Below are 115,343 nucleotides of genomic sequence, written 5' to 3' on the forward strand. Positions count from 1 at the left end.
GACAATACCAGTTCGTGCCGGGTCAAAATCTTCGAGTAGTTTATGGAATGTCTCTTCGCCTTTTGGCGTTAGCTCAATATACGTATTGCGTTTATCGTTTAACTTTTTAGAAAATTTTAAAAATCCTCGTTCCTCCAGTTTCTTGGAGAAGTTAAACGCCGTTGATACATGCATGACGCCAAACTTTGCAATTTCTGATATTGAAGCTCCTTTTAATTGATACGCAATCCATAAAATATGATGTTCATTGATATTTAGGTTATACGGTTTGATCCACTGCTGCCAGTCCTTTTCAATGGATTTCCAAAGAGCTTTGCTCAATTGGGCCATTCTTTGACTGAATAAAAGTGCTTCTTTTACATCGAAAGGCTGTTCCGAATGATTCATCCATTTCACCTACTTCTCTTTTTCTTGTAATTCTATTATGCCAATAAAATAAAGATTAATAAAGCTGAAAATTCAAGAATTTTTAAAAGTCATGAAAAACATTGACAAAATAACCTTTTTTCAACAAAAAAAGTGCGGGATACGCACCCCGCACACTTTTGTAAACGAATATTTTTTTGTGAGTATATTAGTTTTGTAAGGTTTTCTCCAGTTGTTTGAGCTTTTCCTCAATTTCCTGAATTTCCTTTTGTAAGTCCTGCTGATGAGGTTTGATTTCTTCGCGCCATTGCTGAATCGATGTTTGCAATTCAGATCCGACTTCTTTAATCACCTCTGCGCTTTCTTTTGCTGTTTCCACAATTTGCTCTTTTAAAGCTTGTCCATCTCTTTTTAATTTTGTCAGCGTATCTTCGAATTTGTCATAGCCGTCTTTCACTTTTCCGCGCACATCTCTGCCAGAAGAGGGAGTCGTCAGGAGCACTGCCGCACCTCCGAGGAGACCGCCTACAAATAATCCTGTTAATAAAGAACGTCCACTAGCCATTCAAATCACCTCTAGTCAAATTTTACACATTCGCATGTTCTCTCTGAGCTGACGATCAGCTTCATTGAACTTCCATACATAGCTTGCTTTATTTTAGCATACTTTTGAAGAAAAGGGAGGGGAGAAGGTTGTCTGTCTTTCTGTTCGTTTTTATGTGTATCGGCATCGTTTTTACAGTTGGTTCTATTCATTATGCAAGACAGCTTGGGTATGCAGGGTCTTATCCGCCAAAACATGTCTTAAAGCAAAAAGCACTTGTGTGTGCGGCAGGTGCAGGGATTTCACTCCTCATTTTGCTGCTGACACTTTTTCTCTTATAAAAGTATGAAAAAAACCTCTTCATCTATGATGAAGAGGTTCGGTTATTCGTTAAGCAACTTCTATCATTCTTGCACGTCTCAAAATGGACTGAGCAATTGGGAAGACAAATACCATAGCGATGGTATTAATCACAGCTGCTGGCAGGACGACGCCCACAAGAAGTGCCGGTAATGCAGCTGGCAGTCCAGTGATCAGTAAAGCGGCAGATAAGAAAATCACGCCGGATACGATGGTTCCAATCGCAGTTAACACAGCGGTCAGCACCACTTTGTTCTTTATCTTCGAGCAAGATAAGAAAAGGGCTAGGAAGATAAAGGCTGTCACTGGCTTATCAATCATATTCGGAATTTGTCCGCCTGGGAATCCCGTTGTTAATGCAGAAATGACTCCAGTCACTAGCGCAATTACGACGACATGCTGAACCTTTGGGAAAAGGATGATGCTTAAAAACATCATGACCAGCATCATATCAGGTTTCATTCCGAAGAAGATGGGCGGGAAAATCGTATGCAAAACAGCTCCCATTGCTGCAAGCAATGACATAATCACTAATTCTTTTGTTTTCATTTCTATGCTCTCCTCTGCTAAGCTCTTATAGGACTCTCCAATAATATGGCTCATCATTTATTGCAAGAGTCATGACTTTATATTTCTCGTTATTATAACAAATTTATTTCCCTATAGAAAAGCCTTTTTACTCATTTTCTTGCTGGAACTTTTTCATAAAGTCCGCAAGCTTTTGGCAGTCTTCAATTGAGACCGCATTGTAAATAGATGCTCTGCATCCACCGACAGAACGGTGGCCGGCAAGTCCAACCATTTGCTCTTGCTTTGCTTTTTCCACAAAGGAAGAAGTAAGTGCATCATCGCGAAGAGTAAAGGTGACATTCATATGCGAACGGCTGTCAGCACGCGCATGTCCTTGATAAAAACCGCCGCTTTGATCAATTGTATCGTAGAGAATGCCTGCTTTTTGTTCATTGCGTTTTTCCGCTGCTTCTACACCGCCAGCTTGTTTAACATACTCAAGGACAAGCGACAGCATATAAATCGCAAAAGTCGGTGGTGTGTGATAAAGAGAGTTAGCTTTTGCGTGTGTTGAATATTTTAATATTTTTGGCGTACTGCTTTTCTCTTTCTCTAATAAACGTTTACGTGCGATCACAATCGTGATGCCAGAAGGCCCTAGGTTTTTTTGTGCCCCGGCATAAATGAGATCAAATGAAGAAACGTCTATTTTTTTGCTGAGAATATCACTGGACATATCCGCAATGAGCGGCAATGACGTTTGTGGGAACGTTTTCCACTGTGTGCCAAAGATCGTATTGTTTGATGTGATGTGTAAGTAAGCGCCATCTGTTAAACCGGAAGCATCTACTTCTGGAATATACGAGTAGTTGTCATCTTCACTTGAAGCAAAGACAGATGTCTGACCAAACCCTTTTGCTTCTGACAAGGCTTTTTCTGACCAAGCGCCTGTTTGAATGAAATGAGCTGTTTCGCCTTCATGTAAGAAATTCATAGGAATCATCGCAAATTGAAGACTAGCTCCGCCTTGTAAAAAGAGGATTTCATAATCTTCAGGAATGTCCATCAGTTCCACCAAAAGCGCTTTTGCTTTATTGTGGACTTCTTCATATTCACCGCTGCGATGAGAAAGCTCCATCACAGACATCCCAGTTTGTTTAAAATCAACAAGTTCTTCCTGTGCTTTTTGAAGCACTTCTAGCGGCAGTGCCGCCGGACCAGCATTAAAATTTGTCGTTCGCTTCATCACAATCTCTCCCTATTTCTCGCGTTAATGGATCAAAAGATAAAACCATCCTATCACAAATTTGAAGCATTTGGACAAAAAATTTGAATCGTTCAAAATATCTTACTATTAAGAGATGAAAGCGATGAAAAGGGGCAAAAATAAGAAAAACCTCATCTGTTAAGATGAGGTACAGATTGTTGACAAAGGGCTAAAATGATCTTTATTTTAGCCCTTTGTCTTCTTTTCAGCGTGATAGAAAACCTTTGCAGCCCTAGGAAGGATGAGCACCGGAACGGAGCGAATTTGACATTCGTGAGTACCGGCGCGCAGACCTGACACCGAATGCGAGGGTTTGTCTACATGCTGAACCTCATCTGTTAAGATGAGGTAAGCCGCGTGTGGATGGCAGAAGAAATGTCTTTTAAATCCTCTGACGTGTATTGATCTTGATGTGATTTCCATACGGCACCAAAGCCATCACCTTTGCCGTAGCGCGGAATGATATGCATATGGTAATGGAACACCGATTGTCCGGCTTTTTCACCGTTGTTGTTCAGGAGGTTTAACCCGATTGGTTCAAATTCCTGTTTGATCGCCCTTGCAATTTTTGGAATCGCTTGGAAGTAGTGGTTAGACACTTCTGGTGTCATCTCATAGATATTTTCTTTATGTATTTTCGGGATTACAAGGGTATGTCCTTTTGTTACTTGGCTGATATCAAGAAAAGCCAATACATGCTCGTCTTCATATACTTTTGCACATGGAATGTCTCCATCAATGATCTTGCAAAAAATGCAGTCGCTCACGCCATGTCACTCCTCATTATTTTTCCTTTATCGTATCACAAAAAGAAGCAAAAAAGAAAACAGGACAAGCGTACTCCTTTGGTCGCTCATCCTGCTCCTGCAGAAGAAATGCTGATGCTTTCATTCGATATGCCTTTTGAATTCTCTATTTACTAAAATAAAGAATTCATATGCCTGCTATTTCTGCCGTAAACACCTCATTTGACGTTTTGGTTTGTCGTATACATATTGTATAGGACACAAAAATCAAGAATCAGTGAAGCAAAACAGAAGCTAAGGTTTTTAGATGAAAAACCAACTTGTCATGCGGTTCTTTGCCTTTAACAAACACCTCATTTACTTATTGGTCATCAAGTTCATTTCTTCTACATACATTATGATGACCATAGCGCCTATTTTTTATTCATGACTCGTCTATAGGTAAACATTTCAAATTATCATTCGTTTTTGTTACTATAAAGGAAAAAAGAAAGAAAGGAACGAATTCATGTCCCTTCTCACTGTAAAAGATGTAACGGGTGGATATACGAAGAATCCCGTTCTAAAAAATATTTCATTTGAATTAGAAAGAAATCAAATTGTTGGTCTCATTGGCTTAAACGGGGCGGGAAAAAGTACAACCATCCGCCATATTATCGGGCTTATGAAACCGCATAAAGGTGTCATTGAATTGAATGGACGAACCCTTCAAGACGACCAAGAGGCGTATCGTTCACAATTTACATTTATTCCTGAGACACCTGTTTTATATGAAGAATTAACGTTAAAAGAGCATTTAGAGCTGACAGCGATGGCTTACGGTCTATCAAAGGAACAATTAGACGAACGGCTGCCGTCGTTGCTGAAAGAATTTCGAATGGAGAAACGGCTGAAATGGTTCCCTGCTCATTTTTCAAAAGGAATGAAGCAGAAGGTCATGATTATGTGTGCATTCCTTGTGGAACCAGAGCTGTATATCATCGATGAACCGTTCTTAGGGCTTGATCCTCTTGCGATCAATGCACTGCTTGAACGGATGAATGCTGCGAAGAAAAGCGGTGCTAGTGTCCTGATGTCAACGCATATTTTAGCGACAGCTGAGCGCTATTGTGATTCCTTTATTATTTTGCACGAAGGGGAAATCAGAGCGAAAGGAACACTGGCAGAGCTGAGAGAACAGTTCAATATGAGAGATGCGACACTCGATGATCTTTATCTGGAATTAACAAAGGAAGAAAACTATGAGTAAAACAACGCTTACTATTTGGAAATCAAGATTAGAGGAACACATACAAGAAACAAGAAAATACTTAAAATACATGTTCAACGATCATCTTGTCATTGTGCTCATTTTTTTCCTTGCAGGCGGAGCAAGCTGGTACAGCAGCTGGCTCAAACAGATTCCGGCTCACTTCCCATCCTACTGGGTGATGGCAGTTGTTTTCTCGGTAGTACTTACAAGCTCATACGTACGTACGTTAATTAAAGAAGCCGATCTCGTGTTTTTACTTCCTTTAGAAGGGAAGATGGAGCCTTACTTAAAACAAGCTTTTAACTTTAGCTTCATTTCTCAGCTGTTTCCTCTCATTGCTGTATCCATTGTCGCACTTCCGCTTTATTCGGCAGTGTCTTCAGGAGGCATCACGGGGTATGTGCTGATACTGGCGCAAATGATCTTGATAAAGGGCCTGAATACAGCCATTCAATGGAGAATGACTTATTTTCAAGGAAAACACGTGAGATGGCTCGATGCAGCCCTTCGTTTTCTATTAAATCTGATGTTGATCTATACCGTCTTACAGGCAGCCTATGTGATTGCAATCGTTTTTTATCTTATCTACGGTGTCTATCTCGTCTACTTAACAAATGCAGTGAAAAAACAGCCATTTCAATGGGAAATGCATATTTCTGATGAATTAAAACGGAAGCAGCGCTTTTATCGTTTGGCAAACTTATTTACCGATGTGCCTCACTTAAAGAAACAGGTGAAAAGAAGAGCATACATGGACTGGATGTTGAAGTTTGTTCCTTACGATCAGCGTAAAACTTTTTCTTATATGTATGTGAGGGCGTTTGTACGCTCAAATGACTATTTTGGTCTGGTGTTTAGATTAACGGCCGTGTTTGTCCTGATTATTTTGTATACAGGTGCAGCAGGCTGGGTGGGTGCGCTACTTGTCTTGTTCACAGTATTTATCACAGGTGTACAGCTTGTGCCATTAACGAAGCACTTTGCTCATCTTTCATTACAGGCACTTTATCCAGTTTCTCAAAAAGAAAAGGATCGAAGCTTTTTTGTTCTCGTCCGTAATGTGCTCATCATCCAATCGATATTGCTGAGCTGTGCGGTACTTCCAGCAGGAGGCTGGCAAGGAAGCGGACTTGCCTTTGTCATTTCTTTAGCATTTGTGCTTGTCCTCTTTAAGCCTTACGTACAAAGCAGGTTAAAAAAGATGAGATAAGTGGAGGTATGTTTTTTACAACGTGCGTATGATGACATCTAGGAGGGGACCGGATGAATGCAGCTGAACGGGAGTTGTATGAAGAAGCCATTCTTTTTCAAACACGTTTTTTAAGAAAACCTTCAAAGATCGAAAGGTTTTCAAAAGGAGTTCAGCAGCAGGTGAACCGCCGAATTCCTGCCAGGTTTCATCAAGTCATCACAAGTGCGGTCAAAACAATGGTTGAATCCACCGTATCAGGTTCACACTTCACTTCATTTTCAGTGATTGATGAACAATTATCTCTTGTAGAACGAAATGAACTGGCAAAGGATAAAGTGAAGTATTACCAAAAGGCGGCTGCTGTCGAAGGGATTGGAACAGGTGCAGGCGGTTTATTCCTCGGAATGGCAGACTTTCCGCTGCTGCTGAGCATAAAGATGAAATGCCTTTATGAGCTGGCGTGTATTTACGGCTTTGATTTATCTCAAAAGGAAGAAAGACTCTTTTTGCTCTGTATATTTCAACTCGCTTTTTCCAGCAGTGCACATCGTCAAAAAATGATGAAGATCATAGATGATTGGGAAACGAGCCGAGAGGAAATGGATTGGTACAGCTTTCAGCAGGAGTATCGAGATTACATTGATCTTGTGAAGCTGTTTCAATTAATGCCGGTCGTCGGAGCCGCTGTTGGCGGCGTGGCAAATCATCAGCTGACAGGACAGCTCGGAGAGGTCGCACGCCATGTATTTCACTTGCGAATATTGAAAGATATGAATTAGAAAAGCCGCTGAGGACAGCGGCTTCAGATTGTTGACAAAGGGCTAAAATGATCTTTATTTTAGCCCTTTGTCTTCTTTTCAGCACAGCGTGATAGAAAACCTTTGCAGTCTAGGAAGGACGAGCAGCGGAGCGAAGCGAATTTGACATTCGTGAGCACCGGAGCGCAGACCTGACACCGAATGCGAGGGTTTGTCTACACGCTGAAACCGCTGAGGACAGCGGCTTTTTTTATTCATTGTAGGAAAGAACGGCGTTAGCGAGTACCTTTGCTGCGACAGGCATTGCTTTTTCATTGATATCGAACTTTGGATGATGATGTGGATACACGTCCTGGCTGTTTTCCGGCATGGCGCCTGTGTAGAAGAAGGTGCCAGGGACATGCTGTAGGTAGTAAGCAAAGTCTTCTCCGCCCATTTGGGTTTCCGCTTCTTTTACTTCTGTAACTCCTTCTGTCTGGTTAGCGATGTCAGCAATATATTCAGTCGGCTTCGGGTGGTTTTTGACAGCTGGATATCCTCTCACATATTCATATGTGTAGGAAGCATCATGCATCTGACACACCCCTTTTACCACCTGTTCAATTTCTCGTTCGATGATATGCCGTGCACTTTCTTCAAAGGATCGTGCAGTACCAGTTAAAACAGCTGAATCTGCAATGACGTTAAAGGCATTCTCTGCGACAAAACCTCCAACAGACACTACAGCAGAATCAACTGGATTGACTTTACGGGCAACGACTTGCTGCAGGTTTGCGACGATTTGTGAACCGATGAGTACGGCATCTTTTGTTAAATGAGGCTGGGCACCGTGCCCGCCTTTCCCTTGGACTTGAATAGAGAAACGATCGGCAGCTGCCATAAAGTTCCCGCTTTTATAAAGAATCGTGCCACAAGGCTCTGAAGACCAAAGGTGCGTACCAAATATCACATCGACACCGTCTAAACAGCCGTCTTCAATCATTGGTTTTGCGCCGCCGGGAGCATATTCTTCCGCATGCTGATGAATGAGGACGATCTTTCCTTTTAATTGGTCACGATGTGTATGCAAAACTTTTGCTAATACAAGAAGTGTCGCAGTATGCCCATCGTGACCGCACGCATGCATCACTCCAGGTTTTGTTGATTTGTAAGGTACATCTTTTTCATCGTGGATGGGAAGTGCATCAAAATCAGCTCTGAGGGCAATGGTTGGCCCCGGAGAAGCTCCTTCGATAAAAGCGAGTACGCCATGACCGCCCACCTGAGTACGCGTAGGGATTTGTAATGTATCATAATAGCTGGCGATGAAAGCGGCTGTTTCTTCTTCCTGAAAAGAAAGTTCAGGATTCATATGGAGATGGCGTCTAATTTCAACCATTTCCTCATAATGTTCATCAAGACGTTCATTGATGCTTTTCTGTAAAGTGGATATTGTCATTGAATCGAAAACCTCCTTCATGCTCTTTTACTGATTGTATGGTAATTGTTAGAATCTTTCAACAGAAGAGGATTTCGTGGTCAGTATCAAAAGGTCATTTTGCATAAAAGTCGAAGTTGATATGAAGCAGGGAAAGGGAGGAGTAGCGTTGGGAAGCTGTCCAAATTGTTCAAAAACATTTTCTTTCGTCGAAAAGTTTCATTTATCACATACGAAAATGATGATGTGTCCAAGCTGCCGGCATCAAATCAAAGAAACGTTTATCTCAAAAATGAGTTTTTTCATGATCTGTTTGATTCCGCTATTGGTGCTGCTGGTTCAATTGAAAGGTGCTTCACCTATGCTGAAATGGCCGATCTTATTAGGTTGGATATTGCTGAATTTCTATGTGCTTCAGCCGATCATTCATCGGTACGAGCTGAAATCAAGCTCATAAAATAAGAGCCCAGCGACTGGGCTTTTTTTCATGAAAAAAAGAAGTGCTGAGAGCAGCACTTCCTTAATTGTCTGTGACGGCATGGTAGGATGTGAGGTAAGCTGGACGAGAGAAAATGGAGCCTGTATCCTCGTGTGGCTGAAAGAATGCTTCTGATTCTTGAAAGTCTTGAAATAAGTCCTCTGATTCCCAAAGTGTCAAAATCAAATAAATTTCTTCATCTTTTTGAGGTCTTAAAACGCGAATAGCCTGGAAGCCGCGCTGATGTTCTGAGATGTTCGTCTTTTTCTGAAAGGTGGATTCAAAGAGTGCTCTGCTTTCAAGCTTAACAGGGATATGATTCAAGGTGACGAAACCAGATTGGACAAGCTCGCCTTTCGCATAAATCACATCATAGGCATGAGGGGCTTTAAATACAGTCTCACCCTCCGTTTCATGAAAAAGAGCTGCTTGTTCTTTTCCGACCATATAAAGCAGATTTTCCAGATGGTGTTTTTTTGCGATTTTATGCAAAAAATCTGCTGTTCCATATGTAATATAGAAATTCATCTAAACCGCCTCCTGCTTGATAGTATAACAAAAGAATGATATATAATTCTTTGGCAGTCAATCCATAAAACATATTATGAAGCAATACATCCCATACTATCCGTATAAAGGAATGAGGTGACCTAATTTGAAGAAAAAGAAGATAATCATTCCATTAGTCATTGCAGGAAGTACAATCGTACTCTCATTTATTGGCTATCTGACGATTTTATTTTTAGGACATTATGTCATAGATGAAAAGAAGCTTGTTTTTCATGCTTCCTCCAAAATCATTGATCAGAATGGAAAAGAACTCACAAGCATGTATTCAGAAAATCGGGACCCTGTGTCGTTAAAAGAGGTGCCTGATAAAGTAGCAAAAGCCTTTGTGGCTGTCGAGGACAAGCGTTTTTATGAGCATCACGGAATTGATGCACAGTCTATTTCAAGGGCGGTTTATCGAGATATATTAGCAGGAGGAAAGGTAGAGGGCGGCAGTACAATTACTCAGCAGCTCGCAAAAAATATTTTTCTCACAAATGACAAAACCTTTCTTCGAAAAACGAAAGAAGTCATTATTGCCATTAATTTAGAAAGAGATTATTCCAAGGATAAGCTGCTTGAGATGTATTTGAATCAGCTTTACTTCGGCCATGGTGTTTATGGTATTCAGGCAGCAGCCAATTATTACTTTAGTAAGGATGTCAAAGATTTAACGGTCAGCGAAGGTGCTACACTCGCTGCGATGCCAAAGGCACCATCTTCTTACTCGCCTGTTCTACACCCTGATAAAAATAAACAAAGGCGGGACACCATCCTGAATTTAATGAACGAACAAGGATATTTGTCTTCAACAGAAACGGTAGAAGCAAAAGGGAGAACACTAGGCATTCATTTAAAAAAGAAATCAGAAACACCTTGGGTGGACAGCTATGTTGATCTCATCATTAAAGAAGCAGAATCAGAGTATGCCATTTCACATGAACAATTGCTTCAAGGCGGCTATACCATTAAAGTACCGATCGATATGAATCTGCAAAAAACTGCATATGATGCGATGAAGAACAACCGTTATTTCCCGGGAAAAAGCGGTTCTCCGGAAGGCAGCGCCGTATTTATTGATAACGAGTCTGGTGGAGTGAAAGCAGCCATTGGAGGACGAGAATATCAGGCGAGAGGCTATAACAGGGTGACAGCTGTTAGGCAGCCGGGATCTGTTTTTAAGCCGATCGCGGTCTACGGTCCGGCAATGCAGGAGAAAAAATTCAGACCTTATTCACTGCTTGAAGACAAAGAAAAAAGCTATGACGGCTACTCACCTAAGAATTACGATGGGCAGTATGAAGGCCGGGTCACAATGATGGAAGCCCTCATGAAAAGTAAAAATACCGCTGCTGTGTGGACGTTAAGCCAGCTGGGCATTGATACGTCGAAGTCATATCTCGAGAAAATGGGGATAGATATCTCTGATAAAGGCTTAGCTATTGCGCTTGGCGGTTTAGAAAAAGGAGTTTCTCCATTACAGATCGCTGGAGCCTTCCATACATTTGCCAATGAAGGCGTATATAAAAAACCTTTCTTTATTCAGAAGATCACCAATGATGAAGGAGAAACTGTAGAAAAGAATCGTGGTAAGCAAGAACGAGTGTTTAGCGTGCAGAATGCATGGAACATGACAAGAATGCTTCAGCAAGTTGTCAAAGGCGGGACAGCCCAGAGCGGTTCATACGCTGGAGATTTAGCTGGTAAAACAGGGACGACCACATATTCGGGTGTGAAAGGTGCAACAAAGGATGCTTGGTTTGCCGGCTATACGCCTAGTACAACGGGTGCGATTTGGATGGGATATGACAAAACCGATAACAGCCACTATTTAACTGGGGGCAGTCAATACCCAGTGCAGCTGTTTAAAGATATTTTAACAGCAGCTCAAATCACCAATGAAACGTTTGAAAAACCAGAGGGAATAAAAGAGCTTCAATCTCCTATCCATTTAGAGGGAGTATCAGGATTTGAAGCCCGCTATGCGTTTAAAATCAAAGGCTTGTTTACATTAGAGCTGTCTTGGGACAAGCAGGAGGATAAACGCGTTGAATACCGCATCTATGAAAAGAGAAATGGAAGCGAGACGCTGATCGACACAGTAACAGGCGTGGGCAGTTATACAATGCCGTATGCCAATGTATTTTCAAACGCAGAGTATAAAGTTGTTCCATATAATACCCAAACACAAGAAGAAGGCGAAGGCAGTGCGTATGTCAAGCCAGAGTCTTTTGGACGTTAATATTCGGCGATTTTTTGAACATTGAGCCGCTTTAGTATACCGTGCCTTGAAAACGCGGTATAGTAAAAGCAGTGTTTGAGCCTTATGCAAAGAGAGTGTAGGGCGAAAGGTGGAATGAAAGGTAATGGGAAAAACGAAGGTTTTTAATGACACGTTCTTAAAGGCGTGTAAAGGGGAAAAAACAGACCATGTACCAGTTTGGTATATGAGACAGGCAGGACGCTCACAGCCTGAATATCGTGCCCTTAAAGAAAAATACGGGCTATTTGAAATTACGCATCAGCCAGAGTTATGTGCTTATGTAACAAGACTTCCTGTAGAACAATATGGTGTAGATGCCGCTATTTTATATAAAGATATTATGACCCCGCTTCCGGCTATTGGAGTGGACGTAGAAATTAAAAATGGAATTGGACCTGTGATTGATGCACCGATTCGATCTAAAGCAGATATCGAACGTCTTGGGGAACTTCATCCTGAAGAAGACCTGCCATATGTGCTTGATACCATTCAGCTTTTAACGAAGGAGCAGCTGAATGTTCCACTTATCGGTTTTGCTGGCGCACCATTTACGATGGCAAGCTATATGATTGAAGGCGGTCCATCTAAAAATTATCATAAAACAAAGGCGCTGATGTACAGTGATCCTGAGGCGTGGATGCTGCTCATGAACAAGTTAGCTGATATGACGATCACGTACATACGCGCGCAGGTAAAAGCCGGGGTCAGTGCATTTCAAATTTTCGACTCATGGGTTGGCGCTTTAAATGCAGCAGATTACCGGACATTCATTAAGCCTGTCATGCAGCGAATTTTTACAGAGCTGAAGTCTGAAAACGTCCCAATGATCATGTATGGAGTTGGTGCAAGCCATCTAGCGAAAGACTGGCACGATCTGCCGCTTGATGTGGTTGGACTGGATTGGCGTATGAGTGTAGACGAAGCGAGAAAAGAAGGGCTCACAAAAACGTTACAGGGGAATCTTGATCCAACCATCTTACTTGCTCCTTGGGAAGTCATTGAAGAAAGAGCAAAAGATATTTTAGATCAAGGAATGAAATCAGATCACTTTATCTTTAACTTAGGTCATGGGGTATTTCCTGATGTTTCACCAGATACGTTAAAGAAGCTGACAGATTTTATTCACGATTATTCAGCGAAATATAAAAAATCATCCATCTAAACTATTTCAAATGATCTGAAGGAGTGTTGGTTGTGGAGAAAAAGAAAATGGGACTTCTTGTCATGGCATATGGCACCCCATATAAAGAAGAAGATATTGAACGTTATTATACACATATCCGCAGAGGCAGAAAGCCGGAGCCAGAGATGCTGCAAGATTTGAAGGACCGCTACAAGGCAATCGGCGGTATATCTCCTTTATCAAAAATTACAGAACAGCAGGCAAAAGGTTTGTGTGATCATTTGAATGACATCCAAGACGACATTGAATTTCATGTCTACATTGGCTTAAAGCATATTGAACCGTTCATTGAGGATGCAGTTGCAGAGATGCACAAAGACGGCATCACAGAAGCAGTGAGTATTGTTCTTGCGCCGCATTTTTCAACCTTTAGCGTGAAATCGTATAACAAGCGTGCACAAGATGAGGCAGACAAGCTTGGCAATCTGAAGATTACATCTGTGGAAAGCTGGTACGATGAGCCGAAGTTTGTGGACTATTGGGTGAAACAAGTGAAGGATACGTATGCATCGATGAGTGAAGAGGAAAGAGAATCAGCCGTACTCATTGTGTCTGCACACAGCCTTCCTGAAAAAATTATTGCAGCAGGAGATCCATATCCTGAACAGCTCGCACAATCTGCCAAAATGATAGCAGAAGGTGCGGGAATTGAACATTATGAAATTGGCTGGCAAAGTGAAGGCAATACGCCTGATCCATGGCTTGGACCTGACGTTCAAGACTTAACACGAGATCTATTCGAACAAAAAGGCTATAAAACGTTCGTATATGTGCCTGTTGGGTTTGTCGCCGACCATCTAGAAGTGTTATACGACAACGATTATGAATGTAAAGTCGTGACAGATGAAATCGGTGCAGCCTACTATCGTCCAGAAATGCCAAATGCGAAACCAGCATTTATTGATGCTCTGGCAACTGTCGTATTAAAGAAGCTTGACGAAAGCAAGTAATTATATAAAAGAAGGCGATCCTATGCATGACAATCAAAAACACCTTGTCATCATTGGCGGTGGCATCACTGGTTTAGCCGCCGCCTTCTATTTGGAAAAGGAAGTCGAAGAAAAAGGTCTTCCGATTCAAATATCTCTTATTGAAGCGAGCCCTAGGCTAGGTGGAAAAATACAAACATTATATAAAGACGGCTACATCATTGAACGTGGACCTGATTCATTTTTAGAAAGAAAGGTCAGTGGACCGCAGCTGGCGAAGGATGTTGGTCTCGCAGATCAGCTCGTCAATAATGAAACAGGGCAAGCATATGTACTAGTCAATGAAACCCTTCACCCAATGCCAAAAGGCGCTGTCATGGGTATTCCAACTCAAATCAGCCCATTCATCACAACCGGTCTTTTTTCAGTTGCAGGAAAAGCGAGAGCCGCAATGGATTTCGTACTGCCAAAAAGCAAGCAGACAGAAGATCAGTCGCTCGGTGAATTTTTTAGAAGACGTGTCGGTGATGAAGTAGTTGAGAATTTAATCGAACCTCTACTATCAGGTATTTATGCTGGTGACATTGACCGCCTCAGCTTAATGTCCACCTTCCCGCAGTTTTATCAAACAGAACAGAAGCATCGCAGTTTGATTCTTGGGATGAAAAAATCACAGCAGCATGCGAAAGCGCAGCAAGTGACGGCGAAAAAACAAGGGCAGTTCCAAACGATTAATCAAGGACTGCAAGCGCTTGTTGAAGCAGTAGAAAGCAAGCTCAAGATGACAACGATTTATAAAGGGACAAAAGTGAAGCAGATTGAAAAAACTGATGGGGGCTACGGAGTGCAATTAGACAGCGGTCAAACGCTTTTTGCTGATTCAGCCATTGTGACAACTCCGCATCAATCGATCTATTCCATGTTTCCAAAAGAAGCGGGGCTTGAGTACTTGCATGATATGACATCTACTTCTGTTGCTACAGTTGCACTCGGTTTTAAAGAAGAGGATGTTCATAATGAATATGACGGCACTGGTTTTGTCATCTCAAGAAACAGTGATTTCTCTATTACAGCCTGTACGTGGACGAACAAAAAATGGCCGCATACAGCTCCTAAAGGAAAAACCCTATTGCGTGCTTATGTAGGGAAGGCAGGCGACGAATCAATTGTCGAACAGTCAGACCATCAAATCGTCAGCATTGTGCTGGAGGATTTGAAGAAAATCATGGATATTAAAGCAGATCCAGAACTGACGACAGTGACTCGCTGGAAGACCAGCATGCCGCAATATCACGTCGGTCATCAAAAAGCCATTTCGAACATGCGAGAAACGTTTAAGCAATCATATCCTGGTGTTTATATCACAGGTGCTGCTTTTGAAGGTGTCGGAATCCCTGATTGTATTGATCAAGGAAAAGCTGCCATTTCAGAGGCTGTATCTTATCTATTTTCATAAAACAAACTCCCTTTTCTACCAAGGAAAGGGGGTTTTTCGTGTTCTCATCATTCAAAAAGAGTTGTGAATCATAAAAGTGAACAAAGTTGTTGCATACGGAGAAAAGGATGTGGTATATTACTTTCTGTACTTAATGACCAAAACGTTCAAATAGTCATTTTGGGAGTGAGATCATGAGTGTTGATAGGAGACAAATGATTTTAGACGGGGCTACGAAGGCATTTACTCAATTTGGGTATAAAGCCACCACAATGGACCTTGTGGCGAAGCTTGCCAACGTCGGAAAAGGAACCATTTATACCTTTTTCAAAAACAAAGAAGAGCTGTTCGATGAAATTTTCACATCCCTTTTAATAGAGATGAGGAAAATTGCAGATGAAGCAATGGATGAGGAGAAAAGTTTCTCTGAAAACCTTCATTTAACACTCTTTGCAATATTGGAATTTCGAAAAAACCACCAGCTCACAATCAAAATCTTTCAGGAAAATGCGGAGCTTGGCACATCAGCGGTCAAGGAAATGATTGAAAAGATGGAGCAAATGATCATTCGCTATGTTAAAACGAAAGTAAAAGAAGCGATTGATAAAGGCGATATTAAGCCATGTGATCCTGAATTGACTGCATTTGTGATGGTGAAACTATATATTGCACTTATTTTTGATTGGGAAAAGCGATACGAGCCTTTAACAAAAGAAGAGGTGGCCGAGTCGCTGGAGCTTTATGTACTCAAAGGACTTTTAGCCGCAACATAATTTTTTTTAAGTTCAAATGACCAAATTCTAAATTTAGTCATTCATCTATGGGAGGAAAACAGCAATGAATTTAATTCGGAATCAATGGAAAGACATTGTGACGAGCAAAAAACTACTGATCCCGATTTTCGCTGTGTTATTTATTCCGCTGATTTACAGCGGCGTATTTTTAAAAGCATACTGGGATCCATATGGTACAGTCGATCAATTGCCTGTAGCGGTTGTCAACTTGGATGAAGGCAGTCATTATGACGGGAAAACACTGCATGTCGGCGATGATTTAGTGAAGGAATTAAAGAAAAACGATAATTTCAAATGGAATTTTGTCGATAGTGAAGAAAAGGCAGTGAAGGGATTAAATAACGAGGATTATTATCTCGTCGTGGAAATACCAAAGGATTTCTCGAAAAATGCAAGTACAGTCCTTGATAAACATCCAAAAAAATCGAATCTGAAATATTATACGAATCCAGGTGCCAACTATGCGGCGTCACAAATTGCGAATAATGCCATTATCAAATTAAAAGATTCGGTTTCAAAGGAAGTCACGAAAAATTACGCAGAGGTTATTTTTGATAACTTCAAAACGATTGCAAAAGGCTTAGATCAAGCAAGCGATGGTGCGAAGAAAATTGATGACGGAACAAAAAGTGCAAAAGATGGCAGTAACAAGTTAAAAGACAATTTAGCAAAATTGGCTGAAGGAACGTTAACCTATAGCGAAGGTGTTCATCAGTTTGCTGGTAAAATGGGTGAACTGAACACAGGGATACAATCTCTTGACAGCGGACTTGGCCAGCTCTTAACAGGCTATCAAACCATCGATCAGAAATTTGGAGAGCTTGGTACAGGAATTGATACATTGACTGAAGGGTTAAACACAAGCCGGGAAGGCCATCAGCAGCTCGCTTCTAAAATGCCGCAATTCACAGCAGGCATTGAGCAGCTAAACAACAAAGCACAATCCTTTTCAGAAAAAATTGAAGCAGTAGAAAAAGTCTTGTCATCACCAGAATTAGCGAATCTTGAAAAGATGGCGCCTAAACTCGATCAGGTGAAAAAAGACGCAAAGACGTTTAGTACAAAACTTGCTTCATTAAAAGAAGCGTTATCGAATCGAGATGCTAAAGTAAAAAGCATCATCCAAAACAGCTCAATGACAGATGAAGAGAAAAAGGCGGCAATGGATCAGCTTGACAGTCTGCCTAAAATCGAACTGCCTGATCTGTCTGGACTTGAACAAAGCTTAGCGGCCTTGCAGGAACTGCCTGATGCAAGTGAGGTTCAATCTGCGGTTGCTTCTGCAAAAGCTCAGCTGCAGCAAGTCAAACAGCTGCCAAAGAAAACAGAACAGCTCTACACATCTACAGTCGCGATACAAAATGCGATTGATCAAATGACATCTGGTACGAATAAATTGTATCAAGGTGCACTGAAGCTTCAAACAGGTCAAGGCCAATTACAAGATGGTCTGCAAACAGCAAATGGAAAGCTTGAAACAGCGAAAAGCGGTGCGGATAAGCTTGCAAATGGTTCAAGCCAGCTGAGCGCAGCGTTAAATAAGCTGGAAAGTGGTTCAACGAATATCCAAAGCAACACATCTAAGCTTGCTGAAGGCTCAAAATCACTCGATAAAGGATTGGGAGATTTAAAGAGCGGAACAGGTAAGCTGTCCGATAAATTAAAAAGCGCCGCTGATGAAACAGGAGAAATTGATGCGGGTCAAGACAATTACAATATGATTGCGAGTCCCGTGAAAACAGAAAATGATACAGCGAAAAAGATTGATAACTATGGTACAGGACTCACACCTTATATTTTATCGATGGGACTCTTTGTAGGGGCTCTCATGCTTACCGTTGTCTTCCCAATGAAAGACCCTGCTGGACGCCCTAGAAATGCGTTTGAATGGTTTTTCAGCAAATATAGTGTGCTCTTTTTTGTTGGTATCCTGCAAGCAGTTATTGCAAGCTCCTTGCTCATCTTTGGGCTTGGTCTTGAGGTGGAAAGCCTCTGGCGCTTCTATCTCTTTGCGATTATCGTCAGTCTGACATTCTTAGCGATCATTCAGCTGCTGGCGACAACAATGGGGAACCCAGGACGCTTCATTGCTGTTATTATCTTGGTTCTTCAGCTCGCAGCAAGTGCTGGTACATTCCCGCTTGAGCTTGTGCCGAAATTCTTCCAAGTCATTCACAGTCTGCTTCCAATGACGTATACAATCAACGGATTTAGAACGATCATTGCAAGCGGTGATGACAGCTATTTATGGCACCAAGCAGCGATCCTTGGAACAGTTGCGATCATCATGATGGCGGCAACAACAGCATACTTTGCTTGGAACGTAAGAAAAATGAAACAGGACGAAGCTTAATCCATGAATCCTTTCTCTTTAATAGAGGAAGGATTTTTCATTTGAAATTAGACATCTCGAACCTGAAGCGATATATTTTAAGAAGAGATGCTGAAAAAGGCATACATGGAAGGAATTGCTTTCAGACAAAGGAGGAAATGCCGAATGACTACTGAAGTAAATGAAACCATTCAGCTGATTCAAAAGCTTGTATCAATCCCAAGTCCATCAGGAAATACAGAAAAAGTGATTGGCTTTGTTGAACGTTTTTTACAAGATTTGAACATTGAGACAAAACGAAATCGAAAAGGCGGATTAATTGCCACCATTAAAGGAACAGATGACAAAGAACATCGCATGCTGACAGCGCATGTCGATACGCTCGGTGCGATGGTTAAGGAAATTAAATCAAATGGACGGCTTCGTCTAGCACTTATTGGAGGCTTTCAGTATAACTCAATTGAAGGCGAATATTGTGAAATTGAAACAGCATCAGGCCATACATACACAGGGACCATTCTTATGCATCAAACATCCGTGCACGTCTATGCGGATGCTGGAAAAGCGAAACGAAACCAAGAAAATATGGAGATTCGTCTCGATGAAAAGGTGAAAGATGCAGACGATGTCAAAGCACTTGGCATTCAAGTAGGGGACTTTATCTCATTTGATCCGAGAGTGGAAGTGACGTCTTCAGGTTTTATTAAATCAAGACATCTGGATGATAAGGCAAGTGTGGCGCTACTTTTGCGGCTCATCCACAGAATTCAAAACGAAAATATCACATTGCCGCATACGACGCACTTCTTAATTTCCAATAATGAAGAAATTGGCTACGGCGGAAACTCGAATATTCCAGAAGAAACGGTGGAATATCTAGCTGTTGATATGGGCGCGATCGGTGACGGTCAATCAACAGATGAATACAGTGTATCGATTTGTGTAAAAGATTCGAGCGGCCCTTATCACTATGGATTACGCAAGCATTTAGCTGCATTAGCAGAAGAGCACAACATTGATTACCGCCTTGATATTTACCCTTATTACGGCTCTGATGCATCAGCAGCCATTAGAGCAGGGCATGATATCATTCATGGACTGATTGGTCCTGGTATAGATTCCTCGCATGCCTTTGAAAGAACACATGAAGATTCACTTGTCCATACAGCGGATCTTCTTTATCACTATGTTCAATCACCATTAATCACAGCATAAAAAAAGAACCCCGTAAGCTGGGGTTCTTTTTCATTAGCTTGAAAGCTGTGTTGGCTCAGGTACATCTTGTCCTGTCATCACGCGATGTCCTTTTTCAGGGTCATACTGCCCTTCCCATTTAGACATCACAACAGCTGCAAGTGCATTTCCTGTTAAGTTCACAACAGTCCGTGCCATATCCATGATACGGTCCACACCTGCAATAAATGCAAGACCTTCAGCAGGTACACCGATCGTTCCTAATGTCGCGAGTAATACAACAAATGAAGTACCAGGAACGGCAGCCATTCCTTTCGATGTTACCATCAGTACAAGAACAAGTGTAAGCTGCTGGACGATCGTGAGGTCAATGCCATATACCTGTGCAAGGAAAAGCGCAGCAATGGCTTGATACAAGACGGAGCCGTCCAGATTAAACGTATAACCGATTGGAATAACGAACGAAACAATTCCTTTTGGACATCCGATGCGCTCCATTTTATCCATAACTCTTGGTAAAACTGTTTCAGAGCTGGATGTACTAAAGGCAAGAAGCATTTCGTCTTTCATGTAAGCAAGAAATCTGAAAATATTGACGCCAATCATCTTTCCGATAATTCCGAATACAACGATAAGGAAAAGAGCGAGCGCAAAATAAACAAGACCTACAAGCTTACCTAATGAAATAAGAGATTCAAGACCAAATTTTGATACGGTCACACCAATGAGTGCGAATACACCAAATGGTGCAGCTTTCATCACAATATTAACGACATGGAACATGGCATGTGATACACCCTCGAAGAAGGCGAGCACAGGTTTACCGCGTTCACCAATCGCTGAAACGCCAAGTGCAAATAGCACAGTGAAGAAAATAATCGCAAGCAAATCACCTTCCGCCAATGATTGGAAGAAGTTCGTTGGAACGATATGAAGGAACGTATCAGCAACTGATTTGCTGCTTTGCTCTTTTTCCGTTTCAACATACTGGCTAATATCTTGTTTTTCCGCATGTCCAAAGTCAACGCCTGCACCAGGCTGTACAAAGTTTGCTAGGACAAGGCCAAGGATAATCGCAAATGTTGTGATAATTTCAAAATAAAGAATGGTTCTAAAACCTAGTTTCCCTACTTTTTTACCATCACCCGCACCTGCAACACCTAAAATTAAGCTGGATACGACAATTGGGATGACAATCATCTTGATGAGCCTCAAGAAGAAGTCTCCAATTGGTTTTAAGTATGTCTCGACACCTGGGTTACCGAAAAAGATTGCCCCAACAACGACACCGAGAATAAGACCGATTAGGATTTGAGTAGCCAATCCAAATTTTAATTTTTTCATAGATTTCCTCCCTAACATATTCATTAAAGGAATATTCCCATCATATTAAGTTTTAATATATGAATTAAAGTATAACTAAAATTAAAGAGGTTCGTCCACGATAAAATTATATTAAGAAAATACAAAATTGTTAGAAAAAATAGACATTTAGGACCTCCTTCATTGTTTTTAGTCAATAAAAAGTGTCTTCAGAACTAAAACTCATCATATAAAAATACTAAAAACCCCTTTTGTGACAAGGGTTTTACCTTTTTACCTATTTTTCAGAAAAAATAAAAAGCACTTTTGACTCCAACTGACGGAGGAGGGAAAAAGTGCTTTTTTATTCAATTTATTTCCTTATTTAAGATAACTTACTTGTGAGCATTCCTCACATTCATTACCGTAACACTCGTGCTGTTCCATTAAATCATTTCCACATTTTGTGCATTTCTTTGAGGGCAAATTTCTAAAAAACTCTGTGATTTTTCCTAGCATTTGTCATCCTCCAATACGTTTTGTTGCTATCATTGTATTATAACAGATTAATAATTGTCAATCTGTTTTGTAACAATAGGCAAGAAGAATGCTTTTTTCGTGAAAAATGGGTATATTGTAAGAAGGGGATTTTTAGAAAAGGAGGGAAAAATGACGATGAAATTAACCGTAATTGGATGCTATGGAGGGTTTCCGGCAGCAGGTGAAGCGACATCAGGCTACCTTTTTGAATCAAACGGTTTTCGTCTTCTTGTAGACTGCGGAAGCGGTGTTCTTTCAAAGCTTCAGCAATACATTGATATAGAAGAACTAGATGCTGTTCTCCTTTCTCATTATCACCACGATCATATTGCAGATATCGGACCACTCCAATATGCGAAGCTAGTGGGATATCATTTAGGAAAAAGCAGCGGCCCGCTTCCAATCTATGGACATACTGGTGATCAAGAAGCGTTTGGACGGCTTTCTGATGATGTACATACAAAGGCAAAGCCTTATCAGCCAGAAGAAGGGATTCAACTTGGACCATTTCAAATTGATTTTTTGAAAACGGTTCATCCAGCAGAATGCTATGCTATGAGAATTCAGGCAGAGGATGCTGTGGTCGTGTATACAGCAGACTCAAGCTATCAGGAGGCATTTATTCCATTTAGCAAGGGGGCAGATCTGCTCATAGCCGAAAGCAATTTTTATGCTGGACAGGATGGATCAGGTGCTGGACATATGAACAGTACAGAGGTAGGGAAGATTGCAAAGGAAGCAAATGTTGGGGAACTCATCATCACCCATCTGCCTCATTTTGGCCGTCATAAAGACCTAGTCAATGAAGCACAGGCGTTATATACTGGCAATATACAGCTTGCCCATTCAGGGCTTAGATGGAACAAGGAAGGAAGATAGAGATGCTGTTTATCGATAACGAACAACATTATGATCCAATGATTAACTTGGCAATTGAAGAATATTGCTTAAAATATTTAGATCCAGAAGAAACGTATTTGCTGTTTTACATCAATCAGCCGTCAATCATTATTGGAAAGAACCAAAATACAATAGAAGAAATCAACACGAAGTACGTGGAAGACAACGGAATCAAAGTCGTGCGCCGCTTATCCGGCGGTGGTGCAGTTTACCATGACAAAGGAAACTTAAACTTCAGCTTTATTACCAAAGATGATGGGGACAGCTTCCATAACTTCAAAAAGTTCACAGAACCAGTCATCAAAGCGCTTGAAAAGCTAGGTGTTAAAGCTGAATTGAGCGGCAGAAATGACATCATGGCAGATGGACGTAAAATTTCTGGAAATGCTCAGTTCGCAACAAGAGGACGTATTTTCAGCCATGGCACGCTGCTATTTGATTCAGAAATTGAACATGTCGTTTCGGCTTTAAATGTGAAAAAAGAAAAGATAGAATCAAAAGGCATCAAATCGATTAGAAGCAGGGTTGCCAATATCAGTGAACTGATGGATCAAAAAATGACAACAGAAGAGTTTAGAAAAATTCTTTTAAGCTACATTTTTGATACAAATGGGGACGTGCCTCAATATCGCCTGACCGAAAAGGATTGGGAAAAGATTCACGAAATTTCCCGAGATCGCTATCAAAAATGGGAATGGAACTATGGCCGTTCACCGAAATTTAATTTACAGCATTCTAAGAGATTCTCTGCAGGCTCCATTGACTTGCGATTAGAAGTGAAAAAAGGGATGATCCAGGATTGCAAAATCTTTGGTGATTTCTTTGGCGTAGGGGATATTGCCGATATTGAGAAGCGGCTCATTGGACAGCAATATGATCGTAAAACGATCAGTGACGTCTTAGAAGATATGGATATGCGCCACTATTTCGGCAATGTATCAAAAGAGGATTTTCTTGATTTGATTTATTAATTGCGTGAAAGCACGGCTAGAGATAGCGGTGCTTTTTTGATTGAAGGAAATGAAAGCGATTTACATTTGATCTTGTGGATTTTTTCGATTGTCTATTATAATAGAAAGGAGGAATGTTCGGCCATAAAATGAATGGTCATTCATTCATTGATGACATGTAAGGGGTGGGAGAATGGATTTGATCAAAAATCTTCAGCAGACGGCGATGACGAAGGGAGAAAATATCGCACTGATCTATGAAGGAAAGAAGTGGACCTATCGAGAGCTGATGACAAGTATCGAGCGTTTTGCAGATGGATTAGTCAACGAAGGGTTTCAAGCTGGGGATCATATCGCGCTTATTTTAGGAAATTCACCGCATTTTGTCATTTCTTTTTTTGGCGCATTAAAGGCAGGACTTGTCGTAGTACCTATTAACCCAACATACACACCTAGTGAAATTGGGTATATGCTCATCACAGGCGATGTAAAAGGTATTGTGGCGCCTGAACAGCTTCTGCCAGTGTACGAGCAGGTGTATGAGCAGCTTCCGTCCATTGAAAAAGTCATTATTTGTGCAGAAAATGAATCGGCGTGCAGATCAAGCTTCAAGGAAGTATCTGATCGGCTTGTTTTCTTTGGAAAGCTTGTGTCAGGTGCTGCGAATGAGAATGTACATCCTTCCATTCAGCCAGATGATACCGCTGTTATTTTATTTACATCTGGCACGACAGGAAAACCAAAAGGTGCAATGCTGACTCATTTCAACCTTTATTCAAATGCCAGAGATGTCGCTGAGTATTTATCGATTGATAAAAAGGACAAGGTCATTGCCGCTTTGCCAATGTTCCATGTATTTTGTTTAACAGTCTGTATGAATGCGCCGTTGATTCATGGTGCGACGATTTATGTCTTGCCGCACTTCAGCCCATCAGAGCTTTTGCGCATGATGGAAAAAGAGAAGCCAACGCTATTTGTTGGTGTGCCCACCATGTATAACTATTTGTACCGCCAGGAGGGGCATGATAAAGCGATGGCATCTGTGAGGATCTGTATATCAGGCGGTGCCTCCATGCCTGTTGCCTTACTTCATGGCTTTGAGAAAAAGTTCGGTGTTACGGTCCTTGAGGGTTATGGATTATCAGAGGCATCACCAGTGACTGCATTTAATCCGCTTGACGGAAAAAGAAAACCAGGTTCTGTCGGGACTGACATTATGAATGTGAAGAATAAAATAGTGAATGAACTAGGAGAAGAAGTCGGTCCAAATGAAGTCGGAGAGCTGATAGCAAAAGGGCCAAACATCATGAAAGGCTATTATCAAATGCCAGAAGATACGGAAGCTGCACTAAGAGACGGCTGGCTGTATACTGGCGATTTGGCAAGAAGAGATGAAGAAGGATATATTTATATTGTCGACCGGAAAAAGGATATGATTCTTGTTGGCGGTTATAATGTGTATCCAAGAGAAGTAGAAGAAGTACTTTATCAACATGAAGCTGTAGCAGAAGCCGTTGTCATCGGTGTGCCAGACCCAAACACAGGAGAGGCAGTCGTCTGTTACATTTCCCCTAAGAAACATGCTCACATCAATCAAGAAGACATCATTACACATTGTTCACGCTATTTAGCGAAATATAAGCAGCCCCAAACGATCCATTTCATAGATGATATTCCTAAAAATACAACAGGTAAAATTTTAAGAAGAGCGTTAAAGGAAAAGTATCAAGCAGAAGAAAGTAAATAAAAAAAGGGAGTCTCTGATGAGGAGGCTCCCTTAGCATGTAGACAAATCTTCGCATCTCACGCCGAAAGAAGACAAAGGGCTAAAAAGATCATTTTAGCTCTTTTGAATGGCTTCTTTTAACTGTTTCTGAAAAGATTTCGACTGTTTTTGATTGAGTTCATAAAACGTTCCATCAACCAAAAAAACGACTTGTGATCGGTCGGTCCAAAGCTGAAAGGTGGTGCCGTTTGTTCGTCCGAACATCACTTTGGCGATATAATCGGGCTTTTTTAAATTTTTTTTGGGATGATTACTTGTTTGTCTGCCTTTATTTAATTCTTCAATTAAATCTTCTGCTGTGTCCTTATCATCTATTTCATACGAGATGGATTCATTCGCTGGCGAGAGCAGCAATTTTTCTGCTCGATTCTCATCAAAGATTTCGCTCGTCCGGCTAAACACATAAAAGAAGGTGATGAATAATAGTCCCAAAATCACAACACCTGCAAGGATTTTCTTCATTTTGATCCTCCAACTCACTGTTATACATGTAGCTTCTCCGATTTTTGAGTCGCATAATCATTTTTTTCGCGAAAGCTTTTTCAGATGGGGCATGCTATGATGGAGCCACATGAGACAGGTTCTAAACGAAAAAAAGAGTGATTAGAATAGAGAGAGGAATGGAAAGGAGGCTGACCTGTGCGAGTACGTAAATGGGTAGCTCTTGCAACGGTAGCATACATATTGTACGGTCTTTTTATTTATTCATATTTGTTTCTATTGGGGGATTCATCGGTACCTGAAAGTGTAAAAGGGACAAGTGCAGATCCGCATACTTTTATGACAAGTCATGAGCTTGCGATCAGCGAAAATTTCTCGAACATACGGAACCTGATGTATTTCATAACCATCCCATTAGATTGGTATGTCTTTTTCCTTGTGCTCATTTCAGGGTTTTCACGGAAAATAGCAGACTGGAGCCTGGCAGCAGCTCGTTTCACGTTTTTAAGCAAACTTGTGTACGTGTTTGTGCTGTCGCTTCTAACAATGCTCATTTCATTCCCAATTAAGTGGATTGGCTATCAGCTGTCTTTGCACTACGGAGTATCTGCACAAAGTACGGCAAGCTGGTTGAAAGATCAAACACTGGATTTTTGGATTCAATATCCGCTCCTTGCCCTTTGTGCAATTGTGTTTTTTTGGCTGATTCAAAAGAGAAGAAAACGCTGGTGGCTGTATGCGTGGTGTTTGACAGTCCCAGTTACGCTGTTTCTCTTCTTTATACAGCCGGTCGTCATTGATCCGTTATATAACAATTTTTATCCGCTAAAGGATCAAGCGCTTGAGAAGAAGATATTAACGCTTGCAGACAAAGCGCATATTCCGGCAGATCATGTGTATGAGGTCAATATGTCTGAGAAAACGAACACGATGAACGCTTATGTCACAGGAATTGGTGAAAATAAGCGTATTGTCTTATGGGACACAACACTGCAAAAGCTGAAAGACCGCGAAATTTTATTTATCATGGCGCATGAAATGGGACATTACGTCATGAAACATGTTTATATTGGATTAGCAGGATATTTAGTGCTGTCATTGGCCGGATTATTTGCGATCGATCGTCTTTATTTTTATCTTTATCAAAAAGGGGCAGCCACATTTCGTCTGAAGGTGTCACACGACATTGCTGCTCTTCCGCTTCTTTTAATCATCGTATCGATGCTGTCATTTGCAGCTTCACCTTTTACAAATGCAGTGTCAAGGCATCAAGAACGGGCAGCCGATGAATATGCGGTGAACATGACAAAAGACGGGGAGGCGGGCGTAACGTCTTTTCAAAAGCTTGCAAAATCAGGATTGTCCCAGGTGAATCCACCATTTCTAGTGAAGATTTTCCGTTATGGACACCCAACCATGATGGAGAGAATCATGGATATGGAAAAAGCGGCGGAAAAAGAGAAGCCGCCTAAAAAGCAGTAATAAATAAAATCCGGCTAGATCAGCCGGATTTTTTTATCACACTTGGTTAGTTCGAAGCCGCTTGAACGTTGATTAACCCTTTTCCATAATAGAATGAGTCACCAAGCGGTGTCGCTGTATTTTCTAAGCGCTGGCGAACCTGTGAATTTGTTAGGTTCGGGTTTTTAGAAAGGATAAGCGCTGCTGCTCCTGCTACATGAGGAGACGCCATAGATGTTCCAGTATAAGAAGTGTATCCACTGCTTGGCACTGTACTTAAAATAGAAGTACCAGGTGCAGAAACATCTAATTCAGGACCTGCGCTAGAAGATGAGTTTCTGACATTGTTACTGTTTACATTGGCAACAGCAATTGTAGAATCGTATTTTGCTGGATAGCCAACTGTACTGCTAGAGCCGCTAGAGCCAGAATTACCTGCGGCTGCCACAACAACGACTCCACGGTTATTCGCTGTATCGACGGCATTTTTAAGCGCAGTTGAACCGCTTGGTCCGCCTAAGCTCATATTGATGACATCCATGTTATTGGCAACAGCCCATTCAATACCGCTAATAATCCAGCTGTATTGTCCGTCGCCATAACGGTCTAATACTTTTACAGCATATAGGGAAGCGCTTGGAGCGACCCCGAGTACACCAATTGTGTTATCAAGGGCAGCAATGGTTCCAGCTACGTGAGTTCCGTGTGATTGAAAGTCTTGGGTGGCATTTGGCTCTGAAGGGACGAAGCTCGCACCGCCTGCAACATTTAAGTCAGGGTGTGCAGCGTGGATTCCAGTATCAAGGACAGCTACTTTGACATTAGCACCTTTATAACCTTGAGCGTGTACAGCTGGAGCTTTGATTTGAGGGATTCCATAAGGGACGGTTTGTGCATATGCTTCTGCTTTATGGTCTTCTTCTACGTAAGCAATGCTAGGGTCATGTTCAAGTTTTTTGGCGGCTTGTTCGGACATTTTCACTTGTGCAGCATTAATGAGGCGGTATTGTTTTTCTAGTTTTCCACCATTTTGAATGACAGCTTGTTTTTTAGAGCTGTTTGTGGTGGCAGAGGCTTTAAAACCAACAATATAGCTTTTTTCACTATCTGTCTTGGAGACCGTCTCGGCATTTGCCATGGAGCCTCCAAACCCTGCTGAAAACAGAAGAGGGACAGCCAATAAAACACTTGTCATCACATTTTTCTTTTTCACGCACATTCCACATCCCTTTTTTCTTATTTCAGAATAATCATCCGTAGTCTAATAGAATGATCCGTTTGATTATTCTGTATATTCAGTTTAAGGGAAGTAGGCAAATAAGAGTAGACCCGAATTTTTGTGAAAGTCCTAGCGAAAATTGGGGAATTAAGTCACTTGGAACTGGTGGTAAAATATGTTTATTCTATCATTTCAGCGATGATCTATTAAAAAGGGAGTATGCTTTTTTTCTCATGATCCATTTCTAGTTAAATATTCGATACCCGAAAAGCCATAAAATAGGTAGAATCGTCTAGCATCTATTTCGAATTTCGATATAAAAAAATATTATTTTATCATTGTTTTTGTCATAAAAAAGAACCTGCTAAGATAACAGGCTCTTTAAGAAGGGGTAGATTGAGTTAAATGGCTGACCACATTATAATCACGAACCTTCCATTTACCATCTGACCATTCCACATAATTTAAGCAAGCATTGACAAGTCTCGTGTTCTGTAGACCCATATGTTCATCAGCCAAAGTGGTGAGTAAAGCATGGATAGCAGCACCGTGAGCCACGATCAACACATGTTGATCTGGATAGGCTGCTCTGACTTTCTCAATTCCTTCTAACATTCGGTTTTGAATCGTCTCTAGTGGTTCCATATTTGGATACTGTTTATCTGGAAACAGCTTTTGACGTTCCTCAAACGACATGCCTTCAGCGTCACCGTAATCTCGTTCAATGAAATCATCCATGATGACAAGTGGGGCATGGACATGATTTAAAATCAAGTGTGCCGTTTCTTTTGCCCTTATGAGTGGACTGGAAATGACAACATCCCAATGGACATCCTTTAAGTAAAGTCCAGTTTGTTCAGCCTGCCATTTACCTGTGTCGTTTAAAGGGATATCTGTTCGTCCTTGAATTCGTTTCGCTGCATTCCAATCTGTTTCCCCGTGTCTGACTAGGCAAATTGTTGTCAATCAAATCCCGCCTTTTCTATCTTTTCTTCTATTATACTAAAGCAGAAGAAAAAAGGCTGTATTAGCGATTTGTCAGGCTAGTTAAGGATTCGACGGAGCTTGCGACTTGAGACACTGTTTGTTTGACTTCCTTCAATTCGTTAAGGAAGGTCTGAAGATCAATTTCAATTTTTCCGTTTTGGTTTTTGCTTAAGTTCATGCTGCTGACGATATCATCAAAGAGTGAATTGATTTGTGTCATTTTTTCTTTACTGTCTGTCACAAGTAAATTCACGTCCGCAATATGCTGAGACACTATGGCGATTTGTGAATTGGTATTGTTAACGAGTTCAGATACAGTTGAAACCGTTTTCTTTGTGTCCTCTGATAATTTGCGCACCTCGTTTGCAACGACAGCAAAGCCTTTTCCATGTTCACCTGCTCGTGCAGATTCGATTGAGGCATTTAAGGATAACAAGTTCGTCTGCTCTGCAATGCCTGTGACAATCCCAAAGATTTGTTCAATTTGTTTAGCGATTTCTTCAAGGCGCTTAATTTCTGTTTCAATCTTTGTCATACTGCCATCAATTTGATTCATTTGTGTTTGCTGAATTTCTAATTCTTTTTTACCGCCGATTGATTTTTCTTCGACCTGTGCTGAAATTTGTGTTCCAGCTTGTGACATGTCCGCCATCTCATCCGATTTTGAGACAAGCTTGTCAACTGCACTTGTTGTGTTTGAGAAGAGCGAAGCAAGCGAATTTGACGTTTCCGTGATTTTTGTATGAAGCTCCTGCTGCTGCTCTTCTGCTTCATCACGAATTTTAGAATATTCGTTTTGGAATGTATCTAGGACAAGCTGCTGCTCTAAATTTAAAATTTTCGTTGTCGCTTTGACTGCTGTCTGATATTCTTTGAAATCTTGGATATGGTTAGCGAATAAATCCATAATTGATAGCAGAAGGTCTTGGAATGCGGCCATGTACCATTTAGGCTGGAGTCCAATCCGTAAATGAACTTGCGCAATTTTAATGCGTTTTGCTACATAGGTTTCGTCAATCACACCTGCAAACATTTCGCTAATATGAATGCGGAGTGTTTTTTTCAAACGGTCGACAGAACTATTGTCTTGAATGATATGCATCAAGGAAGACTCGACTTCTAAATTTTTATAAAATTTATCAACGATATGTGCAATATCATCCTGAACAATTGAATTGAGTTGCTTTAATATCAATAGGTCATGCTGCGTCAGGTCGATCATTTTGATTTGTTTAGCAATGTCCGTATTGTTCGAGAAATTGATTCGTTTTATCCCATCATCCTGCTCTGTGAAAAAAGCAGTGTTTTTTCTTTTCGATTCTTTTTTAAATAACAATGTGTTTGTCCCCCCATAATCATCACAAATATCAGACTTTATGTTTTTTATCGGATAATTTTGGATTTTTTAAAGGGGAACGAGTGAAATTTTACTGTTCTGCATATGACCTTTTTAGTGGTTTTTTAGCAGGGCCTTCTACTACTTCTCCAGTAATAGAAAAACGTGAACCGTGACACGGGCAATCCCAAGTGCGGTCACTATTATTCCAAGCGACTTCGCAGCCTAGGTGAGTACACGTGGTATCGACAAGAAAAACATTCCCATCCTCTGATTTATAGGCGCCGCACTTTTTATGTTCATACGAGATAATGCCGCCCTCGCCTGGTTGTAAATCATCGATTGTTTGATCAGTTTGTTTGAATTTACCACTGATCAGCTTGGCAGCGACATTGGTATTTTCTTTTACGAAATCTTTTACGAAAGAGTTAGTAACAGGTCTTGATGGCGTAAAAATTGATTCGTATGGATTCGATTTTCCTTCAATTAAATCACCGATAAGAGTAGCAGCCACGTGGCTTGTGGTCATGCCCCATTTTCTAAAGCCAGTCGCTACAAAGATATTCTGGTGGTGTTTGGTCAGGCGGCCAATGTAAGGGAATTGATCCATTGTGACCATATCGTGTGTCGACCAGCGATACAGCACTTCTTCAATTCCAAGGGTGGCGTCTCCAAACGTTTCTAGTCCTTCATAGTGAGCGGATTCATCTCCGCCTTGTCCTGTTTTATGACCTTCTCCTCCGATGAGGACAACTTCCTCGCCGTGCCATTCTGCCGTTCTTAAAGAGTGAGCAGGCTGATCAATTCCGAGGTACATCCCGTCTGGGAGAGGTTTTGTCGTTTTGGCTGCTACAACATAGGATTGTTCTGGATGAATTCGGGTGAAGTAAAGTCCTTTCCCATCATAAAAAGGAAAGTGTGAGCATGAAATGATGTAGCGCCCTGTCAGATGATGTCCGTTTTTTGTGACGACAGCAGGCCTGTTTCCTTCTTTTACATCAACAGCGGTTGTTTGTTCAAAGATACGTACACCTCGCTTGAGGAGCTTGTCAATTAGCGCATTGAGATAATGAAGGGGATGAAACTGTGCCTGCTTCGTCATTCCAAGGGCTGCTTTGATGTCAGCGTCAAAAGGAAGCGTTGTTTTCCATTCCCGGTCAATACCAAGCTGTTTGTAGGCATCTAATTCCTTCTTTAACTTTTTTACTCCGCTTTCTTCCTTTGTATAAAGGTACGCATCTTTTATCTCTAGCTGACAATTGATGTCGTACTCTTTGATACGAGCTTGGATGAGGTCTTTTGCTTTCTCGTTTGCTTCTACATACAAACGTGCTTTTGGCATGCCAATCTGCTGTATCAGCTCATGATAGTACACATCATGCTGTGAAGTGATTTTAGCCGTTGTGTGTCCGGTCGTGCCTTGCAGCAATTGATCGGCATCAATGATGATCACATCTAATCCTCGCTCTGTCATTTCAAACGCCGCAGCGATACCGGTAATACCGCCGCCGACAATGATCACTTCTGCTGTGAGATCTTCACTGACAGCGGGAAAAGAATGTTTCCGGCTGTCCGCCAGCCATAACGATTTTGCCTCTTCCATTCCTTTATGTTCTTGTTCCATGTTGTCGCCTCCACTTGACTTGTTGTGTATAATTTTTCCACAATGATGAAAATCATACATCTGTAATGAAACAAGGGCGTCATACATAAAAAAGGAGCCAGCACATAAAAATAAACAAGATAAAAGGAAGGAGTGGACTAACGTGTCAACAAAGCAGCCGAAGAAAACATTGCCGCCTCAGCACCAAAATGAACGTCCTGGTCTTGAATATAAAATGAACCCTAGACCTGTCTTTGATCGTGAGGTGCAGGACAAAAAGTTAGCAGGAAAAACAGCCATTGTGACAGGTGGAGACAGCGGGATCGGTAGAGCAGTCTCTGTCTTATTTGCGAAGGAAGGTGCCAATGTCGCCATTGTATACTTAAGTGAACATCGCGATGCCGAAGAGACGAAGGACTATATTGAGAAAGCGGGAGGCCGTGTCATCTTAATTGCAGGTGATTTAGGGGATGAGGCTTTTTCAAATGAGGTCGTCAAAAAAACAAAAGATGCGTTTGGTTCCATTGATATTTTGGTGAATAACGCCGGGGAACAGCATCCGCAAAAAAGCATTGAGCAAATTACCTCACATCAGCTTCTTCGGACGTTTCAAACGAATATTTTTGCCATGTTTTATTTAACAAAGGCTGTTCTTCCTCATTTAAAAAAAGGAAGCAGTATTATTAATACAGCATCTGTCACCGCCTATAAAGGGCATGAAACATTGATCGATTATTCATCTACAAAAGGGGCGGTCGTGACATTTACGAGATCATTATCCTTATCGCTCATTAAACAAGGGATTAGAGTGAATGGGGTAGCACCGGGTCCTATTTGGACACCGCTGATTCCATCAACCTTTACGGAAAAAGAAGTCTCTGAATTTGGCGGGGATGTCCCAATGGAGCGTCCTGGTGAGCCAGTAGAGCTTGCACCGAGTTATTTGTTTTTAGCAAGTGAAGACTCATCTTATATGAATGGACAAATGCTCCATGTGAATGGTGGAACCATTTTAAATGGATAAACAAAAAACTTGCGGTAAAGAGACAAGTTGCTGTCTCTCTGCCGCAAGTAAAATCATCATGATTGATGTAAGCAGTGTTCTGCATATTGAGCTGACAAGTCATTGAATCGCTTTTCATCACGCTGATCCAGAGCCTTATCAATCTCTTCTCTTAGGAAGGTTAAGCGCTGTTTATAAAGCGCCTCATCTAAAACCATTTGAATATAGATGTCTAAAATGGTGACGCCGTTTTCTTCGGTTTTTTGGGTGTTGCGGGACTTCATGAGCTCAGCATACGTTTTTTTCTCTTTCATAAAGAATCCCCCCGATGCCTTTTTTATAGTATATGGATTGGCGGAGAAAAAATCAACAAGAATTTATAATTTTTAGACAATTTATTTTTGAGCAGAATCGACATCACTTGTCCAATCGACATAATGTGATATATCTTTAAAAAAAGCTTTTCGATAGATCGAATGGACTAAAAAATATGATAAAAAGATGATTTTTAATAAATTTTGAAAAAATCCTGTCGTTTCTTATATGTTGGTGATAGATTAATAGTATCTTAAATAACCAAATATTAACACAGGAGGAAATGAAGTGTCAGGAATTAGTGAAACACCTTTAGATTCATACGTCATTAATCAAACAACAATGGCGGTCCTTTCAGTTGAAGAAGGAAAAAGAGTATATTCAAAAGTCATCGAAAGAGAGACAAGCTTTTACGTTGAATTAAAGCCCCTGCAAATTATTGAACGCAGCTGCAGATTCTTCGGCTCAAGCTATGCAGGCAGAAAGGCGGGAACATACGAAGTAACAGGAATTTCTCATAAGCCTCCAATTGTAATTGACTCATCCAATCATCTGTATTTCTTCCCAACCTATTCATCCAACCGTCCTCAGTGCGGCTGGATCTCCCACAAATACATTCATACCTTCCAGGAATCATCCCTCGGAGACACGGTGGTCACCTTTACAAATGAGCAAACCATCAAACTTGATGTCTCATATAAATCATTTGAGAGTCAGGTGCACCGAACAGCATATCTCCGAACGAAATTTCAAGATCGTCTTGATGGAGGTCTTCCTAAGAAACAAGAATTTATGCTGTATCCAAAGGAACAGCAGCTCAATCTCGTATACGATTTTATATTAAGGGAGCTTCGTAACAGATATTAATCAAAAGCCAGCGGCAGAGCAGCCGCTGGACCTCTTATCTCATATGGACTTTATGCAATGCGAAAAGGGGGGGGCATACATCATAAAGATGAATTCATTGAAACCAAATACGTATGTCTCGTCGTCTATTGGTTGTATTGGGAAATGACAGGGAAATGTGAATCCTTAGACGTATTTTCATCCATTTACTCATAAATCACAGAAGTGACACGAGCTTGTCTGTTACAATAAAAGAAATCAATTCTTGCGAAGTATTTTTATGTAGTAAAGGATGCTTATATTTGACCGATATGAACGAGTGGGATGAAGAAATGGAGGCTCTGTATGAAAAAACAATCACATTTGGTGCTGCTATTTATCCTAACAGTGACATTACTAGCAGCCTGTCAGCAAGCAGGTCAATCGCCTTCAAAACAAGACGCAAAAGAAGCTGCTTATGAACAATGGGTTCAATCTTATATGGATGAGTTAAATGAATCATATGAAAAGATGACCGATCAGTTTATCTCAGATGGACATGGAAAAATTCAAACAAATAAAAAATTGACAGAAGCGACGAAAGCATTTGATCGTGTGATTCAAAAAGGGCTTGATCATCAAGAAGTTCCAGCCGCTTATCAAAAGGCCGATCAACAATTAAAGACAGGCCTTGCTTCATTTGAAAAAGGGGTTAGTAAGGTGGAGAAGCTCTTGAAGCATCCCGATCAAGAAAAGCTGTTTATATCCGCTACCCATCATTTTCAGGATGGCTTGCAGCAGACAGCCGCATTTATTGAAGAAGTAGGTCAGATTCAGCAATCATCCTAAAAAGGCTTGGAAGGTTTACTTCCAGGCTTTTTTAGATGTGAAGTATTTTCTTTAAACGGCGAACGCCCTCTTGAATCATGCTTTCGTCTGTACAGGCGAATCCTAGCAGTAATCCTTTTCGATTGCTTTCAAAACAATAAGGACTTAGTGGATAAATGCCAACGCCAGCTGCTTTTGCTACTTCAATGCTTCCTTTTTCATCAAAGTCTGGCGCTCCTTCTAAAAAGACATGAAGGCCCGTATCGGTTCCATAGATACGGAAGTGTTTGTCAAAGTGATGTGCGAGAAGGGCTTCCATCATGGCTGCCTGTCTTTTTTTATACAGCTGTCTCATTCGCCTGACATACCGCGTGAATTCTCCTTCTTTGAAAAAAGAAGCGAGTGTGATTTGTTCCATAATGGGCAGCTGTCTTTGAATGAGTGATTGCAGTACGGCAATTTCTTTTATGATTGCTTTGGAGCCGATAATGGCAGCAAGCCGGATGCCAGGCGCCAGCACCTTTGAGAAGCTTAAGATGTAAATCACATGCTCGGGTGCTTCTGAAAATAGGGAAGGGAGCGGCCCGCCATGGTAACGATAATCTCCATCAAAATCATCCTCTAATATATAAGACTGATGGCTGACAGCAAACTTTAGCAGCTGCTGCCTTCTGTTTACACTCATACATACACCAGTTGGACGCTGATGGGAGGGCGTCACAGCAATCAGTTTTGTTCGGTGGGGCAAAGTATTCACCACCATTCCTTCTTCATCAACTGGTGCGGGGTGAATGTTCATTTCGCGATGCATAAACGACAGCCTTGCCCCAGGGAAACCTGGATCTTCAACAGCTACTGTATCCCCTTTTTTAAGCAATACCTGTGAAATCAAATCAATGGCTTGCTGAGTGCCACCTGTTAACACCATTTGATCTTCTTCTACTTCAATCCCGCGCTCAACAGATAAATATTGGCGTATTTCTGAACGCACTTCCCATAATCCATGCGGGGAGGAATAGCCCCAATTCTTCATGTCTAATCGCTGTAATGCTTTCATGAGCGAGCGTTTCCATATGTTTTGAAAGTGGTCATCGATCGCCGGTTCCTGATGACGAAAATCAATATCGAGCTTCTCATGAAATTGATTGGCTGATAGCCAATGATCCATTTGTTTTTCAGCTTCTTCAAAGTGAGGTCTTATCGGAGGTGAGAAAGGCGGTTCACTTTGATGGGGAGGGGAAGCTGTATATTGATCACTTGAAATGACCCTTGTACCGCCTCTTCTAGATGTGCTGACGTAGCCTCTTGCCAGCAGCTCATCGTAGGCAAGCTGGACGGTTGATCTTGATACATTAAGCTCCTGTGCGAGCACTCTTGTCGGTGTTAACTGATCGTCAGGATGCAGTTTTTGTGAATGAATTTTTTGAATGATCTCATTCACGATTTGCTGCCAGAGCGGGGTAGCGCTTGAACGGTCTAAATGAATATACATCGTGCACCTTCTCTCGTTTTCACAACATAAGATGATGATGACACGGAATTATGGACTGGTCAATAGTGCTGTTTTTGGATGTAGGAAGTAAGCCAAATGGTGTGTACACTGTTCTCATATGTAATGATATAGAGGAGAGAGTCAAATGATCCCAGCATCCAAAGAAGAAACGGCACACTTATCCATCATCCCGTTTATTTTCGTTTTACTTGGTCTTTTTATGATTACGATTGCTGTGAATCTGCAAGTGCCCCTTTATACGGCGTATGCAGAACAAGCAGGGTACGGAAAGGCGGCAACAGCACTTGTATTTGCTGCGTATGTCTTCGGACTCATTCCAGTTTTGCTTTTTCTTGGCGGCATTTCTGACCGGGCTGGACGCAAACCGATTTTATTGGTTGCGCTTAGCTTTTCGTTATGTGCCACCTTGTTGATGATTGTACATCCTTCCATACAGATGCTTTTTGCTGCCCGGCTGCTGCAAGGTGTCGGTCTTGGTCTTAGCGTTGGAACATGCACCGCATATTTGATTGCTTTATATCCTGAGAAATCAAGCTGGATTCCAACTTTTATTGCATTATGCAGTTCGGTTGGATTTGGGGGCGGTGCTCTTTTTACGGCACTTCTTTCTTTTCAGCGTGTGTCGCTCACGCCGCTTAGCTATTGGATTGTTCTGGCCTTTTTGTTCTTAACTATTTTGGGTGTCTTCTTTTTCGTGCCGCCTGTCCAAGGAGATTCACGTAAACCGATGATGAACATGCCAAGATTTCCAAAAGGAACAATGCCGGCGAATGCAGCCATTGCTATCGCGTGGTCGGTGTGCGGCCTTGTCATTTCAATTTTGCCAGCACAGCTTAAATTAAATGGTTATGAATTGTGGGTAGGACCGGCTCTCTTTTTGATTAATATGGCAGGTGTCCTGATGCAGCCCTTTGTGCGCAAGATGAATAGCAGCACAGCGCTTCTTTTGGGGTTTATCTGTCTTCCATGCGGATATGGCCTCTTGCTATACGGTGCAAACAGCGGATCTATCTTCCTTGTGCTTGCCGGAACGATGCTGGCGGGTACTGCCTGCTATGGATTTACTTATTTAGGCGGACTTCAGCTCATTGTTGAGCGAGGGAAAAAAGAGGCGGCTAGAGCCGTTGCAGGCTATTACTTGTTTGCTTATTTAGGTCTTGGTATTCCAAGTGTGTTTGTTGGCCTCTTCGCTGATATTTACGGTACTCAACTCGTATTAACCCTATTTTTCTTGCTCGTTTTGGCTGCCTGCCTCATTTTATTCATCTCAGGTGTCAGACAGAAACAAAAGTAAGGTGTCCATCTTTCTCTTTCTCCTCCAATTCGTTTAAAATATAGAGAGGAGAGGGGAAGATGAACATGAAAAAAGTGCAGCTGGACGGCGCAGTGTGCAGATCGCAAGAAGAGCTTCACGATCAGCTAAAAACAGTTTTACACCTTCCTGATTATTACGGGAAAAACCTTGATGCCCTTTGGGACTGTTTAACAGGAGAGGTGCCTCTTCCAGTAGAACTGACATGGGTGAATTTTCAAACGAGCAAAGACGCTCTTGGCGATTATGCTGAGAGCTTGCGTCAGTTATTCCAAGAAGCAGAAGAAGAACTGAAGGGACAATTTCAATTTGATATTCAATCATGATGGAAAAAGCAGCCGCTGCCGCAGGCTGTTTTTTTGATTTTGATTTGTAAATAGGTGAGCTGTCTGATGTTTAAGATTGTGGATTCATAAAAATATGTTGTATGAAGGAAACTTTCATCAAAATATGTTATAGTGGGACCTACATTGATAGACTAAGATAGAGTGAGGGTTCGGAAAGGATGAAGGAAAAAACAAGATCAAAAAGAAGACTGAGACCTTGGGTAAAAGCCGTGCTGTTTATCATGGCATTTGTCATGGTGATGGCAGTGTCCGTGACTGGATACGCATATTATAAAATTTCAAAAGCGTCGAATAAGGCGCAAGTATCATTAGAAAGAGGAGACACCTCGCAAAAGCGTGTGAAAGCGTTTGATCCAGGAAAAGACAGCTTTTCGGTGCTGCTGCTTGGAATTGACAGCCGTCCAGGTGAAACGGTAGACGAAGCAAGAAGTGATGCGGTCTTACTGGCGGCGGTGAACCGAACAGACAAAACCATTAAGCTTCTCAGTATTCCTCGTGATTCTTATGTGGATATACCGGGAAGAGGATATGATAAAATTGCTCACGCCCATGCGTTTGGAAGTGCAGATTTGTCAGTCAAAACGGTCGAAAACTTGTTGAACATTCCTGTAGACTATGTGATTTCAGGGAACTTTAAGGCATTTCAAGACATTGTGGATGAGCTAAACGGAATTAATGTAACGATTGAAGATGAAAGCATCGTAAAACAGATGGAAAAGGATTCAAAAGGAAAAGTTCAAGTGCAGGCAGGCACTCATAGACTGAATGGCGAAGAAGCTTTAGCCTTTGTGAGAACGAGAAAAGCAGACAGTGATCTCATGCGCGGAAAGCGCCAAATGGAAGCACTTCAAGCCATCTTTGAAAAATCTAAATCGATTTCTTCGATCCCGTCATACGACAACATCATTGATACGCTTGGTGATAATGTCTCAACCAATCTTTCCATGAAACAGTTCATCGGTCTTTTTCCATTACTGAGCTCATTGAAATCAGTAGATACCATTCAGCTAAAGGGCCATGATTATCAGCCTGGGAATGTGTATTATTTTGAGTTAGATGGACCAGGATTAAATGAAGTGAGAACAGAGCTGAGAAAACAGCTTGAATTATCATAAATAAGTAGGAGCCTGCCGTCGCGGCAGGCTTTTTTTGCATGTGTAACGCGCCGCATTTCAGCCTATAGTTCATTTGTTTGTGGGAGAAAATACCGAGTCAGCAGTTCCTCTACCCGGTGACGTATACGCGGATTAAAGTATTTATGCTTTTCTTCATAGCCATTTATGATAAATAGATACGTTGTAAATCCCTCATCGTGTTCAATTTGCTGTACTTTCATATTTTCTTTACGTAAATGCTGCTTCAGTTCATAAAGTGCTTTCTGTGCTTCCTTTAACACAGAGGTCACAAGCTGAATGTATGGTTCATTTAGTTTAAATGTTTGATGTTGTTTTAAGTGTGTCAGATCACGATTGAGGATGGAGATGACCATAGGAAGAAAGATGGCCTGTTCCATCATTTGAAGCTGTACTCTTGATAGTCTCGTCATGTTCAAGCCTGCTTTCTTTATAAATAGAACAAATGTTCTTGTTTATTATATCGAATGAGTCAAACAATCTCAAGGGGGGGCGAGTGGGATTTATTTGTATATTTTTATGTTTTCCATGTAAAATGAAATGTAGACAAACCTTGAAGGAGTCAAACAAGTTGACATCATTTCTTTCTCTATTTACTCATGAAAATATCACATCATTTTTTGAAAGCTACAAGGCCTTTGGACCAATTGTTGCTATATTGCTTCCTCTGATTGAAGCATTTCTTCCTTTTTTACCACTCGTGGCGTTTGCGGTGGCAAATGCAAATGCATTCGGCCTTTGGGAAGGATTCTTATTAACCTGGATCGGTGCAAGTGCAGGTTCTATTCTTGTCTTTTTACTGATCAGAAAATTTGGACAGATGAGAATGCTGAACTTTATTAGCAGACACCCTTCCATTAAGAAATTAATGCTTTGGGTAGAGAAACGGGGATTTGGTCCGCTATTTATTTTACTCTGCTTTCCTTTTACACCTTCTGCTGCCGTCAATGTGGTCGCAGGCTTATCAAGAATTAGCATGTGGCAATTTTCATTAGCTGCTTTAGCTGGTAAGTGTGTCATGCTCTTTATCATTAGTTTTATTGGTTATGACCTTTCTGCCTTAGTAAAGAATCCGTTAAGAAGTGTTTTTGCGGTTCTAGTTATCGTTTTATTATGGTATGTTGGAAAGAGAGTAGAAAATAGGTTGAACATTAGAATGAGCAAGCGTGAGGACAAAGGAGGCTCTTAATGAAAAAGAAGCCATTGTTATGGTTGATGATTATTACATGCATCGTCTTATTGTTCCAGGTAAAGAATTTCATGTTTGTGAAGTATAAAGTAGAAGGGGTTAGTATGGACCCCACATTTACAGATGGAACAGAATTATTAATCAACAAGTTCTCGCCAAAACTCACGAAAATTAGCCGGTTTGATTATGTGTTATTTCACGGACCAAAAAATCAAATTTTGATCAAACGGGTCATTGGGCTCCCGGGAGAATCGATCAAGTATGTCGATGATCAGTTATTTGTGGATGGTGCAAAATGGAAAGAACCCTATTTAAAAGAGCAGAAAAAACATAAAATGGGGAATGTCCTGACAGGGGATTTTCAGCTGAAAGCCATCACAGGACAAGATAAAATCAAAAAAAACCATTACTTTGTGATCGGAGATAACCGAATACATAGCTTTGACAGCCGGCATTTTGGAACGATTTCAAAAGATCAAGTAGTTGGTGTCAAAAGAAATCAGGATGAATAAAAAAGAGGCGCTCTGCACATGCAAAGCGTCTCTCTTTTTTATTTAGCGGCTTTATAATCAGGATGTCTTTTTGCCCAGACATGATGTAAGAATCGAAAAAACGGTGGCAGCATAGCTATGACAAGAATGATTCTAACGACTTGTACAGCTACTACAAAGGTTGAGTCCTCATGGAGTGTAACTGCTGTTGTTGCCATTTCTGCAATACCGCCAGGCGAAAAAGCAAGAATGGCTGTAATGACAGAAATGCCTGTGACCTCAGCAATGGCAATTGAACTGAGAACCGTTGCAGCAATTAGTCCAGCTGAGCTGACGACGGCTACAATTAACGTGTTTTTTAGTCCGACAAACATTTGTTTATTCATTTTTGAACCGATGGTTGCACCTAGAAATACCTGTGATGCGATATTCGCTTGTGCTGGCCAATAAGGAATCAAATCATGACCTATGAGCGCACCTGCACCTACTTGAAGAGCAGCAACTCCTAACATGCTGCCAATCAGCCAAGGGGCAGGGAAATGAAGACGAACCGCCAGGCGTGACATAAGCCAGGCACCTAAAATAAGTGCAGCAGTCCACGAGATATTTGACAGGGTGAAAACACCGGATGAAAAGGCGCTCCCTTGAACGCCTGCAGCTGCATCCGCTGGATTTTTTGTATTTAAATAGAACACCGTAAATGGGATGGTGAGTACCACCATTAATACACGTGTTGTTTGTACGAGACTAACAACGGCTGTATTTGCTCCAACCTCTTGGGCAATCCCTGGCATAGCAGATAAACCGCCTGGTGCTGTGCCGACAAAGCTGGTCAGCATATCTGTTTTACTCAGCTTCCATAAGGCAAAGCCAGAGAGCATCGCCAGTAGAATAGAAAAAACGAGCATGAAACTCACAGGGAGCCAATGTTCAGCGAAAATATGAAGAACTTTCATGTTCATTTTCTGTCCGAGTTCGATTCCGAGAATAAATTGACCAAGGAGTAGCCATCTGCTGTGAATACGCAAGGTGTTGTTTCCTTTGCGCTGAAACAGGGTGGGACGTCGCATGGCAATAAAGGCAGCTGTGATTAATGTACCGATCATCCAGCCAATAGACATTCCTGTTAAAGACAAAAGAAATCCACCTAAACCGCTTATTGCGATCAAAATGAGATCGGTTCGAAGGCTCTTTCCTTGTTTCATCACATGTAAACCTTCTTCCTATAAATTTGTTCAGTAAGTGAAATGTTGTTATCTTCACTATAATACAAAAGTCTCTATAAATAAAATACGAATTTTTTTACCATTTTCATAAGATTATCTTATCAAGAACCCGACAGCTTCTTAATAAAAGTGAAGATATAATTTTTACCAAAAACAAAAACAAATATACAACGATTTTCCCCTATTTTTGTTATCAGTTGACTATCATTTTCAATTACACTACAATCCTTAGTGTGAGGTGATAACATGAAAATTCCTTCTTTTAAATATAATGAAAAGGGATTGAATCGTTTTTTCGGTCCTTTAGAGGGAAGAATTATGGAGATCCTTTATCAAGGTAAGGATATGCCGATTAAAGAAGTGCAGCAGAAGCTGTCAGATGAAAAGCCGATTAATTTCAACACGGTGATGACTGTGCTGAACCGCTTAACCGAAAAGGGAATTGTGGAGAAGAAAACAAAAGGGCGTTCATCTATTTATAATCCTATTTTAACAAAAGAAGAATTTCTAAATGAGCAGACAAAATGGATTACGCAAGGGCTGATGGACGATTTTGGTCCACTGGCAGTGAATCATATGGTGGATGCAATTGAAAGTGCTGACCCTGAATTACTCAAAGTGCTTGAAGCAAGGCTGGCATCCAAAAAAGAGGAGCAGCAAAATGAATAAAATGAAATCGAGCCTGCTATTTTTAGGCGGTATATTGATTGGTTTAACGATTTTTTATCAGATGGGGTATTACGTGCTTTCAAGCTTTTTTGGCTGGAATCAAGCATATAATCTCATTCATGTATGCCAATCTGTTCTCGAATTCTATGGATTCACTCCTTTGAAATATTTTCTAGATGCTTTAGTCCTCTACACACTGGGATTTGCGATTTTCTATATGACGAAGCAAATCAAAACGTACATTCAATTCAAGCAAAATCTCATGCTTGCAGTCGATCACCAGTCGACCGAATCTGTATCTGAGAAATATGCAAACGACATCATTGTGTTTCATTGTCATGAACCGCTTGCTTTTGCCATGGGTATGCTTCACCCAAAGGTTTACTTATCAACGTCTCTCATGGACATGCTGGATGAAGAGGAGATTGACGCTGTTGTTCATCATGAATTGCACCACAAATACAGCTATGATCCTTTAAAGGCCTTCACATTCTCAATGCTCACAAAAGTTATTTGGTACATTCCAGTGTTAAAGCATATGAGACAAAGCTATTCCGTTTTTCGTGAAGTGATCGCAGATGACTATGCGATTCGGCAGACAGGCACTGAGCTTGGAGTAGGGCAAGCCCTTTTGAAACTCATTAAAAAGAGAACTCAGTTTCAAAAACAAACGAAGTTTGCGGTATCCTTTGGAGATCGGGCATTGAATTTAAGAATACAAAAGATCTTAAATCCAACATACAATATTCCTTTCAATGTACCCATCATTCCCATTGTCACATCAACCATTCTCATGGTGGTCTTAATGATTATGCTTAATCTAAATTACTAATTTTTTTTACTAATTAACATTACATTATGTAGTGTAAAAACAGGAGGAATTCACTATATGAAAACGAATCAAGAAATAGGAACACTTTTCGTACGTGTTATTTTAGGTTTGATCTTCTTTCTACACGGACTTCAGGCATATCAAGGAGGTCTGGGAGGAACAGCGGCATTCTTTGGACAAATCGGTATACCGGAATTTATGGCCTATATTGTGAAGACAATTGAACTGGTCGGTGGTATCGCCTTGATTTTAGGTCTAGGAACACGTATTTTCGCAGCGCTATTTGTACCAATTATGGCTGTGGCGATTATGACGGTTGGTTTTTCTAAAGGATTTGTTGGCGGTTATGAATTTGAACTATCACTGCTTGTCATGGCGCTTTATTTAACACTTAGCGGCAGTAAGATGCTGTCCATTGATGGGCTGCTAAAACATCAGCAGCAAAGCAATGAAGCAAAATTTCATTAAACGATCATGAAAAAAACTCCTTCTGCTATGTGTGGCAGAGGAGTTTTTTTATTTATCAAATTGTCGTTTTCACGTTTGAAAAAGTGAAAGAGATGAGAGGTTTGCTGAAAATAGTCCTTTATTTTATAGATTGAATGAACAAAAAGACGATTTCATTTTTTGACGGAACATACGATCTCCTATTAAAATAGGACTATCTAAGACACATGGTGCGTTAAAAGATATAAAAACCATACAGCATGCTGCTGTTCATCTTGAGCAATACGTTTCATCAGCTCTTTTGTTCCTTGATCCCGGACATAATCTGATACCGTTAAGTAAAAATCGACCGTTCTTTGTTCATCTTTAAATGCGAAAAGAAGCCCTTCTCTAAATTGATCTGGACAAGGTTCTGTTACGCTTGGTTTGTGGTTTTTACCTGTTAAAGAATAATATAGCTTTGAAAATAGTTGATAGTGTCTGACTTCATCCTGGCGTATTTCTTGAATGATTTTTTTTGCCTCAGGAGTTTTTGCTCTTTGGGCAAGTTTTTCGTAGCATTGGATCGCAGAATATTCACCATTGATCGCTTTTTCAAGGTCTGAAATGATTCTTGTGTTTTGGCGCATGTCATATGGCGAGTAGTCATAATAACCGTAATACATGATATTGCCAGCCTCCTTTAAGTTCATGATGGTTTATGATATGAGAAGAGTTAGGAAAGGTGCCTATATCTTTTTAGGAAGGAGAAGGGGAAAATAGCTATTTACTTTTATTTTCGCTAGAATATGAGTACATAAGAAAGGTGTTGTGGAGCGTGGAAATTCAGTTTTTAGCAGGCAGATCGGGGAGTGGAAAAACGACTGCAATCTTAGAGGAAATCAAAGAACAGCTTCGGCTAGATCCGCTGGGTCCGCCAATCATTTTTTTAGTCCCGGATCAAATGACATTCTTAATGGAATACGAGCTTGCAAAAACGTCTGAAGCTGGCGGGATGATCAGGGCCAAAGTATTTAGTTTCACGCGTCTTGCTTGGTCTATTTTACAGCAGACTGGCGGAGCGAACCGGCAATTTGTGACAAGCACAGGAATTCAAATGCTTTTAAGAAAAGTGATTGAAGAAGAGAAAGAAAAGTTTAAGGTATTCAAAAAAGCGAGCGATAAGCCGGGATTTGTCGAGCAAATCGAAAAGACGATGGCTGAGTTCAAAAGATACTGCATGTTGCCGGAGGATATTGAAAAAATTTCATTATCGAGCATGCATTCAGAGTATACAGAAGAAAGACGGGCAGGCGAAAAATTGCATGATCTGCATGTTCTTTATCAGCAGATGGAGCAGCATTTACAAGATGAATATGTGCACTCAGAAGACTATTTGACGCTTCTTACGCAGCAAATTCCTTTATCTGAAGAAATAAAAGGAGCACATATTTATATAGATGGCTTTTATCAATTTACACCGCAGCAGCTTCTCGTCATTGAACAGCTTCTGCTTCATGCTGAGAAAATAACGGCTGCGTTCACAGTGGATCGTTCCTATCATGATAAGCAGCCAAATGAACTTGATTTATTTCGTATGACTGGTAAAACGTATTTCCAGCTCTATCAGCTTGCCAAAGAGTGCGGAGCGGCCATTTTTGAGCACATTTTGGAGAGAAATAACCGGCATCTTCATACGCCAGATCTTGCTTATTTAGAACGCCAATATGAGCAGAGACCGGTGCAGCCATTTCAGGAAGTAACTCCTCATCTCACAGTGTCTAAAAGTGCGAGTAAACGAGCTGAAATTGAGGGAGTAGCGAGAGAAATTCTTCATTTAGTGAGAGAAGAAGGACTTAGACTGCGAGATATTTCAGTTGTCGCGCGGCATGTAGATGACTATAAAGATACGTTAAAAGAGGTTTTTCGAGATTACGATATTCCTTTTTTTATTGATGGAAATGAATCAATGCAGTATCATCCGCTCATTGAATTGATTCGTTCGAGCTTGGATGTCATAAAAGGAAACTGGCGGTATGAGGCCGTGTTTCGCTGCGTGAAAACAGAGTTCTTATTTCCGCTCGAACTTGCCAAAAACAAAGCGAGAGAACAGGCAGATCAGCTTGAAAACTACTGTATTGCTTATGGTGTAAAAGGAGAACGCTGGACAAACGGCTCCCGTTTCCACTACAGACGATTCCAATCTTTAGATGAGGATTTTGGACAAACAGATCAAGAAATTGAAATGGAACAGATGCTGAATGATGTAAAGGAATGGATTGCACCTCCGCTTTTCCAATTGCAAAAAAGGCTGAAAAAAGCGCAAAAGGTAAAAGACATGGTGGAGGCAGTCTATGTCTTTTTAGAGGAAATACAAGTGCCGGATAAACTTGAAAAAGCTAGGCTGGAAGCAGAAGAAGCAGGTAGATTAGCTGAAGCCATGCAGCATGGACAAGTATGGGATGCTGTTATTCAATTAATGGATGAATTTGTTGAAATGCTCGGTGAGGAGGAGCTCTCATTTCCTTTATTCCAGCAGATGATGGATACAGGATTGGCCTCTTTAAAATTCGCTTTAATTCCGCCTTCACTCGACCAAGTATTTATCGGAAGTATGGATTTATCAAGAATGTATCAAGTGAAGTGTATGTTTATCATTGGGGTAAATGATGGCGTTATTCCCGCACGCCCTTCTGACGAAAGTGTTTTGTCTGAGGATGACAGGGAATGGTTAAAACGAGCAGGAGCAGAGCTGGCAGAGACAGGAAAGGAACGGCTGCTAGATGAGCAATTTTTAATTTACCAGGCGCTGTCGAGTCCATCTCATCATTTGTATCTGTCTTATTCAGTGTCAGATGAAGAGGGGCGCTCTCTATTGCCCTCGACTCTTATCAAGTATTGTCAGGAGCTTATGCCAAATCATGAGCATGCTTTGTATGTGTTAGACCCGGAACAGCTGGATGACGAGGAGCAATTAAAATTTGTAGCGAATGAGCATGTCTCGTTATCGTATACTGTCTCGCAGCTGCAGCAATGGCTCAACCAATATCCCATCAGTGGTGTATGGTGGAGTGTTTATAATTATTTGATAACGTCAACTCATCGGGATGTATCAAAAAACATCTTGTCGAGTTTGTTTTTTACAAATCGAGCGAAGCGCTTAAAACCAAACGTTACAAAAGAACTTTACGGTGATCACATTCAAGGCAGTGTTTCAAGAATGGAGAAATTTAATGCGTGTGCATTTTCTCACTTTGCTTCCCACGGGTTAAAACTAAAGGACCGGCAATTTTATAAATTGGAAGCACCCGATATCGGCCAGCTGTTTCACTCGGCTTTAAAGCATATTTCAGATACGCTTGTTGAACAAAAAAAGGATTGGAAAAACTTAACGAAGGATGACTGTGTCAACTATTCAAGACATGCAATCGAACAGCTTGCTCCGCGTCTTCAAAAGGAAATCCTATTAAGCTCTAATCGGCATGCTTATATTAAAGAAAAACTCCAGAAAATCTTGATTAGGGTCTCTTCTATCTTAAGTGAGCATGCAAGAGTGAGTGGATTTTCTCCCGTTGGACTTGAGTTAGGGTTTGGCGGCCAAGGACCTCTTCCGCCGTTTACTTTTCAATTGAAAAATGGCTGCACGATGGAGCTTGTCGGAAGAATTGACCGAGTAGATAAAGCAGAAGGTTCAAAAGGGCTTCTGTTGAGAATCGTCGACTACAAATCGAGTGAGAAAGGTCTTGATCTAGCAGAGGTATACTATGGGCTTGCCTTGCAAATGCTCACTTACTTAGATTTAACCATTACGTATTCGAAGAAATGGCTCGGTGTAGAAGCAACGCCAGCTGGCATTTTATATTTCCATATCCATGATCCGCTCATTCAAGCACCGATTCCGCTTGCAGAGGATGAAATTGAGCAGGAAATATTCAAGAAATTTAAAATGAAAGGTCTATTGCTTGAAGATGTAGAAGCGGTAAAGCTAATGGATCAAACGCTTGAATCAGGAAGATCACAAGTCATTCAAGCAGGTTTGAAAAAGGACGGATCTTTCCGTTCTGACTCTGCTGTTTTAAGTGAAGATCATTTCCATATACTCACACAGCACGTTCGACGCACATTTGAAGAAGCAGGCGAAAGAATTACAAATGGTGAAGTTGCCATTAATCCATATAAATTGAAGGATCAAACACCATGCCGCTTTTGTTCATTTAAGTCTATTTGCCAATTTGATGAATCGATAGAGGATAATGAATTTAGAGTGCTTTCATCTGAAAAGGATGATGTTGTGATAGACCGGATCAAAAAAGAAGGGGATCAGTATGCAAATACCAAAACCGAATAACAGTACTTGGACGGATGACCAGTGGGAAGCCATCGTTTCAGAAGGACAAGATATTCTTGTTGCGGCGGCAGCAGGGTCAGGTAAAACAGCTGTTTTGGTTGAACGGCTGATTCGAAAAATGACCCGTCCAGAAGATCCAGTTGATGTGGATCGTCTGCTCGTTGTGACTTTCACAAATGCATCTGCGGCAGAGATGAAGCATCGGATCACAGAAGCACTTGAAAAGGAATTAGCGAAAAACCCCGGGTCCCTTCATATGAGAAGACAGCTGTCGCTCATGAATCGTGCCAATATTTCTACCTTGCACTCCTTTTGTTTGCAGGTTCTGCGCACCTTTTATTATGAAATTGACCTTGATCCAGGCTTCCGTTTGGCTGATCAAACAGAAGGAGAATTATTAGGAGATGAAGTGTTGGATGAACTGTTTGAGGATGAATATAAAGCTGGAAAGCCATCGTTCTTTGAACTGGTTGATCGCTATACTTCTGACCGTCATGATTTAGACTTGCAATGGCTGGTGAAGAAAATTTATGAGTTTTCCAGATCTCACCCTTCACCTGAGCAATGGATGAGGGCATTTCTTTCTCTTTATGATGTAGATGTTCAAACAAAAGTAGAACAATTACCGTTTTACCCATATATCAAAGAGGACCTTTCTCTCGTTTTTCGAAGCTGTCTGGAACTACTTGAACGAGCTCTCGCCCTATCAAAAGAACCGGGCGGCCCGGCACCGAGAGCAGAAAATTTTATAGATGATCTAGAGCAAGTCAATGAATTAATCAGGCACCAAGATGATTTTGAGAAGCTTTACGAGCTGGTGCCAAACATCAATTTTAAAAGGCTCAAAACATGTAAAGGGGACGAATATGACCCTGTGCTGTTAGAAAAAGCCACAGATGCACGTAATCAAGCAAAAAAACAATTAGAAAAGCTTAAAGATGAATACTTTATGCGCAGTCCAGCCCAGCATTTGAAGAGTTTAGCTGAAATGAAGCCGGTGGTCGAAACACTTGTGGAGCTTGTCATCCAATTTGGACAGCGTTTCGAAAAAGCGAAGCAAGAAAAATCAATCGTGGACTTTTCGGATTTAGAGCATTATTGCTTACGCATTTTAGCAGAGCAGGATGCGGAAGGAAATTTGATCGAAACAGAAGCGGCTAAGTACTATCAACAGCAGTTTGAAGAAGTGCTCGTTGATGAATACCAAGATACAAACCTTGTACAAGAAACGATTTTAAAACTTGTATCTAAAGGGGAATATGCTGCAGACGGCAACCTGTTTATGGTTGGTGATGTAAAGCAGTCCATTTATCGTTTTAGACTGGCTGAGCCCATGCTCTTTTTAAACAAATATAAACAATTTACAGCAGACGGCAAAGAAACAGGGAAGAGAATTGATTTAAATAAAAACTTCCGCAGCCGTTCAGATGTGTTAGACAGTACGAACTTTTTGTTCAAACAGCTGATGGGGGAAACAGTTGGAGAAATTGAATATGATGAACAAGCTGAATTAAAGCTTGGAGCGAGTTATCCAGAAAGCGAAGATACAACGACAGAAATGCTTCTTGTCCATTTAGATCAACAGGAAGCAGAAACTGACGAAGAGCGAGAAGAATTAGAGACCGTACAGCTTGAAGCGAGAGTCATTGCTAAAAAAATAAGAGAATTGGTGGAGCAGCCATTTCAAGTGTACGATGCAAAACAGCAAATGACCCGTAACTTGCAGTATAGGGACATTGTGATTTTGCTTCGTTCTATGCCATGGGCCCCGCAAATGATGGAGGAATTGAAGAAGCAGGGAATCCCTGTGTATGCGAATCTTTCTTCCGGTTATTTTGAAGCAACAGAGGTGTCTGTCATTCTTTCTCTGTTAAAAGTCATTGATAATCCATATCAGGATATCCCGCTTGCAGCTGTATTAAGATCACCACTTGTCCATTTAGACGAAAATGAAATGGCACTGATTCGCACGAGTGATAAAAAAGGCACTTATTATGATGCTGTGAAGGCATTTATGAGTGTGACTCATTCAGATCACCCTACATGCAAAAAACTAGAACGATTTTTCAGGTTGCTGCGTAAATGGCGTGATTTCTCGATGAATCATTCAGTAGCGGAATTGATTTGGGAAGTATACCGCGATACGCAGTATCTAGATTACGTTGGCGGGATGCCTGGAGGCAAGCAGAGACAGGCGAATCTCCGCGCTCTTTATGATCGATCAAAGCAGTATGAAAAAGCTGCCTTTAGAGGACTGTTCCGTTTTCTTCGTTTTATCGAAAGAATGCAGGAGCGTGGAGATGATCTTGGTGCGGCAAAAACGTTCAGTGAAACAGAGGATGTTGTTCGCATGATGACGATTCACAGCAGTAAAGGGTTAGAATTTCCAATCGTCTTTACCGCAGGACTCGGCAGGAACTTTAATATGATGGACTTAAACCAGTCCTATTTACTTGATAAAGAGCTAGGTTTTGGAAGCAAGTATATCCATCCTGAGCTGAGAATTAGTTATGCAACATTACCGCTTGTAGCGATGAAAAAAAAGATGAGGAAAGAGCTGTTATCTGAAGAGCTGAGAGTTCTATATGTGGCGCTCACAAGGGCTAAGGAAAAATTATTTCTGGTCGGCTCTGTCAAAAATCAGGTGAAAGCATTAAGCAAATGGCAAAATGCTGCAACCGGAGAAGATTGGCTGCTCCCTGATTTTGAACGTTATCAATCGAAAACATACTTAGATTTTATTGGTCCTGCTCTCATCCGTCACCAAGCAATGTCATCTATTTTAGAAGAAACAGGTGATGTTGTTCTTTCGCATCCATCAGCATTCACAATCTCATTTACTCAAGCTTCCGATCTTCTAAAAGAAGATATGTCACTTGAAAAGAAGCAGCAAGACGAGGTGGTACAAGCTTTGATGGAGGGTCTGCCTGTTGAAGAATATGGTGATGCTGATGAGAAAGTAGCAGAGAGACTTTCATGGAGATACCCATATCTAGCGGCTTCACAAGTCGGCACAAAGCAGTCTGTTTCCGAGATAAAGAGAATGAAAGAAATACAGGATGAGTACAGTGTTCCTTCTTCTCTTCGAAAAGCTCGTGCCACGTTGTATGACCGGCCGGCTTTCATGAAGAAAAAAGCACTCACTGCCGCAGAGCAAGGCACCGCAATGCACACAGTCATGCAGCATATTGCGCTTCCTTCTGACAAGCCCTACGATGATTCACGTATACAGCAGCTGCTCAATTCATTACAGCAGCGAGATTTGCTAACAAATGAGCAAGTTCAGTCAATTGATCAAGACGGAATTGCAGCCTTCTTCTCTACTTCTATTGGTCAAAAGCTGCGAAAAGCGGACTGGGTAAAACGAGAAGTGTCATTTAGTATGGTATTACCTGTTAAAGAGGTATACAGCCATATTGATGCAGAGGGGGAGCCTGTCCTTATTCAAGGGATGATTGACTGTTTATTTGAAACGGACGGAAAGCTATATTTACTAGATTATAAAACCGATAGAGTGCAAGGCAGATTTACAGACGGCCTTGAAGCAGCTGTGCCTATATTGAAAAAACGCTATGAAACTCAAATAGCGTTATATGCAAAAGCAGTAGAACGTTTAACAAACAGAACATTAGAGGAGAAAATTCTTTATTTCTTTGATGGGAATATAGAAATTTCATTATAAATGTTTCGAATGAGAGGTGAATCACATGAGGATTCTGCATACGGCGGATTGGCATTTAGGAAAAACCCTTGAAGGCCGAAGCCGGCTTGATGAGCAAGCACAGTTTTTAGATGAGCTGTATCAAATCGTAAAAGACGAACACATTGATGTCATTGTCATGGCTGGAGACGCCTTTGATACAGTGAATCCGCCTGCTAGAGCAGAGCAGCTTTTTTATGAAAGTCTATCCGCCTTATCTGATAAAGGAAAACGTCAGGTCGTGGTCATCTCAGGCAACCATGATAATCCGGATCGACTATCCGCCGCATCTCCTTTAACAAATGATCAGGGAATTCATTTAATTGGATATCCGACAAATGATATCATCCGCGTCGATGTTCCTTCTTCGAGTGAACGTTTATCCATCGCAGCACTCGCTTATCCGTCTGAAGCGAGACTAAACGAGGTGCTGGCTGAAACATTTGAAGAGAAAGTGCTTCGTGATCATTACAATTTAAAAATACAGCAAGCATTCCAGCATTTAAGCACTCAATTTCAATCCGATACGGTCAATATCGCAACGAGCCATATTTATGTGGCCGGAGGAAGTCAAACAGATTCAGAAAGACCGATTGAAGTAGGCGGTGCATATACCGTTGCGGCTGAAAGTCTGCCAGAAGCAGCCTGCTATGTGGCCCTTGGTCATTTGCACCGGCCGCAAACCATCAAGCGTGCCAAAACGATCGCCCGCTATTCTGGGTCACCTCTTGCTTACAGCTTTTCTGAATCAGGATATGCCAAATCAGTCACGATTGTTGAGGCAAAACCTAATGAAAAAGCAAGCTGGAAAGAAGTGTTGTTATCAAGCGGAAAACCACTTGTGAAATGGAAGGCGACAGAGGGACTAAGTCAAGTACACGAGTGGCTGGATGAAAAACGGGATCTTCAGGCATGGATTGATTTAGAGATTCATTTAACAGATCAGCTCTCCATAGAAGAGATCCATCAGCTCCGAAAGCAGCATAGCGGGTTTGTTCATATTAGACCAAAATTTAAAGAACTGCAGCAATTGGAAGAACAAAAGCAAGTTGAAAAGCTCTCGATCGAAGAGCGGTTCGTGAAATTTTATGAGCGCCAGACAGGCGGCGGACTTCCTGATGAAAAAACAGTCAAGCTGTTTTTGGAGCTCGCCAATGAAATGCAAGAGGAGGAAGCGACTTGAAGCCGATTACGCTAACCATTAAAGGACTTCATAGCTTCAGAGAAGAGCAAACAATTGACTTTAGCTCATTATGTGATGCAGGTGTGTTTGGCATTTTTGGACCGACAGGAAGCGGAAAATCGTCCATATTAGACGCGATGACCCTGGCACTCTATGGCAAAGTGGAACGGGCATTAAATAATACACATGGTATTTTGAACCAAGCGGAAGAGAAACTGTCAGTTTCCTTTACGTTCGCTTTGCAGAAGGAACACCATATTTCTTATAAAGTCGAACGTGCTTTTAAGCGGGCGGATGAAATGAAAGTCAGAACGACACTATGCCGTCTGATTGAAATTGGTGATACGCAGACAGTCCTTGCAGATAAAGCGAGTGAGGTCAATCGTAAAATAGAGGAATTACTCGGGTTAACTATTGATGATTTTACGCGTGCGGTCGTCTTGCCCCAAGGGAAGTTTGCAGAATTCCTTTCCTTAAAAGGAGCCGATAGACGACAAATGCTTCAGCGTTTGTTTAACCTGGAAAAGTATGGGGATCAGCTCGTCAAACGTTTGCGTGCAAAGGCGCAGAATCAGTATGGACAAAAAAATGAACTGCTTGCTGAGCTGAATGGTTTAGGTGAAGCTGGTCCAGAGGCGCTCGCAAAGGCAAAGGAAGCGGCAGAGCAGGCAAAGGCTATTTTTCATGAGAAAAAACAAGCGCGGGATGAAGCGTTCACTGTTTTTACAAAGGCGCAAACAATTTGGCAGTATCAAAAGGAACAAGAAGCTTATGAGACGGAACTAAACCATCTGAATCAACTGGCACCATCAATGGAAGAAAAAAGGGCAAAGCTTCATATTGCTGAGCAGGCAGAGGCATTAAAGCCCTATGCGGATGCATTAACAAAGGCTGAAAATCAGCTTTCTCAAGCATTAAAAGAGAAGCAGGAAGCAGAAAATCAGCTTCTGCATCAACGAACGATCTATGATCAAATGACGCAGAACTATGAGCAAGCCAGACAAAAGAAAATAGAAACTGAGCCGGAACTTCTCCAAAAGAAAGAGCAGCTGATTCAGCTAAAGGAAATTGAACGAAAAAAAGAGGCGGCTCTTCAGGAAAAGACGGCAATCGAACAGAGAAAAAATAATACAGCGCAGCAATTATTACAAAAAAAAGAAGAAGCAGACAATCTCCAATCATTGTTAGAACGTGCACTGGCAAAACAAACACAGCTGAAGCGTGAGCTGGAGCCATTACAAGTCTCTGTAAAAGAACGGAAAAGTGTACAGGATGCTTTGCGATTAAGCGAAAATGTTCAAAGAATACATCAAAGCATACACAAGGAAGAACAAAAGATGGAGGAGCTCAAAAAGCGATCAACACAGACCGCAGCAGCATTTGAAAAGCTTCAAAAACAGCAAAAAGACCATCATGAAAAAATAGACCAATCGTTTCAAGCGATTGAACAGCTCTATTTCTATGTATGTGAATTCGAACGGGCTTTTACAGAATGGAGTAAAAGAGAACAAAGTCAGAAGCTCGAAAAATTAAAACAGCGTGATGCTGTTAGGGCGGCGGAATTAAGAAAAGAATTAGCGGCAGAGCTTGTAGATGGTGAGCCATGTCCTGTTTGTGGATCGGTTCATCATGACTCAAAGGCATTGGAAAACAATGACCATGAAGAAACAGTGGCACAAATCGATGAAGTGATTCAACGGATGGACACAGAGCTTAAGCAGGCAGAGGAATACACAAGAGACATGTATGCCGCCAAGCAGCTATTGGAAACGCACGCTAATCAATTAGTAAAACAATTTGCCTTTTTATCTCAGAAAGCTCCAGGTGCGGAAGTTGCGGCAGCAGTAGAAGCAGTGCAAAATCCGGAGTCCTTGCAGTATCTCATGCAAGAATGGAAAGGCTTGAAACAAGATATTCAAGAAGTTGATCGTAAACGAGCTCGTTTAATGGATGAAACACATGATCAAGCAGCAGAGATAAACAAGATAAAAGATCAAATGACATTTGAACAGCAGCGTATCGAAGAATTAGACGGGCTGATCAAGGAGCTTCAATCTGAGCTTTCAGAGCAAACATCTCAATTTGAACAGGCCTTCCCGCATTTTACTTTGCATCAAGTACAAGAGATGCAAAAGCAAATAGATGAAAAGGACCAGCAAGCGGAAGGCTATAAAGAGCGGATTGAGAAAAGCATTTCATTTTTAGAAGAAAAACAGCAGGCAAAAGAACATCTGCAAACAGTCATATACGATGTGGAGAAGGAACTTGATAAACTAGCGCATCAGCTGGAAAGTCAGCAAAAGCTCATTCATCAATATGAAACAGATTTAGGGCGATATCCATTAAAAGCTGTCTCTATTTCTGAAGAACTGATCGAGGTTGAACACACGCTTGTTCGTCTCAATGAAATGGAACAGCAATCGTACAAGCAATTACAGCACGCACAGGAGCTCTTTAGTCAGGCACAAAGCCATTTTTCAAGCAGTGAGCGTCAGCTTCAAGAGGCTGAACGAAGAAAACAAGATGCAAGAGCAGCATGGGATAAAGAATCGGAGTCTTCTCCTTTTGATAAGCCTCAAGAGATTGCATCTGCTTTCCTGAATCAGGCAGTACGTCAATCAGTTAAACAAGAAATTGATGAATTTGAGGATAAAAGAAAGCAATGTGCCGCAAACTTAAAGCGAATTTCTGAACTGCTGAAAGATGAGTCACTAGATGAAGAGCAGTGGACTGATATTCAACTGAGGAAAGAAGCGGCAGAAAAGGCATTGGAAGAAGCAACAGTGATGAGCGGCTCTGCTTATGAACATCTGCGTGTGATGGAAGAAAATCACCAGCGATTTGCAAGTATTCATGAACGCTTAGCGGAGCTGCAGCAAGAAATTGATCGGCTTGATAAGCTGCAAACCGTGTTTAAAGGAAATACATTTGTTGAGTTCTTAGCAGAAGAACAGCTGGAAAGTGTCAGTCGTGATGCTTCTGCCCGTCTTGGTATTTTGACAAGACAAAGGTATGCGATTGAGGTGGATTCAGAAGGCGGCTTTGTCATGCGCGATGATGCGAATGGCGGTGTCAGACGTCCAGTGTCCAGCTTGTCCGGCGGGGAAACCTTCCTGACGTCGCTTGCGCTTGCACTAGCTCTTTCAGCGCAGATTCAGCTGAGAGGTGAGTTTCCGCTGCAATTCTTTTTCCTTGATGAAGGCTTTGGTACCCTTGATCAAGACTTGCTTGATACGGTCATTACCGCATTAGAGAAATTACAATCCCAAAACTTAGCTGTTGGTGTCATCAGCCATGTGGAAGAATTGAAAATGCGGCTGCCGAAAAAACTGATTGTCCATCCAGCAGATCCAAGCGGGAAAGGAACAACAGTCTCCATGGAATTAATGTAAAGATTGAGGTGATGACACGGTGGCAAAGCAAACAATTGGATTATGTGAGCTGTGCGGAAGACAAGAAGTCCTGCTCACAGAACATCACTTAACGCCAAGAGAAGAGGGTGGTGCTTTTTTACCGACTGCCTTCTTGTGCATCCCTTGTCATAAACAAGTACATGCCCTTTTTACAAACCAGGAGCTTGCCGCACGTTTGAACACAATTGATGCACTGAGGCAGGATGATAAGCTTGCTTCGTACATCAAATGGATTCGGAAACAGCCGGCAAGCAAGCTAGTTAAAACAAAAAAATCGAGACAGCGCAGAAAGAAATAAGCATAAAAAAGCGCTCCTCTATTTGAAATAGGTGTAGAGGAGCTGCTTCATGCATTACCTACCATATTCTGATCATTTAAGTCAGGATCCACATAGTTGGTGGCGCTAATGCCATTATTTAATATCAAGAAATCTCCGGTATTCCCCGCTCCAGAGCCTAAAGCAGATTTTGACGAACTTTTAGGCGACAGGTAGAATGAGTCACCGACGTTTACGACGCCTCCAGAAATAGAGTTAATGTAAATGGGTCCGACAATTGCTGGCATAATCGACATCCTTTATTCGAAGTCATATCACCATCATATGCGCAGGTAGGTCCATTTGTGAGTTTTGCGGACTTTCATCATTGCTAAACAGCTCCCTAATATGCTTCACTCGCGCAACGCCATTCATTCGACAAGTAGAGCCGATTTGATAGACAGAGGACGATGATACCCCTTCTACATGGATGGAAGACACTTTAATCACAGGCTTTTCATGGTAAAAGGCTGTTCTCACTGATCGTTCTGGCAGCATCAATGGAATAGGCTCATAATACACTTCAAATTCTTTCGCATCTAAATTTTCTGCTTCATAGCCATAAAACAAACTAATGGTTCGTTGAACAGCTAACACCTTGACTTTCGGACATAGCTCCTGAGTATCACCGATTTGAACCACACTCGAAATCCCGACAGAATTCACCTTTGAGAACTTCACTTGAGATGTGCGCTTGATCATTATCGAGGTGCTAGAGGAACAAACGGGCCAATAATCAGAGATTCTGGCGGTGTATCGAAAATTGATGATAATTGTACATGATCTGTGTCCCCGATGATAAATAAGGAAGAAGACGATACCCCGACTACTTTAATGCTTCCAGTCTCAATATTGCGGTTGACAACTGTGAAATTCATCCGTTTTCCTCTCCTTTCGTTTCACTTGGAATATGGGCTAAAAAGTGCTCAATCGCCCGCTTTACATCATGCTTCACATATTCAGCAATTTGCTCTGAACGCTGCAACGGTGTCATATCTTCCCGGTGAGGCAGCTGTCCCGCATAGTATTTGATCCTGCTGTCAATTTGCTTGCGAATGTCCTCAATGATATGGTGTTTGTTGCTTTCATCGAGGGACCCTTCATATCGCTGCTCTAGTTCTTCAAGAAGTTCTGGAGCTTCTTCATTTAAAAATGCATCGACAAGCTGCCGTGTTTGATTGAAAAATTGATCAGCCATTTCTTGTTGCATCATTCCAATTCCCGGGGTTGTTGTTTGGCCCACTTCAAAGTTTTGAACACTGTTTGGATCAGATGGGTTGAGGCCGATATTCAGCGTCCCTTCCAGCCGTTCGATTTTCAGTTGATCAAATTGATAATCAATCCGTTCTATATTCGTTGTCGGTTTATCTTTGATCATTTGCATTTCCTGCTGAAGCTCGTTAAGCCTTTTTTCAAGCATCATGATTTGTTGCGATTGTTTTTGAATGATGCCATATACTTGTGAAGCGTTGCTCTGATAATCGTACATTTACCTACACCTCCGGGGATTGCAGATGACTTAAGTTGTTGGTGACTGAAGCGGTACAAAAGGTGCTGTGCTTGCGCCTTGAGATTCTTCAATTCCTTGTGTACCTGCTGCGGCAGGCGCTGCTTCTACGTAGCTTCCCGTGTTATACAGGTTGGAAAGGGCTTTGATGGATCCAGCACTCCCAATTTGCAGAACAGAGGAGTTACTCACAGACTCCACACGTAAATAATTAATTTGTATCGCTTGATTAATATAGAAGTTCAACGGATCCTCACTCCTTACAAGTTACCAACAAGCGGTTGATCTATGACATCACTGTCGTACGTATTTGTCACACTTTTGTAGTTGCTAATTTGCAATTGATCACCTGTATTAAAACTGCCTGCGCCAGCAAACGTTTTAACCTGACTATTTGGAGAAATGGTGATACAGTCTCCAACATGAACGACTCCGCTCGTTCCGACGGCATTTACTTTAAAGGCTCCCACAATAGCCGGCATAGCGGTGCACATCCTTTATAAAATTAGGGCACTTTGATTTGGGCGTTTCACCATAGCTTATGATGGGTCTTTTAATGTGTGATTGTCTTTTTGAAAGCTTTTCATGAGAGGAATTAGATGTATGGCTTACCCTTTTTTTGAGCAATCTTTAGAGGTGGATTTGATGCCTTTATTTAAGAGCATGTCAAGCTCTTGACTGCATCTGATGGTTTCTTCGGCATTCATCCCGAATTTTTTTGCAGTCTCAATTAAATGTAATCTTTTTTGTTCAATTTCATAATTGATCATAACGGACGCCAACTCTCACATTTTTTATCAAATAGAAGGATATGGTTAGTATACCCTATTTTTCTATAAAAAAAGCTGTTTCGTCAATATGAGTAATAAAGTGACAAAATTCGAAAGTGTTCTTACGTGCCAAATTTCTCTTTTCTGATCTCAGCCTGTAAATAACGTCGTCTTTTGTTGATATACTGCCGGATTAAGTCTCGTTCAGATGGCAGGATGTCTTTTCGATCTTTCGTATATGGATCATCTCCAATTCGGTCCTCAATCGATTCATGCCATTTCTCGATGATTGGGCATAGCCGGTCTTCTACAAAATGTGTATCGAGTACATGCTGGAAAAGTGTGTAATAGGCTTCTTTAAACGAAGGGATATCTAGTAATCTAGCAGTTAATGTATTAAAGCCGTTTACTGGGATATAATCAAACGCCATTTCTTCTCCATGAATGTCACGACCCCATGTTGCATCATAATCCCAAGGAAGTACTTGAAACCGCCCTTGTTCATTCACATAAAGAGCGTAGTTATGAACAAAACCATCAAAGTTTTGTGTGCATACCACACCGATGAGCCAGCGGAAATATTGTGTCACATCTAGGTATTGTTCAATTTTTTCTGCAAAAGTGTCATCTCTTGCTGTGTTGAGAAAGTAAATAAATTCGCTCAGCTGCTGATCATGTTGAGACGTCCCCGTTTTTTTCTCGTATCCGAGAAGAAGGTGCTTTTTTGGCTTTTTATCAAAAGAACTCAAAAGGGAGAAGTTCGCGTCGTCATCAACCGCATAATAAATGCCGCCTCCTGAAAGCTGCCGTTTTTGAAGAAAGAACTCATCGACGGATTCTATTTTCAAATAAATGCCTTCTTTTCTTCCGTTTATGGTGATAAACACATGAGAAGCGACTGGACTAAGCACCCCCATCTGCTCAAAGAAATAAAAGGATAGTCTGTTTCGGATAAACGAAGGGTCATTGTACTCTGCATTTAAATGAAAGATGGATTCGCCTTGTCTTTGTTTTGGCTTTCGGTATTCAATTTGATAGGACTTTTTCTTAAGTTTTCTAATGTGTGAACCGCGGTATGAAGCATAAATATGTGATTTGGTTTGGCCTGTTTTCAGAATAGCTTCAACAGGTTCATCGTTCCAAATGTCTTTTTTTAGTTCAATCAGGTCCTTTGGATGAATCCACATATCAAGTTGTTTTAAAGATTCCGTGTTCATACGTTCATCAGCCTCCTATATGCTCTTCTTTCACAATATGAAAGTGAAGGAATGTCCTGTACCAGCTGGTAGGTATTCATGGAGTTTTAAAGGAAAGAGGCATTCGTCACGAACACTTGTCTACCGAGTCTCGTAACATAAAGCAGAGAAGATAAACAGCTTTGTCTGTTTGTTTTGTCGCAGCATAGACTGGGAGGGGAATTGTTCGTGAGTACATTTGATCATTCACACATTGAACATGCAGTGGCTTCACTTCGAAGTGAGGGACGTGATCATCACTTAGATCGTGAACCAGAATCGAGACGTTCGCATAAGTCAGCTCGTTCTCGTTATTCAAATCGCGGTCATTGGTTCTTTGGTGGTGGTGGACGCCGTAAATCACGCCGCAGTAAAAAAAGCTACAGAAGCTATCGTTCAAAGAAAAGTTATCGCTCTAAGAAAAGCTATCGTTCGAAGAAAAGCATGAAGAGTAAAAAGTCATATAAAAGCAAGAAATCTTACAGAAGCAAAAAGAGCGAACCGAAAAAGTCATGTCGCAGCAAACACAGATCGCATCATAAGAAGAGCTGCCGCAAGTCACACCGCAGCAAGCACAGATCGCATCATAAGAAGAGCTGCCGCAAATCACATCGCAGCAAGCACAGATCGCATCATAAGAAAAGCTGCCGCAAGTCACATCGCAGCAAGCACAGATCGCATCATAAGAAGAGCCGCAAGTCACGCCGCAGTCATCGATCTAAACGTTCTCATCACCATAAACGCAGCCGATCTTGCCATAGATGTGGAAAGAAGAAGCATCGTTCTCAAAGAACAGGAAATGTTGAGCGTAAATGGGATCAAGGAAATATGTGGGAATACCGCCGTTTCCGCTAGGCATTCAATCATCATTTTTGAAACCCTTTTTAAAAGAGAGTATGATAAAAAAGGGTTTTTTTTATTTCATAGAGAAATAAAATGAGACATCATAACTTAGCGAAATGAAGATTGTGAGGGGAAGACATGAAGTTTTTTACAGGTGAGATACATAGCAGCATGTTTATTGGGGTAGTCATTGATGATGAATGGGTGATGGACGTCAAAAAGGCAGAAGCCAAATTATTTGAGCTTGAGACTCTGCCAAACTCTTTATCTGAGTGCATCAAAATGGGGGACAAGTTTGTAGAACATGTGGGGCAGCTTCTTGATTGGGCTGAGAAAAAAGAAGAAGACCGCGGCTCTTATGTATATCCGCTTTCGGACGTGAAACTCCATGCCCCGATTCCAAAGCCGTCTAAAAACATCATGTGTGTCGGAAAGAATTATCAAGATCATGTTATGGAAATGGGAAGTGCGGCGGATATTCCTAAAGACGTGATGATTTTTACAAAGGCACCTACTTCTGTCATTGGACACGAAGATGAGATTCTTCTTCATGAAGATGTGACAAGTGAATTGGATTATGAAGGGGAGCTTGCTATCGTGATGGGCAAATCAGGGAAAAACATTGCTCCTGAAGAGGTCCGAGATTATATATTCGGTTACACCATTTTAAATGATGTGACGGCAAGAGATTTGCAAAAAAAACACAAACAATTTTTCATTGGCAAAAGCTTAGATACAACCTGCCCGATAGGACCTTATATCGTTCATAAATCAATGATCGAGGATCATGGTGCGCTCCATGTGGAAACAAAGGTAAACGGAGAGGTTCGTCAGTCTGCCAGTACGGAATTAATGATCTTCACAATTGAGAACATCGTCTCCACTCTTTCAAAAGGGATGACGCTAGAAGCTGGTGACATCATTGCAACAGGTACACCTTCTGGGGTAGGGAAGGGCTTTGAACCGCCTAAGTTTTTAGCTTCTGGAGATCGAATTGACATCACGATTGAACCGATTGGGACGCTGACAAATCACGTCAAATAAAGCACGTGATGACACAGGATTGTCGCTTTGTGTTCGACTTATTTCGTGGTACGATGAGAAGGTACTTGTTCTGATAAAGGGGGAAATCACAAATGGGAACACATTTACATATCACAGCATGGGTGCTGGGGATTATTTTATTCTTCGTAGCCTTTGCTCTAGCAGGTAAAAACGACAAAGGCGCTAAAATTGTGCACATGATCGTTCGCTTATTCTACTTGATCATTATCGCAACAGGCGTAGAGCTATATGTTCGCACAGGAATGAAAATTCCAGGTTTCGGGGGCGAGTATATCGGAAAAATGATTCTCGGTATTCTAGTGATCGGTTTCATGGAAATGGTCCTAGTGCGCAAGAAAAAAGGAAAATCGGTGACTGGTGTGTTGATTGGTTTTATCGTATTTGCGATTGTGACCATTCTTCTCGGTTTACGTCTGCCGATCGGTTTCCATATCTTTTAATATAAAAAGGACATTGCTTATACGAAGCAGTGTCCTTTTTATGTGGCATCAAATTGTGAAACGATCCGTTGTCCATCTGAAGAGGTCCATTCAAAACGAATGTGACTGGAGGCAGGGGCATGGTGACATTGAAGTGCAAGTGATTGCGTATCTGTCGAAAACTGAAAGAAAGAGACGCGCTGTAATGAATGAAAGGAAGAGAAGACACAATCATAGACGGAAAAACCAAGCTGCTCTACCTGCTCAAGGATGTGATCAAAGACGTTCTCCGGTACGAACATGAGAAGATCGAGCCAGCCTTTGGCAAGGGACGCCGTATATTGAATTTTCTCTCCTCCTTGTACGTCTATTAGCTGCCCGTTTTCATGAAGAACCATGGAACCAAGCAATTCTCCTTTTGTCCATCGGTCATTTTCTTTCAAACAGATCATTGTGCTTTGAAGACTTTCCGGCAGCATGATCTCTCCTTCTTCATCTTCAATCAGACAATGTCCGTTTTCAATGAGCAAATACCCGTTACACCATCTTCTGCTGCAGCGTTCAAGCTGCTTCATTCGATTCTCCATTTGTAAAAGCTCCTTTCCTCTTTCTTTTCTTACCAAATCAAGCCTGTCCTATACGCCGGGAAAAAAGGACAAATCAACTATCAAGGAGACGATGCATAAACTAAGAAAGGCTGAATGAGAACACTTGAGGAAAAACGGATGGGAGCTGATGATGATGTGTGGAATTACAGGCTGGGCAGACTTTAATAAGCAGCTCATCCAACAGGATCATGTAATCAATCAAATGACAGATACATTATCTAAAAGAGGGCCAGATGATACAAATACATGGAAAAGTGAGCACGTTCTTTTCGGGCATAAAAGGTTAGCAGTGGTAGATGTAGAAGGCGGAAAGCAGCCGATGACATATACACATCAAAACCATGCTTATACGATTGTATACAATGGAGAGCTCTATAATACAGAGGATATAAGAAAAGAATTGTTAAAAAGGGGGCACCGCTTTCTTGGGCATTCTGATACAGAAGTTCTTCTTCATGCCTATACAGAATGGAAGGAAGAGTGTGTCTCCCATTTTAATGGCATTTTTGCATTTGTGATCTGGGATAGTGAGCGTGAATTGTTATTTGCAGGGAGAGATCGGCTCGGCGTCAAGCCATTTTTCTATACAGAACGTCATCATTCCTTCTTATTTGGTTCAGAGATTAAAGCACTTCTTGCTCACCCTGATATCAAAGCAAAAGTCGATCATGAAGGGCTGTCGGAGATCTTTGGCTTAGGGCCGTCAAGAACACCAGGCCAAGGAGTGTTTAAAGGGGTAAAAGAGCTGAGACCTGCACATGCCTTGACCTTTTCAAAAGACGGCCTGCGCGTGTGGAGATACTGGAATGTCAAAAGCAAGGAGCATACTGACTCACTTGATGACACCGCACAGCACATTAAGCATCTCTTTACAGATGCCGTGACAAGACAGCTTGTCTCTGATGTGCCTGTATGTACATTTTTATCTGGCGGCGTCGATTCTAGTGCCATTACTGCCATTGCCGCTAAGCACTTTGAGAAAATAGGGAAAGCACCGCTTCATACGTATTCCATTGACTACGAAGAAAATGATCAATTCTTTGAAGCAAGTCAATTCCAGCCAAATGCTGACGGCCCATGGATTGATCAAATGACCAAAGCGTTTCAAACGAATCATCACAACTGTATCATCGGGCAAAAAGAGCTGGCTGCATATTTGAAGGAAGCGGTTGAGGTTCGAGATTTACCTGGGATGGCAGATATCGATTCTTCTTTACTTATATTCTGCCGAGAAATTAAAAAGGATTTCGTTGTTGGTTTATCAGGTGAGTGTGCTGATGAGATTTTTGGCGGCTATCCTTGGTTTCACATGGCAAATGAAACAAATAGTTTCCCTTGGATGAGATCGACAGAAGCAAGAACTCAGCTCCTGCAAGACTCGTGGCAAAAAAAGCTGTCACTTAAGGAATATGCGCAAAGCAAATATGAAGAAACGGTGGCTGAAACGCCTCTTTTAGATGGAGAAACTGGAGTCGATAAAGCCCGGAGAGAACTTTTTTACTTAAATATGATCTGGTTTATGACAACACTGCTTGATCGAAAAGATCGAATGAGTATGGGGGCTAGTCTTGAGGTACGTGTGCCATTTGCAGATCATCGCCTTGTCGAATATGTGTGGAATATTCCTTGGGAAATGAAAATGCATGGAAATCGTGAAAAAGGGGTTTTACGAAAAGCATTAGAGGGAATTTTACCGAATGAAGTGCTTTATCGAAAGAAGAGTCCTTACCCGAAAACACATCATCCAGCCTATACTCAGGCTGTGAAAGCGATGCTAACAAACTGTCTCGCACAAAAAGATTCTGTCCTTCACGAATTTTTAGATCCACATCAATTAAAGCAGCTGATTGAAACGGAAGGAGCTTCCTTTCATGTGCCTTGGTATGGCCAGCTCATGAAGGGCCCACAGTTGATTGCCCATCTAGCACAGATTCACCATTGGTTTGAAACGTATCGAATTGATATAGAAGCGTAATAAAGGGTCGGCTTTCTTGCACTTGTTGAAAGGAAGCCGGCTTTTTTGATACATAACATGAGACTTTTTGAGCACATCAAAAGTTGATCTAGTCTTTTTAATTTGTATAATTAACTTAAAGTGAATTAATTTGGAGGAAAAAGGATAATGAAAATCATTGTGATCGGAGCGGGACCAGGGGGACTTGCGGCAGCTATGATGCTTCAAAGCAAAGGACATGAAGTTCATGTATACGAAAAACAGTCCTTTGTCGGCGGACGTAATGCTAAGTTTCAGCTTGGTGATTTCACGTTTGATACAGGTCCTACCTTTCTCAGCATGATTCATATTGCAGAGGAGCTGTTCACCTTTGCTGGTAAAAATCTTTATGATTATATCGATGTGATTGAATTAAAAGAGATGTATAGATTAATTTTTCAAGACAATCAGCTGGATATGATCAGGGATCGCGATGAAATGTACAAACGATTAGAAGCCTTTGCACCTGGTGAGGGTGAAGGATATCTAAGATTTATGAAGGATACAAAGCGCAAAATGGATCGGCTCACACCAATTTTACAAAGTAAAATGGACCGCTTTCATCATTACCTTCGTCCGAAGGTGATCAAAGCACTTCCACAGCTTTCGCTAAATAAAAGTTTGTATGATGTACTGTCAGACTATTTCTCGAATGAATCAGTAAAATATGCCTTTACATTTCAATCAAAGTACTTAGGAATGTCGCCGTGGGAATGCCCTGGTGCGTTCTCAATTCTTTCGTTTATGGAGCATGATACAGGTGTATTCCATCCGAAGGGCGGTGTCAATCAGCTGTCAGAAGCGATGGCAAAGGCGGCGGTTGAAGCTGGAGCAGAGATTCATCTGTCAGCTGGCGTCGAAAAGCTGCTCACGGAGGGAAGGAAAGTAAAAGGCATTCGTTTAGAATCTGGGGAAGAAATACAAGCAGATGAGGTTGTCGTCAATGGAGACTTTGCACATGTGATGACAAGGCTTGTCGAGCCAGGTCTTTTAAAGAAATACAGTCAGAAAAAACTAAATAAGAAAAAATTCTCATGCTCTACCTTTATGCTCTATTTAGGATTGGATACCATGTATGATGAGCCGCATCATACCATTGTTTTTTCCGATGATTATGCTAGATTCGTCAAAGGCATTACGAAAACATATGAGCTGCCAGATGATCCGTCTATTTATATACAAAATGCAAGCGTAACTGATGACTCACTTGCTCCAAAAGGAAAATCAGCTCTTTATGTGCTGGCTCCAGTTGCCAATAACCAAAGCGGTATTGACTGGGAAGCGCATCAAGATGAATTTAGAGAGCTAGTGCTGGATACATTGGAGCGGAAAACCGGCTTTCAGAATGTCAGGCAGCATATAGAAGTTGAGCGGATGATCACACCGAAGCAATGGGAGGAAGACCTTTACGTATATGAAGGAGCTACATTTAACCTTGGCCACCAGCTCACGCAGATGATGGTCCTAAGGCCGCACAATGAATTTGATGAATTAAAGCACTGCTGGCTCGTTGGAGGAGGAACACATCCAGGAAGCGGACTGCCAACCATTTTAGAATCAGCGCGTATCACGACAAATGCCATTCTTTCAAAAGAGAAACATTCACACAAAACAATGCGGCATCAAGAAAAGGGGAGCGCCTCATGAAACAACATATATTGATTGCAGGTGGCGGTATTGGCGGAATGATCTCAGCGCTTTATTTGAAAAAAGCGGGACATGATGTCACCCTTGTCGAAAAAAATGAACGGCTTGGCGGGAGACTTGCTTTTGTACGTGAGAAAGGATATAAAGTAGATGAAGGTCCGACCATTGTCCTACTTCCTGACATGTTAAAAGGCATTTTACATGAGGTAGGAATTGACGAATCATCTCTTGATCTGTTGCAGCTTGATCCGCTGTACACAATTCAATATCAAGATGGAACCTCCTATACGAAATACTCTGATGCACGTCGTCAGCTAGATGAAATCAGACGTGTATTTCCAAAAGAAGATCAAGGATTCCAGAGGTTTATGGAAGAAATGACGGACCGGTTTCAAGAAGGGCAGAAAGCTTTTCTAGAAAAATCATTTCACGAAAAACGTACATTTTTTACAAAAGCCAATATGAAGATTTTAATGAAATTAAAGGCGTATCGAACGGTACAAAGCGCTCTGAAAAAATATTTCTCAGACGAACGCCTCCGAGATGCATACGCACTTCAAACCCTCTATGTTGGGGGAAACCCGTATGAAGCATCGGCCATTTATTCGCTTGTTTCATATAGTGAGCACGCACATGGAATTTACTATTTAAAAGGCGGTTATGCAAGTTTAGTAGATATATTGGAAGGGCAGCTTATCAAAATGGGTGTGCATGTAAGAAAAAATGAAGAAGTCACGCAATTTGAGTTTGAGGGAAAACGGGCAGTCAAAGCAAAAGTGAATGATGAACATGTAGCCGCTGATGCATTTGTGATCAATGGAGATTATCCAGCTGCGTTAAAACAGTTTGGTTTAGACGAACAAGATCGCCGAAAATACGTGCCGTCCTCTGGCTGTGTGATGGTGTATCTTGGTTTAAATAAGATGTATCAGGAAGCACCTGTTCATCAATTTTTTATGGGAGAACACTTTGATCAGCATATGAAAGAGGTTTTTCAAACGAAAACGATTCCTCAAGACCCGTCATTTTATACATTTAATCCATCGATCATTGATCCATCTCTTGCCCCAGATGGCTGCAGTGTTCTATACATGCTCGTTCCCGTTCCTTCAGGAGATCATATCAACTGGGAAGAGGAGACAGATTTTGTCGAGAACATGGTGGGTGTCCTTGAAAAAAGAGGTTTTCCGGGATTGCGAGAGTCGATTGTCTGGAAAAAGGTCAGGACACCAAATGATTCCTTGCGAGAAGGATTGTTTGAAGGCGGCAGCTTTGGACTTGCGCCTAATTTGTTCCAATCAGGTGTCTTCCGCCCGCAAGTGAAGGTCAGTGAGACAGACAATCTTTATGCGGCAGGTGCTTCCATCCATCCAGGCGGCGGAGTGCCGATCGTGATGCAAAGTGCGAAGCTCATGGCTTCTGTACTACTAAAAGATTTGAATGATAGAAAGGAAGTGAAACTAAGTGGTTGATGTACAAACAGCATTAAAAGTGTGTGAGGAAACCATTCAAACCCATTCAAAAACGTTTTACCGGGCCTTTTCCATGCTGCCTAAAAAGAAAAGACAGGCCGTCTGGGCCGTGTATTCCTTTTGCCGGAGAGCAGATGATATTGTAGATGAGTCGCCTTCGCCACAAGAGGACCTTGCATCCTTTCGGGAGACGTTTGATCGATTTTTACAAGGTGAGGTAGACCGGAATGACCCGATATGGGTGGCGCTAGAGCATACATTTCAAGAGTTTCGGATGGATGAAGCCCCGTTTCGTGACCTGCTCCAAGGACAGGAGATGGATTTAGAGCAGCAGCGATACGAAACGTTAGATGAACTGCTCATCTATTCCTATCATGTTGCTAGTACCGTTGGACTCATGCTCCTTCCCATTATTGCACCGCGTAAAAAAGAGCAGCTAAAAGAAGCAGCCATTTCGTTAGGGATCGCTATGCAGCTAACCAACATTCTTCGAGATATCGGCGAAGATCAGGCTGAAAGAGACCGTATTTATTTGCCAAAGCAAGTGATGGATCAATTCGGGTACACAGAGCAAGAATTGAAGGAAGGGATTGTCAATCAAGCTTTTCAGCACGTCTGGGAGTACATTGCTTTTGAGGCAGAGGCATACTATGAGGAGTTTTTTGACCATCTTCATGAATTCCCGTTATATTCACGTATACCGGTGAAAGCAGCAGCCCACTTTTATAAAGCCATCTTAGATAAAACAAGAGAAAACGAATACCGCGTCTTTACAGAGCGAGCATTTATTTCAAAACAGGAAAAAGCACTTATTTTAGAAGATATTATGTAAAAAAGGACTGCACCCCGCAGTCCTTTTTATGTGGAAGAAAAACGATACTCCGTCCATACTCTGGAACGCCAGCGCCTATACATAAAGATGCCTCTGACCCATTCATCCACGATAAAAGAAATCCAAACCCCGATGAGCCCCAATTCAAGCTGAATGCCTAACAAGTAAGCGATCGGAAGCCCAATTCCCCACATTGAAATCATCGCCATATACACTGGAAACTTCGCGTCACCAGCAGCCCGCAATGAATTAATAATGACCATATTAAAAGAGCGTCCCGGCTCTAAAATGATCGTCAATAGGAGAAGTGTGGCGGCGATTTGAATGATTTCATGATTGCTAGTGAAAAACGTAAGCAAATGCGTCGATGATAAAGATAAAGCAGTGGAAGAAAGAAGAGAGATCGCAATGGCCCAGTATAAGCTTTTCATACATCTGCGGTAGGCCGCATCGAATTCTTTCGCCCCAATATGGCGCCCGATTAGAATTTGTGTGCCTTGGCTAATCGCTGCACCAAATAACATAATGAACATCATCAAATTTTGAGTGTAGACCTTTGCTGCTAAAGCCTGCGTCCCCATAAATGTAATAAACAGGGTAATGATCATTTGAGAGCCGTTATAAGAAAGCTGCTCTCCAGCAGAAGGAATGCCAAATTTTCAGCAGCCTTTTTAAATGCGTCCGCTGGATGTGAAACATGCTCTTCAGCGAAAAGCGCAATCCAATTCGGCGGCGGACAATGAGAATCATCGCCATCAATCCGATCAATCGAGCCAGCGAGGTTGAAAAGGCAACACCCATGACACCTAATACCGGAAAGCCAAACGGACCAAAAATGACCAAATAATTGCCGGCAACGTTTAGCAAATTCATTCCGATGGTGACATACATCGTGTCTCTTGTATATCCGTAGCTTTTTAAAATAGCACTATACGTCATAATAAGCGCTTGAATAAAAGAAAGCAGCCCGACAATTTGTAAAAAGACCGCCGCATCCGGCATGAGTTCACTTGATAAGCCCATCATGTGCAGAATTGGAACAGCTAACATAAACATGAGGAGACTAATGACAAAGCTGATCAAGAAGTTGGTCCCTAGTGAGACATAGGCGACTTGAGTCGCTTCCTGCTTGCGGTCAGCTCCTAGAAGCTGCGCAATCACAATGGTCGTTCCTGTTGTAATGAAGCTGAACATGACAATTAATAAATTCAGGAGCTGGTTACTTACACCTACTGCGGCCACACTGTTATCAGAGTATTGGCTGAGCATAAGTGTATCAGCGCTCCCCATGAGCATATATAAAGAGATTTCGATAAAAATAGGCCAAGTTAATGCAAATAATGAAGGGTGCGTTTTCTCATCTTTGGCTTGAACCTTTTCATATGACAGGGTTTGAGATTTCATCACAAAGCCCCCTTTCGTATAAATCCGATTTATAGTGTACCTTGCATCGACTATAATAAGAAGAGATGAAACCGAAACTTATTGGAGAAATACGACTTCATAAGGGGATGAATATGAATCGATTTATTACATTTACTGTACCGCCGTTTCCTATTTATATAGCTTCAGGTAGAGGGATATTTCATCAAGGAGAAAGACATATCTCAAGAACCTTCGCTGTATTTGATCTTCTCTATGTCACAAAAGGTGAACTATGGATGACAGAGGACGAGGAGGCTTTTCACGTAAAAGAAGGTGAATATATGATTCTCTCACCAGGCCTGTCACATGGCGGACATCTGCCATGTGAAGAGGATACCTACTATGAGTGGCTGCATTTCTCAATTGATCGATTTGAGCTGACGAACCGGCCGAGAGAACACTGGATTGATATGAAACAAAACCAAGCCACCTTCGAAAAGCCGGCAACATATGAATTTAGCCTGCCTCGTTTAGGAAAAGTGAAGGGACGAAGTGTGTTAGAAAAACACCTTTCAGCGATGAGCGCACTAAATCATGATGCATCTGAACTTCCGCTGAAAAAACAGCTTCTATTTGAGGAACTGCTCATTCACCTGCAAAAGGAAGCATTCCATATTCCAAGTGCAAAGGAGACTGTCGCATCAGAAGTAGTTCACTATCTTGAGCATCACTTTATGGAGAAATTGCATATGGAGCAGCTTTCAGAGAAGCTGCACTATCATCCTGACTACATGACAAGGTGTATGCAGACGGTGTATGGATTGACGCCAAACCAGTACAGCCATCGTCTCAAGATCGAAAAAGCTAAAAGCATGCTCGCCTCAACAAATGAAAAAATCGCAGCCATTGCAGAGCATGTAGGCATTGACGACCCTACTTATTTTTCTAAGCTGTTTCGGCAAAATGAAGGCATGACGCCGATTGAGTACCGTCATCTAGCAAAAAGAACGACAAAGTAAAGGAACGTGAACAGATGAAAAGAGAAAAGGAAGAGCTTGTGAACATACGTCCATTAACCGAAACGGACTTAGAGGCGGTGTGGCATTTAAAATTTAAAGCACCAGACCAGTCCTATAGAAAATGGAATGCCCCTTATTTTTATGAACACGAAATCCCGCTTTCTGCATTTAAGAAACGTTACTTACAGGATGAATCCATTCCCCAAAAGCTATATGGTATTGAAATAGACGGTGATATCAAAGGTACCGTATCATATTATTGGGAGAATGAACGTACACGGTGGCTTGAATGCGGCATTGTCATTTATGACTCACGCTTTTGGAGCGGGGGCGTTGGGACAAAGGCATTAAATCTATGGATTGATGTATTATTTACGCATATTGATATCCCTCGTATTGGTCTAACCACTTGGTCAGGGAATGAACGGATGATGCGGTGCGCAGAGAAATGCGGATTTGTCCTTGAGGGGAGACTGAGAAAGGTCCGTTATTATCAAGGAGAGTATTATGATTCGATGCGCTACGGAATGCTGAGAGAAGAATGGCGAAGCCTCCCGCGCAATATCCTCTGAATCATTATTTTTTAGGAAAAAAGAATCATATAATGGAATGAACTGAAGAAGGGTGGCAGAAGAATGTGGGCTGGATAACTGGATGGTTTGTTTCTATTCTAGTCGCAATCTATCTATTGATAGATGCACCAAAACATGGGAAAAATAAATGGTTATGGTCTATTTTAGGTCTTTTATTCGGGCTCTTTGCATTTGGGATATACCTCATCAAAACAGGAAGAAAAGGATTGGGCTGGACAGTTCTGATCGTGTCCATCATCATCTATTCTATTGTTATGCTAGTCTATGTCTTTTACTTCCTGTTGCTGATCATCGGATACTCAAACGCATCATAGAGAGCGCGGATACATAATAAGGAGGGAGTTTAATCTTGAGAATAACGGGTCTATTCGTTTCACTTGCTGTTGCTATCTATTTATGGTTTGATGCGCCAAAGCATCACAAAGACAAATGGCTGTGGGCCATTTTAGGCGTGCTTTTTAGTACCATCGTACTCGGTATTTATTTGATCAAGACAGAGAGGAAGGGGCTGGGCTGGACGATCTTGATTTTAACCATCGTGTTTTATCTCATGCTGCTCATCTCTGTTTTAATCGGTGTAATTCTTTTTTATCAGGCGCCTTCATGAAGAAGGGCCTTTTTCTTTTACCTTTTGAGCCGGCACACCAGCAATAACGATCTGCTCTTCATGAAAGGAATGATTCACCACGGCATTTGCTCCAATTGAGATATGATTTGCGATATAAATGTCTCCAAACAGCTTAGCACCGGGCCCAATCCATACGTGATCTCCAATGGTTGGTACATCCTTTTCGGAATGGTTTTGACCAATATTCACCCCTTGATGAATATCACAAAATGCCCCAATTTTTGCGTGCTTATTCACAATTAAGAGGCCAGTATGATTGATTCTAAGGCCGGGGCCAAAGACGCCAATCGGGATATCAAAGCCAAGCTGCATCCCTTTCTTTTTATGTAAATAGCGGTAAAACCATTTGCGCAATGTAGCACCGCTATTAGAATAGTATTCATATTTTCGTAAATACCTTTGATATTTCCATATATCGTCCCCAAACCATTTTGGCCTTCTGCCCGTGATAGCTAATGCTTTCTTATCCTGCGTTAAGTAATGGTGAAGATCTTGCTTTGTTAAAATCATCAAAATTCCCCTCTCCATCCCCTTATGTTTCAGAGAAATTATACCATCCAAACCATTTATATCAAGAAAAAATAGTGTGATTTCTTCAATTTTCTACCTTCATTTCATCCAAATTTCTGCATAAAATGAGTGCTTTGAATTGAATAGAACAAATGAACCAGGAAAAATGATTTGTAATTTTTTTCAATGTCAATCCATCTCATGCGTTCCATCTCCTTATGGCAGTAAGGTTTGTAAAAATTACTCGAAAATACTCATTAAAAAGAGAATATTGCATTCATATGCTTTTAGAATCATCTTTTTGAATACAATTGACTTTCCTATCTTACATCCTCTAGGCTAGTAAATGAAAATGATAATCTTTATCAATTGGAGGAGTGTTTTATTATGTCCATCAAAACCGTTTCTAAAAATCAGCAATTTTTAGAGCAGCAAAGTCAAAGAGAATCTAATGCAAGGTCTTACCCGAGACGGTTCCCATTAGCCATGCAAAAAGCCGAGGGCATGATCGTGACAGATGCGGATGGCAGAGAGTTTTATGACTGTCTAGCAGGCGCAGGAACACTTGCACTTGGCCACAATCATCCGGTTGTGATAGAAGCGATTGAACGTATGCTTCATGAAAAAAGGCCATTGCATACGTTGGACATAACCTCAGAAATTAAAGAAGAGTTTGTGAATGAAATTTTTTCTCACCTGCCAGAAGAGTTTGCAAAGAGAGCAAAAATTCAATTTTGTGGACCAACTGGCGGTGATGCCATAGAAGCTGCGATTAAATTAGTCAAGACAGCGACAGGAAATCGTTCCATTCTTTCTTTCCACGGTGCTTATCACGGTGCGACACATGGCACGATGTCATTAAGCGGGAATTTGTCTCCAAAGGAAAGAGTGCAAGGGTTAATCCCAGATGTGCATTTCATGCCTTATCCATATGAATATCGCTGCCCATTCGGAATTGGCGGGAAAGATTCACACCGCATTTCCAGCTCTTATATTGAGCGTGTATTAAATGATCCTGAAAGTGGTATTCTTCCGCCAGCAGGTATGATCTTTGAAGCAGTACAAGGTGAGGGAGGCTCAATTCCAGCATCTATTGAATGGATGCAAGAAATGAGAAGAATCACAAATGAAAAAGGCATTCCGCTCATCATCGATGAGGTTCAATCAGGCATTGGCCGAACAGGTAAGATGTTTGCTTTTGAACATGCAGGAATTGTGCCGGACGTCATTGTATTATCTAAAGCCATTGGTGGAAGCCTGCCGCTTTCAGTTGTGATTTATGATAAAGATTTGGATCAATGGAATCCAGGGGCACACATTGGCACATTTAGAGGAAATCAAATGGCAATGGCTGCAGGAACCGCTACGCTTAAATTTATAAAAGAAACGAATCTGCTTGATCATGTTGACCAGTTAGGGAATCGCATGCAGGCTCATCTAAAAGACATTCAAAAAAATGTACCTGCTATCGGTGATGTTCGAGGAAGAGGATTAATGATTGGTGCTGAAATAGTTAATCCAAATGAAAAGCAGGATGTGGATGGAAGTTATCCAGCAAATCCTGAGCTAGCCAGTCTCATTCAAAAGAATTGCTTCGATAAAGGCTTAATTGTAGAGACAGGAGGCCGTTTCGGCAGCGTCATTCGATTCTTACCGCCATTGATCATGACAGAAGAACAGCTTGAACAAGTTATCGCTATTTTCAAAGAGGCCGTATACGATGCAATCAACTAAAGCTTCTGTGGATTCATTATTTATCAATCAAAGCCAGCTTGGAAGAGAGTCCTTCCAAGCGGCTCTTCATACATCTATCGACAGCTTACTGGGCCAATGGCAAAAAGACCAAGGACCATACAGTGGAATATTGCCTGGGAAATTAGCGGCTAGTGTCGAATCATTATTTCAGTTTCAACCGTCTGGCGAATCAATTGAATCTGTCTTTCAAGATATAAAGCAGCACCTTTTGCCACATCTGGTTGATGTATCGCATCCTAAATGCTTGGCACATTTGCATTGCCCGCCGCTTATACCTGCGCTTGCCGCAGAGGTGATAGTAAGTTCTTTTAACCAATCAATGGATTCCTTTGATCAAAGCGGTATTGCATCTTTGGTTGAAGAGGAAATTTTAAAGTGGCTATGTGCGAAGTTTTCTTATGGAAATCTAGCAGATGGGACATTTACGAGCGGTGGAACCCAATCAAACTACATGGGGCTGCTTCTTGCAAGAGATGCATTTTGTGAAAACACATGGCAATGGAATGTTCAGAAGAAAGGCTTGCCGAGTGAGGCTCACCGCATGAGAATTCTTTGCTCTAAGAATGCTCACTTCACTGTGAAAAAATCTGCATCCCAACTAGGCTTAGGGGAGCAGGCGGTTGTTCTGATAGAGACAGATGAGCATCACCGCATGGACCTCAACGATTTGAAGAAGAAACTTGTTGAGTTAAAGGAACAGGATCTCCTGCCTTTTGCGCTAGTGGCGACTTGCGGGACAACTGATTTTGGCAGTATTGACCCGGTTAGAGGTGTGTATGACATCGTCAAACCATACGGTCTGTGGATACACGCAGATGCTGCCTATGGTGGAGCGCTTGTATTAAGTGAAAACTACCGAGATAAATTAGATGGTGTTGAGCTTGCTGATTCCATCACGATCGACTTTCATAAACAATTTTATCAGTCGATCTCCTGCGGGGCATTTCTGCTGAAGGATAAAAGGCATTTCGGCTTGATCAATTATCATGCAGATTATCTTAATCCAAAAGAAGATGAACTGGATGGAATACTACATCTCGTCCATAAATCTGTCCAAACGACGCGCCGGTTTGATGCACTGAAATTGCTTCTTTCTCTTCGTCTGATTGGGGAGGAAGGGTTTGGTGACATGATTGACCATACCATTGATTTTGCGAAGGATGTGGCTGGGCTTATCGAGAGCAATGATCACCTTGAAGTGATCAATCCTGAGCCAGAAATCAATGCAGTAGTGTTTCGATTTAAGGGTGCGGATGACATCAATAAAATCATCCATCGAACGCTATTCACATCAGGAACTGCTGTCATTGCAAAAACAGTGGTGGATGGTCAAACATGCTTGAAATTCACTTTATTAAATCCGAGAACGACAATCACACATATTGAGGAAATCCTTTCTGACATCGTTGATATCGGGATCGCTCATATTCAATCCGGGAGGGTACTACGTTGAGTCAATATAAACAAATGGCTGAAAATGCAACTATGCAAAGCTTTTTAAACTGTTTTTTACGTGAAACAGGAATCGATCGATCTGCAAAAAAAGAGACGAAAGCAGATGGTTCGCTTGTATTCGTGGCAAAACTAGCAAAGCAAGACCTTGAGCTTGTGATTCCGATCCGATACTTTTCATCTGTAGGCCGCCATCTCTTTGATTTTCCGATTCGCTTTCGTCCGAGTGGCAGCGAGCAAGAGGGGACGATCGTCGATTACACGACACTTGTTGCTTTATGTTCAAAGGAGCTTCTCATTGCATATGGCCGCACAGATGCAGAGGATGAATTCATGCTTCGCATCATTTTAAGCTGCCGAAATATTGAACGATTCTTACGGGAGAGAGAAAGTGATCAAGCTGCTTTATCTCAAGCTGATTTTGAGTACATCGAGGCTGAACAGTCACTTCTCCTTGGACATTTAACACATCCTACACCAAAAAGCAGACAAGGGATGACAGAAGAGGAGGAAGCCGTCTATTCTCCTGAGCTGAAAGGGGCTTTCCAGCTTCATTACTTTAAAGCGCACCATTCGATTGTGCTTCAGGATTCATCTATTTCACAACCTGCGGCAACCCTCATGTTAGAAGAGCTTTCGCGTCAGGTGCCAGAAGAAACAGAGAGACTGAATAGGTTAACAGAAAACGGAGAATATGTGCTCATTCCAATTCATCCGCTGCAAGTCAAAGTGGTCATGGAGAAGGCATTCGTGAAGCGGTATATAGAGGAGGGGAAACTGACTTATTTAGGACCGCTGGGGTCTGAATACACTGCGACCTCATCCTTTAGAACGGTCTATCAAAAGGATTCTGCTTACATGCTCAAATTCTCTGTTCCTGTGAAAATTACGAACTCGTTACGCATCAATAAACAAAAGGAACTGGATCGAGGAGTAGAGATGTCCCGCATCTTAAAAACAGAATTAGGCGTTTCTTTATATGAAAAATTCTCTGGATTCCGGGTCATTGAAGATCCTGCATATCTATCTATTCGAGGAGATGAAGCGGAATCTGGCTTTGAAGTGGTCATTCGTCAAAATCCATTCTTGCATCGTGAAAAAGGCGCAAGCTTAATTGCTGGGCTGTGTCAGGATCATGCGTACGGAGGAAAATCAAGATTAGCAGGAATTATTTATAAACTTGCAGATGCAGAAGGCCGGTCAACAGAAGCGGTCAGCCAAGATTGGTTTAAACAATACTTAACCATTTCGTTAAAGCCGATGCTCTGGCTGTTTGAAACGTATGGTCTTGCACTCGAGGCCCATCAGCAAAATGCTGTTGTGCAAATGAAGAATGGTTATCCAGATACCTTCTATTATCGTGACAATCAAGGCTACTATTATAGTGAATCAAAAAAAGATAAGCTCGCAAATCTAGTTCAAAACTTGAGCGTAAGAAGTGAAACCATTTGTGCGGATGATGTAGCCGTTGAGAGACTCCGTTATTATTTCTTCTTTAATCATTTATTTGGTCTCATTAATGGCTTTGGCACAGAAGGACTAGCAAAGGAAGAAGACTTGCTGGCACTCGTGAGGGATACATTGCTTGCTCATGAGGAGATGTACGGAGCTTCTGATCTGACAAACAGCCTTCTCCGTTCAAAAGAACTTCCTTCAAAAGCGAATTTGCTGACACGATTTGAAGATATGGATGAGCTGACAGGATCTCTGGAAACACAGTCTCGTTACACAGCTGTCTTGAATCCGCTCTTTTTACATAGGGAGGCGCTGATTGGATGAGGCATCGTATTAGGTTTATTCGTGCTGAATATGAAAGAGACGTCCAGCTTGTCCATAAGTGGATGCAAGAAGAGTATGTTCACCCATTTTGGCATTTGAATATTCCGTTTCCTGATTTTGAAAAGCATTTTTATCAGGCAGTACATGATCCGCATCAAACCCTTTATTTAGGCACGATTGATGGGACGCCAATGAGTTATTTTGAGGCTTACAACGTGAAAGGAGATATCATTGAATCCTACTATGAGCCTTCTCCGCATGATCAAGGCATTCACCTGTTAATAGGGGAGCCGGATTATGTGGGAAAAGGATTTGCTGCGCCGCTCCTTCAGGCAATGACAGCATTTCAATTTGAGCAGAACAAACGAACAGAAAAAATTGTCGCTGAGCCGGATATTCGCAATGAAAAAATGATTCATGTATTTGAAAAATGCGGCTTTGAACGTGTAAAACCAGTCACTTTACCGGATAAAACAGGTCTTTTGATGTTTTGTGATCGAGAACGATTCGAAAGGAAGTATAACCATGACGCGGTTCAACAAGCAAAATAATATAGTGGATGTAATTGGGATCGGCATTGGCCCGTTTAATCTCGGACTTGCCGCATTATCTGAAGAGGTAAATGAAATCGACGCTTTGTTTTTTGAAAGAAGTGAAGTCTTTCACTGGCACCCAGGGATGCTCATTGAAGGGACGACACTGCAAGTCCCATTTTTAGCGGACCTTGTCAGTATGGCAGATGTGAAAAGCAAATATAGCTTTCTCAACTATTTGCAGGAACAAAACCGTTTGTATTCATTTTACTTTCTAGAGGACTTCCATATCCCGCGCAAGGAATACAGTCATTATTGCCGCTGGGTCGCTGATCAGTTAGACTCTTGCCGATTTGGCATGAACGTCGAATCTGTCTCACTGATTGAAAAGTCAGGGGAAAAGCGGTATGAAGTGCATGTCCGTCATGTAAAGGACCAAACTGTAGAGGTGTTTGAAAGCAAACATCTTGTCTTGGGAATTGGCACGCAGCCCGCAGTGCCAGCATCGCTCCAGCCAGCTTTAGGAGAGAAGGTTTTTCACTCAGCTGACTATTTAAAACGAAAGAAAGAAGGCTGTTTCAAAGGGAAATCTGTCACAGTTATCGGCTCTGGTCAAAGTGCGGCAGAAGTGTTTTATGACATTTTATCAGATGATGAAGCGAAGGATATTCACTGGTTCACACGGTCAAAAGGATTTTTCCCAATGGAATATTCAAACCTAGGGCTTGAGTATTTCTCCCCTGACTATATTGATTTCTTTTATGAGCTTCCGCAAACAAAAAAGGATGCGTTATTAAAACAGCAAGACTTGCTGTATAAAGGCATCAGTTCGGCAATGATTCGTGATATTTATCATTTACTTTATGAACGTTCTGCCTGCGGAACGCAGCTGAACACAGTGCTTCAAGCCATGACGGAGGTCAACTTGATTGAGGAAACAGCGGGCGGATTATCACTTTCCTGCTCGCAGTGGGTCAAGGAAGAATCTTTTACGCATGAGACAGATATTGTTGTATTGGCGACTGGCTATCAATCCGTTCTGCCGCCATTTATCAACCCTATTACTCACCACATTCAATGGGATGATCAAGGACGTTTCCAAGTGGAACGTGAATATCGTTTGAAAACAAATACGATGGGTGAAAATGATATTTTTGTACAAAATGCAGAGCTTCATACACATGGGGTCGGCGCTCCAGATTTGGGGCTGGGGGCTTATCGAAACAGTGTGATCATTAATGAACTTGCTCGTCAAACCGTGTATCCACTTTATCAAAAGCACGTCTTCCAGACATTTGGTACACACAAGAACGCACACACATTTGAAGAAATCAAAGGTTAAGGAGGATGAAGCGATGAGTGTACAAGATGAATTGAAAAAAGCGGTGAATCCTGCTGCTTGGAAAAAGGCAAACCAGAGAATGGTGGCAAAAATGCTGTCCGAATACATGTATGAGGACATGCTTCATCCTGTCGAGCTGGATCGTAAGGATGGCATTGGTCAGTATGAATTAATCATTCATGAACATAAGAAATATCGTTATCTGGCAAAACCTCGGTTGTTTGATAGTTTTGATACAATCGCTGAATCAATTGAGTGCTGCCAGGATGGAAAGTGGTCAAAGGATGTCAGTGCCATTGTGTTTTTACTAGACATTCAGCCGATCATTCCAATGTCCTCTGACACAACAGGCCATCTTATCAAAGAGCTTCACCATACTTTGTTAGCCGATGTCCATTTGCTGTCGAAAAAAGCGCTTCGTGCGGATGAGCTGACAGATACGGATTATGCATGGATTGAAGGAGAAATGACAGGCCATCCTTGGATTGTGTATAACAAAGGACGTATAGGATTCAGCTACGATGATTACTTAGCCTATGCACCAGAACGTCAAGAATGTGTGCAGCTGTCTTGGATTGCTGTTCACAGGGAACTTGCGACATTCCATGCAGTCGATCAAGAAAACTATGAGCAGGTGATCGCCAAAGAATTAGATGAAGTCACGATTCGTCAATTTCAACGTGTGTTAAAGGATGAAGGACTGAATGCAGCTGACTATTATATGATGCCTGTTCATCAGTGGCAGTGGACGCATATGATTATTCAGCATTTCCCGGAAGATTTGGCCTTGCGCCGGATTGTGTATTTGGGAGAGGGGCTGGATCAATATATCCCGCAGCAGTCGATCAGAACCTTTACAAATATCTCAAACAAAGGCAAGCATCATATTAAACTGCCAATGAGTATTTTAAATACACTTGTATACCGTGGACTCCCATCAGAACGTACGGTCATTGCCCCGCGCATTACAGCGCATATTAAAGGGATTGCCGATCAAGACTCATTTTTATCTGATGTGTGCCGCGTCATTTTACCAGGTGAGAATGCAAGTATCAATGTCGATCATCCATACTACAGCAAACTGCCTGGTGCGCCGTATCAATATCTCGAGATGCTCGGTGTCATTTTTAGAGAAAGCATTTATACGTACTTAGATGAAGGGGAGAGCCCTGTTACACTTGCGGCACTCACATATGAGGATCATGAAGGAGAGCCGTATATCAAGCAGCTGATTGAAAAATCAGGTCTCTCCGCAAAAGAATGGATGGCGAAGTTTTTCCATGTCGTGATGCCGCCGCTTTTACACTTTATGTATCAATACGGCACAGTCTTTTCACCGCATGGGCAAAATACGATTCTTGTGTTAAAAAATCATCAGCCGCATCGTTTGGCGATCAAAGATTTCGTTGATGATGTGAATATAAGTGACCAGCCGCTGCCTGAATTAGCTTCACTAGAAGAAGATTTAAAAGAAGTGCTGCGCAGTGAGCCGCCAGAAGGTTTAGTACAATTTATTTTTACAGGATTATTTATTTGCAATCTGCGCTATGTATCGAACGTATTAGACAATCACGATCTGTTAGATGAAACGACTCTTTGGCGTTTGCTTGCTGAAGAAATTCAGCAGTATCAAAATCAATTCCCACAGCTAAAAGACCGTTTTGAATTATTTGATCTATTCCAGCCGAAGCTGACAAAGCTTTGCTTAAATCGTAATCGAATGATTGATTACGGCTATGGAGATGGTGATGACCGCCCGCATGCATCAGAGCATGGGAAGGTCACAAATGCACTCGCTCATGTTCTTTCATCAGTTGGAGAGAAGTAATAAAAAAGCTGTAGACATCTAGTGTCTACAGCTTTTTTGTTTTTTAAGAAAATGCTTGAGAGGCGAGGAAATAGAATAGGGCGGGATCATTTAGTTTTTCTTTCCCACGAATCATCATAAAATGGGCTACGTTTGTTTTCGTAAATCCTGCTTCAACAAGTGTTTCATGCAGGTGCTCAGCTGTTTCTTCCTGCATATCTAAACGAATTGCCCCTGAATAAGACGAGATGAGTGATTGGATGAGCGAGAGAGCGGTTTGTTCATCGTTTGCTGCAAGCGGCCCAATCATGAGATTAGCAGGGGTTTCGATGCCAAATGCAAAGCCAGTTGTTTCATGATGTTCATTCTGTGCGATCAGCCGGAACGATGCTCGATCCATTCGCTTTCTTATAAAGCTTGATCGATTGGTACCTGCACCTTTTTCGTCAAGTGCTTCAATAGACGGAAGGTCCGCTTCATCAGCAGGAGAAAGGTGAATCCCACCTGACACACGAAAAGCCGATGGATTCGTGGTCTGTGCTTTGTATGTATGAATGTAGCCGGCCGTTTGAAATCCGATTTTTTCATAAACGGGCTGTCCTTGTACAGTAGCGGTTAAAACGACAGGAACGCTTTGATTGCTCCGGCGAAGCAGGGTGTCAATCATTTTCCGTGCAAGGCCTAAGCCGCGATGCGTCTCAGATACAATCACAGCACCAATTGATGCTGCTTTATCATATTGGAAAAGTCCCGCACATGAGATGACTTGTCCATCCGTTGTTGAAAAACCAGTAAAATATCCGTTTGTTAAAAGAGATGTAAGCTCATCCGCATTGTAATCAGGCCAGTCGACCTCTTTTGACAATGCGATAAGATCGGGTATGTCATCGAGTGTTAATGTTCGTTGTACAACGTTTTCCAATACACGCAACTCCTTCTTAGCTGATTTCATCTATATGTATCGTACCATAAGAAAGCATAAGAAAAAGGAAAAGGGAGATCCTTTTCCTTTTGTCCTCTTATTAATAATTCAGGTCACGGTTGTATTCATATTCAAAGGTGAGCTGCAAGTTTTTAATCGACACGACGCCTACTTTAATTAATCGTCCACCGATAAGCTGAGGGACCTCTATGGCGTTGAAAGAAACAAAAAAGCGGTCTTTTGCTGGAACCTGGCTTGTTTTATAGGAAGAGATATCAACCTTTTGACCGTTCCAAGGTACATTCACTGCTCCGCCTTTTAAAGAAGAAACGGTGAAAACATAATTGTGTGCGTTGGTACTGCCTTTATCAGCCTCTAATGAAAGACCAGTTACGACAGCATCCTGCGGCAGACTGCTTAAATCAAAATTAGAATTTGGAGAACCGGCTTCATTGAAGCTGTTGAGTGTGGCTGGCGACCCATATCGTTTGAGTGTTGCTTTTTCAATGCTTTTATCAAAGACAATGCGGTACATTTTATCTTCTTCATTTAGTAATTGTTTAGGCTTAACCGCTAGGTAGTAATCCGTACTGGCGGCAATTTTCGGCATATGAATGATCTCATTTTGGTTGTATGTCCGCACAGAGGAAGACACAAGCGCGCCGTTCTTATTATAAAGATAGAGATCGAAATCATTTCCTGACTTTACATTCACAAGTTTAATGGAAAAACGACCGTCCGCACCATCAAATTTGGAACTGGTGAAATGGTAAAAGTCGACGTCATTTATAGAAGAAATACTTCCCTCGTGATATAAATAAGATTTATTCAAATAAAGAGAAGGCTGCAGGAACTGAGCTTTTTCCATCGTATCATTGTTGGCATAATCACTGTCTGGATACTGGTGCTCCAATTCTTCTGTATAATTTTTTGTTTGTTTCGTAGATGCTTCACTTGCTAGTGCAGGTGATTGGAAGAGAGAGGCAGCGATGAAGAGGCCGGCAAGCAGTAAAAAACCAATTTTCTTTTTAAACATGACAAACATCTCCTATTCATTCATTTTCTTTCATTTATATTATCGGTGGATTATTGTAAAAATTGATATTTATTCCATTTTTATAACGAAAAAGAACCCCCAATCACGGAGGTTCTAGAGTTAATGAACATTAAAATATCGAGCTTCAGGGTGGGAGACGACAATCGCTGAAACAGATGCTTCAGGTTCCATCATGAATCCTTCTGTCAGGTGGATGCCGATTTTTTCAGGCTGAAGCAGCTTGAACAACTTTTCTTGGTCCTCAAGATTTGGACACGCTGGATAACCAAAGGAATAGCGCTGCCCTTGATATTTCGCTTGAAATCGTTTTTCCATTGTAAAATCGACTGGGTCAGGGAAGCCCCATTTGTCACGAATCACTTGATGGGTTCTTTCAGCTAATCCTTCTGCAAGCTCAAGTGCCAGAGCTTGGACAGCATGCATTTTTAAATAATCTCCTTCCTGCTTAAATTGCTGCGCGACTTCACGTATACGCGCGCCGGCTGTGACGGCGAATAAGGCAATATAATCTTTCTCGTTTTCATCACTTTTCCGTACATAATCAGAAATGGAGCGGTACGGGAGCTTCACCTGCCTTGGAAATTGGAACGTTTCAATGATGCGGTCAGGCTTTTCGGGATCATAAATATGCAAATCATTTCCGTCTGAACCGGCAGGGAAGAATTGATACACAAATGCTGGCGCAAACCAGTTTTTCTCTCTGCCTTCGTTTAGAAGGTCTGTGACAAGCTGTTTTAATTCCAATGCTTTTGGGTGCTGTTCAGCTAATAAGGCTTTGACTTTTCCCTTTAAGCCGAGATGATGACCAATGAGCATTTGTTCATTCACATAAGGCATAATATGATGCAAATCGATGTCCCTCACATAATGGCGTGCGGTATCTTCTGGCGTAAATACCGGTGCCTGAGGGAGGGCTACGCGTTTTTCTAGTAATTCAATGACAGCTTTCGGCTGCTTTCCTTCTTTCTCCTTGAAAGGTGCCGCTGGCTCCTCTTCGGGCTTTGTTTGAAATTGCAGTGGATTCGCTTTTAACTCATTGGCTAATGACAGACCGTCCATGGCATCTTTTGCATAAAGAACAGGTCCATCATAATGAGGCGAAATTTTCATTTTCGTAAATTTGCGAGAAAGGGCAGCACCGCCGACCAAAATAGGAACAGAAATATTGGCCTTTTGTAAATCCTGAGCGGTTAGTACCATTTGCTGTGCGGACTTTACAAGTAAGCCTGATAATCCGATCATATCTGGTTTTTCCTTTTGCACAGCTTCAATCAATGTTTGAGGTGTCACCTTGATGCCGAGGTCGACTACTTGAAAGCCGTTATTGCTCAAAATGATGTCGACAAGGTTTTTCCCGATATCATGGACATCTCCTTTTACGGTCGCAAGAAGAATCTTTCCTTTCCCGCTCGCATGCTGCTTTTCCATATATTGCTCAAGGAACGAAACAGATGCTTTCATGACCTCTGCCGATTGAAGCACCTCGGCGACAATCAGTTCGTTTTGATTAAAAAGACGACCAACCTCAGCCATTCCCTGCATTAACGGACCATTGATAATATGAAGCGGCGATTCATATTGCTCCAAAGCAAGGGATAGATCATCGATGAGACCTTCTTTCGTTCCTTCGACGACGTAGAGCGCCAGCCTTTCATCAAGTGATAAGGAGACCTTTGGTTTTTTCTCCGTTTTCTTTTTGCCGCGGTAAAATTGGGTGAATTCAGCCAGTGTTTGGTCATTTGTTTCATAAAGCAAGGTTTCAGCTAGTTTGATTTCATCCTTTGGAATGGATGCGAAGCGCTCAAGCTTTTCCGTATTCACGATGGCATAGTCAAGCCCTGCTTGCACGCAGTGATACAAATAGACGGCGTTTAAGATTTCTCTGCCAACAGGCGGAAGTCCGAAAGATACGTTGCTGATACCTAAAATGGTGAGGCACTCAGGCAGGGTTTCCTTGATCATTTTAATGCCTTTGATCGTTTCTTCAGCGGCGCCAATATATTGCTCGTCTCCAGTGCCTACGGGAAAGACAAGCGGATCAAAAATGATGTCACTTGCAGGAATTCCATATCTCTTCGTTAACAAATCATGCGAACGTATAGCAATTTCAAGCTTTCGTTCTGCTGTCACAGCCATTCCTATTTCATCAATTGTGCCAACAACAAGTGCACCGCCATATAGCTTCACAAGAGGTAGAATCTCTTCAAAACGTTCCACGCCATCCTCAAGATTAATAGAATTGATGATGGCTTTCCCTTGAGAATAGGTGAGTGCCTTTTCAATCACGTGTTTATCCGTTGAATCAATGACAAAAGGAGCTTTCACCTTTTTCATGGCTTCTTGTAAAAAGCCTTCCATGTCTGCTGCCTCATCACGGTCTGGATCAGCCAGACACACATCAACGACGTGAGCGCCATTTTTCACCTGAGCACGAGCAATTTCTGCTGCTTCTTCAAACTTTTGTTCCGCAATGAGCCGTTTGAATTTGCGAGAACCAATGACATTGGTCCGTTCACCTACAAAAAGAGGACGCATTGAATCCTCATAAATAAGGGGCTCAATTCCTGATACGGTATGCTGCGGTGATTCGCGAGTGATATGACGCGGCTGAATCGTGCGTACTTCATCTGACAATGCTTGAATATGTGCAGGTGTCGTTCCGCAACAGCCGCCGACAATATTTAACCAGCCTTCCTTAGCAAAGGCGGCGATTTTTTTAGCAAGAGAAGCAGGGGATTCATGATATTGGCCTTCTTCATCTGGGAGACCAGCATTCGGATAGCAGCTCACCGCTGACTTTGCGATGGAGGAGAGCGTGCGGATGTGGTCTGTCATAAATTCTGGACCAGTCGCACAGTTCAGGCCCACACTGATGGGTTTCATATGCTCAAGAGAGATATAAAAGGCTTCGATATCCTGACCTGCAAGGGTGGTGCCCATTGGTTCAATCGTACCTGATACCATGAGTGGTAATTGAATGCCTGCCTTCTGAAAGGCTTCCTGAATTCCTTTGAAACCAGCTTTTACATTCAGCATGTCTTGGCTTGTTTCTAAAAGAAGGGCATCACACTTTCCGTCAATTAGAGCGCGGGCTTGTTCTTCATAGTTTCTGACGAGCTCACTGAAGGTTGTGCCGCCTGTTACAGATAATGTTTTCGTTGTTGGGCCCATTGCGCCTACAACAAAACGAGGCTTTTCGGGTGTGGAGAAACGGTCAGCTTCTGCCTTTGCCAGCTGCGCAGCTCGAACATTGAGTTCATAAGCAAGGTGGCCAAGCCCATATTCATCAAGAACGAGCTTTGTCGCACCGAACGTATTTGTTTCAATGAGATCGGCACTTGCTTCGAGGTATTCCCTATGGATCGCACGGATGATGTGAGGGGCTGTCATATTCAAATACTCGTTACAGCCCTCATACTCTTCTCCGCCAAAGTCCTCTGCTGTCAGGTTGGCGTTTTGAATCATTGTGCCCATTGCACCATCAAGGACGAGGATGCGTTTCTTGAGCTGTTCAGTGATAGTTGACATGGATGTTAGACTCCTTTTCTTTCTGATGGATGTAGGTGGTCAGTTCTGCTGTTAAATCTGATCGAAGGAAAGGAGTAATTAAATAAATGCCATTAAACAATTCGCAGGCTGTATCTAATAAAGAGCGGGCAATCGCTAAACCTTCTGCTCGTTGCTTTTCTTTATCCTCGCCAGCCTTAGCCATAATGTCACGAATAGAATCAGATAATTTGATGCCGGGAATTTCATGATGAATAAACTCTGCATTTCGGCTGCTTGTTAACGGCATAATGCCGATGTAAATTGGTTTATCCAAGTGGCGGCTTTCCTCATGAATTTTCACAAGTTGTTCTTCAGAATAAACAGGCTGTGAAATAAAATAATCAGCGCCGTATTCGATTTTTTTCTCAAGACGTTTGACCGCTTTATCAATATGACGCACATTTGGGTTAAACGCGCCAGCCACTGAAAAATTGGTCTTTTTGCCAAGAGGCTTTCCTGAGAAAGAAAGGCCTTCATTAAATTGTTTGATGAGACGAATCAAATCAAAGGAGGTTAAATCATACACAGATGTTGCACCTGGGAAGTCTCCAATTTTAGATGGATCGCCTGTGATCGCTAAAATATCGGTTAATCCAAGAGTGTCGAGCCCCATTAAATGGGATTGTAGCCCTATCAAATTACGGTCGCGGCATGTGATATGAACAAGAGAACGCATATCAAGCTGCTGCTTTAATAATGCGCCGCAAGCGACATTGCTAATGCGCGGAGTCGCAAGAGAATTATCGGCTAAAGTCAACGCATCAATGCCAGCATTCTTTAATTCATTTGCAGCAACGAGAAATTTTTCGAAGTTCAGCTTCTTCGGTGGATCGAGCTCTACGATAATCGATCGTTTTTTCACAGCCAGCTCATCAAGACCTGGTTCAGTGCGCTGATCTTGGATGGAAATGATTTCTTCTTTTAACACTTTCACTTCTTTTTCAGTGATCGGTGCTAAACCTTTGACCGCTTCAGCCATTGCGCTAATATGCTGAGGTGTTGTTCCACAGCAGCCTCCGATAATGCGTGCGCCCTGATTTCTAAATTCAAGTGCACTTTTCCGGAAATAATCGTTATCTGTATCATAGACGAGTCTGCCTTCTTCAAGAGAGGGGAGACTGCTGTTAGGATAGACAGATAAATGCGAATTTTCTAAAAGTGGAACGCCTTCGAGTGCCTGAATCATGTGATAAGGGCCCAGCCTGCAGTTGATGCCTACGACATCTGCACCAAGAGATGATAACTCAGATAAACCATCCTTCAGCGGGGTACCATCCTGCAAAACGCCTTGTTCATGCATAGAGACATTCATGACAATCGGGAGAGTCGTTTCTTTGCGAGCAATTTGGAGAACAGCCTTCGCTTCTTCTATGTCATAATACGTTTCAAGCAATAATCCGTCAGGCTCTTCATTTAATAGGATGTACAGCTGCTCTCTAAAGCTTCGTTTGATTTCTTCTATAGAGTAGGCATTTTTGTTAAACGTTCGAATGCCGCCAATTGTTCCGAGAACATAAGCAGAGCCAGCGGCTGCTTTTGCAATTTGTACCGCTTTTGTATTGATGCGTTTCGTTTCTTCCTCTAAGCCGTAGCGGGATAGTTTAATATAATTCGCACCGTATGTGTTCGTTTGGATGATGTCAGCGCCTGCCTGCACATATGCTTCGTGTACGCGTTTCACTTCATCCTCTTTCGATAAATTTAATTCTTCAAAACAGCGGTCAATGCCGTAAGAGTATAAAAGTGTTCCCATCGCTCCATCAGCTATCAGTACGCGATTTTGTAAGTCTTGTAATAGGCCCATTGTATTCCTCCTTATTTCTATGTAACAAAAAAAGCCTTCTGATAAGAAGAAGACTTTTTGGCTGTATCGTAATTCTTCTCCTTATCTTCCAAGCAGTTGCTTGCTGGATTTAGCACCTTGGTCATAGAAAATAGATTTCTACTACACCGGTTGCTGAGGCTTCACAGGGCCAGTCCCTCTGCCTCTCTTGATAAGAAAGCAATATGAACATGTCAATGAATTGAACTTCCATCAACTGTAACGAAAAATGCAGAAATAATCAATGGAAAATTTGAAATTTATCGAAAATTTATAAATTGGACATCAATCGGCAAATCAGCCTTACGCATAAGAGAAATAACCTCTTGTAAATCATCTTTATTTTTCCCTGTCACACGCACTTGGTCATCCTGAAATTGTGATTTCACTTTGATGCCAGACTGCTTGATGAGTGCGTTGATCTTTTTAGCGTTGTCTTGATCAATCCCGCTGATCAGCTTCGCACGCTGGCGTACTGTACCGCCAAGAGCATGCTCGGTTTTTCCGTAATCGATGTTTTTAGTTGGCACATTTCGTTTGATCAGCTTTGTCACAAGTACATCTTTTAGCTGCTCAAGCTTGAAGTCATCATCAGAAATGAGAACAAGTTCTTCTTTTTCGAGAGAAATATCACTTTTACTTCCTTTAAAATCATAACGGTTTTTAATTTCTTTCAGCGCTGCTTGAACAGCGTTTTGCACCTCAGGCAGTTCGACCTTCGATACAATGTCAAATGAGCTTTCTTTTGCCATGACACATGACCTCCAAGTATTGATATTGCATCTATTTTATCATGCCAATAGGCGAAGAAGAAACTTTATCGAAGAGATGAGGCAAAGAGTTCAGCCGGCTGCGGTATAAATCGTGACCAGTTTGTCCACTTTAGCTAACAGAACTAGAGGTGTTCATGCGGGGAGAAGTATAGTAGAATAAAGTGAATCAAAAGATGAACGAACGCTCTTTTATGGGCAGATAGGAAGGAAGAGAACATGAGACCAGGTGAGCAACTGACCTTGCAAATAGAGAACGAAATGGAATACGGCTACTTTTTGACAGATGGTGAAGATTCGGTCCTCTTACACCGCAGTGAAATGACAGAGGATCTTGATGACCGAGATGAAGTAGAGGTCTATTTATATGTAGATCATGAAGAAAGACTCGCTGCCACAATGAAAATTCCTACAATTAACGCACATACATATGGCTGGGTAGAAGTTGTAGACGTGGTAGAAGACATGGGCGCATTTGTCGATGTTGGACTGTCAAAGGATGCACTTGTGGCAACAGAACACCTCCCGCCTTTTGAGGAAGCATGGCCGAAAAAAGGAGACAAACTCTACTGTATGCTGAAAGTCACAAGTTACGGCAGAATGTTCGCAAAACCAGCCACAGAAGACGTGATCAGTGAATTGTTTACTGAGGCACCAGAAACCTTAATGAACAAAGAAATTACTGGAACAATCTATCGTTTAATTGCGACAGGTTCTTTTATGCTGACAGATACAGGCGTGCGAGGGTTTATTCACCGCACGGAACGAAAGGAAGAGCCAAGACTAGGATCGACCGTTACAGGACGCGTTATTGCAGTGAAAGAGGATGGAACCGTGAACGTTTCTCTGCTTCCTAGAAAACAGGATGCATTATCTGTCGATGCAGAAGAAATTTTAACCTATATGAGAACAAGAAACGGCGCCATGCCTTACGGAGACAAAAGTGATCCAGAGGATATCCGCGAAAGATTTCAAATGAGCAAAGCAGCCTTTAAACGAGCACTAGGTCATCTGATGAAAAATGATCTCGTTTATCAAAAAGAAGGCTGGACATACGAGAAAAAGTGAGCATTTGCTCACTTCAGCGTGCAGACAAACCCTCGCATTCGGTGTCAGTCCTGCGTGCCGGTGCTCACGAATGTCAAATTCGCTCCGCTCCGGTACTCGTCCCTCCTAGGGCTGCAAAGGTTTTCAGGTCACGCTGAAAAGAAGACAAAGTTCTAAAATAAAGTTTATTTTAGCCCTTTGTCAATGATCTAAAAGTGAGCATTTGCTCACTTTTTTATTTTTGTCTTAAATAATGGATTTTTTCTATGAAAAAAGTCATGAAAACCTTCACTATATCATTGAAACAACGCCCCTCAAATCCGATAAAAAAGGAGTAAGGATGATAAAAGGAGTGTGTTTTTGGATGAAAGTGAAGATTTCATTGCTTCTGATGGCAGCCATGCTTATGGTGCTCGCCGCATGCGGGAATCAACAGGAGGGGTCGCCGAAATCAACTGCGAAGCATATTGGCGTTATGCTCACAGATGATGGTCTTGGTGATCAATCATTTAACGATTCATCATTTAAAGGATTAGAAAAAGCACGTGATGAGCTTGGCATTGAATTTGATTATAGAGAAATTGCAGAAACTGATACATATGAAAAAGGGCTGACAGAACTCGTAAAAGATGGTAATGATCTCATTATCGGTGTAGGTTTTAGTATGCAAGAAGACCTAGAAAAAGTCGCAAAGAAATATCCGAAGAAGCAGTTTCTTCTGATCGATGCCGTATCTGAGCTGAAAAATGTGACCTCTGTGACGTTTAAAGAAGAGGAAGGCAGCTATTTAGCAGGTGCACTTGCTGCGATGACAACGAAAAGCGATGTCATTGGATTTGTTGGCGGTGTTGATGCAGACGTCATTCATCGTTTTGAAAAAGGGTTTCAAAAAGGCGCCAAATCAGTCAATCCAAAAATCAAAATCTTATCTACCTATGCCGGTACATTTAGTGATGCAGGCAAGGGCGGTAAAATAGCCAAAGATATGATCAAAAAGAAAGCAGACGTTTTATATGCTGCAGCCGGTTATTCAGGTGTTGGTGTATTAAAAGAAGCGCAATCTCAAGGCAAATATGCCATTGGTGTTGACAGCGATCAGTACTTTACTGCAGAAAAAGCTGTGATTTCATCTATGGTAAAAAAAGTCGATGAAGTGGTCTATCAATTCAGCGAACAGGTCATCAAGAACAATCAAATTAAAAGCGGGCATGTTGTCTATGACTTAAGCAATGATGGAATCGATATGGCAAAAATCCGGATCTTGAAAAATGCTGAGACACTGACCAAAAAATTAAATGGTCTGAAGCAGACGCTTCTGAAAGAAGAGGGGGGCGCATCATGAGTTTACGCGTCAAAATTTTACTCAACTCACTTATCTCACTTCTTTTAGCAGTTGGTGTCATTGCCTTTATCATTGTCAGCATGACAAAGATCCAATCATCAAATGAAGCAGATGTCCAAACCTTATTAAACGTACAAAAAACGAAGGCAAGCTTTGAAAGTGTCGAGCAAGCGATGACCAATTATTCGATGACACTTTCAGATGAACAGCTAGAGATCGTTCAAAACGATATTTCTACAGCAAAAAAACAGCTGCAAACGTTAAACAAGTATGCAGGAAATTTGAACAAAGAGGCATTAACAAGGTTAAATACAAAATATGACACATGGACCAAAGAAGCAAACAATGCCATTGGTGAAAAAAACGCCTCGGATGCAAGACGTGTGGCAGCAAGAATTGATGGCGTTTTAAACGATGTGCATACGATGAATAAAAGAGCAGAAGAAGCGTATAAACAAAATCTAGAGGATGCAGCAGACAATGTACAATGGATTATTACAAGTGCACTCGTCTCAGCCCTCACACTGATTGTCATTGCCGTCTTTTTGAATATGGGGTTAACGCGATCCATCGTGACACCTATCAAATCACTATCCTACAGAGCAAAGCAGATCGCAGAAGGGAATCTTGCTGTGGAGCGGACAGATATTCAGCGTAAGGATGAAATCGGCGGCTTGAATGAATCCTTTAATCAAATGACAGATCAGTTGATTAGTTTGATTAAAGAAATCAGCCATGTCTCAAGCCGAGTAGAGACATTCTCGATCCACCTGAATGATGAAAATAAAAAGATGATGGAATCTGCCAATCAAGTATCTGTCTCAACAGACGAAATGGCCAATGGGTCACAAGCGATTTCAGAAGATCTCCAGCATGGCGTCAGCTTGATTGAGAAAATGGACCAGCATGGACGTAAAAATTCTGAACGCTCACAAACGGTCATCCGCAGTACAGAGGATGCCATTGAAGCCGTAGAAAGCGGAAAGCACACGTTAACAGAAACAAAATCAGCGATTGAAAAAAATACACATGCCACGAGACAAATCGAAGAATCAGCAGGAGAATTCACGCAATACGCCAGCGGAATCTCGGCCATGGCCAAAACGGTTTCTGACATTGCGGATCAAACAAACTTACTTTCCTTAAACGCAGCCATTGAAGCGGCAAGGGCAGGCGAAGCTGGAAAAGGCTTTGCCGTTGTAGCAGATGAAATTCGCAAGCTTGCCGATGAATCGTCAAATGCAACAAGACAAATTTTTGACATGGTCAGTCATATTGAAAGAGGGATTCAATCCATTAGTCAAACGGTTCAAGAAGGGGTCAAGCTTTCACTTCAGCAGCAGGATGCGATGGACAAAACCTCACACTCCTTTGAAGATATAGAAACAAAAGCGCAGCATATTAAACAAGAAATGGCGGTCTTAAATGACCAAATTATCCAATCAACAGAACTTGGCGGACAAGTACTGCACTCGATTGAAAATATTAGTGCAGTAGTAGAAGAAACAGCAGCTGGCAGCGAAGAAATTTCTGCCTCAGCAAATGAACAGCTGCAATCGTTCCATCAAATGAACAAACAAGTCGAAGAATTGATGAGTATGACGGCAAGGTTAAATGAAACTGTCCAGCGATTTAAACTTTCATAAGAAAAGCACCCTTCCCGTGTTGTATCAGGGAAGGGTGCTTTTTATGATCATTTGCCTGTAAAAAAGATCGCAAGCGTGCTAGGTCCTGAATGGGATCCCACAGCGGCGCCGATGATATGAATATCAATTTCTTTAGGATGAAATTCGTCTTCAATCAGTTGTTTCATGTCTTCTGCAAGTGCAGGATCATCACCATGACTAATGCCAACCGTTTGATTAGGCCAATCCGTTCCGCGTTCTTTCATTAGTTCAATAATGCGTTTCAGCAGCTTTTTACGTCCGCGGATTTTTTCTAGTGGGATGAGTTTTCCATCTTCGACATGTAAAATGGGTTTAATGCTTAACAAACCGCCAACAAATGCGGACGCTTTACTGATCCTTCCGCCTCTTGCTAAATACGTTAAATCGTCTACAGTAAAAATATGTTGTAAAGATTCACAAAAATGCTTTACAGACGTTTCAATTTCTTGTATTGTATTTCCGTCAATGGCAAGTGATTGAGCGTGTTTGACAGCAAGCCCATAGCCGAGTGAAGCGCATTTAGAATCAATGATTCGTAAATCAAAATCAGGATATTCTTCCTTCACTTCATTTGCCATCATCACAGCTGTCTGATATGTACCTGAAAGCTCTGATGAAAAAGCGACATAGATGGCAGATGTATGGGTTTGAGCGGCAGAAACAAAGGCTTCCTTGATCCGGTTTGGTGAAGCCTGTGACGTTTTTGGACTGGCTCCTTGTCTCATCGCATCAAATACTTGTTTTGGTTCAATGGTGATCAAATCCTCAAATTCCTGCTCGCCAAGCAACACGCGGAGCGGAATGAGTGTTATGTTATGTTCATCATAATAAGAAAGAGGCAGATCAGCAGCACTGTCTGCTATGATATGAACAGTCATATAAATCCCTTCTTTCTAAAAAAATAAGCCATATTTTACATCTTTTTAGCCTAACTATATCATAGAAATCATCTTTTCGTGTTCAAATTCTAAATTTTAGGGAAAACCATAGAGAGAATGGTAAGTGGAGGAATGACAACATGTTCATTGGAGAAGCAAAAAAACTCATTGTCGTCGTAATTGGTGCATTACTCAATGCGATTGGACTGAATTTATTCTTAATCCCAGCTGACGTATATGCGAGCGGTTTTACAGGGGTAGCCCAGCTGCTATCCAGCTTAATCGATCAATATGCGCCATTTTATGTATCAACAGGGATTCTATTATTTATTTTAAACATTCCAGTCGGCATTTTAGGCTGGATGAAAGTTGGCCGTTCCTTTACTTTGTACAGCATCATCAGTGTTGCACTGACAACCATTTTCCTTGGCATTTTACCAGAAACGAGTGTTTCCCATGATATTTTATTAAATGCTGTGTTTGGCGGTGTCATATCCGCAGTAGGAATTGGGATCACGCTCAAATACGGGGCATCGACAGGCGGACTCGACATCGTTGCTATGGTATTAGCGAAATGGAAAGACAAACCAGTTGGCACGTATTTCTTCATTTTAAATGGAATCATCATTTTTACAGCAGGATTATTACAAGGTTGGGAGAAAGCATTATATACGCTTGTCACATTATATGTAACCACAAGGGTCATTGATGCCATCCATACAAGACATGAGAAGCTGACCGCGATGATTGTGACGAAAAAAGCAGATGAAATCAAAGAAGCCATTTACGGAAAAATGGTCAGAGGTATTACGACTGTACCTGCAAAAGGCGCATTCACCAACGAGCAAAAGGAAATGATGGTGATCGTCATTACAAGGTATGAGCTGTATGAACTTGAACAAATTATTAAAGAAGTCGATCCAAAAGCCTTTACAAATATTGTGCAGACAACCAATATTCTTGGATTTTTCAGACGAGATTAAAAGGTGGGTAGCAGATGAAAAAAGGGTTGGTACTTCTTCTCATTCTATTGTTTTTAGCCGCTTGTGGACAACAAAAAAAGGATGAACCAGACAAGGAGGTTTCCGGTCAAATGGGAGAAAAAACGGTTGTACTCACAGTAGACCCCGTCCAGAAAGGTTCTTCAGTTCAATTTAACATGTCACTGAAAAATGAATCAGATCGAGATATTGAATTTACCTTTAACACAAGCCAAAAATTCGAGCTCAGTGTGTATGACGAAAACGGGAACGAACAATATCGCTATTCGAAAGACCGTATGTTCACACAGGCCATCCAAACTTTTGTGCTGAAAAAAGGCGAGGCCTATGATTTTCAAGACACGTGGTCAAACGGTGTAAAGCCCGGAACATACGAAGCGGTTGTAACGTTTAAAGGAAAAGCAGAAGGGCTGAAACAAATCACGGAGAAGAAAACATTCCAAGTCAAATAAGCATGGGAATTAGAAAAAGCTGTCCATCAAATGTGGACAGCTTTTTTATGTCAGAGATCATCAAGCAAGTCTTGGAAGGTATGCAGCTGGTTTCTTTCTGCATCTGTTGAATTGGCAAATGCAGAGGATACGGCATTTTTCGCTCGTTTGACTGCCTGTTGACGCTCTAACCCAGATGAAAATGAAGAAGTAAGAGCCTCTTCAGTAAATGATTTGGCTTGATCAAAAAGTTCGTTTCTCACAATGAACCTCCAGAAGCATCAGTCTTCATATTTCCTCTGTCTGACGCTTCTTCAAGTGTCGAACGGTAAGGAAAACGTGCGTCATGAAGACTGACTGAATCTTTACCTTGTTGTATAAAGCGTTTCGATTTGCTTCTTTTACCCATTCGGAATCCGCCCCTTTACACAAGCTGACAGGACAACCTGTCTAACGGTAGTATGCCCGCTTCCATCTGCTATGTATGAATGGAAAAATTAAAGCGAGAAGTAATTCGTTAGAAACTTAGCAATCCCGTCTTGTTCATTCGTATCAGTGACTTCATTTGAGACACGTTTCACGGCATCAATTCCGTTGCCCATTGCCACACCACATCCAGCAAATTCAAGCATTTCTAAATCATTGTCTTCATCTCCGAATGCCACAATCCGCTCCTTAGGAACACCGTAATAATCACTGATCTTTTGCAATCCAACAGCTTTATTCATGCCTGTTTTAATGATTTCAATCACGTGCCACGGGGCAGCCCAGCGTCTGTGATCAATCACTTCTGCATGAACATCTGATAAATAGCTTCGAATAGCTCCGACGTCCTCTTCTTTTGCATGAATTAACACGCTCGTCACATTTTCTCCAAGGTTGTCCCTTAGGTCTCCAACAGTGACTTTGTTTGCATTCATATTAAAGATATCAATGAGTTTTTCATCATGATAATGGAAATACAAATCGTCTAACACTTCAGCTAACACATTGTGCACTTTATACTCTTCACTAATGTCTACAAGCTGTTTGACCACTTGAAGATCAAGTGACGTATGAAATCTGCCCCATTTTTCATCAAGAGGATGATGGACAAACGCTCCGTTAAAATTCACAATTGGTGAATCAAGCTGTAATTGCTGATAATAAGGAGAGCTGGATCGAAATGGCCGGCCTGTTGATATACAGACGTGATGCCCGCTGTCTCTCACTTTTTGAATGACGTCAAGTGTGTGCGCAGAAATGGTTTTATCATCTTTTAATAATGTGCCATCCAGGTCAAGTGCGATTAGATAAGGTTTAGTCTCCATAAAATCTCCTTTGATCTGTAAGTGATAGGAGGCAATTCATGTTAGCGCCTCTTTCTATAGTGTATCTTTATCACATCTTTGTTGTCTACATGTTAAAATAAACAAAGACGGGAATGATAAAGGAGGATTCATAGGCTGTGATCACCATTGATGAGCAAATTACGCGCGATATTCCATTTTTACATATCGTAAAAGCTGAAAATAAAGACAAACCGCTGCCGCTTGTATTTTTTATTCACGGATTTACAAGTGCACGAGAGCATAATTTACACTTCGCCTTCCATCTGGCGGAAAAAGGCATGAGAGTCATTTTGCCTGACTGTGCTTATCATGGTGTAAGATCAGAAAACCTCAACTTAGAGGAACTGGCATCAAAGTTCTGGGAAATTGTCCTGAACGAAGTTCGTGAAATCGATATACTCAAAACATACTTTCAAGAAAAACAATTGATTGAAGCCGATTTAATAGGCGTTGCAGGTACTTCCATGGGCGGCATCACCACCTTTGGCGCACTTGCCAAGCATGATTGGATCAAAGCCGCTGTCAGCTTGATGGGGAGTCCGAACTATACGACGTTTCTAAAAGCACAGATCATGGACATGCGTCACAAAGGGTTGATGAAAGACATTACAGACGAAGAGGTTCATCTGCAATTAGACGCCCTGCGCCCATATGATTTAACGCTGCAAACGGATCGATTAAACAAAAGACCGCTGTTATTCTGGCATGCAGAAAATGATCCTGTAGTCCCTTACCGGCACGCAAAATCCCTATACGATGAGTTAGCGTCCACACAATATAAGCAGGATCCGCACCTGATTCGCTTTATCACTGATGGACAAGCTGGCCATAAGGTCTCAAGACAAGCGATGTTTGAAACGATTGACTGGTTTGTGACTCATCTGAAAAGCACAAACGTTTAGTCATAAGAAAAAGTACGTTATACTAATGGAAAAAGGAGTGGATATCATGGATGAAGCATTGAAAGAAAATATTTTAGGTGCCCTAGAACAGGTGATTGACCCTGAGCTGAATGTTGACATCGTCAACCTTGGACTTGTCTATGATGTCGATCTTGATGAGAATGGAAAAGCGGATATCACCATGACCTTAACATCAATGGGTTGTCCTCTTGCACCAATTATCGTGGATGAAGTCAAAAAAGCATTAAGTGATCTTCCAGAAGTAAAAGAAACAGAAGTTCACATCGTATGGAATCCGCCTTGGACACGAGACAAAATGTCAAGATACGCAAAAATCGCGCTCGGTATTCAATAAGCACAAAATGAAAAATGCCTGGTATGAGATAAACTCATGCCAGGTTTTTTTATGAAAAATTAAGGTGGAGGAAGAGAATGGCTTGATATAATGGATGTAATTTTATAGAACGGAGTACCTATCATGAAACGAAAATGGCTATGGGTCGTTCTTTTGATCGTATATGCTACTGCATTTTTTGTATCAATCACTATACGAGAAGGCCAAACACACAAAAGACAGGATCTTGAGGCTTTTACTGATGTTAGTCATCTCATGCCTGTCAAAATCAAAAAAGTTGTTCAAGGGAAAGAAATAGACACGTTAAAAGAAGTATTGAAAGAAGCAAAAGCAAAACACCTGCCGATTTCTATTGCCGGTAAACAGCATAGTATGGGCGGCCACACATATTATGAAAACGGCATCGTGCTCGATATGACGGAATTCCGCCAGATTTTAGCGTTTGATCCTAAAAAGAAAACGATTCGGGTTCAAAGCGGTGCTACATGGGATGATATACAAAAATATGTGAATCCATATGGTCTTGCTGTGAAGGTAATGCAATCGCAGAATATCTTTACAATTGGCGGATCTTTAAGTGCAAACGCACATGGACGTGACATTCGTTACGGGTCACTCATTGACACAGTTCGCTCATTCAGGCTGTTAAAAGCAGACGGTGAGATTGTCACAGTAAAGCCAGGCGATGATTTATTTACTGCCGTCATTGGGGGATACGGTTTATTCGGCGTCATTTTAGATGTGGAGCTTTCTTTAACAAAAGATGAACTATATAAAATGGAGACAACCTCTCTGGGTTACGATGAGTATACGGATTATTTTCAAAAGCATGTCAAACACAATAAAGAAGTACGCATGCATCTTGCCAGAATCTCAACAGCGAAATCAAACTTTTTGAAAGAGATGTATGTGACGAATTATTCACTCACTTCACAACAAGGGATCGCATCATATCAAGAGCTGAAAGAAGACCAACTCGTCATGCCTTTGAAATTTATGCTCGGCCTTTCAAGAAGATTTGATATGGGAAAAGATCTGCTCTGGAATTTGCAAAAAAAGTATTTCTTAAGTCAAAATGATCAGCTGATCACAAGAAACAATGTGATGCGTTCTGACTCTGCCTTTTTAGAATATGAAAATGAATCTGACACAGATGTGCTGCAGGAATATTTTGTCCCAGTTGACCGTTTTCGTGCGTACATTGATGACATGAGATCCTTTTTACAACAAGAAGATTTGAATCTAATGAATATCACAATACGTTATGTACAAAAAAATGAAAAAGCGGATCTCTCATATGCGAAACAAGATATGTTTGCACTTGTGCTTTTAGTGAATTACGGGTTCGAAAAAGAAGAGAAGGCGGAAGCCGAGCGAATCATTCGAAAAATGACAGATATCACGCTGCAGCACGCTGGAAGCTATTACTTACCGTATATGCCTTATCAAACGAAAGCGCAAATGAAGCGGGCGTATCCTAAAACCGATGTATTCTTCCAAAAGAAAAAACAAGCAGATCCAGATGGCACGTTCACCAACTACTTTTATGAGAGGTACAATACACAATGAATGCAAAAGCAATGAAATGGTTCGTTTACTCACAAAGTCTGCTGTTTTTCGCCAGCAGTTTGATTTTCCCTTTTTACATTCTTTTTATTAAAAATGTTGGGTCAAGCTATTCACAGTTTGGTCTTGCCTACGGCCTGTTTGGTTTAAGCGGAGCATTTATTCATTTACTCTTAGGGAAACTGCCCGAAACCACCGACAGGCGGCTCTTTTTAATCATTCATTCGTTCGGTATGGCGTTTCTTTTGCTGCTTTTTCCGCATATAACAGAAGTGGAGCAAGTGTATATGATTCAGCTGGCACTTGGTGCGCTTGGCGGCTTTCAAAAGCACGGAGAGAAACTGCTCGTCACGGACCTCACAACAGAGAACAAAAGAATGAAAGAAGTCGGTCACTATCATTTTTGGACAGCCCTTTTTTCATCCATCGCTATTATGCTTGGAGGTCTGTTCGCTGATTTCTTTACCGTTTACTTCATTTTTTATGCAAGCTCTATATTATATTTATGCAGTGCGCTCATGGTCATCTATATCAAAAACGAAAGATAAATCCGCATGTCTAGTGAAGATATGCGGTTTTTTTGTTGAAAAAAAATGAAAACAAATATTAAATATACAATTGAATTAATTTTTATACATGTTATAATGTTAAATAATTTCACAAAGATCAAGAGGGTGTATTGACGTTGAAAATAGGTATTATAGGTGCTACAGGGTACGGTGGTGCGGAATTGGTTCGTATCTTCAAGCATCACCCGCATGTGGAGGAATGTATATTGTATTCATCAAGTGGTGATGGGCAATCATACAGTCAATCTTATCCACATCTAACAACGATTACTGACCAAACATTAAAAGCCATTGACCCGGCTGCTATTGTGCAAGAGACAGATGCTGTGTTTTTAGCGACTCCAGCAGGCGTATCAAGTGAACTGACGCCAAAGCTTATGAATCAAGGAGTGCCGATCATTGATTTATCAGGTGATTTGCGCATTCAAGATGGAGCCACCTATGAAGCTTGGTATAAACGAAGGGCAGCGGATGAAGCATCTGTTCAACAAGCGGTGTACGGTTTATCCGAACTGAATCGTGACAAAATTCAACAAGCTGAAGTGATTGCCAATCCGGGCTGCTTTCCTACCGCAGTTCTTCTCGGTTTAGCACCACTCATCAAACAGAATGTCATCGATGAATCTATGATTATAATAGATGCAAAAACAGGGGTGTCCGGTGCCGGACGATCTGCCTCACTTGGAACGCATTTTTCAGAACTAAACGATAACTTTAAAATTTATAAGGTGAATGAGCATCAGCATACGCCAGAAATAGAGCAAATATTAAGAGAATGGAATCCGCAGACGGCGAACGTCACATTTTCTACGCATCTTGTCCCGATGACAAGAGGGATTATGGCGACGATGTATACACAATTAAAAACCGATGTCACAAAAGAAGAATTGATGAAGCGAATGAAAGGCTTTTATGAAGATTCCTATTTTGTCAGAGTGAGAGATCACGGAATTTATCCACAAACGAAAGAAGTATATGGAAGTAACTTCTGTGACATTGGCTTTCATTTAGATGAGCGAACAGGGAGACTTACAATCGTGTCGGTCATAGACAATCTCATGAAAGGCGCGGCCGGCCAAGCGGTTCAAAACTTCAACATCATCAAAGGCTTACATGAAGAGGCGGGCCTCACAATGACACCTCTTTATCCATAAGAGAACAGGGGAGACAACAAACATGATCGAATTGAATGAAAAAAGCATTGTCAAAATAGACGGTGACGTATCATCACCAAAAGGCTTTGAAGCGAAGGGGATTCACATTGGCTTGCGCTATTCAAAAAAAGACCTTGGCCTCATCGTCAGCGAAGTACCAGCAGCAAGTGCAGCGGTCTACACACAAAGTCACTTTCAAGCTGCGCCTCTCAAAGTCACACAACAAAGCTTAAAAAAGACAGGACAATTAAAAGGTGTCATTGTCAATAGTGCCATCGCCAATGCATGTACTGGTGAGCAGGGATTAAAAGACGCGTACGACATGCAGGCAGCCTGTGCAGATATGTTAGGTGTAGCACCTGATTACATTGCTGTTTCTTCTACTGGTGTCATTGGGGAATGTCTGGAGATGGATAAAATCAAAAAGGGCATCGCCGAGTTAAAAGAAGCAAAAGCCGAAAAAGGCCATTTTGAAGAAGCGATCTTAACGACAGATACTGTCATTAAAAATACAACATACACCCTTACGATAGACGGAAAAGAGATCATCATTTCAGGCGCAGCAAAAGGCTCTGGCATGATTCACCCGAACATGGCCACAATGCTTGGCTTTGTCACAACAGATGCAAATGTCGAACAGGAAGCGTTACAGCAAGCGCTTCGTGACATTACAGATGTGACCTTTAATCAAATTACCGTCGATGGAGAAACGTCGACAAACGATATGGTGCTCGTGATGGCAAATGGCATGGCAGAAAACGATGTACTCAATGAAGAGCATCCAGAATGGCCTTTGTTTAAAGAAGGATTAAAACTAGCTTGTGAGGATTTAGCCAAAGAGATTGCGAGAGATGGAGAAGGTGCAACGAAATTAATTGAAGCGAAAGTCGCTGGTGCTAAAAATAATTTGGAAGCCGGCATCATTGCGAAAAAAATCGTTGGTTCAAGTCTTGTCAAAACCGCCGTATATGGTACGGATGCTAACTGGGGTCGAATCGTTGGAGCCATTGGTCATAGCGCAGCTTCCGTCACTCCGGAAGAGGTAGAAGTTTATTTAGGCGGACAATGTTTATTCAAACACAATGAACCGCAGCCATTCTCAGAAGAGGAAGCAAAAGCATATCTAGAGCAGGATGAGATTACGATTTTCATTCAAATGAGTGAGGGAAATGGTGAAGCAGCAGCTTGGGGCTGTGATCTCACCTATGATTATGTGAAAATTAACGCGAGCTATCGCACATAAAGAAGGAGATAGGCATGGATAAAACGATCGTGTTCAAGTGTGGAGGCAGTGTCATTCGAGAACTTTCAGATACCTTTTATGAGAATGTCCGCTCACTTCAAGCTGCTGGATTTAAGCTGGCTATCGTGCATGGCGGAGGACCTGAAATCACCGACATGCTGCAAAAATTAGAAGTGAAAACAGAATTTGTTGACGGTCAGCGTAAAACAACGAAGCCTGTGTTAGAAGTAGCCGAAATGGTTCTCTCGGGAACAGTCAATAAATACTTTGTGTCAGAGCTCGCAAAGCATGATATATCATCTGTCGGCGTATCCGGTAAAGATGGGCAGATGTTAGTCGCCGATTTCCTTGATCAAGAGGTTTATGGGTACGTTGGCGAAATCAAAGAAGTTCATCCAGAGATGGCGGAAGCACTCATGGAGAAACAATTCATTCCTGTAATTGCGCCGCTGTCTATGACGGAAGAATGCCAAACCTTAAATGTGAATGCTGATTTAGCAGCATCAGCTGTCGCCGGAGCCATGAAAGCTGATAAGCTCATGTTTGTCACAGATGTTGAAGGCATTTTAAAAAATGGTGAACTATTAGATGTCGTCACCGAACAAGAAGCCCTTTCACTCATTGATGAAGGCATTATTTCCGGGGGAATGATTCCAAAAGTACAATCAGCTTTGAGTGCTTTATCAGGTGATGTGGATGAAGTGATGATCGTAAATGGCAAAGGCAGTATCTTTACAGGAGAAACCTTTAAAGGCACAAGAATCGTAAAACAAAAGGAGGCGGTCCTGTGAGTCATCTTTTTCAAAACTATGGACGGTGGAATGTTGAGATTAAAGAGGCAGCAGGTTCTTGGGCAGTCGATACAAATGGAAAAAAATATTTAGACTTTATCCAAGGCATTGCAGTAACAAATTTAGGCCACAATCACCCAAAGGTCAATCAAGCCATTAAGGAACAGCTTGATCACGTCTGGCATGTGTCGAATCTGTTTGAAAATGGTCTGCAAGAAAAAGCAGCAGAAAAACTGGCAGCAAACAGTTCAGGGGATCTCGTGTTTTTCTGCAATAGCGGAGCAGAGGCAAATGAAGGTGCCATTAAATTAGCACGTAAAGCGACAGGGAAAACAAATATTATCACATTTTTGCACTCTTTCCATGGGCGCACGTATGCTGGCATGGCTGCCACAGGTCAAGATAAAATCAAAACTGGCTTTGGTCCTATGCTAGAAGGCTTTCACTATGTACCGTTTAATGATCCAGACGCTATGTCAGCCTGTGCAGTCGATGATGTGGCAGCGGTGATGCTGGAGGTTGTGCAAGGTGAAGGTGGAGTGAATCCAGCGACACCAGAATTTCTAGAAGCAGTTCAAGCATTTTGCACAAAGCATGAAGCACTGCTGATTGTAGATGAAATTCAAACGGGCATCGGTCGTACAGGAACAGCATTTGCGTACGAAGAGACGTGTCTTGATCCTGATATTATCTCTGCAGCAAAGGGGTTAGGAAACGGCTTTCCAGTTGGTGCAGTTATAGGGAAAAAAACTCTAGGAGATGCATTCTCCCCAGGTTCACATGGTACAACATTTGGTGGAAATATGCTTGCCATGGCCGCTGTGAATGCAACACTCGATGTAATTTTCCAAGAAGAGTTTCTTTCAGAAGTGAAAGAAAAGGGCGATTACTTGTTAGAAAAGCTGCAAAATGTCAAACAGCTGAATATTGTAAAAGAAGTGCGGGGAAAAGGATTGATGGCAGGTATTGAATGTGATCGGCCAGTCGGTGACTATATCTCAGCTCTTAGAGAACAAGGGTTGCTGGTGCTACCAGCTGGTCCAAATGTCATTCGTTTATTACCTCCGCTGAATGTGAAGAAAGCAGAGCTGGATCAAGCGATCGAAGCAATTGTTCAAGTATTAGCTAATAAAACAGTTTCGGTGTAAATTTTTTTACAAATAAACGTATAAAAATGCATTTATATCATTAATTATTCAATTTTGGGGTGACATAAGCATGAAAGGTTATTTAAATTTAGAAGATGGAGCCTCTTTTGAAGGAGATCTGACAGGAGAAGCTGGCATTACAGGTGAAGTGGTCTTTTTTACAGGTATGACAGGTTATCAAGAGGTGCTCACAGATCCTTCCTATAAAGGTCAGATCATTGTTTTCACATATCCGCTGATCGGAAATTACGGCATTAACCATGAAGACTTTGAGAGCAAAAAGCCTCAAGTAAAAGCGGTGGTTGTTTACGAGGCAGCAGAGCATTTTTCACATCATCTTGCAGCGGTCAGCTTAAAAGATTATTTACAAAAGTGGAATATTCCGCTTCTGACACATACAGATACGCGTGCAGTCGTGCAAAACATCCGGGCAAATGGAACGATGAACGCTGTGCTTAGTGTAGACGAAAACGAAACGCCGCCTGCAATGAAACAAGACAATGTCGTCGCACAGGTGACAGATAGCGAGATCTACACACAAGGCAGCGGTGAGGAACATGTGGCGCTCATTGATTTTGGCTTTAAAAAATCAATTGCAGATTCGCTTGCAGCGCGCGGCTGTAAAGTAACCGTCATTCCATATAAACAAATGGAAAAGGTGTTTGAGATCAAACCTGATGCGATTCTGCTGTCAAACGGACCTGGAGATCCGAAAACCATGACACCGTATTTAAAAACGATTCATGACATCATGATGACATTCCCGACACTTGGAATCTGCTTAGGTCACCAATTAATCGCTCTTGCACTTGGCGGAGATACGTATAAGCTGCCATTTGGCCACAGGGGAGCGAATCATCCTGTACAGGATACAGAATCCAAACGTGTCTTTATGACAAGTCAGAACCACAGCTATGTGGTGAATGAAAAAAGCATGAATGACAAAGAAGTGGATGTGAAATTCCTTCATGTCAATGATGGATCTGTAGAAGGATTCATTCATAAAGAAAAGCTGATTATGTCAGTTCAATTTCATCCAGAAGCACACCCAGGGCCTGCTGAAAGTGAATGGGTATTCGATGATTTTATTGAGAAAGTGAAACAAGCAAGGAGAGAAGTCGCACATGCCTAAAGATCAAAGCATACAAACCATTCTAGTCATCGGGTCTGGTCCAATCATCATTGGTCAGGCAGCAGAATTTGATTACTCAGGAACACAAGGATGTATGGCCTTAAAAGAAGAAGGCTACAAAGTCATCTTAGTGAATAATAACCCAGCAACCATTATGACAGACGAGTCATTTGCTGATGAAATCTATTTTGAACCGCTTTCAGTTGATTCAGTGACAAGAATCATTGAAAAGGAAAAACCAGATGGTCTTTTAGCCAACCTTGGCGGACAGACGGCTTTAAACCTTGCTGTCGAGCTAGAAAAAGCCGGTGTGCTGAAAAAGCATGGGGTGACCCTGCTCGGAACGTCAGTTGAAACAATTGAAAACGGTGAAGATCGAGAGAAATTCCGTGCTCTCATGAAGCATTTGAACGAACCTGTGCCAGATAGTGAAATTGTGGATAATGCGGAAGATGCCCTTCAATTTGCAAAAGAAGTCGGCTTCCCAGTCATCCTAAGACCAGCATACACACTTGGCGGTAAAGGCGGCGGAATCGCTCTAACAGAAGAGGCGTTTAAGCCGCTCATTGAAGGAGCTCTTTTAGCGAGTCCGATTCACCAGTGTTTAGTTGAAAAAAGCATAGCTGGCTTTAAAGAAGTCGAATATGAGGTCATGAGAGACCGTCAAAATACGTGTATCACGGTATGTAACATGGAAAATATTGATCCAGTTGGTGTGCATACAGGAGACTCGATTGTCGTTGCACCTTCCCAAACATTAACGGATCAGGATTATCAAATGCTCCGTTCAGCGAGCCTGAAAATCATTTCAGCGCTGGATGTAGTCGGCGGCTGCAACATCCAATTTGCCCTTGATCCACTCAGTAAAGAATACTTTGTCATTGAGGTGAATCCTCGGGTCAGCCGTTCTTCTGCTCTTGCATCAAAAGCAACAGGCTATCCGATTGCGAAAATGGCAGCTAAGCTTGCGGTGGGTTATACACTAGACGAATTGAAAAACCCGCTCACAGGTACAACCTATGCTAGTTTTGAGCCGGCACTAGATTATGTTGTCGTGAAATTCCCGCGCTGGCCGTTTGATAAATTTAAACAGGCAGACCGTCAATTAGGCACAAAAATGAAGGCAACTGGTGAAGTCATGGCGATTGATCGGAATTTAGAGTCAGCCATCCAAAAAGCAGTTGCATCACTTGAAATTAAAACGAAGGGCTTCCACCTGCCAGAACTGAAAGAGCAATCGACAGAACAATTATTTGAACTCATCAAAACACCAGACGATCGCCGGTTTTTCGCTGTTATGGAGCTTCTTTCAAGACAAGAAACGGTTGAAAAGATTCATCAAACGACGAAAATCGATCGATTCTTCTTACATGTGTTCCAGAATATGATTATGCTCGAACAAGAATTGAAAGATCATAAGGGAACGCTATCAAAAGATACCTTGAAAAAGGTAAAGGAAAAGGGTTTCCTTGATGAAACGATTGCTCTCATTACCGGTCACACGGAAGAGTCAATCAGGCAGCTTCGTCAAGAATACGGCATTGCTGCTTCATTTAAAATTGTTGACACATGTGCGGCGGAATTTGATGCAAAAACGAATTACTTCTATTCCACCTACTTTGGCAAAAGCGATGGTGAGCATCAAGAAAAAACAAAGCAGCGTGCACTCATCATTGGCTCTGGCCCAATTCGAATCGGGCAGGGGGTCGAGTTTGATTATAGCGCTGTTCATGGTGTTCTGACTTTGCAAAAACTTGGATTTGAAACCATCATGATGAACAACAATCCAGAAACAGTAAGTACTGATTATGAGATTGCAGATCGTTTATATTTTGAGCCGATTACATTAGAGCACATTTTAAACGTTGTGGAAGCAGAACAAATTGATTTCGTCATTGTCCAATTTGGCGGACAGACTGCGATCAACGTCGCAGAAGGCTTAGAAAAAGCCGGTGTCACGTTGTTAGGTACGTCCTTTGCTACGCTGGATGCTCTTGAAGACCGTGATTTATTCTATCAGCTTCTTGATGAACTGAACCTTCCTCACGCAAAAGGAGATACGGCTCATTCAAAAGAAGAAGCACTCGTACATGCGAAAAGCATCGGTTATCCTGTATTAATTCGCCCATCGTATGTCATTGGCGGAATGGGAATGATCGTTGTTCAGTCAGAAGCACATTTGGCGTCACTGCTGGATCAGCCAGATCATTTGCCATACCCAATCTTAATTGATGAGTACGTCACTGGGAAAGAAGTTGAAGTGGATCTTATTTCTGATGGAAAAACAGCCTTCATTCCAACGATCGTAGAACATATTGAGAAAGCGGGCGTGCACTCAGGTGACAGCTTTGCTATTTTACCAAGTATCTCGATCAGTGAAGACATCAAACAGCAGGTGCATACCGCGTCTGAACAAATAGCGAAGAAATTAGCGTTCAAGGGCATTATGAATATCCAATTTGTCATCAAAGGTGATCAGGCGCTTGTATTAGAGGTGAATCCGCGGGCAAGCCGGACTGTGCCAGTCGTCAGTAAGGTAATGGGCATTGATATGATCCCAATGGCCACTCAATTATTAGCTGGTGCGGCGCTTGAAGAACTAAACCCTGCAACGAAAAACAAAGGGGGGACAGCGGTCAAATTCCCAGTGTTCTCATCGCATGCCATTCAAGATATTGACCTCAAGCTGACACCTGAAATGAAAGCGACAGGGGAAGGAATGTGTGTAGGCAAGAACGCCGAAAGCGCTTTAAAAAAAGTGTTTGCGCCGATCTGGAAGAAAAAAGGAAGCCTCTTTATACAAGGCAGTGAGCAATTGATAGATGAAGCAAAACATGCAGGCTTTGACGTCTGGACTGGCAGCTTTGAATCCTGGCTGCAGAATGAAGATAAATCCCTTCATATTCATTTAGGAGAAGATGAAGAGGCAAAAGAGCAGCGTGTAAAAGCACTCACACACGGCGTTCAAGTCCTAACCGAATATGAAACTGTTCAAGCATTCCTGCAAGGGAAAAATGGAGATGTATCACCAGTATCGCTCCATGAATTATATAAAAAGGAAGTGACGGCATGAGTCAAATCGACGTGCAACCGGCATTATACGGAAAAGACTTTTTATCGTTAAAAGATTTCTCAATCCATGAGATTGCTTATTTAATTGAAAAAGCGGAAGAAATGAAACAAAACCCATATCAAGATTTATTCAAAGGGAAAACGTTAGCAATGATCTTTGAAAAATCTTCGACTAGAACCCGTGTCTCGTTTGAAGCGGGAATGACGCAGCTAGGAGGACATGCGCTCTTCCTCAGCTCAAATGATTTGCAAATTGGCAGAGGGGAAACCATCAGTGATACAGCGCAGGTGCTGTCTGGCTATGTCAACGGTATTATGATTCGAACCTTTGAGCATGAGAAGGTTGAAGAGCTTGCACAATACGCGTCCATTCCAGTCATTAATGGCTTAACGGACTATTCACATCCATGTCAGGCACTTGCTGATTTATTAACGATTAAAGAAACAAAAGGCACGTTAAAAGGAATCAAAGTGGCCTATATCGGTGACGGAAATAACGTGGCGCACTCCTTGATGGTCGGCTGTGCGCAGCTAGGCTGTGACATTGCGGTTGCATCACCAAAAGGCTATGAACCACTTCAAGAAGTAACAGACACTGCCCGTGAGTTTGCGAAACAATCAGGCGCAGAAGTGACCGTGACGACAGATGCTGTTGCAGCTGTAAAAGATGCAGATGTTATTTATTCAGATGTGTTTACAAGCATGGGACAGGAAGCAGAAACAGAGAAACGTCTTGCTGAATTTAAAGAATATCAAATCAATGACGAACTGATAAGTCATGCGGCAAAGGACTATATTTTCCTTCATTGCCTCCCGGCGCATCGCGGCGAAGAAGTGACGGCAGATATTATTGACGGGCCGCACTCAAAAGTATTTCAACAGGCAGAAAACCGCCTGCATGTGCAAAAAGCGTTAATGAAAGAACTTATGTATCAACCATCCAAATAAATCAAAGTGTCCCTGACTCGTATGAGCAGGGACTTTTTGCATAAAGGATTGGAGAGGCAAGGGACGGGACATAATAACATCAATCGAGAAAGGAGGATGAAAATGGGTCAGCAGCATCAATTTAAATCAGGGAATAAAGCACCAAATAATGGTGTGTATATCGAGATCGGCGAAACTGGCAGTATGGTGAAAGATCCTTTAAAGATTAAACTTAAAGCAGGCGATGTCTTTCCTGATAACTCGAACCATAATCGTGTTTGGACCTACCAAAGAAAGCCGTAAGCAATTGACTAAGAGTCAACATGAATAAGACTTTAGAGGCATGTGTCATGCCTCTTTTTTCTTTATAATAAAAAGCAATTAAGTTCCAATTTTCAAATAAATAGTATGGAAATTAAACTATAATGTGTAATTGGAAAATATTGTTGAAAGGATTTGTGTGATGGAAAAGATGAATCTCAGTGAAAGTGTTTGGAATAAACGCTTCACCTCATTATTCATATCAAGACTCATTAAAAACACAGGGGAAAGTTTTGCTTTTACATCCGTCCTTTGGCTATTGATTTTAAGAGGGGATGGAGCGCTCGGTACAGGACTTCTTCTAGCAGTAACTGTTCTCCCTTCATCTTTGTTAGCCCCAATATTAGGACCTCTTATGAAAAAGCATCATTTGTCTAAATGGATGTTCGCTTCAGATGTTGTTCGAGCAACAATTGTACTCATTATTCCACTTCTGCACTTTTCGCATCTATTGCCTCTATGGTTATTGATCTCATTAATGGTTATTCAATCGGCAACAGGTGCAGCATATAATCCAGCTTCGGTGGCCATCTTACCGCAGATTGTTCCAAAGCATCTCATTCAAAAAGCAAATGCGATCCTGCAATCTTCTTTTGAGATTGTTGCACTTGCAGCAGTCATGGTGGCTGGTCTTTTGGTTAAATTGATTGGACCTGCTGATACCCTGCTGATCACCACTGCTTTATTTGTTATTTCTGGCCTGTTTATTATCGGGGTTAAGCTGAAGAAAACCGATGAAGAAAAAGCAGCAGGCATTAAACAAGCGAAGAATACATATTTGTATAACTTAAAAAGAGGGTTTCTCGTTGTCAAAAACCATCACATTTTATTTGCACTCACACTTTATTGTATCTTAATGAATGTCGCAGCAGCTCCGTGGCAGGCGCTCTCAGCGGTATACGTAGCAGAAGCGCTGCAAAGCGACTCCATGGTGTATTCCATTTTAAGAGGCGTTGCCGCAGTGGGCGCGTTTATGATGGGCTTTGCTCTAGCGAAGGTCAAAATTAAGAGATTTGGTTTGTTCTTTATTGTCGCTGGCATGATTGAAGGGGCCGCGTTCTTTATGACAGGGATGAGTACATGGCTGCCGGTCGTTCTGCTTGCTTCCTTTATTTTCGGAGCTGCTGTCAGTGCGATCAATGTACCGGAAATGGTCATTATTCAAACGTCTGTTGACCAAGAGGATCAGCCGCAAGTATATGCTGTGATCAATGCGTCATCAAATGTCTTTCTCCCGCTTGCAGCTGTCGTATCAGGCGTTCTGGCAGAAAGATTTGGAGCGGGACCCGTCATTGCTGGCGGAGGAATCCTTGAAATTTTATCAGGTATCGCGATCTTCCTGTTTACAGGGCTTGCGAAAAGCCATTTGACAGCGGACAAACAAAAGTCCGAAACCGTCGAGGTGTAAACGATAAAAACCCCCTGAATGTTATAGACAGGGGGTTTTAGCATGCCGCTTTTTAATCACGCAGAAAAAAAGAAAAAAGAGCTAAACATCATTTTAGCTCTTTTTCACAAATCGTTTTCTTGCATATTAAGAGTGTTTTGTTGAACTTTCCGTTTCTTTCATTGGACTTACTTCAGCAAAGATGAATAAAATAACCGTAAACACAACTGCAAGAATGGAAGTGAGCGTAAAATCATAAGCAGCTCCATTCATAGAGGCAACGATGTAACCAGCCATATGTGTCAGCAGAAAAGTCCAAATGAGGGTGATAATATAATGCATAATCCCACCGTCCTTTATGTAACAATCTATTGATTATCATACCATAGATGCAAGTGAAGGGAAAAGACTGTTTTCCGCCTTTATGTGACCATTTTTAGACCTTCTGCTATAAAAATAAAAAGAATTCTTCTGTCTTTAGGGGATTTCCTTATTCCTACAAGAGTTGTTGTTCATATCATAGAAAGCAGAATCACTGAAAGGAGGCTGGCCATATGGGTGTAAGCGAACGTTTTTTCCAGCTTGGTTCCCAGTGGAACATCATTCACCTTCCTCAAAAACCAAATGGCTTTGGCATTCTAATCCTCGGTGACCGAAATCACTTTGTGCAGGAAAATACATCATTCTGGCTTCAGCATTATGGAAGAAACCAGCTTTTAACTGCCTTAAAGGATGAAGGATATACATTGTTTAATAGTCAACTTCATGGGAATCACTGGGGATGCGAAGATGCTGTTTTTAGTGCCAAGCAGCTCGTGCATCACACATTAAAACAAGAAATATTAAACCGGGAAATTCATGTGCTTGCAGAGGGAATGGGCGCACTTGTTGCCATGAGCCTTGCTGAGGAGATGCCCGAAGTGTTAAGGTCCATTGCGATGATGAATCCATGTCTGAATCTGGATGCACAACGAGAAAGAGAAAAGGAACACAAATTCTTTTACAAGCAGCTGATCAAAGAGTTAGCGGAGAGCTATGGCTGTTCTGAAAAGGAAGCTGAAACGTATCCGCTGCCTTCTTGCCCTGTTCATTCTGCTCATGTGCCGATTCATATATGGCAAAGACTAAACGGCGCACCTTATGCATATGAACTTCACGCAAAGCCTTTTATTAATCAGCATATGAAAAATCCAGAACATTGTCAGATCGATCTCACACTGCATATGTTTGATCATCCGAGAAGAATCTTTCAATCCATTCACAAGTTTTATAAATCGCATGAAAGAGAATTGTGATGAATAGGATGATAACAGCCCTTCATAGAAAGGGCTCTTCTTTTTATTCGATATTAAAAAAGGGGACATGAACATGGAAACAGGACTGATCATAGGGGCAGATGAGTTTTTTGGCCTGACACTTTGTGAATATATGATGAAAGAGGGCATTCAAGTGGATATCACGCGTCCTCATGATCTTAAAGAAGAACAAAAAGGCCTGTTAGAAGAGCGGATGATGTGGCTGGGCAGAAATGATCTCGTTCGTGTCATTGACCTTCAGGATAGCAAAGACACGTATGATCTCATTTTTATTCAATCAGAGGAACCGCATAACGGACAGGAAGACATCAAAGCAAAGCATGGCATGTACCGGATTCTTTTTGATAAACCTGAAAACGAATCAACAAAACAGAATGTGCCGGCAGTTATTCTTCCTCACATGTTCGGACCATGGACACTCAATGAAGATCAAACAAAGCGCGATGATTCATTTTTTGTAGAAGATGTGGCGAAGAACTTGTTACAATGGGCATCGGACACAGGTCAAAGACAGGACATGACGTATGAATTGAAGGTAGAAAGCGAAACAGATGACAAAAAAGCAGAAGATATGATAGCTGAATGGAAAAGACAAAACTCAACATTTTTCGACAAAAAGCAAGAATGATCTTCCATCTTATCTTTTTTCAGTATAAAATAAACCTATATTTAACATACAGGTTCATCACTGCATGTTGCAAAAGGGAGTTGAACATGGCATGAAGTACCAGCGGCTTGTCATGATCTTTTCGTTCCTTCTTCTATTATCTGCCTGCTCGCAGGCGCCTTTAAAAGGAAAAATTGAGAAGGTGGGTTTACTCGTCCCCGATACGATCAATGATCAAGTTTGGGGAACGAAAGGTTATAAAGGCTTATTAAGTATCCAATCAACATTTGGTGTAGATGTTTATTATAAGGAAGGAATGGTCGACAAGGAGAAAATCGTTGATGCCATTGAAGAATTCCATAAAAAAGGAGTCAATTTGATTATTGGCCATGGCAATGAATACAGTGAAATTTTCAACTTGATCAGTGAAGATTATCCAAACATACAATTTATTACGGTCAATGGAAACAAGCCTCAGGCGGACAATGTCACAAACGTGACGTTTAAAGGTGAAGCGATGGGCTTTTTCGGAGGCATGACAGCTGCACATATGTCTAAAACAAAAAAGATTGGTATTCTTGCTACATATGATTGGCAAAGTGAGGTAGACGGCTTTATCAAAGGGGCAAAATATCAAGATGAACATGTACAAGTGTTAGCAGAGTTTGTCGAAAACTGGGATGATGCTGACAAAGCGGT

Annotated in this window: 109 protein-coding genes, 2 pseudogenes and 1 riboswitch (2 of these 112 running past the window's edge); of the genes and pseudogenes, 69 read left to right on the top strand and 42 right to left on the bottom strand. The window is 41.6% G+C overall.

Features of this window, described 5'->3' with window-relative positions; translation table 11 throughout:
- Both QSJ46_RS15515 and QSJ46_RS15520 read right to left on the bottom strand, forming a co-directional pair.
- On the bottom strand, positions 1 to 387 hold the 5' portion of the coding sequence (locus QSJ46_RS15515) for an HTH-type transcriptional regulator Hpr (RefSeq protein WP_039177583.1). The gene continues 234 nt to the left of window position 1, outside the view; only the first 387 of its 621 coding nucleotides appear in the window; it begins with the start codon at positions 385 to 387; the stop codon falls past the left edge of the window.
- A gap of 187 nt (positions 388 to 574) precedes the next feature.
- Positions 575 to 931: a YtxH domain-containing protein gene (locus QSJ46_RS15520; RefSeq protein WP_024425453.1), complete on the bottom strand. Its 357-nt coding sequence runs from the start codon at positions 929 to 931 to the stop codon at positions 575 to 577.
- Between the two features lie 128 nt (positions 932 to 1,059).
- On the opposite strand from QSJ46_RS15520, the gene yhzF reads away from it, so the two are divergent.
- On the top strand, positions 1,060 to 1,251 hold the full coding sequence (gene yhzF, locus QSJ46_RS15525) for a membrane protein YhzF (RefSeq protein ID WP_041117013.1): 192 nt from the start codon (positions 1,060 to 1,062) through the stop codon (positions 1,249 to 1,251).
- Positions 1,252 to 1,300: 49 nt separating this feature from the next.
- On the opposite strand, the gene QSJ46_RS15530 is transcribed toward yhzF, so the two are convergent.
- The 3 genes from QSJ46_RS15530 to QSJ46_RS15540 all read right to left on the bottom strand — a co-directional run bounded on the left by QSJ46_RS15530 (position 1,301) and on the right by QSJ46_RS15540 (position 3,814).
- On the bottom strand, positions 1,301 to 1,819 hold the full coding sequence (locus tag QSJ46_RS15530; protein WP_039177586.1) for a tryptophan transporter: 519 nt from the start codon (positions 1,817 to 1,819) through the stop codon (positions 1,301 to 1,303).
- Between the two features lie 127 nt (positions 1,820 to 1,946).
- Positions 1,947 to 3,026, bottom strand: coding sequence for a 3-phosphoserine/phosphohydroxythreonine transaminase (serC, locus tag QSJ46_RS15535; protein ID WP_285604966.1), 1,080 nt, complete (start codon positions 3,024 to 3,026; stop codon positions 1,947 to 1,949).
- Positions 3,027 to 3,385: 359 nt separating this feature from the next.
- On the bottom strand, positions 3,386 to 3,814 hold the full coding sequence (locus QSJ46_RS15540; protein ID WP_024425457.1) for an HIT family protein: 429 nt from the start codon (positions 3,812 to 3,814) through the stop codon (positions 3,386 to 3,388).
- A gap of 487 nt (positions 3,815 to 4,301) precedes the next feature.
- On the opposite strand from QSJ46_RS15540, the gene QSJ46_RS15545 reads away from it, so the two are divergent.
- The 3 genes from QSJ46_RS15545 to QSJ46_RS15555 are packed head-to-tail and all read left to right on the top strand — an operon-like array spanning position 4,302 to position 7,016.
- Entirely contained in the window at positions 4,302 to 5,042 is a 741-nt protein-coding gene (locus QSJ46_RS15545) for an ABC transporter ATP-binding protein (RefSeq protein WP_047202605.1), read from the top strand.
- Positions 5,035 to 6,255 carry an ABC transporter permease gene (locus QSJ46_RS15550; RefSeq protein WP_285604967.1) on the top strand — a complete coding sequence of 407 codons (1,221 nt, stop codon included), beginning with the start codon at positions 5,035 to 5,037 and terminating at the stop codon, positions 6,253 to 6,255. The genes QSJ46_RS15545 and QSJ46_RS15550 overlap by 8 nt, the downstream gene beginning before the upstream one ends.
- Positions 6,256 to 6,308: 53 nt before the next feature.
- A complete protein-coding gene (locus QSJ46_RS15555; RefSeq protein ID WP_039177595.1) occupies positions 6,309 to 7,016 on the top strand; it encodes an EcsC family protein in 708 nt (235 codons plus the stop codon).
- Between the two features lie 229 nt (positions 7,017 to 7,245).
- On the opposite strand, the gene QSJ46_RS15560 is transcribed toward QSJ46_RS15555, so the two are convergent.
- The gene (locus QSJ46_RS15560) at positions 7,246 to 8,433 is read right to left on the bottom strand and encodes a M20 family metallopeptidase (RefSeq protein ID WP_047202373.1); all 1,188 of its coding nucleotides are present in this window, start codon (positions 8,431 to 8,433) and stop codon (positions 7,246 to 7,248) included.
- A 283-nt stretch (positions 8,434 to 8,716) separates the two neighbouring features.
- Here QSJ46_RS15560 and QSJ46_RS15565 point away from each other — a divergent pair, with 283 nt between their 5' ends.
- On the top strand, positions 8,717 to 8,869 hold the full coding sequence (locus QSJ46_RS15565) for a hypothetical protein (RefSeq protein WP_224927902.1): 153 nt from the start codon (positions 8,717 to 8,719) through the stop codon (positions 8,867 to 8,869).
- 63 nt (positions 8,870 to 8,932) lie between these two features.
- Here QSJ46_RS15565 and QSJ46_RS15570 read toward each other — a convergent pair whose 3' ends face one another.
- Positions 8,933 to 9,418, bottom strand: coding sequence for an antibiotic biosynthesis monooxygenase family protein (locus QSJ46_RS15570; protein WP_047202372.1), 486 nt, complete (start codon positions 9,416 to 9,418; stop codon positions 8,933 to 8,935).
- Between the two features lie 127 nt (positions 9,419 to 9,545).
- Between QSJ46_RS15570 and QSJ46_RS15575 the strand changes: the two genes are divergently transcribed.
- The 7 genes from QSJ46_RS15575 (at position 9,546) to QSJ46_RS15605 (ending at position 19,590) form a co-directional block, all read left to right on the top strand.
- Entirely contained in the window at positions 9,546 to 11,681 is a 2,136-nt protein-coding gene (locus QSJ46_RS15575; protein ID WP_285604968.1) for a transglycosylase domain-containing protein, read from the top strand.
- Positions 11,682 to 11,805: 124 nt separating this feature from the next.
- A complete protein-coding gene (gene hemE, locus QSJ46_RS15580) occupies positions 11,806 to 12,864 on the top strand; it encodes a uroporphyrinogen decarboxylase (RefSeq protein WP_039177601.1) in 1,059 nt (352 codons plus the stop codon).
- Positions 12,865 to 12,896: 32 nt separating this feature from the next.
- Positions 12,897 to 13,835, top strand: a complete 939-nt coding sequence (gene hemH, locus QSJ46_RS15585) for a ferrochelatase (RefSeq protein WP_047202369.1) — start codon at positions 12,897 to 12,899, stop codon at positions 13,833 to 13,835.
- Between the two features lie 22 nt (positions 13,836 to 13,857).
- Positions 13,858 to 15,270 carry a protoporphyrinogen oxidase gene (gene hemY, locus QSJ46_RS15590; protein WP_047202368.1) on the top strand — a complete coding sequence of 471 codons (1,413 nt, stop codon included), beginning with the start codon at positions 13,858 to 13,860 and terminating at the stop codon, positions 15,268 to 15,270.
- 173 nt (positions 15,271 to 15,443) lie between these two features.
- Positions 15,444 to 16,022 (top strand): TetR/AcrR family transcriptional regulator, encoded by a 579-nt coding sequence (locus QSJ46_RS15595; RefSeq protein ID WP_285604969.1) that lies wholly within the window; start codon positions 15,444 to 15,446, stop codon positions 16,020 to 16,022.
- Between the two features lie 64 nt (positions 16,023 to 16,086).
- On the top strand, positions 16,087 to 18,396 hold the full coding sequence (locus tag QSJ46_RS15600) for a YhgE/Pip domain-containing protein (RefSeq protein ID WP_047202366.1): 2,310 nt from the start codon (positions 16,087 to 16,089) through the stop codon (positions 18,394 to 18,396).
- A gap of 144 nt (positions 18,397 to 18,540) precedes the next feature.
- Positions 18,541 to 19,590, top strand: a complete 1,050-nt coding sequence (locus QSJ46_RS15605) for a M42 family metallopeptidase (RefSeq protein WP_047202365.1) — start codon at positions 18,541 to 18,543, stop codon at positions 19,588 to 19,590.
- A gap of 33 nt (positions 19,591 to 19,623) precedes the next feature.
- On the opposite strand, the gene QSJ46_RS15610 is transcribed toward QSJ46_RS15605, so the two are convergent.
- Both QSJ46_RS15610 and yhfH read right to left on the bottom strand, forming a co-directional pair.
- Complete coding sequence (locus QSJ46_RS15610) at positions 19,624 to 20,913, bottom strand: glutamate/proton symporter GltT (RefSeq protein ID WP_047202364.1); 1,290 nt, start codon at positions 20,911 to 20,913, stop codon at positions 19,624 to 19,626.
- A 339-nt stretch (positions 20,914 to 21,252) separates the two neighbouring features.
- A complete protein-coding gene (gene yhfH, locus QSJ46_RS15615; RefSeq protein WP_008359029.1) occupies positions 21,253 to 21,390 on the bottom strand; it encodes a protein YhfH in 138 nt (45 codons plus the stop codon).
- 156 nt (positions 21,391 to 21,546) lie between these two features.
- Here yhfH and QSJ46_RS15620 point away from each other — a divergent pair, with 156 nt between their 5' ends.
- The 3 genes from QSJ46_RS15620 (at position 21,547) to QSJ46_RS15630 (ending at position 25,008) form a co-directional block, all read left to right on the top strand.
- Entirely contained in the window at positions 21,547 to 22,290 is a 744-nt protein-coding gene (locus QSJ46_RS15620) for an MBL fold metallo-hydrolase (RefSeq protein ID WP_047202380.1), read from the top strand.
- A 2-nt stretch (positions 22,291 to 22,292) separates the two neighbouring features.
- A complete protein-coding gene (lplA, locus tag QSJ46_RS15625; protein WP_144490884.1) occupies positions 22,293 to 23,282 on the top strand; it encodes a lipoate--protein ligase in 990 nt (329 codons plus the stop codon).
- A 172-nt stretch (positions 23,283 to 23,454) separates the two neighbouring features.
- Positions 23,455 to 25,008, top strand: coding sequence for a fatty acid--CoA ligase family protein (locus QSJ46_RS15630; protein WP_285604970.1), 1,554 nt, complete (start codon positions 23,455 to 23,457; stop codon positions 25,006 to 25,008).
- A 93-nt stretch (positions 25,009 to 25,101) separates the two neighbouring features.
- On the opposite strand, the gene QSJ46_RS15635 is transcribed toward QSJ46_RS15630, so the two are convergent.
- Positions 25,102 to 25,509 carry a YhfM domain-containing protein gene (locus tag QSJ46_RS15635; protein WP_285604971.1) on the bottom strand — a complete coding sequence of 136 codons (408 nt, stop codon included), beginning with the start codon at positions 25,507 to 25,509 and terminating at the stop codon, positions 25,102 to 25,104.
- A gap of 177 nt (positions 25,510 to 25,686) precedes the next feature.
- Between QSJ46_RS15635 and QSJ46_RS15640 the strand changes: the two genes are divergently transcribed.
- Positions 25,687 to 26,970 (top strand): M48 family metallopeptidase, encoded by a 1,284-nt coding sequence (locus QSJ46_RS15640; RefSeq protein ID WP_285604972.1) that lies wholly within the window; start codon positions 25,687 to 25,689, stop codon positions 26,968 to 26,970.
- A gap of 46 nt (positions 26,971 to 27,016) precedes the next feature.
- Here the strand turns inward: QSJ46_RS15640 and QSJ46_RS15645 are convergent, their stop codons facing one another.
- The 5 genes and pseudogenes from QSJ46_RS15645 to QSJ46_RS15660 form a co-directional block, all read right to left on the bottom strand.
- Positions 27,017 to 28,162, bottom strand: coding sequence for a serine alkaline protease SapB (locus QSJ46_RS15645; protein ID WP_047202379.1), 1,146 nt, complete (start codon positions 28,160 to 28,162; stop codon positions 27,017 to 27,019).
- A gap of 387 nt (positions 28,163 to 28,549) precedes the next feature.
- The gene (locus QSJ46_RS15650) at positions 28,550 to 29,134 is read right to left on the bottom strand and encodes a histidine phosphatase family protein (protein ID WP_047202360.1); all 585 of its coding nucleotides are present in this window, start codon (positions 29,132 to 29,134) and stop codon (positions 28,550 to 28,552) included.
- A gap of 61 nt (positions 29,135 to 29,195) precedes the next feature.
- On the bottom strand, positions 29,196 to 29,807 hold the full coding sequence (locus tag QSJ46_RS19650) for a methyl-accepting chemotaxis protein (protein WP_404841197.1): 612 nt from the start codon (positions 29,805 to 29,807) through the stop codon (positions 29,196 to 29,198).
- Positions 29,808 to 29,951: 144 nt separating this feature from the next.
- Positions 29,952 to 30,491, bottom strand: a pseudogene (locus tag QSJ46_RS19655) (protoglobin family protein); the annotation flags it as partial.
- A 91-nt stretch (positions 30,492 to 30,582) separates the two neighbouring features.
- Positions 30,583 to 32,115 (bottom strand): FAD-dependent oxidoreductase, encoded by a 1,533-nt coding sequence (locus tag QSJ46_RS15660; RefSeq protein ID WP_285604973.1) that lies wholly within the window; start codon positions 32,113 to 32,115, stop codon positions 30,583 to 30,585.
- A 142-nt stretch (positions 32,116 to 32,257) separates the two neighbouring features.
- Between QSJ46_RS15660 and QSJ46_RS15665 the strand changes: the two genes are divergently transcribed.
- Positions 32,258 to 33,118 carry an SDR family oxidoreductase gene (locus QSJ46_RS15665; RefSeq protein ID WP_024425480.1) on the top strand — a complete coding sequence of 287 codons (861 nt, stop codon included), beginning with the start codon at positions 32,258 to 32,260 and terminating at the stop codon, positions 33,116 to 33,118.
- A gap of 56 nt (positions 33,119 to 33,174) precedes the next feature.
- Here QSJ46_RS15665 and QSJ46_RS15670 read toward each other — a convergent pair whose 3' ends face one another.
- Complete coding sequence (locus QSJ46_RS15670; RefSeq protein WP_008348804.1) at positions 33,175 to 33,411, bottom strand: IDEAL domain-containing protein; 237 nt, start codon at positions 33,409 to 33,411, stop codon at positions 33,175 to 33,177.
- A gap of 289 nt (positions 33,412 to 33,700) precedes the next feature.
- On the opposite strand from QSJ46_RS15670, the gene QSJ46_RS15675 reads away from it, so the two are divergent.
- Complete coding sequence (locus tag QSJ46_RS15675) at positions 33,701 to 34,279, top strand: competence protein ComK (RefSeq protein ID WP_039177625.1); 579 nt, start codon at positions 33,701 to 33,703, stop codon at positions 34,277 to 34,279.
- Positions 34,280 to 34,603: 324 nt separating this feature from the next.
- Positions 34,604 to 35,086 carry a hypothetical protein gene (locus tag QSJ46_RS15680; protein ID WP_039177626.1) on the top strand — a complete coding sequence of 161 codons (483 nt, stop codon included), beginning with the start codon at positions 34,604 to 34,606 and terminating at the stop codon, positions 35,084 to 35,086.
- A 31-nt stretch (positions 35,087 to 35,117) separates the two neighbouring features.
- On the opposite strand, the gene pdxR is transcribed toward QSJ46_RS15680, so the two are convergent.
- Positions 35,118 to 36,557 (bottom strand): MocR-like pyridoxine biosynthesis transcription factor PdxR, encoded by a 1,440-nt coding sequence (pdxR, locus tag QSJ46_RS15685; protein WP_107163836.1) that lies wholly within the window; start codon positions 36,555 to 36,557, stop codon positions 35,118 to 35,120.
- Positions 36,558 to 36,702: 145 nt separating this feature from the next.
- On the opposite strand from pdxR, the gene QSJ46_RS15690 reads away from it, so the two are divergent.
- From QSJ46_RS15690 to QSJ46_RS15700, 3 genes are all read left to right on the top strand, one after another.
- On the top strand, positions 36,703 to 37,872 hold the full coding sequence (locus tag QSJ46_RS15690) for an MFS transporter (protein ID WP_047202356.1): 1,170 nt from the start codon (positions 36,703 to 36,705) through the stop codon (positions 37,870 to 37,872).
- A 65-nt stretch (positions 37,873 to 37,937) separates the two neighbouring features.
- Positions 37,938 to 38,216: a barstar family protein gene (locus tag QSJ46_RS15695; RefSeq protein WP_212040244.1), complete on the top strand. Its 279-nt coding sequence runs from the start codon at positions 37,938 to 37,940 to the stop codon at positions 38,214 to 38,216.
- Between the two features lie 179 nt (positions 38,217 to 38,395).
- On the top strand, positions 38,396 to 39,352 hold the full coding sequence (locus QSJ46_RS15700; RefSeq protein WP_285604974.1) for an LCP family protein: 957 nt from the start codon (positions 38,396 to 38,398) through the stop codon (positions 39,350 to 39,352).
- Positions 39,353 to 39,414: 62 nt separating this feature from the next.
- On the opposite strand, the gene QSJ46_RS15705 is transcribed toward QSJ46_RS15700, so the two are convergent.
- Positions 39,415 to 39,783 (bottom strand): YhjD family protein, encoded by a 369-nt coding sequence (locus tag QSJ46_RS15705; protein WP_285604975.1) that lies wholly within the window; start codon positions 39,781 to 39,783, stop codon positions 39,415 to 39,417.
- Positions 39,784 to 39,941: 158 nt separating this feature from the next.
- Between QSJ46_RS15705 and QSJ46_RS15710 the strand changes: the two genes are divergently transcribed.
- Positions 39,942 to 40,559 carry a TVP38/TMEM64 family protein gene (locus QSJ46_RS15710; RefSeq protein WP_024425492.1) on the top strand — a complete coding sequence of 206 codons (618 nt, stop codon included), beginning with the start codon at positions 39,942 to 39,944 and terminating at the stop codon, positions 40,557 to 40,559.
- The gene (gene lepB, locus QSJ46_RS15715) at positions 40,559 to 41,071 is read left to right on the top strand and encodes a signal peptidase I (RefSeq protein ID WP_047202354.1); all 513 of its coding nucleotides are present in this window, start codon (positions 40,559 to 40,561) and stop codon (positions 41,069 to 41,071) included. The genes QSJ46_RS15710 and lepB overlap by 1 nt, the downstream gene beginning before the upstream one ends.
- 38 nt (positions 41,072 to 41,109) lie before the next feature.
- Here lepB and QSJ46_RS15720 read toward each other — a convergent pair whose 3' ends face one another.
- A complete protein-coding gene (locus QSJ46_RS15720) occupies positions 41,110 to 42,255 on the bottom strand; it encodes an AbrB family transcriptional regulator (RefSeq protein ID WP_047202353.1) in 1,146 nt (381 codons plus the stop codon).
- 267 nt (positions 42,256 to 42,522) lie between these two features.
- Here QSJ46_RS15720 and QSJ46_RS15725 point away from each other — a divergent pair, with 267 nt between their 5' ends.
- Genes QSJ46_RS15725 through QSJ46_RS15735 form a run of 3 tightly spaced genes read left to right on the top strand, consistent with a single transcriptional unit; the run spans position 42,523 to position 44,245 of the window.
- Entirely contained in the window at positions 42,523 to 42,945 is a 423-nt protein-coding gene (locus tag QSJ46_RS15725; RefSeq protein ID WP_047202352.1) for a BlaI/MecI/CopY family transcriptional regulator, read from the top strand.
- Positions 42,938 to 43,777: a M56 family metallopeptidase gene (locus QSJ46_RS15730; RefSeq protein ID WP_285604976.1), complete on the top strand. Its 840-nt coding sequence runs from the start codon at positions 42,938 to 42,940 to the stop codon at positions 43,775 to 43,777. Before QSJ46_RS15725 ends, QSJ46_RS15730 begins: the two co-directional genes overlap by 8 nt.
- 57 nt (positions 43,778 to 43,834) lie before the next feature.
- Entirely contained in the window at positions 43,835 to 44,245 is a 411-nt protein-coding gene (locus QSJ46_RS15735; RefSeq protein ID WP_039177642.1) for a DoxX family protein, read from the top strand.
- Positions 44,246 to 44,442: 197 nt separating this feature from the next.
- Here the strand turns inward: QSJ46_RS15735 and QSJ46_RS15740 are convergent, their stop codons facing one another.
- Positions 44,443 to 44,889, bottom strand: a complete 447-nt coding sequence (locus QSJ46_RS15740) for a ferritin-like domain-containing protein (protein ID WP_047202349.1) — start codon at positions 44,887 to 44,889, stop codon at positions 44,443 to 44,445.
- Between the two features lie 152 nt (positions 44,890 to 45,041).
- Between QSJ46_RS15740 and addB the strand changes: the two genes are divergently transcribed.
- The 5 genes from addB to QSJ46_RS15765 are packed head-to-tail and all read left to right on the top strand — an operon-like array spanning position 45,042 to position 57,145.
- Positions 45,042 to 48,551: a helicase-exonuclease AddAB subunit AddB gene (gene addB, locus QSJ46_RS15745; protein WP_285604977.1), complete on the top strand. Its 3,510-nt coding sequence runs from the start codon at positions 45,042 to 45,044 to the stop codon at positions 48,549 to 48,551.
- Entirely contained in the window at positions 48,529 to 52,233 is a 3,705-nt protein-coding gene (gene addA, locus QSJ46_RS15750; protein ID WP_285604978.1) for a helicase-exonuclease AddAB subunit AddA, read from the top strand. Before addB ends, addA begins: the two co-directional genes overlap by 23 nt.
- A 25-nt stretch (positions 52,234 to 52,258) precedes the next feature.
- Entirely contained in the window at positions 52,259 to 53,434 is a 1,176-nt protein-coding gene (gene sbcD, locus QSJ46_RS15755) for an exonuclease subunit SbcD (RefSeq protein WP_047202346.1), read from the top strand.
- Complete coding sequence (locus QSJ46_RS15760) at positions 53,431 to 56,826, top strand: AAA family ATPase (protein ID WP_285604979.1); 3,396 nt, start codon at positions 53,431 to 53,433, stop codon at positions 56,824 to 56,826. The genes sbcD and QSJ46_RS15760 overlap by 4 nt, the downstream gene beginning before the upstream one ends.
- 19 nt (positions 56,827 to 56,845) lie before the next feature.
- Positions 56,846 to 57,145: an HNH endonuclease gene (locus QSJ46_RS15765; protein WP_285604980.1), complete on the top strand. Its 300-nt coding sequence runs from the start codon at positions 56,846 to 56,848 to the stop codon at positions 57,143 to 57,145.
- Positions 57,146 to 57,192: 47 nt separating this feature from the next.
- Here QSJ46_RS15765 and QSJ46_RS15770 read toward each other — a convergent pair whose 3' ends face one another.
- The 9 genes from QSJ46_RS15770 to QSJ46_RS15810 form a co-directional block, all read right to left on the bottom strand.
- Positions 57,193 to 57,411 (bottom strand): spore germination protein, encoded by a 219-nt coding sequence (locus tag QSJ46_RS15770; RefSeq protein WP_003211468.1) that lies wholly within the window; start codon positions 57,409 to 57,411, stop codon positions 57,193 to 57,195.
- Between the two features lie 22 nt (positions 57,412 to 57,433).
- A complete protein-coding gene (locus QSJ46_RS15775; RefSeq protein ID WP_024425504.1) occupies positions 57,434 to 57,865 on the bottom strand; it encodes a spore germination protein GerPE in 432 nt (143 codons plus the stop codon).
- Positions 57,865 to 58,041, bottom strand: coding sequence for a germination protein GerPD (locus tag QSJ46_RS15780; RefSeq protein ID WP_003210893.1), 177 nt, complete (start codon positions 58,039 to 58,041; stop codon positions 57,865 to 57,867). The genes QSJ46_RS15775 and QSJ46_RS15780 overlap by 1 nt, the downstream gene beginning before the upstream one ends.
- Positions 58,038 to 58,652: a spore germination protein GerPC gene (locus QSJ46_RS15785; protein ID WP_047202343.1), complete on the bottom strand. Its 615-nt coding sequence runs from the start codon at positions 58,650 to 58,652 to the stop codon at positions 58,038 to 58,040. Before QSJ46_RS15785 ends, QSJ46_RS15780 begins: the two co-directional genes overlap by 4 nt.
- A gap of 30 nt (positions 58,653 to 58,682) precedes the next feature.
- Entirely contained in the window at positions 58,683 to 58,916 is a 234-nt protein-coding gene (locus QSJ46_RS15790; RefSeq protein WP_003210877.1) for a spore germination protein GerPB, read from the bottom strand.
- Positions 58,917 to 58,930: 14 nt separating this feature from the next.
- Positions 58,931 to 59,152: a spore germination protein gene (locus tag QSJ46_RS15795; protein WP_024425506.1), complete on the bottom strand. Its 222-nt coding sequence runs from the start codon at positions 59,150 to 59,152 to the stop codon at positions 58,931 to 58,933.
- Positions 59,153 to 59,278: 126 nt separating this feature from the next.
- On the bottom strand, positions 59,279 to 59,440 hold the full coding sequence (locus tag QSJ46_RS15800; protein ID WP_039177669.1) for an aspartyl-phosphate phosphatase Spo0E family protein: 162 nt from the start codon (positions 59,438 to 59,440) through the stop codon (positions 59,279 to 59,281).
- Positions 59,441 to 59,562: 122 nt separating this feature from the next.
- Positions 59,563 to 60,657, bottom strand: a complete 1,095-nt coding sequence (locus QSJ46_RS15805) for a CotH kinase family protein (protein ID WP_285604981.1) — start codon at positions 60,655 to 60,657, stop codon at positions 59,563 to 59,565.
- A gap of 717 nt (positions 60,658 to 61,374) precedes the next feature.
- Complete coding sequence (locus tag QSJ46_RS15810) at positions 61,375 to 61,545, bottom strand: hypothetical protein (protein WP_285604982.1); 171 nt, start codon at positions 61,543 to 61,545, stop codon at positions 61,375 to 61,377.
- A 111-nt stretch (positions 61,546 to 61,656) separates the two neighbouring features.
- On the opposite strand from QSJ46_RS15810, the gene QSJ46_RS15815 reads away from it, so the two are divergent.
- Together QSJ46_RS15815 and QSJ46_RS15820 are read left to right on the top strand one after the other, a co-directional pair.
- Positions 61,657 to 62,562, top strand: coding sequence for a fumarylacetoacetate hydrolase family protein (locus QSJ46_RS15815; protein ID WP_039177674.1), 906 nt, complete (start codon positions 61,657 to 61,659; stop codon positions 62,560 to 62,562).
- Between the two features lie 92 nt (positions 62,563 to 62,654).
- A complete protein-coding gene (locus QSJ46_RS15820) occupies positions 62,655 to 63,023 on the top strand; it encodes a YisL family protein (RefSeq protein WP_034282135.1) in 369 nt (122 codons plus the stop codon).
- Positions 63,024 to 63,061: 38 nt separating this feature from the next.
- Here the strand turns inward: QSJ46_RS15820 and QSJ46_RS15825 are convergent, their stop codons facing one another.
- Positions 63,062 to 63,589 (bottom strand): DUF2777 family protein, encoded by a 528-nt coding sequence (locus QSJ46_RS15825; protein WP_285604983.1) that lies wholly within the window; start codon positions 63,587 to 63,589, stop codon positions 63,062 to 63,064.
- 154 nt (positions 63,590 to 63,743) lie between these two features.
- Here QSJ46_RS15825 and asnB point away from each other — a divergent pair, with 154 nt between their 5' ends.
- From asnB to QSJ46_RS15845, 4 genes are all read left to right on the top strand, one after another.
- On the top strand, positions 63,744 to 65,585 hold the full coding sequence (asnB, locus tag QSJ46_RS15830) for an asparagine synthase (glutamine-hydrolyzing) (RefSeq protein WP_285604984.1): 1,842 nt from the start codon (positions 63,744 to 63,746) through the stop codon (positions 65,583 to 65,585).
- A gap of 147 nt (positions 65,586 to 65,732) precedes the next feature.
- Positions 65,733 to 67,250, top strand: coding sequence for a phytoene desaturase family protein (locus QSJ46_RS15835; RefSeq protein WP_047202337.1), 1,518 nt, complete (start codon positions 65,733 to 65,735; stop codon positions 67,248 to 67,250).
- A complete protein-coding gene (locus QSJ46_RS15840) occupies positions 67,247 to 68,722 on the top strand; it encodes a phytoene desaturase family protein (RefSeq protein WP_251181139.1) in 1,476 nt (491 codons plus the stop codon). Before QSJ46_RS15835 ends, QSJ46_RS15840 begins: the two co-directional genes overlap by 4 nt.
- Positions 68,715 to 69,554: a phytoene/squalene synthase family protein gene (locus QSJ46_RS15845; RefSeq protein ID WP_285604985.1), complete on the top strand. Its 840-nt coding sequence runs from the start codon at positions 68,715 to 68,717 to the stop codon at positions 69,552 to 69,554. The genes QSJ46_RS15840 and QSJ46_RS15845 overlap by 8 nt, the downstream gene beginning before the upstream one ends.
- A gap of 26 nt (positions 69,555 to 69,580) precedes the next feature.
- Here QSJ46_RS15845 and QSJ46_RS15850 read toward each other — a convergent pair.
- Positions 69,581 to 70,958: pseudogene (locus QSJ46_RS15850) on the bottom strand (MATE family efflux transporter).
- A gap of 113 nt (positions 70,959 to 71,071) precedes the next feature.
- On the opposite strand from QSJ46_RS15850, the gene QSJ46_RS15855 reads away from it, so the two are divergent.
- The 4 genes from QSJ46_RS15855 to QSJ46_RS15870 all read left to right on the top strand — a co-directional run bounded on the left by QSJ46_RS15855 (position 71,072) and on the right by QSJ46_RS15870 (position 73,138).
- The gene (locus QSJ46_RS15855; RefSeq protein ID WP_039177692.1) at positions 71,072 to 71,938 is read left to right on the top strand and encodes an AraC family transcriptional regulator; all 867 of its coding nucleotides are present in this window, start codon (positions 71,072 to 71,074) and stop codon (positions 71,936 to 71,938) included.
- Positions 71,939 to 71,952: 14 nt separating this feature from the next.
- Positions 71,953 to 72,510, top strand: coding sequence for a GNAT family N-acetyltransferase (locus QSJ46_RS15860; protein ID WP_047202334.1), 558 nt, complete (start codon positions 71,953 to 71,955; stop codon positions 72,508 to 72,510).
- A 65-nt stretch (positions 72,511 to 72,575) separates the two neighbouring features.
- Entirely contained in the window at positions 72,576 to 72,845 is a 270-nt protein-coding gene (locus QSJ46_RS15865; RefSeq protein WP_039177697.1) for a hypothetical protein, read from the top strand.
- 35 nt (positions 72,846 to 72,880) lie between these two features.
- On the top strand, positions 72,881 to 73,138 hold the full coding sequence (locus tag QSJ46_RS15870; protein ID WP_285604986.1) for a hypothetical protein: 258 nt from the start codon (positions 72,881 to 72,883) through the stop codon (positions 73,136 to 73,138).
- On the opposite strand, the gene QSJ46_RS15875 is transcribed toward QSJ46_RS15870, so the two are convergent.
- Entirely contained in the window at positions 73,133 to 73,669 is a 537-nt protein-coding gene (locus QSJ46_RS15875) for a serine O-acetyltransferase (protein WP_285604987.1), read from the bottom strand. The genes QSJ46_RS15870 and QSJ46_RS15875 overlap by 6 nt on opposite strands.
- A gap of 387 nt (positions 73,670 to 74,056) precedes the next feature.
- Between QSJ46_RS15875 and QSJ46_RS15880 the strand changes: the two genes are divergently transcribed.
- From QSJ46_RS15880 to QSJ46_RS15905, 6 genes are read left to right on the top strand one after another with little or no spacing between them, the layout of a single operon-like run.
- Positions 74,057 to 75,403, top strand: coding sequence for an aspartate aminotransferase family protein (locus tag QSJ46_RS15880; RefSeq protein WP_039177704.1), 1,347 nt, complete (start codon positions 74,057 to 74,059; stop codon positions 75,401 to 75,403).
- Positions 75,390 to 76,877: a pyridoxal phosphate-dependent decarboxylase family protein gene (locus tag QSJ46_RS15885; RefSeq protein ID WP_285604988.1), complete on the top strand. Its 1,488-nt coding sequence runs from the start codon at positions 75,390 to 75,392 to the stop codon at positions 76,875 to 76,877. Before QSJ46_RS15880 ends, QSJ46_RS15885 begins: the two co-directional genes overlap by 14 nt.
- Positions 76,874 to 78,655 (top strand): IucA/IucC family protein, encoded by a 1,782-nt coding sequence (locus QSJ46_RS15890; RefSeq protein ID WP_285604989.1) that lies wholly within the window; start codon positions 76,874 to 76,876, stop codon positions 78,653 to 78,655. The genes QSJ46_RS15885 and QSJ46_RS15890 overlap by 4 nt, the downstream gene beginning before the upstream one ends.
- The gene (locus tag QSJ46_RS15895; protein ID WP_269773413.1) at positions 78,652 to 79,206 is read left to right on the top strand and encodes a GNAT family N-acetyltransferase; all 555 of its coding nucleotides are present in this window, start codon (positions 78,652 to 78,654) and stop codon (positions 79,204 to 79,206) included. The genes QSJ46_RS15890 and QSJ46_RS15895 overlap by 4 nt, the downstream gene beginning before the upstream one ends.
- Positions 79,181 to 80,530 carry a lysine N(6)-hydroxylase/L-ornithine N(5)-oxygenase family protein gene (locus tag QSJ46_RS15900; RefSeq protein WP_285604990.1) on the top strand — a complete coding sequence of 450 codons (1,350 nt, stop codon included), beginning with the start codon at positions 79,181 to 79,183 and terminating at the stop codon, positions 80,528 to 80,530. Before QSJ46_RS15895 ends, QSJ46_RS15900 begins: the two co-directional genes overlap by 26 nt.
- A gap of 13 nt (positions 80,531 to 80,543) precedes the next feature.
- On the top strand, positions 80,544 to 82,358 hold the full coding sequence (locus QSJ46_RS15905; RefSeq protein WP_047202329.1) for an IucA/IucC family protein: 1,815 nt from the start codon (positions 80,544 to 80,546) through the stop codon (positions 82,356 to 82,358).
- A gap of 43 nt (positions 82,359 to 82,401) precedes the next feature.
- Here QSJ46_RS15905 and QSJ46_RS15910 read toward each other — a convergent pair whose 3' ends face one another.
- The 5 genes from QSJ46_RS15910 to QSJ46_RS15930 all read right to left on the bottom strand — a co-directional run bounded on the left by QSJ46_RS15910 (position 82,402) and on the right by QSJ46_RS15930 (position 90,439).
- A complete protein-coding gene (locus QSJ46_RS15910; RefSeq protein WP_107163852.1) occupies positions 82,402 to 83,259 on the bottom strand; it encodes a GNAT family N-acetyltransferase in 858 nt (285 codons plus the stop codon).
- Between the two features lie 100 nt (positions 83,260 to 83,359).
- Entirely contained in the window at positions 83,360 to 84,295 is a 936-nt protein-coding gene (locus tag QSJ46_RS15915) for a hypothetical protein (protein WP_047202328.1), read from the bottom strand.
- A 120-nt stretch (positions 84,296 to 84,415) separates the two neighbouring features.
- Entirely contained in the window at positions 84,416 to 87,844 is a 3,429-nt protein-coding gene (gene metH, locus QSJ46_RS15920) for a methionine synthase (RefSeq protein WP_047202327.1), read from the bottom strand.
- Complete coding sequence (locus QSJ46_RS15925) at positions 87,828 to 89,669, bottom strand: bifunctional homocysteine S-methyltransferase/methylenetetrahydrofolate reductase (protein ID WP_047202326.1); 1,842 nt, start codon at positions 89,667 to 89,669, stop codon at positions 87,828 to 87,830. The genes metH and QSJ46_RS15925 overlap by 17 nt, the downstream gene beginning before the upstream one ends.
- Positions 89,670 to 89,747: 78 nt before the next feature.
- Positions 89,748 to 89,866: riboswitch (SAM riboswitch) on the bottom strand.
- A gap of 81 nt (positions 89,867 to 89,947) precedes the next feature.
- Positions 89,948 to 90,439: a YajQ family cyclic di-GMP-binding protein gene (locus tag QSJ46_RS15930; protein WP_012009527.1), complete on the bottom strand. Its 492-nt coding sequence runs from the start codon at positions 90,437 to 90,439 to the stop codon at positions 89,948 to 89,950.
- 237 nt (positions 90,440 to 90,676) lie between these two features.
- Between QSJ46_RS15930 and QSJ46_RS15935 the strand changes: the two genes are divergently transcribed.
- The 3 genes from QSJ46_RS15935 to QSJ46_RS15945 all read left to right on the top strand — a co-directional run bounded on the left by QSJ46_RS15935 (position 90,677) and on the right by QSJ46_RS15945 (position 94,492).
- Entirely contained in the window at positions 90,677 to 91,525 is an 849-nt protein-coding gene (locus tag QSJ46_RS15935; RefSeq protein ID WP_041089776.1) for a CvfB family protein, read from the top strand.
- Between the two features lie 343 nt (positions 91,526 to 91,868).
- Positions 91,869 to 92,846: a BMP family lipoprotein gene (locus QSJ46_RS15940; RefSeq protein WP_285604991.1), complete on the top strand. Its 978-nt coding sequence runs from the start codon at positions 91,869 to 91,871 to the stop codon at positions 92,844 to 92,846.
- The gene (locus QSJ46_RS15945) at positions 92,843 to 94,492 is read left to right on the top strand and encodes a methyl-accepting chemotaxis protein (protein WP_285604992.1); all 1,650 of its coding nucleotides are present in this window, start codon (positions 92,843 to 92,845) and stop codon (positions 94,490 to 94,492) included. Before QSJ46_RS15940 ends, QSJ46_RS15945 begins: the two co-directional genes overlap by 4 nt.
- Positions 94,493 to 94,539: 47 nt before the next feature.
- Here the strand turns inward: QSJ46_RS15945 and QSJ46_RS15950 are convergent, their stop codons facing one another.
- A complete protein-coding gene (locus QSJ46_RS15950; RefSeq protein ID WP_260775781.1) occupies positions 94,540 to 95,391 on the bottom strand; it encodes a DegV family protein in 852 nt (283 codons plus the stop codon).
- 140 nt (positions 95,392 to 95,531) lie between these two features.
- On the opposite strand from QSJ46_RS15950, the gene QSJ46_RS15955 reads away from it, so the two are divergent.
- Together QSJ46_RS15955 and QSJ46_RS15960 are read left to right on the top strand one after the other, a co-directional pair.
- Positions 95,532 to 96,374, top strand: coding sequence for a YitT family protein (locus QSJ46_RS15955; RefSeq protein WP_024425072.1), 843 nt, complete (start codon positions 95,532 to 95,534; stop codon positions 96,372 to 96,374).
- A 14-nt stretch (positions 96,375 to 96,388) separates the two neighbouring features.
- A complete protein-coding gene (locus QSJ46_RS15960; RefSeq protein WP_039177744.1) occupies positions 96,389 to 96,844 on the top strand; it encodes a BsuPI-related putative proteinase inhibitor in 456 nt (151 codons plus the stop codon).
- A gap of 50 nt (positions 96,845 to 96,894) precedes the next feature.
- On the opposite strand, the gene QSJ46_RS15965 is transcribed toward QSJ46_RS15960, so the two are convergent.
- From QSJ46_RS15965 to QSJ46_RS15975, 3 genes are all read right to left on the bottom strand, one after another.
- The gene (locus QSJ46_RS15965) at positions 96,895 to 97,086 is read right to left on the bottom strand and encodes a DUF3813 domain-containing protein (RefSeq protein WP_024425070.1); all 192 of its coding nucleotides are present in this window, start codon (positions 97,084 to 97,086) and stop codon (positions 96,895 to 96,897) included.
- Positions 97,083 to 97,232 carry a hypothetical protein gene (locus tag QSJ46_RS15970; RefSeq protein WP_024425069.1) on the bottom strand — a complete coding sequence of 50 codons (150 nt, stop codon included), beginning with the start codon at positions 97,230 to 97,232 and terminating at the stop codon, positions 97,083 to 97,085. Before QSJ46_RS15970 ends, QSJ46_RS15965 begins: the two co-directional genes overlap by 4 nt.
- 88 nt (positions 97,233 to 97,320) lie before the next feature.
- Positions 97,321 to 98,133 carry a Cof-type HAD-IIB family hydrolase gene (locus QSJ46_RS15975; protein ID WP_024425068.1) on the bottom strand — a complete coding sequence of 271 codons (813 nt, stop codon included), beginning with the start codon at positions 98,131 to 98,133 and terminating at the stop codon, positions 97,321 to 97,323.
- A gap of 137 nt (positions 98,134 to 98,270) precedes the next feature.
- On the opposite strand from QSJ46_RS15975, the gene QSJ46_RS15980 reads away from it, so the two are divergent.
- The 13 genes from QSJ46_RS15980 to QSJ46_RS16040 all read left to right on the top strand — a co-directional run bounded on the left by QSJ46_RS15980 (position 98,271) and on the right by QSJ46_RS16040 (position 112,742).
- Positions 98,271 to 99,056 carry an alpha/beta fold hydrolase gene (locus QSJ46_RS15980; protein ID WP_285604993.1) on the top strand — a complete coding sequence of 262 codons (786 nt, stop codon included), beginning with the start codon at positions 98,271 to 98,273 and terminating at the stop codon, positions 99,054 to 99,056.
- Positions 99,057 to 99,102: 46 nt separating this feature from the next.
- Positions 99,103 to 99,411, top strand: coding sequence for a metal-sulfur cluster assembly factor (locus QSJ46_RS15985; RefSeq protein ID WP_024425066.1), 309 nt, complete (start codon positions 99,103 to 99,105; stop codon positions 99,409 to 99,411).
- A 123-nt stretch (positions 99,412 to 99,534) separates the two neighbouring features.
- Positions 99,535 to 100,980, top strand: coding sequence for an FAD-binding oxidoreductase (locus QSJ46_RS15990; RefSeq protein ID WP_285604994.1), 1,446 nt, complete (start codon positions 99,535 to 99,537; stop codon positions 100,978 to 100,980).
- A complete protein-coding gene (locus QSJ46_RS15995) occupies positions 100,977 to 101,525 on the top strand; it encodes an MFS transporter (protein ID WP_039177758.1) in 549 nt (182 codons plus the stop codon). Before QSJ46_RS15990 ends, QSJ46_RS15995 begins: the two co-directional genes overlap by 4 nt.
- A 137-nt stretch (positions 101,526 to 101,662) precedes the next feature.
- Positions 101,663 to 102,700, top strand: coding sequence for an N-acetyl-gamma-glutamyl-phosphate reductase (gene argC, locus QSJ46_RS16000; RefSeq protein WP_039177761.1), 1,038 nt, complete (start codon positions 101,663 to 101,665; stop codon positions 102,698 to 102,700).
- A 22-nt stretch (positions 102,701 to 102,722) separates the two neighbouring features.
- Entirely contained in the window at positions 102,723 to 103,943 is a 1,221-nt protein-coding gene (gene argJ, locus QSJ46_RS16005) for a bifunctional ornithine acetyltransferase/N-acetylglutamate synthase (RefSeq protein ID WP_039177764.1), read from the top strand.
- 14 nt (positions 103,944 to 103,957) lie between these two features.
- The gene (gene argB, locus QSJ46_RS16010; protein WP_212040183.1) at positions 103,958 to 104,734 is read left to right on the top strand and encodes an acetylglutamate kinase; all 777 of its coding nucleotides are present in this window, start codon (positions 103,958 to 103,960) and stop codon (positions 104,732 to 104,734) included.
- The gene (locus QSJ46_RS16015) at positions 104,731 to 105,882 is read left to right on the top strand and encodes an acetylornithine transaminase (RefSeq protein WP_107163859.1); all 1,152 of its coding nucleotides are present in this window, start codon (positions 104,731 to 104,733) and stop codon (positions 105,880 to 105,882) included. The genes argB and QSJ46_RS16015 overlap by 4 nt, the downstream gene beginning before the upstream one ends.
- 70 nt (positions 105,883 to 105,952) lie before the next feature.
- Positions 105,953 to 107,014, top strand: a complete 1,062-nt coding sequence (locus tag QSJ46_RS16020; RefSeq protein ID WP_039177774.1) for a carbamoyl phosphate synthase small subunit — start codon at positions 105,953 to 105,955, stop codon at positions 107,012 to 107,014.
- Complete coding sequence (locus tag QSJ46_RS16025) at positions 107,007 to 110,087, top strand: carbamoyl-phosphate synthase (glutamine-hydrolyzing) large subunit (RefSeq protein WP_285604995.1); 3,081 nt, start codon at positions 107,007 to 107,009, stop codon at positions 110,085 to 110,087. The genes QSJ46_RS16020 and QSJ46_RS16025 overlap by 8 nt, the downstream gene beginning before the upstream one ends.
- Positions 110,084 to 111,034, top strand: coding sequence for an ornithine carbamoyltransferase (argF, locus tag QSJ46_RS16030; protein WP_047201780.1), 951 nt, complete (start codon positions 110,084 to 110,086; stop codon positions 111,032 to 111,034). Before QSJ46_RS16025 ends, argF begins: the two co-directional genes overlap by 4 nt.
- Before the next feature lie 102 nt (positions 111,035 to 111,136).
- A complete protein-coding gene (locus QSJ46_RS16035) occupies positions 111,137 to 111,316 on the top strand; it encodes a YjzC family protein (protein ID WP_008348517.1) in 180 nt (59 codons plus the stop codon).
- Positions 111,317 to 111,476: 160 nt separating this feature from the next.
- A complete protein-coding gene (locus QSJ46_RS16040; RefSeq protein ID WP_047201781.1) occupies positions 111,477 to 112,742 on the top strand; it encodes an MFS transporter in 1,266 nt (421 codons plus the stop codon).
- A 126-nt stretch (positions 112,743 to 112,868) separates the two neighbouring features.
- Here the strand turns inward: QSJ46_RS16040 and QSJ46_RS16045 are convergent, their stop codons facing one another.
- Positions 112,869 to 113,063 carry a YjzD family protein gene (locus QSJ46_RS16045; RefSeq protein WP_003211779.1) on the bottom strand — a complete coding sequence of 65 codons (195 nt, stop codon included), beginning with the start codon at positions 113,061 to 113,063 and terminating at the stop codon, positions 112,869 to 112,871.
- Positions 113,064 to 113,275: 212 nt separating this feature from the next.
- On the opposite strand from QSJ46_RS16045, the gene QSJ46_RS16050 reads away from it, so the two are divergent.
- From QSJ46_RS16050 to QSJ46_RS16060, 3 genes are all read left to right on the top strand, one after another.
- Entirely contained in the window at positions 113,276 to 114,016 is a 741-nt protein-coding gene (locus tag QSJ46_RS16050) for a hypothetical protein (RefSeq protein ID WP_285604996.1), read from the top strand.
- Between the two features lie 73 nt (positions 114,017 to 114,089).
- Entirely contained in the window at positions 114,090 to 114,665 is a 576-nt protein-coding gene (locus QSJ46_RS16055) for a nad binding enzyme (protein WP_285604997.1), read from the top strand.
- Between the two features lie 91 nt (positions 114,666 to 114,756).
- Positions 114,757 to 115,343, top strand: the 5' portion of a protein-coding gene (locus QSJ46_RS16060) for a BMP family ABC transporter substrate-binding protein (protein ID WP_047201784.1). Its footprint extends 376 nt past the window's final position; the window shows 587 of its 963 coding nt (coding positions 1-587); its start codon is at positions 114,757 to 114,759; the stop codon falls past the right edge of the window.

Source organism: Bacillus sp. YKCMOAS1 (genome assembly GCF_030268125.1).
In the GTDB taxonomy this organism is placed as follows: domain Bacteria; phylum Bacillota; class Bacilli; order Bacillales; family Bacillaceae; genus Bacillus; species Bacillus safensis.

Excerpts from the sequence above, each read along its gene's own strand:
- QSJ46_RS15775 (WP_024425504.1), bottom strand. The coding sequence starts at position 57,865 with ATGATCAAGCGCACATCTCAAGTGAAGTTCTCAAAGGTGAATTCTGTC.
- QSJ46_RS15985 (WP_024425066.1), top strand. The coding sequence starts at position 99,103 with ATGGATGAAGCATTGAAAGAAAATATTTTAGGTGCCCTAGAACAGGTG.
- QSJ46_RS15885 (WP_285604988.1), top strand. The coding sequence starts at position 75,390 with ATGCAATCAACTAAAGCTTCTGTGGATTCATTATTTATCAATCAAAGC.
- QSJ46_RS15520 (WP_024425453.1), bottom strand. The coding sequence starts at position 931 with ATGGCTAGTGGACGTTCTTTATTAACAGGATTATTTGTAGGCGGTCTC.
- QSJ46_RS15810 (WP_285604982.1), bottom strand. The coding sequence starts at position 61,545 with ATGATGATTGAATGCCTAGCGGAAACGGCGGTATTCCCACATATTTCC.
- argF (WP_047201780.1), top strand. The coding sequence starts at position 110,084 with ATGAGTCAAATCGACGTGCAACCGGCATTATACGGAAAAGACTTTTTA.
- QSJ46_RS15705 (WP_285604975.1), bottom strand. The coding sequence starts at position 39,783 with ATGACGAGACTATCAAGAGTACAGCTTCAAATGATGGAACAGGCCATC.
- asnB (WP_285604984.1), top strand. The coding sequence starts at position 63,744 with ATGTGTGGAATTACAGGCTGGGCAGACTTTAATAAGCAGCTCATCCAA.
- QSJ46_RS15620 (WP_047202380.1), top strand. The coding sequence starts at position 21,547 with ATGAAATTAACCGTAATTGGATGCTATGGAGGGTTTCCGGCAGCAGGT.
- QSJ46_RS15835 (WP_047202337.1), top strand. The coding sequence starts at position 65,733 with ATGAAAATCATTGTGATCGGAGCGGGACCAGGGGGACTTGCGGCAGCT.
- QSJ46_RS15795 (WP_024425506.1), bottom strand. The coding sequence starts at position 59,152 with ATGCCGGCTATTGTGGGAGCCTTTAAAGTAAATGCCGTCGGAACGAGC.
- QSJ46_RS15960 (WP_039177744.1), top strand. The coding sequence starts at position 96,389 with ATGAAAAAAGGGTTGGTACTTCTTCTCATTCTATTGTTTTTAGCCGCT.
- QSJ46_RS15970 (WP_024425069.1), bottom strand. The coding sequence starts at position 97,232 with ATGGGTAAAAGAAGCAAATCGAAACGCTTTATACAACAAGGTAAAGAT.
- metH (WP_047202327.1), bottom strand. The coding sequence starts at position 87,844 with ATGTCAACTATCACTGAACAGCTCAAGAAACGCATCCTCGTCCTTGAT.
- QSJ46_RS15690 (WP_047202356.1), top strand. The coding sequence starts at position 36,703 with ATGATCCCAGCATCCAAAGAAGAAACGGCACACTTATCCATCATCCCG.
- QSJ46_RS15785 (WP_047202343.1), bottom strand. The coding sequence starts at position 58,652 with ATGTACGATTATCAGAGCAACGCTTCACAAGTATATGGCATCATTCAA.
- QSJ46_RS15770 (WP_003211468.1), bottom strand. The coding sequence starts at position 57,411 with ATGCCAGCAATTGTCGGACCCATTTACATTAACTCTATTTCTGGAGGC.
- QSJ46_RS15670 (WP_008348804.1), bottom strand. The coding sequence starts at position 33,411 with ATGAAAGAGAAAAAAACGTATGCTGAGCTCATGAAGTCCCGCAACACC.
- QSJ46_RS15900 (WP_285604990.1), top strand. The coding sequence starts at position 79,181 with ATGACGCGGTTCAACAAGCAAAATAATATAGTGGATGTAATTGGGATC.
- QSJ46_RS15595 (WP_285604969.1), top strand. The coding sequence starts at position 15,444 with ATGAGTGTTGATAGGAGACAAATGATTTTAGACGGGGCTACGAAGGCA.
- lepB (WP_047202354.1), top strand. The coding sequence starts at position 40,559 with ATGAAAAAGAAGCCATTGTTATGGTTGATGATTATTACATGCATCGTC.
- QSJ46_RS15555 (WP_039177595.1), top strand. The coding sequence starts at position 6,309 with ATGAATGCAGCTGAACGGGAGTTGTATGAAGAAGCCATTCTTTTTCAA.
- QSJ46_RS15820 (WP_034282135.1), top strand. The coding sequence starts at position 62,655 with ATGGGAACACATTTACATATCACAGCATGGGTGCTGGGGATTATTTTA.
- addA (WP_285604978.1), top strand. The coding sequence starts at position 48,529 with ATGCAAATACCAAAACCGAATAACAGTACTTGGACGGATGACCAGTGG.
- QSJ46_RS15780 (WP_003210893.1), bottom strand. The coding sequence starts at position 58,041 with ATGAATTTCACAGTTGTCAACCGCAATATTGAGACTGGAAGCATTAAA.
- QSJ46_RS15725 (WP_047202352.1), top strand. The coding sequence starts at position 42,523 with ATGAAAATTCCTTCTTTTAAATATAATGAAAAGGGATTGAATCGTTTT.
- QSJ46_RS15930 (WP_012009527.1), bottom strand. The coding sequence starts at position 90,439 with ATGGCAAAAGAAAGCTCATTTGACATTGTATCGAAGGTCGAACTGCCT.
- QSJ46_RS15825 (WP_285604983.1), bottom strand. The coding sequence starts at position 63,589 with ATGGAGAATCGAATGAAGCAGCTTGAACGCTGCAGCAGAAGATGGTGT.
- QSJ46_RS15610 (WP_047202364.1), bottom strand. The coding sequence starts at position 20,913 with ATGAAAAAATTAAAATTTGGATTGGCTACTCAAATCCTAATCGGTCTT.
- argJ (WP_039177764.1), top strand. The coding sequence starts at position 102,723 with ATGATCGAATTGAATGAAAAAAGCATTGTCAAAATAGACGGTGACGTA.
- QSJ46_RS15990 (WP_285604994.1), top strand. The coding sequence starts at position 99,535 with ATGAAACGAAAATGGCTATGGGTCGTTCTTTTGATCGTATATGCTACT.
- QSJ46_RS15700 (WP_285604974.1), top strand. The coding sequence starts at position 38,396 with ATGAAGGAAAAAACAAGATCAAAAAGAAGACTGAGACCTTGGGTAAAA.
- QSJ46_RS16035 (WP_008348517.1), top strand. The coding sequence starts at position 111,137 with ATGGGTCAGCAGCATCAATTTAAATCAGGGAATAAAGCACCAAATAAT.
- QSJ46_RS15565 (WP_224927902.1), top strand. The coding sequence starts at position 8,717 with ATGATCTGTTTGATTCCGCTATTGGTGCTGCTGGTTCAATTGAAAGGT.
- QSJ46_RS15815 (WP_039177674.1), top strand. The coding sequence starts at position 61,657 with ATGAAGTTTTTTACAGGTGAGATACATAGCAGCATGTTTATTGGGGTA.
- sbcD (WP_047202346.1), top strand. The coding sequence starts at position 52,259 with ATGAGGATTCTGCATACGGCGGATTGGCATTTAGGAAAAACCCTTGAA.
- QSJ46_RS16020 (WP_039177774.1), top strand. The coding sequence starts at position 105,953 with ATGAAAGGTTATTTAAATTTAGAAGATGGAGCCTCTTTTGAAGGAGAT.
- argB (WP_212040183.1), top strand. The coding sequence starts at position 103,958 with ATGGATAAAACGATCGTGTTCAAGTGTGGAGGCAGTGTCATTCGAGAA.
- serC (WP_285604966.1), bottom strand. The coding sequence starts at position 3,026 with ATGAAGCGAACGACAAATTTTAATGCTGGTCCGGCGGCACTGCCGCTA.
- QSJ46_RS15855 (WP_039177692.1), top strand. The coding sequence starts at position 71,072 with ATGAATCGATTTATTACATTTACTGTACCGCCGTTTCCTATTTATATA.
- QSJ46_RS15940 (WP_285604991.1), top strand. The coding sequence starts at position 91,869 with ATGAAAGTGAAGATTTCATTGCTTCTGATGGCAGCCATGCTTATGGTG.
- QSJ46_RS15955 (WP_024425072.1), top strand. The coding sequence starts at position 95,532 with ATGTTCATTGGAGAAGCAAAAAAACTCATTGTCGTCGTAATTGGTGCA.
- QSJ46_RS15560 (WP_047202373.1), bottom strand. The coding sequence starts at position 8,433 with ATGACAATATCCACTTTACAGAAAAGCATCAATGAACGTCTTGATGAA.
- QSJ46_RS19650 (WP_404841197.1), bottom strand. The coding sequence starts at position 29,807 with ATGGCGGACATGTCACAAGCTGGAACACAAATTTCAGCACAGGTCGAA.
- QSJ46_RS15695 (WP_212040244.1), top strand. The coding sequence starts at position 37,938 with ATGAAAAAAGTGCAGCTGGACGGCGCAGTGTGCAGATCGCAAGAAGAG.
- QSJ46_RS15545 (WP_047202605.1), top strand. The coding sequence starts at position 4,302 with ATGTCCCTTCTCACTGTAAAAGATGTAACGGGTGGATATACGAAGAAT.
- QSJ46_RS15740 (WP_047202349.1), bottom strand. The coding sequence starts at position 44,889 with ATGTATTACGGTTATTATGACTACTCGCCATATGACATGCGCCAAAAC.
- QSJ46_RS15945 (WP_285604992.1), top strand. The coding sequence starts at position 92,843 with ATGAGTTTACGCGTCAAAATTTTACTCAACTCACTTATCTCACTTCTT.
- QSJ46_RS15895 (WP_269773413.1), top strand. The coding sequence starts at position 78,652 with ATGAGGCATCGTATTAGGTTTATTCGTGCTGAATATGAAAGAGACGTC.
- yhfH (WP_008359029.1), bottom strand. The coding sequence starts at position 21,390 with ATGCTAGGAAAAATCACAGAGTTTTTTAGAAATTTGCCCTCAAAGAAA.
- QSJ46_RS15875 (WP_285604987.1), bottom strand. The coding sequence starts at position 73,669 with ATGATTTTAACAAAGCAAGATCTTCACCATTACTTAACGCAGGATAAG.
- QSJ46_RS15550 (WP_285604967.1), top strand. The coding sequence starts at position 5,035 with ATGAGTAAAACAACGCTTACTATTTGGAAATCAAGATTAGAGGAACAC.
- QSJ46_RS16025 (WP_285604995.1), top strand. The coding sequence starts at position 107,007 with ATGCCTAAAGATCAAAGCATACAAACCATTCTAGTCATCGGGTCTGGT.
- QSJ46_RS15635 (WP_285604971.1), bottom strand. The coding sequence starts at position 25,509 with ATGAAGAAAATCCTTGCAGGTGTTGTGATTTTGGGACTATTATTCATC.
- QSJ46_RS15925 (WP_047202326.1), bottom strand. The coding sequence starts at position 89,669 with ATGGGCCTATTACAAGACTTACAAAATCGCGTACTGATAGCTGATGGA.
- QSJ46_RS15605 (WP_047202365.1), top strand. The coding sequence starts at position 18,541 with ATGACTACTGAAGTAAATGAAACCATTCAGCTGATTCAAAAGCTTGTA.
- QSJ46_RS15680 (WP_039177626.1), top strand. The coding sequence starts at position 34,604 with ATGAAAAAACAATCACATTTGGTGCTGCTATTTATCCTAACAGTGACA.
- QSJ46_RS15720 (WP_047202353.1), bottom strand. The coding sequence starts at position 42,255 with ATGAAACAAGGAAAGAGCCTTCGAACCGATCTCATTTTGATCGCAATA.
- QSJ46_RS15915 (WP_047202328.1), bottom strand. The coding sequence starts at position 84,295 with ATGTTTAAAAAGAAAATTGGTTTTTTACTGCTTGCCGGCCTCTTCATC.
- QSJ46_RS15600 (WP_047202366.1), top strand. The coding sequence starts at position 16,087 with ATGAATTTAATTCGGAATCAATGGAAAGACATTGTGACGAGCAAAAAA.
- QSJ46_RS15860 (WP_047202334.1), top strand. The coding sequence starts at position 71,953 with ATGAAAAGAGAAAAGGAAGAGCTTGTGAACATACGTCCATTAACCGAA.
- QSJ46_RS15905 (WP_047202329.1), top strand. The coding sequence starts at position 80,544 with ATGAGTGTACAAGATGAATTGAAAAAAGCGGTGAATCCTGCTGCTTGG.
- QSJ46_RS16050 (WP_285604996.1), top strand. The coding sequence starts at position 113,276 with ATGGGTGTAAGCGAACGTTTTTTCCAGCTTGGTTCCCAGTGGAACATC.
- hemY (WP_047202368.1), top strand. The coding sequence starts at position 13,858 with ATGCATGACAATCAAAAACACCTTGTCATCATTGGCGGTGGCATCACT.
- QSJ46_RS16040 (WP_047201781.1), top strand. The coding sequence starts at position 111,477 with ATGGAAAAGATGAATCTCAGTGAAAGTGTTTGGAATAAACGCTTCACC.
- QSJ46_RS15880 (WP_039177704.1), top strand. The coding sequence starts at position 74,057 with ATGTCCATCAAAACCGTTTCTAAAAATCAGCAATTTTTAGAGCAGCAA.
- QSJ46_RS15800 (WP_039177669.1), bottom strand. The coding sequence starts at position 59,440 with ATGATCAATTATGAAATTGAACAAAAAAGATTACATTTAATTGAGACT.
- QSJ46_RS15730 (WP_285604976.1), top strand. The coding sequence starts at position 42,938 with ATGAATAAAATGAAATCGAGCCTGCTATTTTTAGGCGGTATATTGATT.
- hemE (WP_039177601.1), top strand. The coding sequence starts at position 11,806 with ATGGGAAAAACGAAGGTTTTTAATGACACGTTCTTAAAGGCGTGTAAA.
- QSJ46_RS15530 (WP_039177586.1), bottom strand. The coding sequence starts at position 1,819 with ATGAAAACAAAAGAATTAGTGATTATGTCATTGCTTGCAGCAATGGGA.
- QSJ46_RS15935 (WP_041089776.1), top strand. The coding sequence starts at position 90,677 with ATGAGACCAGGTGAGCAACTGACCTTGCAAATAGAGAACGAAATGGAA.
- QSJ46_RS16055 (WP_285604997.1), top strand. The coding sequence starts at position 114,090 with ATGGAAACAGGACTGATCATAGGGGCAGATGAGTTTTTTGGCCTGACA.
- lplA (WP_144490884.1), top strand. The coding sequence starts at position 22,293 with ATGCTGTTTATCGATAACGAACAACATTATGATCCAATGATTAACTTG.
- QSJ46_RS15950 (WP_260775781.1), bottom strand. The coding sequence starts at position 95,391 with ATGACTGTTCATATCATAGCAGACAGTGCTGCTGATCTGCCTCTTTCT.
- QSJ46_RS16045 (WP_003211779.1), bottom strand. The coding sequence starts at position 113,063 with ATGCATTATATTATCACCCTCATTTGGACTTTTCTGCTGACACATATG.
- QSJ46_RS15735 (WP_039177642.1), top strand. The coding sequence starts at position 43,835 with ATGAAAACGAATCAAGAAATAGGAACACTTTTCGTACGTGTTATTTTA.
- QSJ46_RS15840 (WP_251181139.1), top strand. The coding sequence starts at position 67,247 with ATGAAACAACATATATTGATTGCAGGTGGCGGTATTGGCGGAATGATC.
- QSJ46_RS15805 (WP_285604981.1), bottom strand. The coding sequence starts at position 60,657 with ATGAACACGGAATCTTTAAAACAACTTGATATGTGGATTCATCCAAAG.
- pdxR (WP_107163836.1), bottom strand. The coding sequence starts at position 36,557 with ATGTATATTCATTTAGACCGTTCAAGCGCTACCCCGCTCTGGCAGCAA.
- QSJ46_RS15570 (WP_047202372.1), bottom strand. The coding sequence starts at position 9,418 with ATGAATTTCTATATTACATATGGAACAGCAGATTTTTTGCATAAAATC.
- QSJ46_RS15995 (WP_039177758.1), top strand. The coding sequence starts at position 100,977 with ATGAATGCAAAAGCAATGAAATGGTTCGTTTACTCACAAAGTCTGCTG.
- QSJ46_RS15660 (WP_285604973.1), bottom strand. The coding sequence starts at position 32,115 with ATGGAACAAGAACATAAAGGAATGGAAGAGGCAAAATCGTTATGGCTG.
- QSJ46_RS15630 (WP_285604970.1), top strand. The coding sequence starts at position 23,455 with ATGGATTTGATCAAAAATCTTCAGCAGACGGCGATGACGAAGGGAGAA.
- QSJ46_RS15975 (WP_024425068.1), bottom strand. The coding sequence starts at position 98,133 with ATGGAGACTAAACCTTATCTAATCGCACTTGACCTGGATGGCACATTA.